The sequence below is a fragment of the Streptomyces resistomycificus genome, from assembly GCF_001514265.1.
Classification (GTDB): Bacteria; Actinomycetota; Actinomycetes; order Streptomycetales; family Streptomycetaceae; genus Streptomyces; species Streptomyces resistomycificus.
In genome coordinates this window covers 1-113,542 of the sequence record NZ_KQ948991.1, presented here as the reverse complement: position 1 = coordinate 113,542, position 113,542 = coordinate 1, and the positions used below count along the sequence as shown (strand labels likewise).

At 71.3% G+C, this 113,542-nt stretch carries 102 protein-coding genes, 1 tRNA gene and 1 pseudogene (1 of these 104 cut by a window edge); 64 read left to right on the top strand and 40 right to left on the bottom strand.

Features of this window, described 5'->3' with window-relative positions; all coding sequences use genetic code 11:
• The 10 genes from AQJ84_RS15065 to AQJ84_RS15020 form a co-directional block, all read left to right on the top strand.
• Positions 1–906, top strand: the 3' portion of a protein-coding gene (locus AQJ84_RS15065) for an alpha/beta hydrolase (protein ID WP_079076134.1). The gene continues 726 nt to the left of window position 1, outside the view; 906 of the gene's 1,632 nt are visible here — the last part of the coding sequence; its start codon lies off the left edge, out of view; the stop codon is at positions 904–906.
• Positions 907–1,024: 118 nt separating this feature from the next.
• Positions 1,025–1,098 (top strand) — tRNA-Thr (locus tag AQJ84_RS15060).
• Positions 1,099–1,557: 459 nt separating this feature from the next.
• Entirely contained in the window at positions 1,558–2,910 is a 1,353-nt protein-coding gene (locus tag AQJ84_RS15055; RefSeq protein WP_051870156.1) for an L-fuconate dehydratase, read from the top strand.
• Positions 2,907–3,674, top strand: a complete 768-nt coding sequence (locus AQJ84_RS15050) for an SDR family NAD(P)-dependent oxidoreductase (RefSeq protein ID WP_030043300.1) — start codon at positions 2,907–2,909, stop codon at positions 3,672–3,674. The genes AQJ84_RS15055 and AQJ84_RS15050 overlap by 4 nt, the downstream gene beginning before the upstream one ends.
• Before the next feature lie 39 nt (positions 3,675–3,713).
• Complete coding sequence (locus tag AQJ84_RS15045) at positions 3,714–4,757, top strand: sugar ABC transporter substrate-binding protein (protein WP_030043301.1); 1,044 nt, start codon at positions 3,714–3,716, stop codon at positions 4,755–4,757.
• Between the two features lie 47 nt (positions 4,758–4,804).
• Positions 4,805–6,355 (top strand): sugar ABC transporter ATP-binding protein, encoded by a 1,551-nt coding sequence (locus tag AQJ84_RS15040; RefSeq protein ID WP_030043302.1) that lies wholly within the window; start codon positions 4,805–4,807, stop codon positions 6,353–6,355.
• The gene (locus tag AQJ84_RS15035; protein ID WP_225877384.1) at positions 6,348–7,394 is read left to right on the top strand and encodes an ABC transporter permease; all 1,047 of its coding nucleotides are present in this window, start codon (positions 6,348–6,350) and stop codon (positions 7,392–7,394) included. Before AQJ84_RS15040 ends, AQJ84_RS15035 begins: the two co-directional genes overlap by 8 nt.
• A gap of 267 nt (positions 7,395–7,661) precedes the next feature.
• Positions 7,662–10,139, top strand: coding sequence for a SpoIIE family protein phosphatase (locus AQJ84_RS15030; RefSeq protein ID WP_053191295.1), 2,478 nt, complete (start codon positions 7,662–7,664; stop codon positions 10,137–10,139).
• Between the two features lie 243 nt (positions 10,140–10,382).
• Positions 10,383–11,276, top strand: a complete 894-nt coding sequence (locus AQJ84_RS15025) for a glycosyltransferase family 2 protein (protein ID WP_030043305.1) — start codon at positions 10,383–10,385, stop codon at positions 11,274–11,276.
• Positions 11,277–11,690: 414 nt separating this feature from the next.
• Complete coding sequence (locus tag AQJ84_RS15020; RefSeq protein ID WP_063785369.1) at positions 11,691–15,005, top strand: AfsR/SARP family transcriptional regulator; 3,315 nt, start codon at positions 11,691–11,693, stop codon at positions 15,003–15,005.
• 203 nt (positions 15,006–15,208) lie between these two features.
• Here the strand turns inward: AQJ84_RS15020 and AQJ84_RS15015 are convergent, their stop codons facing one another.
• The 3 genes from AQJ84_RS15015 to AQJ84_RS15005 form a co-directional block, all read right to left on the bottom strand.
• Positions 15,209–16,894, bottom strand: coding sequence for a bifunctional 3'-5' exonuclease/DNA polymerase (locus AQJ84_RS15015; protein ID WP_053191297.1), 1,686 nt, complete (start codon positions 16,892–16,894; stop codon positions 15,209–15,211).
• Positions 16,895–17,027: 133 nt separating this feature from the next.
• Positions 17,028–17,774: a Clp protease N-terminal domain-containing protein gene (locus AQJ84_RS15010; RefSeq protein ID WP_030043306.1), complete on the bottom strand. Its 747-nt coding sequence runs from the start codon at positions 17,772–17,774 to the stop codon at positions 17,028–17,030.
• A gap of 61 nt (positions 17,775–17,835) precedes the next feature.
• On the bottom strand, positions 17,836–18,459 hold the full coding sequence (locus tag AQJ84_RS15005) for a LysE family translocator (RefSeq protein ID WP_030043307.1): 624 nt from the start codon (positions 18,457–18,459) through the stop codon (positions 17,836–17,838).
• A 66-nt stretch (positions 18,460–18,525) separates the two neighbouring features.
• Here AQJ84_RS15005 and AQJ84_RS15000 point away from each other — a divergent pair, with 66 nt between their 5' ends.
• Positions 18,526–19,644 (top strand): DUF2786 domain-containing protein, encoded by a 1,119-nt coding sequence (locus AQJ84_RS15000; RefSeq protein WP_374935396.1) that lies wholly within the window; start codon positions 18,526–18,528, stop codon positions 19,642–19,644.
• A 26-nt stretch (positions 19,645–19,670) separates the two neighbouring features.
• Here the strand turns inward: AQJ84_RS15000 and AQJ84_RS14995 are convergent, their stop codons facing one another.
• The 4 genes from AQJ84_RS14995 to rpmB all read right to left on the bottom strand — a co-directional run bounded on the left by AQJ84_RS14995 (position 19,671) and on the right by rpmB (position 21,664).
• Positions 19,671–20,201 carry a DUF4232 domain-containing protein gene (locus tag AQJ84_RS14995; protein ID WP_030043310.1) on the bottom strand — a complete coding sequence of 177 codons (531 nt, stop codon included), beginning with the start codon at positions 20,199–20,201 and terminating at the stop codon, positions 19,671–19,673.
• Positions 20,202–20,470: 269 nt separating this feature from the next.
• The gene (locus AQJ84_RS14990) at positions 20,471–20,992 is read right to left on the bottom strand and encodes a hypothetical protein (protein ID WP_225877386.1); all 522 of its coding nucleotides are present in this window, start codon (positions 20,990–20,992) and stop codon (positions 20,471–20,473) included.
• Positions 20,993–21,122: 130 nt separating this feature from the next.
• Complete coding sequence (gene rpsN, locus AQJ84_RS14985) at positions 21,123–21,428, bottom strand: 30S ribosomal protein S14 (RefSeq protein ID WP_030043312.1); 306 nt, start codon at positions 21,426–21,428, stop codon at positions 21,123–21,125.
• Positions 21,428–21,664: a 50S ribosomal protein L28 gene (rpmB, locus tag AQJ84_RS14980; protein ID WP_030043313.1), complete on the bottom strand. Its 237-nt coding sequence runs from the start codon at positions 21,662–21,664 to the stop codon at positions 21,428–21,430. The genes rpsN and rpmB overlap by 1 nt, the downstream gene beginning before the upstream one ends.
• A 62-nt stretch (positions 21,665–21,726) precedes the next feature.
• Between rpmB and rpmG the strand changes: the two genes are divergently transcribed.
• The 5 genes from rpmG (at position 21,727) to AQJ84_RS14955 (ending at position 24,457) form a co-directional block, all read left to right on the top strand.
• Positions 21,727–21,891, top strand: a complete 165-nt coding sequence (gene rpmG, locus AQJ84_RS14975) for a 50S ribosomal protein L33 (RefSeq protein ID WP_030043314.1) — start codon at positions 21,727–21,729, stop codon at positions 21,889–21,891.
• A 9-nt stretch (positions 21,892–21,900) separates the two neighbouring features.
• Complete coding sequence (locus AQJ84_RS14970; RefSeq protein WP_030043315.1) at positions 21,901–22,149, top strand: type B 50S ribosomal protein L31; 249 nt, start codon at positions 21,901–21,903, stop codon at positions 22,147–22,149.
• A gap of 4 nt (positions 22,150–22,153) precedes the next feature.
• The gene (locus tag AQJ84_RS14965; RefSeq protein ID WP_053191299.1) at positions 22,154–23,617 is read left to right on the top strand and encodes a GTP-binding protein; all 1,464 of its coding nucleotides are present in this window, start codon (positions 22,154–22,156) and stop codon (positions 23,615–23,617) included.
• 7 nt (positions 23,618–23,624) lie between these two features.
• Entirely contained in the window at positions 23,625–23,858 is a 234-nt protein-coding gene (gene rpsR, locus AQJ84_RS14960; RefSeq protein WP_030043317.1) for a 30S ribosomal protein S18, read from the top strand.
• Positions 23,859–24,184: 326 nt separating this feature from the next.
• Positions 24,185–24,457: a DUF397 domain-containing protein gene (locus AQJ84_RS14955; RefSeq protein ID WP_030043318.1), complete on the top strand. Its 273-nt coding sequence runs from the start codon at positions 24,185–24,187 to the stop codon at positions 24,455–24,457.
• 90 nt (positions 24,458–24,547) lie between these two features.
• On the opposite strand, the gene AQJ84_RS14950 is transcribed toward AQJ84_RS14955, so the two are convergent.
• Positions 24,548–25,054 carry an ATP-binding protein gene (locus AQJ84_RS14950; protein ID WP_079022658.1) on the bottom strand — a complete coding sequence of 169 codons (507 nt, stop codon included), beginning with the start codon at positions 25,052–25,054 and terminating at the stop codon, positions 24,548–24,550.
• Between the two features lie 344 nt (positions 25,055–25,398).
• On the opposite strand from AQJ84_RS14950, the gene AQJ84_RS14945 reads away from it, so the two are divergent.
• The 7 genes from AQJ84_RS14945 (at position 25,399) to AQJ84_RS14915 (ending at position 32,984) form a co-directional block, all read left to right on the top strand.
• Positions 25,399–26,223, top strand: coding sequence for a helix-turn-helix domain-containing protein (locus tag AQJ84_RS14945; RefSeq protein WP_051870157.1), 825 nt, complete (start codon positions 25,399–25,401; stop codon positions 26,221–26,223).
• A 112-nt stretch (positions 26,224–26,335) separates the two neighbouring features.
• Entirely contained in the window at positions 26,336–27,796 is a 1,461-nt protein-coding gene (locus AQJ84_RS14940; RefSeq protein ID WP_030043321.1) for an aldehyde dehydrogenase family protein, read from the top strand.
• Between the two features lie 615 nt (positions 27,797–28,411).
• Entirely contained in the window at positions 28,412–28,960 is a 549-nt protein-coding gene (locus AQJ84_RS14935; protein ID WP_030043322.1) for a DinB family protein, read from the top strand.
• Positions 28,961–28,984: 24 nt separating this feature from the next.
• Positions 28,985–29,626 (top strand): PadR family transcriptional regulator, encoded by a 642-nt coding sequence (locus AQJ84_RS14930; RefSeq protein ID WP_030043323.1) that lies wholly within the window; start codon positions 28,985–28,987, stop codon positions 29,624–29,626.
• A gap of 110 nt (positions 29,627–29,736) precedes the next feature.
• On the top strand, positions 29,737–30,690 hold the full coding sequence (locus tag AQJ84_RS14925; protein ID WP_310591769.1) for an ATP-binding cassette domain-containing protein: 954 nt from the start codon (positions 29,737–29,739) through the stop codon (positions 30,688–30,690).
• Entirely contained in the window at positions 30,687–31,505 is an 819-nt protein-coding gene (locus AQJ84_RS14920; protein ID WP_078632275.1) for an ABC transporter permease, read from the top strand. Before AQJ84_RS14925 ends, AQJ84_RS14920 begins: the two co-directional genes overlap by 4 nt.
• 207 nt (positions 31,506–31,712) lie before the next feature.
• Positions 31,713–32,984 carry a WD40/YVTN/BNR-like repeat-containing protein gene (locus AQJ84_RS14915; protein ID WP_030043327.1) on the top strand — a complete coding sequence of 424 codons (1,272 nt, stop codon included), beginning with the start codon at positions 31,713–31,715 and terminating at the stop codon, positions 32,982–32,984.
• Between the two features lie 307 nt (positions 32,985–33,291).
• Here the strand turns inward: AQJ84_RS14915 and AQJ84_RS14910 are convergent, their stop codons facing one another.
• Positions 33,292–34,575, bottom strand: a complete 1,284-nt coding sequence (locus AQJ84_RS14910) for an ion channel protein (protein ID WP_030043328.1) — start codon at positions 34,573–34,575, stop codon at positions 33,292–33,294.
• Between the two features lie 111 nt (positions 34,576–34,686).
• Here AQJ84_RS14910 and AQJ84_RS14905 point away from each other — a divergent pair, with 111 nt between their 5' ends.
• The gene (locus tag AQJ84_RS14905) at positions 34,687–35,448 is read left to right on the top strand and encodes a MerR family transcriptional regulator (RefSeq protein ID WP_030043329.1); all 762 of its coding nucleotides are present in this window, start codon (positions 34,687–34,689) and stop codon (positions 35,446–35,448) included.
• A 21-nt stretch (positions 35,449–35,469) separates the two neighbouring features.
• On the opposite strand, the gene AQJ84_RS14900 is transcribed toward AQJ84_RS14905, so the two are convergent.
• The gene (locus AQJ84_RS14900; protein WP_030043330.1) at positions 35,470–35,835 is read right to left on the bottom strand and encodes a YbjQ family protein; all 366 of its coding nucleotides are present in this window, start codon (positions 35,833–35,835) and stop codon (positions 35,470–35,472) included.
• A 133-nt stretch (positions 35,836–35,968) separates the two neighbouring features.
• On the opposite strand from AQJ84_RS14900, the gene AQJ84_RS14895 reads away from it, so the two are divergent.
• The gene (locus AQJ84_RS14895) at positions 35,969–36,892 is read left to right on the top strand and encodes a DedA family protein (RefSeq protein ID WP_030043331.1); all 924 of its coding nucleotides are present in this window, start codon (positions 35,969–35,971) and stop codon (positions 36,890–36,892) included.
• A 75-nt stretch (positions 36,893–36,967) separates the two neighbouring features.
• Here the strand turns inward: AQJ84_RS14895 and AQJ84_RS14890 are convergent, their stop codons facing one another.
• Positions 36,968–38,677: a threonine/serine exporter family protein gene (locus tag AQJ84_RS14890; protein ID WP_030043332.1), complete on the bottom strand. Its 1,710-nt coding sequence runs from the start codon at positions 38,675–38,677 to the stop codon at positions 36,968–36,970.
• 103 nt (positions 38,678–38,780) lie between these two features.
• Positions 38,781–39,272, bottom strand: a complete 492-nt coding sequence (locus tag AQJ84_RS14885; protein WP_030043333.1) for an inorganic diphosphatase — start codon at positions 39,270–39,272, stop codon at positions 38,781–38,783.
• A 79-nt stretch (positions 39,273–39,351) separates the two neighbouring features.
• On the opposite strand from AQJ84_RS14885, the gene dacB reads away from it, so the two are divergent.
• From dacB to folE, 6 genes are all read left to right on the top strand, one after another.
• Positions 39,352–41,004, top strand: coding sequence for a D-alanyl-D-alanine carboxypeptidase/D-alanyl-D-alanine endopeptidase (gene dacB / locus AQJ84_RS14880; RefSeq protein ID WP_030043334.1), 1,653 nt, complete (start codon positions 39,352–39,354; stop codon positions 41,002–41,004).
• A 100-nt stretch (positions 41,005–41,104) separates the two neighbouring features.
• On the top strand, positions 41,105–42,244 hold the full coding sequence (locus AQJ84_RS14875; protein WP_030043335.1) for a zinc-dependent metalloprotease: 1,140 nt from the start codon (positions 41,105–41,107) through the stop codon (positions 42,242–42,244).
• A gap of 192 nt (positions 42,245–42,436) precedes the next feature.
• Complete coding sequence (tilS, locus tag AQJ84_RS14870) at positions 42,437–43,495, top strand: tRNA lysidine(34) synthetase TilS (protein ID WP_030043336.1); 1,059 nt, start codon at positions 42,437–42,439, stop codon at positions 43,493–43,495.
• 52 nt (positions 43,496–43,547) lie between these two features.
• Entirely contained in the window at positions 43,548–44,108 is a 561-nt protein-coding gene (hpt, locus tag AQJ84_RS14865; RefSeq protein ID WP_030043337.1) for a hypoxanthine phosphoribosyltransferase, read from the top strand.
• Positions 44,109–44,293: 185 nt separating this feature from the next.
• Positions 44,294–46,333: an ATP-dependent zinc metalloprotease FtsH gene (gene ftsH / locus AQJ84_RS14860; protein WP_030043338.1), complete on the top strand. Its 2,040-nt coding sequence runs from the start codon at positions 44,294–44,296 to the stop codon at positions 46,331–46,333.
• Positions 46,334–46,481: 148 nt separating this feature from the next.
• A complete protein-coding gene (folE, locus tag AQJ84_RS14855; RefSeq protein WP_030043339.1) occupies positions 46,482–47,087 on the top strand; it encodes a GTP cyclohydrolase I FolE in 606 nt (201 codons plus the stop codon).
• 49 nt (positions 47,088–47,136) lie between these two features.
• Here folE and AQJ84_RS14850 read toward each other — a convergent pair whose 3' ends face one another.
• The 6 genes from AQJ84_RS14850 to AQJ84_RS14825 all read right to left on the bottom strand — a co-directional run bounded on the left by AQJ84_RS14850 (position 47,137) and on the right by AQJ84_RS14825 (position 52,513).
• Positions 47,137–47,625 carry a DUF3180 domain-containing protein gene (locus tag AQJ84_RS14850; protein ID WP_030043340.1) on the bottom strand — a complete coding sequence of 163 codons (489 nt, stop codon included), beginning with the start codon at positions 47,623–47,625 and terminating at the stop codon, positions 47,137–47,139.
• A 139-nt stretch (positions 47,626–47,764) separates the two neighbouring features.
• Positions 47,765–48,376 (bottom strand): 2-amino-4-hydroxy-6-hydroxymethyldihydropteridine diphosphokinase, encoded by a 612-nt coding sequence (folK, locus tag AQJ84_RS14845; RefSeq protein ID WP_030043341.1) that lies wholly within the window; start codon positions 48,374–48,376, stop codon positions 47,765–47,767.
• Positions 48,373–48,732, bottom strand: a complete 360-nt coding sequence (gene folB / locus AQJ84_RS14840) for a dihydroneopterin aldolase (RefSeq protein WP_030043342.1) — start codon at positions 48,730–48,732, stop codon at positions 48,373–48,375. The genes folK and folB overlap by 4 nt, the downstream gene beginning before the upstream one ends.
• A gap of 296 nt (positions 48,733–49,028) precedes the next feature.
• A complete protein-coding gene (locus AQJ84_RS14835) occupies positions 49,029–49,532 on the bottom strand; it encodes a nuclear transport factor 2 family protein (RefSeq protein ID WP_030043343.1) in 504 nt (167 codons plus the stop codon).
• Positions 49,529–50,491: a dihydropteroate synthase gene (gene folP, locus AQJ84_RS14830; protein ID WP_030043344.1), complete on the bottom strand. Its 963-nt coding sequence runs from the start codon at positions 50,489–50,491 to the stop codon at positions 49,529–49,531. Before folP ends, AQJ84_RS14835 begins: the two co-directional genes overlap by 4 nt.
• A gap of 210 nt (positions 50,492–50,701) precedes the next feature.
• On the bottom strand, positions 50,702–52,513 hold the full coding sequence (locus AQJ84_RS14825; RefSeq protein WP_030043345.1) for a phosphatidylglycerol lysyltransferase domain-containing protein: 1,812 nt from the start codon (positions 52,511–52,513) through the stop codon (positions 50,702–50,704).
• 188 nt (positions 52,514–52,701) lie between these two features.
• Between AQJ84_RS14825 and AQJ84_RS14820 the strand changes: the two genes are divergently transcribed.
• Both AQJ84_RS14820 and AQJ84_RS14815 read left to right on the top strand, forming a co-directional pair.
• The gene (locus AQJ84_RS14820; RefSeq protein ID WP_030043346.1) at positions 52,702–53,835 is read left to right on the top strand and encodes an alpha/beta hydrolase; all 1,134 of its coding nucleotides are present in this window, start codon (positions 52,702–52,704) and stop codon (positions 53,833–53,835) included.
• Between the two features lie 166 nt (positions 53,836–54,001).
• Positions 54,002–55,477, top strand: a complete 1,476-nt coding sequence (locus AQJ84_RS14815; protein ID WP_078632278.1) for a prolipoprotein diacylglyceryl transferase — start codon at positions 54,002–54,004, stop codon at positions 55,475–55,477.
• A gap of 19 nt (positions 55,478–55,496) precedes the next feature.
• On the opposite strand, the gene AQJ84_RS14810 is transcribed toward AQJ84_RS14815, so the two are convergent.
• Positions 55,497–56,834 (bottom strand): PH domain-containing protein, encoded by a 1,338-nt coding sequence (locus tag AQJ84_RS14810; RefSeq protein ID WP_030043349.1) that lies wholly within the window; start codon positions 56,832–56,834, stop codon positions 55,497–55,499.
• Positions 56,831–57,334 carry a PH domain-containing protein gene (locus AQJ84_RS14805; RefSeq protein WP_030043350.1) on the bottom strand — a complete coding sequence of 168 codons (504 nt, stop codon included), beginning with the start codon at positions 57,332–57,334 and terminating at the stop codon, positions 56,831–56,833. Before AQJ84_RS14805 ends, AQJ84_RS14810 begins: the two co-directional genes overlap by 4 nt.
• Positions 57,335–57,365: 31 nt before the next feature.
• Here AQJ84_RS14805 and AQJ84_RS14800 point away from each other — a divergent pair, with 31 nt between their 5' ends.
• Positions 57,366–58,517, top strand: a complete 1,152-nt coding sequence (locus AQJ84_RS14800) for an NADH-quinone oxidoreductase subunit D (RefSeq protein WP_053191308.1) — start codon at positions 57,366–57,368, stop codon at positions 58,515–58,517.
• Here AQJ84_RS14800 and AQJ84_RS14795 read toward each other — a convergent pair.
• A complete protein-coding gene (locus AQJ84_RS14795) occupies positions 58,482–59,504 on the bottom strand; it encodes an SAM-dependent methyltransferase (protein WP_030043353.1) in 1,023 nt (340 codons plus the stop codon). The two genes, AQJ84_RS14800 and AQJ84_RS14795, sit on opposite strands and share 36 nt — an antisense overlap.
• Positions 59,505–59,622: 118 nt before the next feature.
• Between AQJ84_RS14795 and AQJ84_RS14790 the strand changes: the two genes are divergently transcribed.
• Both AQJ84_RS14790 and AQJ84_RS14785 read left to right on the top strand, forming a co-directional pair.
• Positions 59,623–60,825: a sensor histidine kinase gene (locus AQJ84_RS14790; protein WP_053191310.1), complete on the top strand. Its 1,203-nt coding sequence runs from the start codon at positions 59,623–59,625 to the stop codon at positions 60,823–60,825.
• A gap of 55 nt (positions 60,826–60,880) precedes the next feature.
• Positions 60,881–61,552: a response regulator gene (locus tag AQJ84_RS14785; RefSeq protein WP_030043356.1), complete on the top strand. Its 672-nt coding sequence runs from the start codon at positions 60,881–60,883 to the stop codon at positions 61,550–61,552.
• 30 nt (positions 61,553–61,582) lie between these two features.
• Here AQJ84_RS14785 and AQJ84_RS14780 read toward each other — a convergent pair whose 3' ends face one another.
• Positions 61,583–62,689, bottom strand: a complete 1,107-nt coding sequence (locus AQJ84_RS14780) for a DUF5937 family protein (RefSeq protein WP_053191312.1) — start codon at positions 62,687–62,689, stop codon at positions 61,583–61,585.
• A gap of 263 nt (positions 62,690–62,952) precedes the next feature.
• Here AQJ84_RS14780 and AQJ84_RS14775 point away from each other — a divergent pair, with 263 nt between their 5' ends.
• Positions 62,953–63,138: a hypothetical protein gene (locus AQJ84_RS14775; RefSeq protein ID WP_030043359.1), complete on the top strand. Its 186-nt coding sequence runs from the start codon at positions 62,953–62,955 to the stop codon at positions 63,136–63,138.
• 58 nt (positions 63,139–63,196) lie between these two features.
• On the opposite strand, the gene AQJ84_RS14770 is transcribed toward AQJ84_RS14775, so the two are convergent.
• Positions 63,197–64,381, bottom strand: a complete 1,185-nt coding sequence (locus AQJ84_RS14770) for a threonine aldolase family protein (RefSeq protein WP_030043360.1) — start codon at positions 64,379–64,381, stop codon at positions 63,197–63,199.
• A gap of 218 nt (positions 64,382–64,599) precedes the next feature.
• Between AQJ84_RS14770 and AQJ84_RS14765 the strand changes: the two genes are divergently transcribed.
• The 10 genes from AQJ84_RS14765 (at position 64,600) to AQJ84_RS14720 (ending at position 73,096) form a co-directional block, all read left to right on the top strand.
• The gene (locus AQJ84_RS14765; protein ID WP_030043361.1) at positions 64,600–65,529 is read left to right on the top strand and encodes a Rossmann-like and DUF2520 domain-containing protein; all 930 of its coding nucleotides are present in this window, start codon (positions 64,600–64,602) and stop codon (positions 65,527–65,529) included.
• A complete protein-coding gene (gene panC / locus AQJ84_RS14760; protein ID WP_030043362.1) occupies positions 65,526–66,518 on the top strand; it encodes a pantoate--beta-alanine ligase in 993 nt (330 codons plus the stop codon). Before AQJ84_RS14765 ends, panC begins: the two co-directional genes overlap by 4 nt.
• A complete protein-coding gene (locus AQJ84_RS14755) occupies positions 66,515–68,239 on the top strand; it encodes an L-aspartate oxidase (RefSeq protein WP_053191314.1) in 1,725 nt (574 codons plus the stop codon). Before panC ends, AQJ84_RS14755 begins: the two co-directional genes overlap by 4 nt.
• Positions 68,240–68,244: 5 nt before the next feature.
• Positions 68,245–69,222, top strand: a complete 978-nt coding sequence (gene nadC / locus AQJ84_RS14750) for a carboxylating nicotinate-nucleotide diphosphorylase (RefSeq protein ID WP_030043365.1) — start codon at positions 68,245–68,247, stop codon at positions 69,220–69,222.
• Between the two features lie 5 nt (positions 69,223–69,227).
• Positions 69,228–70,025 (top strand): type III pantothenate kinase, encoded by a 798-nt coding sequence (locus AQJ84_RS14745; RefSeq protein WP_030043366.1) that lies wholly within the window; start codon positions 69,228–69,230, stop codon positions 70,023–70,025.
• A 266-nt stretch (positions 70,026–70,291) separates the two neighbouring features.
• Positions 70,292–71,098, top strand: coding sequence for a hypothetical protein (locus AQJ84_RS14740; RefSeq protein WP_030043367.1), 807 nt, complete (start codon positions 70,292–70,294; stop codon positions 71,096–71,098).
• A 66-nt stretch (positions 71,099–71,164) separates the two neighbouring features.
• The gene (locus tag AQJ84_RS14735) at positions 71,165–71,344 is read left to right on the top strand and encodes a hypothetical protein (protein WP_030043368.1); all 180 of its coding nucleotides are present in this window, start codon (positions 71,165–71,167) and stop codon (positions 71,342–71,344) included.
• 169 nt (positions 71,345–71,513) lie between these two features.
• Complete coding sequence (locus AQJ84_RS14730; protein ID WP_030043369.1) at positions 71,514–71,921, top strand: BlaI/MecI/CopY family transcriptional regulator; 408 nt, start codon at positions 71,514–71,516, stop codon at positions 71,919–71,921.
• Between the two features lie 9 nt (positions 71,922–71,930).
• Entirely contained in the window at positions 71,931–72,491 is a 561-nt protein-coding gene (locus AQJ84_RS14725) for an amino-acid N-acetyltransferase (protein ID WP_030043370.1), read from the top strand.
• Positions 72,492–72,760: 269 nt separating this feature from the next.
• Complete coding sequence (locus tag AQJ84_RS14720) at positions 72,761–73,096, top strand: histone-like nucleoid-structuring protein Lsr2 (RefSeq protein ID WP_030043371.1); 336 nt, start codon at positions 72,761–72,763, stop codon at positions 73,094–73,096.
• A gap of 17 nt (positions 73,097–73,113) precedes the next feature.
• Here the strand turns inward: AQJ84_RS14720 and AQJ84_RS14715 are convergent, their stop codons facing one another.
• Positions 73,114–73,752 (bottom strand): SCO3374 family protein, encoded by a 639-nt coding sequence (locus AQJ84_RS14715; protein ID WP_053191316.1) that lies wholly within the window; start codon positions 73,750–73,752, stop codon positions 73,114–73,116.
• Positions 73,753–74,182: 430 nt separating this feature from the next.
• Here AQJ84_RS14715 and AQJ84_RS14710 point away from each other — a divergent pair, with 430 nt between their 5' ends.
• Positions 74,183–76,708, top strand: a complete 2,526-nt coding sequence (locus AQJ84_RS14710) for an ATP-dependent Clp protease ATP-binding subunit (protein WP_030043373.1) — start codon at positions 74,183–74,185, stop codon at positions 76,706–76,708.
• A 69-nt stretch (positions 76,709–76,777) separates the two neighbouring features.
• On the opposite strand, the gene AQJ84_RS14705 is transcribed toward AQJ84_RS14710, so the two are convergent.
• From AQJ84_RS14705 to AQJ84_RS14695, 3 genes are all read right to left on the bottom strand, one after another.
• Entirely contained in the window at positions 76,778–80,107 is a 3,330-nt protein-coding gene (locus AQJ84_RS14705; RefSeq protein ID WP_053191318.1) for an NACHT domain-containing protein, read from the bottom strand.
• Positions 80,107–80,457 carry a trypco2 family protein gene (locus AQJ84_RS14700; protein WP_053191320.1) on the bottom strand — a complete coding sequence of 117 codons (351 nt, stop codon included), beginning with the start codon at positions 80,455–80,457 and terminating at the stop codon, positions 80,107–80,109. The genes AQJ84_RS14705 and AQJ84_RS14700 overlap by 1 nt, the downstream gene beginning before the upstream one ends.
• Positions 80,458–80,593: 136 nt before the next feature.
• Complete coding sequence (locus tag AQJ84_RS14695; RefSeq protein WP_030043377.1) at positions 80,594–81,226, bottom strand: HAD family acid phosphatase; 633 nt, start codon at positions 81,224–81,226, stop codon at positions 80,594–80,596.
• Positions 81,227–81,676: 450 nt separating this feature from the next.
• Here AQJ84_RS14695 and AQJ84_RS14690 point away from each other — a divergent pair, with 450 nt between their 5' ends.
• Positions 81,677–82,297 (top strand): M23 family metallopeptidase, encoded by a 621-nt coding sequence (locus AQJ84_RS14690; RefSeq protein ID WP_030043378.1) that lies wholly within the window; start codon positions 81,677–81,679, stop codon positions 82,295–82,297.
• Positions 82,298–82,363: 66 nt separating this feature from the next.
• On the opposite strand, the gene AQJ84_RS14685 is transcribed toward AQJ84_RS14690, so the two are convergent.
• Positions 82,364–82,960: a TetR/AcrR family transcriptional regulator gene (locus AQJ84_RS14685; RefSeq protein WP_053191322.1), complete on the bottom strand. Its 597-nt coding sequence runs from the start codon at positions 82,958–82,960 to the stop codon at positions 82,364–82,366.
• A gap of 147 nt (positions 82,961–83,107) precedes the next feature.
• On the opposite strand from AQJ84_RS14685, the gene AQJ84_RS14680 reads away from it, so the two are divergent.
• From AQJ84_RS14680 to AQJ84_RS14670, 3 genes are all read left to right on the top strand, one after another.
• Positions 83,108–84,691, top strand: a complete 1,584-nt coding sequence (locus AQJ84_RS14680; protein WP_030043379.1) for an MDR family MFS transporter — start codon at positions 83,108–83,110, stop codon at positions 84,689–84,691.
• 201 nt (positions 84,692–84,892) lie between these two features.
• Positions 84,893–85,378 carry a helix-turn-helix transcriptional regulator gene (locus AQJ84_RS14675; protein ID WP_037803957.1) on the top strand — a complete coding sequence of 162 codons (486 nt, stop codon included), beginning with the start codon at positions 84,893–84,895 and terminating at the stop codon, positions 85,376–85,378.
• The gene (locus AQJ84_RS14670) at positions 85,375–85,812 is read left to right on the top strand and encodes a VOC family protein (RefSeq protein ID WP_030043381.1); all 438 of its coding nucleotides are present in this window, start codon (positions 85,375–85,377) and stop codon (positions 85,810–85,812) included. The genes AQJ84_RS14675 and AQJ84_RS14670 overlap by 4 nt, the downstream gene beginning before the upstream one ends.
• A gap of 36 nt (positions 85,813–85,848) precedes the next feature.
• Here AQJ84_RS14670 and cseC read toward each other — a convergent pair whose 3' ends face one another.
• The 6 genes and pseudogenes from cseC to AQJ84_RS44115 all read right to left on the bottom strand — a co-directional run.
• Positions 85,849–87,141 carry a two-component system sensor histidine kinase CseC gene (gene cseC, locus AQJ84_RS14665; protein WP_053191335.1) on the bottom strand — a complete coding sequence of 431 codons (1,293 nt, stop codon included), beginning with the start codon at positions 87,139–87,141 and terminating at the stop codon, positions 85,849–85,851.
• Positions 87,142–87,353: 212 nt separating this feature from the next.
• Positions 87,354–88,061, bottom strand: a complete 708-nt coding sequence (gene cseB, locus AQJ84_RS14660; RefSeq protein ID WP_030043383.1) for a two-component system response regulator CseB — start codon at positions 88,059–88,061, stop codon at positions 87,354–87,356.
• A 153-nt stretch (positions 88,062–88,214) separates the two neighbouring features.
• Complete coding sequence (locus tag AQJ84_RS14655) at positions 88,215–88,814, bottom strand: hypothetical protein (RefSeq protein WP_030043384.1); 600 nt, start codon at positions 88,812–88,814, stop codon at positions 88,215–88,217.
• Between the two features lie 104 nt (positions 88,815–88,918).
• Positions 88,919–89,458 carry a SigE family RNA polymerase sigma factor gene (locus AQJ84_RS14650; protein ID WP_030043385.1) on the bottom strand — a complete coding sequence of 180 codons (540 nt, stop codon included), beginning with the start codon at positions 89,456–89,458 and terminating at the stop codon, positions 88,919–88,921.
• Positions 89,459–89,703: 245 nt separating this feature from the next.
• Positions 89,704–90,633 carry an HhH-GPD family protein gene (locus AQJ84_RS14645; RefSeq protein ID WP_053191324.1) on the bottom strand — a complete coding sequence of 310 codons (930 nt, stop codon included), beginning with the start codon at positions 90,631–90,633 and terminating at the stop codon, positions 89,704–89,706.
• A gap of 347 nt (positions 90,634–90,980) precedes the next feature.
• Positions 90,981–91,388, bottom strand: a pseudogene (locus AQJ84_RS44115) (phosphatase PAP2 family protein); the annotation flags it as partial.
• Between the two features lie 175 nt (positions 91,389–91,563).
• On the opposite strand from AQJ84_RS44115, the gene AQJ84_RS14640 reads away from it, so the two are divergent.
• Positions 91,564–92,412 (top strand): hypothetical protein, encoded by an 849-nt coding sequence (locus AQJ84_RS14640; RefSeq protein WP_030043388.1) that lies wholly within the window; start codon positions 91,564–91,566, stop codon positions 92,410–92,412.
• Between the two features lie 382 nt (positions 92,413–92,794).
• Here the strand turns inward: AQJ84_RS14640 and disA are convergent, their stop codons facing one another.
• Both disA and radA read right to left on the bottom strand, forming a co-directional pair.
• On the bottom strand, positions 92,795–93,919 hold the full coding sequence (gene disA, locus AQJ84_RS14635) for a DNA integrity scanning diadenylate cyclase DisA (protein ID WP_030043389.1): 1,125 nt from the start codon (positions 93,917–93,919) through the stop codon (positions 92,795–92,797).
• A gap of 80 nt (positions 93,920–93,999) precedes the next feature.
• Positions 94,000–95,409, bottom strand: coding sequence for a DNA repair protein RadA (gene radA, locus AQJ84_RS14630; protein WP_030043390.1), 1,410 nt, complete (start codon positions 95,407–95,409; stop codon positions 94,000–94,002).
• A 234-nt stretch (positions 95,410–95,643) separates the two neighbouring features.
• On the opposite strand from radA, the gene AQJ84_RS14625 reads away from it, so the two are divergent.
• The gene (locus AQJ84_RS14625) at positions 95,644–97,371 is read left to right on the top strand and encodes a BACON domain-containing protein (protein ID WP_445585617.1); all 1,728 of its coding nucleotides are present in this window, start codon (positions 95,644–95,646) and stop codon (positions 97,369–97,371) included.
• A 21-nt stretch (positions 97,372–97,392) separates the two neighbouring features.
• On the opposite strand, the gene AQJ84_RS14620 is transcribed toward AQJ84_RS14625, so the two are convergent.
• A complete protein-coding gene (locus AQJ84_RS14620; RefSeq protein WP_053191329.1) occupies positions 97,393–98,241 on the bottom strand; it encodes a hypothetical protein in 849 nt (282 codons plus the stop codon).
• A gap of 71 nt (positions 98,242–98,312) precedes the next feature.
• On the opposite strand from AQJ84_RS14620, the gene AQJ84_RS14615 reads away from it, so the two are divergent.
• From AQJ84_RS14615 to ilvD, 4 genes are all read left to right on the top strand, one after another.
• The gene (locus tag AQJ84_RS14615; RefSeq protein WP_053191337.1) at positions 98,313–99,245 is read left to right on the top strand and encodes a Ppx/GppA phosphatase family protein; all 933 of its coding nucleotides are present in this window, start codon (positions 98,313–98,315) and stop codon (positions 99,243–99,245) included.
• A 125-nt stretch (positions 99,246–99,370) separates the two neighbouring features.
• The gene (locus tag AQJ84_RS14610; RefSeq protein WP_030043396.1) at positions 99,371–100,195 is read left to right on the top strand and encodes a sugar phosphate isomerase/epimerase family protein; all 825 of its coding nucleotides are present in this window, start codon (positions 99,371–99,373) and stop codon (positions 100,193–100,195) included.
• Positions 100,192–100,830 (top strand): TetR/AcrR family transcriptional regulator, encoded by a 639-nt coding sequence (locus AQJ84_RS14605; protein WP_051870159.1) that lies wholly within the window; start codon positions 100,192–100,194, stop codon positions 100,828–100,830. Before AQJ84_RS14610 ends, AQJ84_RS14605 begins: the two co-directional genes overlap by 4 nt.
• A 116-nt stretch (positions 100,831–100,946) precedes the next feature.
• Entirely contained in the window at positions 100,947–102,800 is a 1,854-nt protein-coding gene (gene ilvD, locus AQJ84_RS14600) for a dihydroxy-acid dehydratase (RefSeq protein ID WP_030043398.1), read from the top strand.
• Positions 102,801–102,873: 73 nt separating this feature from the next.
• On the opposite strand, the gene AQJ84_RS14595 is transcribed toward ilvD, so the two are convergent.
• Positions 102,874–105,054 carry a serine/threonine-protein kinase gene (locus tag AQJ84_RS14595; RefSeq protein ID WP_030043399.1) on the bottom strand — a complete coding sequence of 727 codons (2,181 nt, stop codon included), beginning with the start codon at positions 105,052–105,054 and terminating at the stop codon, positions 102,874–102,876.
• Positions 105,055–105,237: 183 nt separating this feature from the next.
• Between AQJ84_RS14595 and AQJ84_RS14590 the strand changes: the two genes are divergently transcribed.
• From AQJ84_RS14590 to AQJ84_RS14580, 3 genes are all read left to right on the top strand, one after another.
• Positions 105,238–105,573, top strand: a complete 336-nt coding sequence (locus tag AQJ84_RS14590) for an SH3 domain-containing protein (protein WP_030043400.1) — start codon at positions 105,238–105,240, stop codon at positions 105,571–105,573.
• A 43-nt stretch (positions 105,574–105,616) separates the two neighbouring features.
• Positions 105,617–106,204, top strand: coding sequence for a hypothetical protein (locus tag AQJ84_RS14585; RefSeq protein ID WP_053191331.1), 588 nt, complete (start codon positions 105,617–105,619; stop codon positions 106,202–106,204).
• 341 nt (positions 106,205–106,545) lie between these two features.
• Positions 106,546–107,319 carry a class I SAM-dependent methyltransferase gene (locus tag AQJ84_RS14580; RefSeq protein WP_037803930.1) on the top strand — a complete coding sequence of 258 codons (774 nt, stop codon included), beginning with the start codon at positions 106,546–106,548 and terminating at the stop codon, positions 107,317–107,319.
• 454 nt (positions 107,320–107,773) lie between these two features.
• On the opposite strand, the gene AQJ84_RS14575 is transcribed toward AQJ84_RS14580, so the two are convergent.
• On the bottom strand, positions 107,774–109,210 hold the full coding sequence (locus tag AQJ84_RS14575; RefSeq protein WP_030043403.1) for a SulP family inorganic anion transporter: 1,437 nt from the start codon (positions 109,208–109,210) through the stop codon (positions 107,774–107,776).
• Between the two features lie 310 nt (positions 109,211–109,520).
• Here AQJ84_RS14575 and AQJ84_RS14570 point away from each other — a divergent pair, with 310 nt between their 5' ends.
• The 3 genes from AQJ84_RS14570 (at position 109,521) to proC (ending at position 112,037) form a co-directional block, all read left to right on the top strand.
• Positions 109,521–110,336, top strand: a complete 816-nt coding sequence (locus AQJ84_RS14570) for an ABC transporter ATP-binding protein (protein WP_030043404.1) — start codon at positions 109,521–109,523, stop codon at positions 110,334–110,336.
• Complete coding sequence (locus AQJ84_RS14565) at positions 110,333–111,124, top strand: ABC transporter permease (protein ID WP_030043405.1); 792 nt, start codon at positions 110,333–110,335, stop codon at positions 111,122–111,124. The genes AQJ84_RS14570 and AQJ84_RS14565 overlap by 4 nt, the downstream gene beginning before the upstream one ends.
• 100 nt (positions 111,125–111,224) lie before the next feature.
• Positions 111,225–112,037, top strand: a complete 813-nt coding sequence (gene proC / locus AQJ84_RS14560; protein WP_030043406.1) for a pyrroline-5-carboxylate reductase — start codon at positions 111,225–111,227, stop codon at positions 112,035–112,037.
• A 49-nt stretch (positions 112,038–112,086) separates the two neighbouring features.
• Here proC and trpS read toward each other — a convergent pair whose 3' ends face one another.
• Positions 112,087–113,112 carry a tryptophan--tRNA ligase gene (gene trpS / locus AQJ84_RS14555; RefSeq protein ID WP_030043407.1) on the bottom strand — a complete coding sequence of 342 codons (1,026 nt, stop codon included), beginning with the start codon at positions 113,110–113,112 and terminating at the stop codon, positions 112,087–112,089.
• Positions 113,113–113,542: the final 430 nt, after the last annotated feature.

The following is a 113,542-nucleotide window of genomic DNA, read 5'->3' as shown; positions in this document are numbered from 1 at the left end:
GACCCCAGGCTCAACTACGTGGGGGCGTCCTACGGGACGTTCCTCGGGGCGACGTACGCGGGCCTCTTCCCGGAGCGGGCGGGCCGCCTGGTCCTGGACGGTGCGATGGACCCCTCGCTGCCCGCGCGACGGCTGAACATCGAGCAGACCGCCGGCTTCGAGACGGCGTTCCAGTCGTTCGCGAAGGACTGCGTGCAGCAGCCGGACTGCCCGCTGGGGGGCAAGGGCACGAAGCCCGGCCAGGTCGGCCGCAACCTCAACGCCTTCTTCGAGAAGCTGGACGCCCGCCCGATCCCCACCGGCGACGCGGACGGCCGCGAGCTCGGCGAGTCCCTCGCCACCACCGGTGTGATCGCGGCGATGTACGACGAGGGGAGCTGGGCGCAGTTGCGCGAGGCGCTGACCTCGGCGATGAAGGAGAACGACGGCGCGGGCCTGCTCGTCCTCTCCGACAGCTACTACGAGCGCGACGCCGACGGTCGCTACGAGAACATGATGTTCGCCAACGCCGCCGTGAACTGTCTCGACCTCCCGGCCGCCTTCGACAGCCCGGACGAGGTCCGAAGGAACCTCCCCGCCTTCGAGAAGGCGTCCCCGGTCTTCGGCGAGGGTCTCGCCTGGGCCTCCCTGAACTGCGCGTACTGGCCGGTTCGGGCCACCGGCGAACCGCACCGCATCGAGGCGAAGGGCGCGGCCCCGATCATCGTGGTCGGCACCACCCGCGACCCGGCAACCCCCTACCGCTGGGCCCGGGGCCTGTCCGCCCAGCTCTCCTCCGCACGCCTCCTCACCTACGAGGGCGACGGCCACACCGCCTACGGCCGCGGCAGCACCTGCATCGACTCCACGATCAACGCGTACCTGCTCCGCGGCACCCCTCCGACGAACGGAAAGCGCTGCTCATAGCCGCTGCCGCCGACCACCACCAACCCCGGTTCCCCCACCCCCGGGGCTGGTACGGAGCACCCCTGGAAACTGTGTAGACTTACCGACGTTGCTGACCGCACCATGGTGCGAACAGCGCGCCGCCTTAGCTCAGATGGCCAGAGCAACGCACTCGTAATGCGTAGGTCTCGGGTTCGAATCCCGAAGGCGGCTCTGTGGAAGCCTCAGGACTCACTCGCCGTGACCTGGGGCTTTTGCTTTTTCACCAGGCGCTGCTGTTTGCGTGGGTCGTGTAGGCGTCGGTGATCGTGAGCGGCGGAGTAACGTTCGGCGTCGCCATGGGCGTTGGCGTGGCGACCATCACCCGGCCGAGGGCGTCGCGGCGCAAGATGGGGCCGACGGTCCTCTCGCGTTCAGAGGCGCGTGGCGCGCGATCGACGCGTTGTCCGAAGTCGTCAGATCGCGAGGCTCTTGTGGAGGCCGCGCAGTTGGCGCGTCGTGGGCGACCCGCTCGAGGCGGGCCCCGGAGTCCAGGCCCCCCGTCGGGAGACACAGGGAGGCAGTAGCGAGGTCGGGGCTTTTGGGCGATATACACTCATTTGGGGTGTCCAAGCTTGCCGCCAGGCCTGATTTCTCTGGAGTCCTCCCGATGACGTCGATGAGCCGCCCGCCATGAGGCCCCGCCCGGCGCGGGGGCGGATCACGGCGCTGGACGCCTACGACATCCGGTTTCCCACGTCTCGTCGGCTTGAAGGGTCGGACGCGATGAATCCTGATCCGGACTATTCGGCGTCATACGTGATCATCCGCACCGATGTCGGGGACGGGCTGGAGGGGCACGGGTTCTGCTTCACCATCGGGCGGGGCAACGAGGTCGAGGTGGCCGCGATCAACGCGTTGCGTCCGCATGTCGTCGGCCTACGGCTGGCAGAGGTCCTGACCGACCTCGGGGGGTTCTGCCGCTCGCTCGTCGGCGACAGCCAGCTGCGATGGCTGGGGCCGGAGAAGGGCGTGGTGCACATGGCCATCGGGGCCGTGGTGAACGCCGTGTGGGATCTGTACGCGAAGCGGGAGGAGAAGCCGCTGTGGAAGCTGCTCGCCGACCTCGCGCCCGAGCAGGTGGTCGCGTTGATCGACTTCCGTTATGTGGAAGACGCACTGACCCCCGATGAGGCGCTGGGGATGTTGCGGCGGGCGCGGGGCGGGATGAAGGAGCGGGAGGCGCGGCTGCTCGCCGAGGGGTATCCGGCGTATGCCACGTCTCCCGGCTGGCTCGGTTACCCGGACAGCAAGGTCGCGGGGCTTGCCCGGGAGGCCGTGGACGGTGGGTTCAGGCAGATCAAACTCAAGGTCGGCGCCGATCTGGATGACGATGAGCGGCGGTGCCGTACCGCGCGGGGGGCGATCGGCCCCGGGGTGCGGATGGCACTGGACGCCAATCAGCGCTGGGGGGTCGCCGAGGCCGTCGGGTGGATCCGGCGGCTGGCGGAGTTCGACCCGTACTGGATCGAGGAGCCGACCAGCCCGGATGACATTCTCGGTCTCGCGGCGATCCGCCGGGAGGTGGCGCCGGTGCGGGTGGCGACAGGCGAACATGTGCACAACCGGGTGATGTTCAAGCAACTGCTCCAGGCGGACGCGCTGGACATTCTGCAGTTGGACGCCTGCCGGGTCGGGGGAGTCAACGAGAACCTGGCGATCCTCCTGCTCGCGGCCAAGTTCGGGGTTCCGGTGTGCCCGCACGCGGGCGGGGTGGGCCTGTGCGAACTCGTGCAGCATCTGGCGATGTTCGACTACCTGGCGGTCTCCGGCACCCTCCAGGACCGGGTCATCGAGTACGTGGATCATCTGCACGAGCATTTCCTCGACCCGGTCGTGATCGTCCGTGGGCGGTACGCGGCCCCGACCGCCCACGGCTTCAGCTCGACCATGCGGCCCGAGTCGTTGGCCGCGTACGCGTTCCCCGGCGGCGCCGCCTGGCAGACCCCGTACGACGTGCCACCGGCTGAGGGCTCCCCGGCGTGAACCCGGATGAGGAATTCCAGGGACTGGCCGCGGTCGTCACCGGCGGGGCGTCCGGGATCGGCCTCGCCACCGCCGAGACCCTGGCCGCGAGAGGGTGCCGGGTGGCGGTGCTCGACCGGAATCCTGGCCGCGTGCCCGCACGGTTGCACGTGGTACAGGCCGATGTCGGGGACGCCGCATCGGTGGCCGACGCCGTGAGGCGGGCGGCGGACCTGTTCGGAGGCCTGGATGTGCTGGTCAACAACGCCGGCATCGGCGCGCTGGGCACCGTCGAGGACAACGCGGACGAGGAATGGCACCACGTGCTGGACGTCAATGTGCTGGGCATCGTCCGCACCAGCCGGGCGGCACTGCCGTATCTGCGCCGGTCTCCCAGCGCGGCCATCGTCAACACCTGTTCGGTCGCGGCGCTGGCCGGGCTGCCGCAGCGGGCGCTGTACGCGGCCAGCAAGGGCGCGGTGCTCGCGCTGACCCTGGCGATGGCCGCCGACCACATCGGCGAGGGCATCCGGGTCAACTGCGTCACCCCAGGCACCGTGGACACCCCCTGGGTGCGCCGACTGCTCGAACATTCCGACGACCCGGAGGCCGAACGCGCCGCTCTCGTCGCCCGCCAGCCCACCGGCCGCCTGGTCACCGCCCAGCAGGTCGCGGACGCCATCGCGTATCTCGCCGGGCCGTTGGCCGGTGCCACCACCGGGACGGCACTCGCCGTGGACGGAGGGATACAGGGCATCCGCACCCGTCCGGACTCCTTCCACTGACCTGACCGACCACAGACCACTCACTCGGAGCCGAGCACCATGAAGCGACGCATCGCCGCTGTCGGGACAGCCCTCGCACTCGGCTGCGGGTCGGCCGTCACCGCCTGCGGTGGGGGCACGAGCAGCACCACAGACACCGCTTCGGGCAAGGTCGGGGTGGTGCTGCCGCTGCTCACCTCACCGTTCTGGGAGTCCTACGAGTCCTACGTTCCCAAGCAGGCCGCCGACCAGGACGTCCGCCTCCTTCAGACGGTGAACTCCGACTCGGATCCGAGCAAACAGATCACCGACATCCAGAACCTGCTCGCCCAGAACGTGAAGGGCCTGGTCGTCTCGCCGCTGGACTCCGCGGCGATCGTCGCCGGGCTGAACGCCGCGCAGCGCAAGGACGTGCCGGTGGTCGCCGTCGACGTGGCGCCGGACAAGGGCAAGGTCGCGATGGTGGTCAGGGCGGACAACCGCGCCTACGGGGAGAAGGCCTGCCGCCAGGTCGGCGACGCGGTGAGGACCGGCAAGGTCGTACAGATCCAGGGCGACTTGGCGTCGGTCAACGGGCGGGATCGCTCGGAGGCGTTCAGCTCCTGCGTCGAGAAGAACTACCCGGGCATCAAGGTGCTGGACATTCCCGCCGCCTGGAAGGCGGAGAGGGCGGCGGCCGGCCTGGAGGCGCTGTACACCGCCAACCCCGATATCAAGGGCATCTACATGCAGGCCGGCGGCGTGTATCTGGCCCCCACACTGAGCACGCTGCGGCGGCACAACGCGCTGGTGGCGGCCGGTGATCCCAGGCACGTCGTGATCGTCTCCAACGACGGCATCCCGCAGGAGCTGGATGCGATCCGCGAGGGCCTGATCGATGCGACCGTCTCCCAGCCGGCCGACCAGTACGCCAAATACGGCATCTACTACATCAAGCGGGCGATGGAGGGCCAGACCTTCCGCCCGGGCCCGACCGACCACGACAGCACCATCGTCCGGCTGCCCAGCGGAATCCTGGAGGACCAGCTCCCGGCACCGCTGGTGACCAAGGCCAATGTCGACGACGCGTCGCTGTGGGGCAACCAGATCCGCAAGACCTCCTGACACCCGGGAGACCGTCCCCCTCCGGGCACCCAGGAAGCGAGACCGCGATGAACCGGACGCCACTGACCGAACCCCGCGCCGAGGGCGCCGATCGCCGCGCGGTGGCCGAGGCCCACGGGATCTGTAAGCGCTACGGGCCCACCGTGGCCCTGGACGACGTGCGGATCGCCGTCCGGGCCGGTGAGTCGCACGCCCTGGTCGGCCGTAACGGGGCCGGCAAGTCGACCCTGGTGGCCATCCTGACCGGACTGCAGCGGCCGGACCGCGGCGTTGTCCTGTTCGACGGCGAACCCGCGCCCGGCCTGGCGGACCGTGAGGCCTGGCAGCGGCGGGTCGCCTGCGTCTACCAGCAGTCGACGATCATCCCCGATCTCACTGTCGCTGAGAACCTGCACGTCAACCGGCAACCCACGGTTCGAGGCCAGGTGATCAGCTGGCGGCGGATGCGCCGGGCGGCTCGCGAGCTGCTGGACGCATGGGGTGTGGAGGTCGACGAGAACGTGCCGGCGGGCAGGCTCACCGTCGAGGACGCCAAGATGGTCGAGATCGCGAGATCGATCTCGCGCGGAACCCGGTTCATCATTCTGGACGAGCCGACAGCCCAGCTGGACAGTCGGGCGATCGACCGCCTGTTCACCCATGTCCGGCGATTGCAGCGGGCCGGGATCACCTTCCTCTACATCTCCCACCATCTGGAGGAGATCTACGCCGTCTGCCAGGTCGTCACCGTCTTCCGGGACGCCCGCTGGATCACCACGGCACCCGTGGGCGAGCTGGGCAGAACCGAACTCATCGAGGCGATGACCGGAGGCCGGGGCGTGGGTGCGGCCCCCGACCACGGCGTGATCCGGTCGCCGTCGGCGGACGCGCCCGTGGCCGTCCGGGTGCACCGGCTGAGTGGCCCGCATTTCACGGAGGTCAGCTTCGCCATCCGGTCCGGCGAGACGGTGGGGCTGACCGGGCTCGCGGGTTCCGGGAGTCATCAGGTCGCCGAGGCGCTGGCCGGGCTGTACCGGCCCGACAGCGGGCGGATCGAGGTTCTCGGCCGTCCGACGCGGCCGGGCAGCGTCCCCTCGGCGCTCGCGGCGGGCGTGGGCTGTGTGCCGCGCGACCGGCACCATGAAGGGCTGGTACCGGAGCTGTCGGTCGCCGAGAACGCGTCCATGACCATCATGGGCCGGCTGGGGCGGCTGGGCGTGATCTCGCGCTCGTCCCGGGACGCCTTCGCCCGGCGGACGATCACCGGTCTCGACATCAGAACGGACGGCCCGGCCCAGCCGGTCAAGGACCTGTCGGGCGGTAATCAGCAGAAGGTCGTCATGGGCCGGGCGCTGGCCACCGACCCGCGTGTACTGGTGCTCATCAATCCGACGGCGGGTGTCGACGTGCAGTCCAAGCGGGCGCTGCTGTCGGTCGTCGACCGCGCCAGGGCCGCGGGACGCGCGGCGCTCGTCGTTTCGGACGAGCTGGCGGACCTGCGGACCTGTGACCGTGTGCTGGTGATGTTCAACGGCTCTCTCGCCGCCGAGTACACCGTCGGCTGGACCGACGAAGAGCTGGTGGCCTCGATCGAAGGGGTCGGCACCGGACATGAATGACACCGCGCCGAGCGGCCGGACGAAAGGCCCGACGCCCGGTGGCGGGCCGGACAGAGCGGTCCGCCACCCCGTCCGTGCGATCGCCCTGGGCCGGGTCCGCGACCTGGCGCTGTTGCCCGCGGTCCTCCTGCTGCTGGTCATCGGTGCGGTCAGCAACGAGAGCTTCCTTGAGCGGGACAACCTGCTGAACGTGCTCAGCGCCTCCTCGGCGCTCGGACTGCTGGTGCTCGCCGAGGCGATGATCCTGATCAGCGGCAAGATGGACCTCTCGCTGGAGTCGATCGCGGGGCTCGCCCCGGCCCTCGGCTTCATGGCCGTGATCCCGGCTGCCTCGGCGGGTTTCGGCAGCGAGTTGCCCACCTGGTTCGGCCTGCTGATCATTCCGCTCACCGGGGCGCTGATCGGGGCCGTGAACGGTCTGCTGATCGTCAAGCTCCAGCTCAACGGATTCATCGTGACCCTGGCGATGAACATCGTGCTGCGCGGAGTCCTGGTCGGCATGGTGTCCGGTAAAACCCTGTTCGACGCACCCGCCGCGTTCTTGGCCCTCGGGTCCGACAGCTGGCTCGGCGTCCCCGTCTCCGTGTGGGTGGCCGGCGCCTGCTTCGCTGTCGCCGGGTGGGCGCTGCGCTACCACCGATGGGGACGGGCGGTGTACGCGGTGGGCGGCAACGCCCCCGCGGCGCGGGCCGCGGGCATCCGGGTCGACCGGGTGGCCTGGGGAGTTCTGGTCATCGGCGGGACCCTGGCCGCGCTGGCCGGTCTGGTGATCGCCGGACGGGTCGGGGCGATCAACGCCAATCAGGGTCAGGGCCTCATCTTCACCGTGTTCGCGGCCGCTGTCATCGGCGGCATCAGCCTGAACGGCGGCAAGGGATCCCTGGCCGGGGCGCTGCTCGGGGTCCTGCTGCTGGGCATGCTGGAGAACCTGCTCACCCTGGCGCAGGTGTCGTCCTTCTGGATCCAGGCCATCTACGGCGCGATCATCCTGGTGGCGTTGATGATCGCCCGGCTCACCACCGGCGAGAGCCAGGAGTAGAGCGCGGCCCAGGAGGGGGCGAGGCCCAGGAGTGGGGCGAGGCTCAGAGTGGGGCGAGGTCCAGGAGTGGAGCGCGGCTCAGAGCGGAGTGAGGCCCAGGGGTGGAGTGAGGCCCAGGGGTGGAGCGCGGCCCAGGGGTGGAGCGCGGCCCAGGAGTGGAGCGCGGCCCAGGAGTGGAGCGGGATCCAGGTGTGATCCGAGGGGAGCAGTGCGGGGCAATAACTCATAGAATGACCCAAATGCCATCCGCTAGATGGGACGGCCGTCATGATGTTCCCCAAGGAGGTAACACCGGACGGAACGCATGGGCCGTTCGAGATGGCGAATGTGGCCGCCGCGGTGATCGACGCGAAGGGCACGGTCATCGGCTGGACGGGAGCCGCTGAGCGGCTTCTCGGCTATGGCACGGCGGAGGTCCTCGACCGCTCCGCTGCCATGCTGCTGGCGCAGCCCGAGGACGCGGCACGGGCGGCCGAGGTCGCCGTGGAGTGCGGGACCCGGGAGAGCTGGGGCGGCCTGGTGGGCGCCCGGCACAGTGACGGCCGCCGTATCGAGGTCGGGCTACGGGTGACCGCGATGTCCGACACCGACGACCGCAAGGCCTGGCTCGTATCGGCGATCGACGTGTCGAAGGCCCCGACCTGGGCGGTCAACGGGGAGGTGCTGGAAGGCTTTCTCACCCGCTCACCGCTCGGCATGGCCGTACTCAGCCCGGACCTGCGGTACGTGTGGATGAACGACACCCTGGAGCGTTACGGCGGTGTGCCGCGCGACGAGCGGCTCGGGCGCCGGATGTCGGACTCGTTGCCGGGCCTGAACACCGGGGCGCTCGAAGCACAGATGCGGCGGGTGCTGGAGACCGGCGTGCCGGTCATCGACTACGAGTACCGGGGCTGGACCTGGGCGGACCCCTACCAGGAACACGCCTACTCCACCTCCTTCTTCCGGCTCGACGACCCGGACGGCAGCCCGCTGGGCGTGTGCTACATGGGCATGGACGTCACCGACCGATGGCGGGCCCGGGAGCGCCTGGCCCTGCTCAGCGAGGCCAGCGCCTGTATCGGGGGCACGCTGAATGTGATGCGGACCGCCCAGGAGCTGGCCGACTTCTCGGTGCCGAGGCTCGCCGACTTCGTGACCGTCGATCTGCTGGAAGCCGTGCTGGCCGGTGAGGAACCCGGTTCGCGGACGCCCGACGGAACATATCCGGCGCGGCGTGCCGGGCAGCAGTCGATCCACGAGGGCTGTCCGGAGTCGGTGATCGCCACCGGCGACCCGATCGCCGCCCCCATGTCGTCGCCGTACATCCAGAGCATGGTCAACGACACCTCGATTCTGGAACCGTGCCTGGACCCCGACACCACGCCGTGGGTCGCCGAGGACCCGGCCCGGGCCGAGAGCATGAAGGAGTTCGGGGCGCCCTCGGCGATGTGGGTGCCGCTGTCCGCGCGCGGCACCGTACTGGGAGTGGCCACCTTCATCCGCACGGAGCATCCGCAGCCGTTCGAGGAGGACGATCTGCTGCTCGCCGAGGAGCTTGTCAGCCGAGCCGCGGTGTGGGTGGAGAACGCCCGCCGCTATACCCGTGAGCACGCCGCGGCGCTGGCCCTGCAGCGCAGTCTGCTCCCGCAGGGGCTGAACGGCGGGACCGCCATGGAGGTCGCCTCGCGCTATCTGCCGGCCGATGCCCGGGAAGGGGTGAGCGGTGACTGGTTCGACGTGATCCAGCTGTCCGGCGCCCGGATCGCCCTGGTCGTCGGTGACGTCGTCGGGCACGGCCTCAACGCCGCGGCGACCATGGGCAGGCTGCGCACCGCCGTACAGACGCTCGCCGACATGGACCTGCCGCCCGACGAGCTGCTGGCCCACCTGGACGACCTGGTGATCCGCCTGACGGAGGAGAAGGACGGCGACGACGAGCCCATCGCCACCGCGGTACTTGGCGCCACCTGCCTCTATGCCGTCTACGACCCGGTCACCCAGTTGTGCACCATGGCCCGGGCCGGACATCCGCCGCCCGCCGTGGTCGCCCCCGGCGGCAAGGTCGTCTTCCCGGACCTTCCGGCGGGCCCTCCGCTGGGCCTCGGATCGTTGCCCTTCGAGTCCGCCGAGATATCCCTCCCCGAGGGAAGCCTGATCGCCCTCTACACCGATGGCCTGATCGAGAGCAGTGACCAGGACATCGACGTCGGACTGTCCCGCCTCAGCGATGTGCTCGCGCAATCCGGCCTGCCGCCGGAGGAGCTGTGCTCGGCGGTCGTGAACAACCTGCTGACCGGCCCGCAGACCGATGATGTCGCGCTGCTCCTGGCGCGGCCGCATGCGCTGGGCGCAGACCGGGTCGCCTCGTGGGATCTGCCGACGGATCCGGCGATCGTCGCGAGCGCCAGGGAGCTGGCTGTCCGCCAGCTGCTCGGATGGCAGCTGGACGACCTGGTGATGACCACGGAACTGGTGGTCAGCGAGTTGGTCACCAACGCCATCCGGCACGGCACCGGACCCGTCAGGCTGCGCATGATCCGGCATGACAAGTTGATCTGCGAGGTGTCCGACGCCAGCAACACCTCGCCCCGGATGGGCCATGCGCGAACCACCGACGAGGGCGGCCGGGGACTGTTCCTCGTCGCCCAGCTGACCCGCCGTTGGGGTACGCGCTACACCCCGGCCGGAAAGATCATCTGGGCCGAGCAGGACCTGCCTGCCGGCTGGGTAACCGGGGCGGGCGCCGACCCCCCGGACGCTTGAGAGTTCCTCTCCGGCAGCGCCGCCCTCGTCATGCGTAGGTCTCGGCTTCGAATCCCGAAGGCGGCTCCGCCGCGGTCGGCCGGCACGGGCCGTCAGGCCGGCATCGTCGACCTGGGATTTACCGGTGCCCCGCGGGCAGGGCCTCGAACACGGGCGCGTCGTACCGGGGGGCGTACTTAAGAGGTCCTTACTGTGAACGGCTAGCATCGCGAACGCACTGGTCGGCTGGGATGGGGTGAGGACGTGGGGGTGCCGAGGATCGGTGTCGCCGTGGTGACCATGGGGAACCGGCCCGCTGAAGTCGACGCGCTGCTGGAGTCCGTGGCCAAGCAGGATCTCGCCCCCGAGCGCATCGTGATCGTCGGCAACGGCTGTCGGCTGCCGGAGTTCGCCCGACGGCTGTCGCTGCCCGGTGAGGTCACCCCCATCGACGTCGAGGAGAACCTCGGCTGCCCGGGTGGGCGGAACGTGGCGCTGGCCCGGCTGCGGGAGTTCGGGGACGTCGACGTCGTCGTCGAGCTGGACGACGACGGGCTGTTGGTCGACGCGGACGTGTTGCGCCGCGTGGCCGAGCTGTTCGCCGCCGACCCACGCCTCGGCATCGTCGGCTTCCGCATCGCCGACGAGAACGGGGAGACCCAGCAGCGGCACGTCCCGCGCGTCGGCTCGGCCGATCCGATGCGGGGCGGGTACGTCACCGGGTTCCTCGGCGGAGGCCACGCCTTCCGGATGGCGATGCTCGGCGAGATCGGGGACTGGCCCGCCGAGTTCTTCTTCGCCCACGAGGAGACCGACCTCGCGTGGCGGGCCGCCGACGGCGGCTGGCGGATCCTCTACGCGCCCGAACTGCTGCTCCAGCACCCGAAGACCTCACCCGCCCGGCACGCCATCTACTACCGGGTGAACGCCCGCAACCGGGTGTGGTTGGTCCGCCGCCGACTCCCGTTCGCGCTGATTCCCGTGCATCTGGGTGCGTGGATGCTGCTCACCTTGCTGCGAGTGCGCTCGGTGGCCGGGTTGCGCGCGTGGTTCGGCGGGTTCATGGAAGGCGTGCGGGAACCCGCGGGGGAGCGTCGGCCGATGAGCTGGCGAACCGTCTGGCGGCTCAGCCGACTGGGGCGGCCACCAGTCATCTGACGACGCGCCACGACCGTGTGCCATCACCGCGTGTCATGACTGTGCACCAGGTCCGCGCGCCATGATCGAGCACCAGGTCCGCGCGCCAATGTCCGTGCACCGAGACCGCACCCCATGGCAGCGCCGCATGACGACCCGCCTGCACATCGCTCGCGGCACCTGACAGCCGTACGGACGAAGGCCCCGGTCGTTCACCTCCGACGACCGGGACCCTCGTCCGCACGCGGATCCGGCCGCGACGGCGACACTCCCCCGAGTTGCGCGTCGTACGCGCGCACCGTCGGGCCAGATCCGATGCAGTGATCACATCAGGCCATACCAACAGATCGCTAACATGTGGCCAACGATGGTTCTCCGTTCGGTCGCCGGGTGGCGTGTGACCGGGTGAGGTGTACGGGAAGGCAAGGGGGCGTGATGGGGTGCGGGCTGCAGTACGAGCTGCGGTTCGGACTGCTGGGGCCGCCCGTTCTGTACGACGGTGAAGGCGACGACGGTGGCGTCCGGGCCATCCGCAGTCCCAAGGCGCGGGTCCTGCTGGCCGCGCTGCTGCTCGAAGCCGGTCGTACCGTCTCCGTCGATTCGCTCAAGGACGCGTTGTGGGGCGGTGCCCCTCCGCCGTCCGCGCAGGCGTCCCTGCACAACCACGTCACCCGGCTGCGGCGCCTGCTCGACGATCCGGGGCGGCTGCGGGCGGTGCCGCCCGGCTACCTGTTGCGCGTCGAGCAGGGCGAACTGGACGTCCATGTCTTCGAACGGCACCTCGCCGCCGCGCGCGGCGCGCACGCCGCCCGCAACTGGGAGCGCGTCGTACGGGAGGGCGTCGACGCGCTCGCGCTGTGGCGAGGCACGCCACTGAACGGACTCCCGCCCGAGCTGGGCGGATACGCCTTCGTGCAACGCCTTCGGGAGGCACGGCTGCTGCTCCTGGAGTGGCGGTACGACGCCGAACTCGCCCTCGGCGGCTCGCGACTCGGAGGCCTCGTGCCGGAGTTGGCCGCGCTGGCCGCCGAGCATCCGCTGCGCGAGACCTACCACCGCCAGCTGATGCTCGCCCTGCACCGCACCGGCCGTCAGGCCGAGGCCCTCGCCGTCCACCGGGACCTGCGCACCCGTCTCGTCGAGGAACTCGGTATCGAGCCGGGGCCGGGGGTGCGGGAGGCGCATGTGGAGGTGCTCCAGGGCGGTGCGCCGGGCACGTCCGGGTACGACGGATCCGCGCCGGGGACTTCGGTGACTCCCCTTCCCGTGACTCCCACGCCCGTGACTCCTGACGGCCCCCGGCCCCCGGCTGCCGCGCGGGTTTCGGAAGCAAAAGCCGTTGTCGAAGTCGATGTCGAGGCCGACGTCGAAGTCGAAGCTACGCGCGAAGACAACGGTGCCGTCACACCCGCCGTGCCCCATCCGACTCAGTCCTCACAGCCCTGTCAGCCCTCTCAGCCTTCCAAGCCGTTCCAACTGCCCCGACCGCCCCGCCCCGCTCAACTCCCACCGGCTCCGGCACACTTCACGGGCCGGGCCGCCGAACACGAAGACCTGCACCGCGCCCTCTTCCCCAGCGAAAGGCCCGCCCACACCGCCACCGCGGTCGCGCCCACCCTCACCCTCACCGTCATCACCGGCATGCCCGGCGTCGGCAAGAGCGCGCTCGCGCTACACGTGGCGCACGGGCTGCGGGAACGTTTCCCCGACGGCCAGCTCTACGTCAATCTGCACGGCGCCACCCCCGGCCAGGCCCCCCTCACCCCGGGCCAGGCGCTGACCTCCCTGCTCCGCGACCTCGGCACCGACCCCCGCTCCATCCCCGAACACCCGGACGCCGCTTCCGCGTTGCTCCGCTCGCTGCTCGCGCCGACGCGCACCCTGCTGGTCCTGGACGACGCCGCGAACGCCGCTCAGGTACGGCCGTTGTTGCCGGCCGGGGCCGACTGCGCGGTGATCGTGACCAGTCGCTCGCCGCTGACCGCCCTCGATGGGGCGCGCCGCTTCCCCCTCGCCCCGCTGAGCGACGAGGACAGCGCGACGCTGCTGCGGGCGGCCTCCGGCCGCGACGGCAGGGACGGACTGGACGCGGCCCACCCTCTCGTCGAGCTCACCGGCCGTCTCCCGCTCGCCCTGCGGGTGGTCGCCGCCCGGCTCGCAGCGCGCAGTGCCCTCACACCGGACGTCCTGGCAGGTCAACTGGCGGCGACCGAGGGGCGGTTGCACCACCTGGAGTACGACGACCTCAGCGTCCGGCGGTCTCTCGCCGTCGCCCACGACGCGCTCGCCGCGTCCGACCGGAGGGCCGACCGGGACGCCGCCCTCGCCCTGCGCCGCATCGGCGCCCTCTACCTCCCCGCCTACGGTGTCCCTCTCGTCGCCCACCTCATCGGCACCGACGAGGCCCGGGCCGAGGGCGCGCTCGACCGCCTCGTCGACGTGGCACTCCTGGAGGAGACGGCCTACGGCCGCTACATCCCCCACGACCTGGTCCGCGACTTCGCCCGCGAACTCGCCGAGGGTGAGGGGACTCCTGGTGACCCCCGTCCTCACGCGGGCGGCACCGTTCCGGTTCCCGGGCCCGTTCCCGAGCCGGAGACCGAGACCGCCACCGGTGCCGCCCTCCGCTGGTACTCCGCCGTAGCCGAACGCGCCCTCACCGCGATCGTCGAACCCGGCCTGGACCAGGACGACCGGCGTCGCCCGACCGCCGCGCAGCCGTCCGACCACGCGGACGGCGTGCTTGCCGTGCCCCCCTTCGCCCGCCCCGAGGACGCCTTCGCCTGGGGCGATGCGGAGCTGGAGAACGTCGTGGCGTTGGCGCAGCGGTACGCGGAGGGCATCGACGACCGCACGGCCGCTTACTTCTCCGCCCTGGCCCGCCTCTTCTTTCCCTACGTGCAGCGCAGGGGACGTCTCGCCGAGATGGAGGTGCTCGGGCGGGCGGCCCTCGCCGTGGCCCGGCGGCTCGGGGACGAGGCCGCCGAGGCGTACGCGCTGGGCGACCTGGCCGGGGTGCGCTTCCTGAACGGCCGTCAGAGCGACGCTCTCGATCTCAACGACCGTGCTCTGGAGATCTGGCGGCGGCTCGGCATGCCCTCCTGGATCCGCCGCTGCCTCAACAACCGTGGGCTGTTGCTGGAGGGGCTCGGCCGGCACGCCGAGTCGGGGCAGGCGCTGCGCCAGAGCCTCGAGTACTCACGGCGGTTGAGCGACCCGTACGGCGAGGCCGTAACCCGCAGCCACCTCGGCAACCTGTACGAGCACACCGACCCCCGGGCCGCCATCGAGCAGCACCGGCGTTCTCTCGCGATCGGCGACGCCATCGGCAACGTCATCGTGCAGCACTCCGCACACTGCAACATCGGTTACGCCCGTCTCACCCTCGGCGAACCCGGCGAGGCGGCCGCGCATTTCGAGGAGAGCCTGCGCATCCTCGGCGGCCACGGCGACTGGCACGGCGAGTCGCAGACGCGGCTCGGGCTCGTCCGCGCCCTGCGCCTGCTGGGCCACAGCGAGCGGGCCGGTCGGGAGTGCGCCGAGCTGCTCAGCCGCGCGGACGCCCGCGCCGACCGCTACACCGTCGGTCTGGGCCGCCACCAGCAGGGGCATCTGTTGCGCGAGCGGGGACGACTTCGGGAGGCACACGAGGAGTGGCGTTCCGCCCTCGACGCGCTGGAGGGGACGGACGAGAAGACAGTCCGCACGGAACTCAGGGAACTTCTCACGGAACCGGTCCGATCGATCTGACCGGTCCGACCGATCTGACGCTGCCGAGCCGACCGGCAGGCCACCCTCAAGCCTCCAGTCGCCCCCGCCCGGCTCAACCCTCCGCCCGGCTCAACCCTCCGCCCCAGCTCAACCCTCCGGCCCTCTCAGCCCTCCGGCACGGCTCAAGCCACCGCCTCCCTCAAGCCTCCGCCCCGTCCAGGCCCCCACCCCGGCTCAGCTGATCACTTCGCGTCCGCGTAGCACTCCACCACCGCCGTGGTGAACGGAAACCGCACCGGCGTCTCGCCGAACGTCAGCCGACCCGCGAGTTCCGCCGCCTCCCGGATCGCGGCCACGACCGTCTCGGCCTCCTCCTCGGGACAGTGCACGATCACCTCGTCGTGCTGGAAGAACACCAGCTCGGCCGCCATGTCCGCGCAGGTCTGCCGCAGCGCGGCGAGCAGCAGCAGGGTCCAGTCGGCGGCGCTGCCCTGGACGACGAAGTTGCGGGCGAAGCGGCCGCGGGCGCGAGCGTTGGTGGAGGCGTACCCGGGCACCCACTGCCGTTCCTCCGGCTCGTCCTCCGACGCGGGGATCCCGGCCTCCTCGGAAGCGTCCTCGCCCGCCCCGGCCGCCGGGGGGCAGGTCCGGCCGAGCCAGGTCCGCACGAGCCGCCCCTCCTCGCCGGCGCGGGCCGCGTCGTCGACGTACGCCACCGCCCTGGGGAAGCGGCGTCTGAGCGCGGCGAGGTTCTTGAGGCCGTCGCCGGAGGTCTGGCCGTAGACCGCGCCGAGCACGGCGAGTTTGGCCTGGGCGCGGTCCCCGGAGAAGGCGCGGTCGGAGACGGACTGGTACAGGTCTGTCTCCCGGCCGGCCACCTCCATCAGGCCGGGGTCCCGGGAGATGGCCGCGAGGACGCGCGGTTCCATCTGGTCGGCGTCGGCGACGACCAGCCGCCAGCCGGGGTCGGCGACGACGGCACGCCGGATGACCTTGGGGATCTGGAGTGCGCCTCCGCCGTTGGTCACCCAGCGGCCGGTGACGGTCCCACCCGCGAGGAACTCGGGCCGGAAGCGGCCCTCGCGGACCCAGTCCTGCAGCCAGGACCAGCCGTGCGCGACCCAGATGCGGTACAGCTTCTTGTACTCGATCAGCGGCTTCACGGCCGGATGGTCGAGGGACTCGAGCTCCCAGCGCCGGGTCGACTTCACCTTGATCCCGGCCTGTGCGAACGCCTTGACGACATCTGCGGGCAGGTCGGGGCGGACCCGGCGGCCGAAGGCGGCCGACACCTCGTCGGCGAGCTCGGCCAGGCGCCGGGGCTCGCCCCCGCCCGCGTACCGCTCGCCGAGCAGTTCGTGCAGCACCCCGCGGTGTACGTCCGCGCTCCACGGCAGCCCGGCACGGTTCATCTCGGCGGCCACCAGCATCCCCGCCGACTCGGCCGCCGTCAGCAGTCGCATCCGGTCCGGGTGCGCGGTGGAGTCGTGCCGGCGCTGCTGTTCGGCGTACACCTCGACGAGGTCCGGCAGAGGCAGGTGCACCGACTGGGGTTCGAACAAGGGTGACTGCGAGCCGGGTTCGGCGGCCCGCTGCGGTGGGTCCGGCGGTACGGGGCCGCCGCGCAGCCGGGCCAGGGCGGCGGCGGCCGAACGCGGCTCGCCGTACCGCCCCTCGTGGCCCAGCAGGAGGGTCTCCGCGTCCTCGACGTCGTAGCACCGCTCCACTCGCACCCCCGTGGCGAGCAGGCGCGGATACGTCTCGGCCGTCGACCGCCACACCCAGCGTGTGACCTCCGGCAGGTCCCGTACCGCCCGAGCGGCGTCCGCCACTCGGCGCACCGGCCCGGCGAGCAGCCCTCCGGGACCGAGGGGGGCGATCTCCACGCCACCGTCCTCGGCCGGAGCGACAGCCCACCGGTCGGTCATGACGAGAGTGTGGCAGCAGGGTCTGACAATGCCTGTCCTCCTGCTCCCGCAGCCCTGTGCTCCTGCTCCCCAGCCCTGTGCTCCTGCTCCCGCAGCCCTGCGCGCTGCTCTACGCCCCGCCCTACGCCCCGCCCTACTCCCCGTCCGCCTCCGCGTTCGCCGCGCGCGTCTTCACCAGCTCCGCCAGGGCCTTCGTGACGTACTCCTCGGTCCGTTCCTTGTCGATGCCGAGGCCGTTCAGCACCCCCTGGCCGTTCTCGAACTCCAGCAGGGCCAGCAGGATGTGCTCGGTGCCGATGTAGTTGTGGCCGAGGCGGAGGGCCTCGCGGAAGGTGAGTTCCAGGACCTTCTTGGCGTCGGAGCCGTAGGGGACGAGCTCCGGGACCTCGTCGGCCGCGGGCGGGAGCGCGGCGGCGGCGGCCGGGCGTACGGAGCGGAGGGAGGCGCCCTGCGCGGTGATGGCCGCGGCCGCCACGGACTCCGGCTCCGCCAGCAGGCCGAGGACGAGGTGCTCGGGGCGGCCCTCGGCGTTGCCCGCGGTCCTGGCCTCGTTGTGGGCGGCCATGACCACGTTCCGCGCGCGGGGCGTGTAGCGGCTGAAACCGTTGCCGGGATCGAGGTCGGCCGACTCCTTGGGCACGAACCGCTTCTGCGCGGCCTGCCGGGTGACCCCCATGCTCTGGCCGATGTCCGTCCAGGAGGCGCCGGAGCGCCGGGCCTGGTCCACGAAGTGGCCGATGAGGTGGTCGGCCACCTCGCCGAGGTGCTCACCCGCGAGCACCGCGTCCTGGAGCTGCTCCAAGGGCTCGGCGTGGACCTTCTTGATCGCCGTGATGAGGTCGTCGAGACGTACGGACGACGTGATGTCGGGGTTCGTCATGTGTCAACCGTAGGTTGACAGTAATGGGGTGTCAACCTGTAGTTGACACCTCTTCGGCGTGCTACTTCGGTGTGGCCGCGAGCCGCAGAGCGAGCCCCGTGAACACCGTGCCGCTGAAGATGTTGAGCCCTCGCGCTACCCGTCGGCTGCGGCGCAGCAGCGCGGAGAGCTTCCCGGAGAGCAGGCCGATCGACCCGTCGACGGCGAACCCCATGACCGTGATCGACAGCCCCAGAACCAGGAACTGCTCCCAGACATGTCCCTTCTCGGGCGCCACGAACTGGGGCAGGAACGCCACGTTGAAGAGGATCACCTTGGGGTTGAGCAGATTGGTGACGGCACCCTGCCAGAAGGCCCGCCGCATCCCCGGCCCGGACACGGATCCCTCGCCCGGCACCGAACGGTCCCTGAACGACTTCACCGCGAGGTACAGCAGATAGGCCGCGCCGGCCCAGCGCAGTACGTGGTACAGCGTCGGCAGAGCCAGGAACAGCGCCGACAGTCCGAGCGCCGCGGCGACCGTGTGCACGAACATCGCGCAGGCCACTCCGAACGCCGCCATCAGGCCCGCGGCGGGGCCGCCCCGGCCGCCCATGGCCACGATGAACATCATGTCGGGACCGGGCGTGACGCAGAGCGCGAAGGCGGCGACGAGGAAGGCCGCGTAGAGAGACATGTCCACCATGCGGGCCATGCTCGAAGCGCGGTCGTGCGACGGCGACCGAGTTTCGGGGGGTGAGACGATCGCCTGGTGACCAGCACCGTCGAACGCGCCTTCCAGGCCGCCCTCTACGCCGACTCCGACTCCGCCCTCGACGTAGGCGCCTCGCTCCTCGCGGCCGACCCCGCGGCGGACGCCGAACTGACCCGGCGTGGCGAGGAGTTCGTGGCGACGGCCTGGCGGCGCGGCTGGCAGCCCGCCGACGTCGTACGGATCGTGCGCCGCGAACTGGACGACGTCCACGCGCGCGTGCTGTCCGCGCTCATCCGCTCGCAGGCGTCCTACGACGGTCCGCGCGGCCCCCGCTGGACCGCGCAGCTCGACGAGCTGACCACCGAGGCCCCGCCTCGTACGGACCGCTTCTCGTACGCCACCACGGTCCTCGAGCTGTACCGCCTGCTGCTGCGCCTGCCCACCATCGAGCCGCTGGAGCAGCCCGCGGCGGCCGGCGGGGCGACCGCACGGCAGCACACCACGTCGGACACCCGCATGCTCACCCGTATCCGCGCCCTCCTCGCCAAGGCGGAGGCGACCGGTTTCCCGGAGGAGGCCGAGGCGCTCAGCGCCAAGGCGCAGGAGCTGATGGCCCGGCACAGCGTGGACGAGGCGGTGCTCGCGGCCGGCGCGCCCACGGCCGACGCCCCCGGCGCCTGCCGGATCGGTGTCGAGCCGCCGTACGAACAGGCCAAGGCGGTGCTGCTCGACGCGGTCGCCACCGCGAACCACTGCCGTGCCGTGTGGAACGAACCGCTCGGCTTCTCGACCGTCGTCGGCTTCGAACCGGACCTGGAGGTGGTCGAGCTGCTCTACACCTCGCTTCTCGTCCAGGCCCAGTCCGCGATGGCGAAGGCGGAGGCGGCACAGCGCGCGGGCGGCCGTAAGCGGACCAAGACCTTCCGGCAGTCCTTCCTCGCCGCCTACGCCCACCGCGTCGGCACCCGGCTGCGCGAGGCCGCCGCGAGTCCGGTGAGCGAGGACCTGCTGCCCGTCCTCGCCACCCGCGAGGTCGCCGTCACCGACCGCCTCGACCGCATGTTCCCGCAGACCACCACGACCCGCCTGCGCGGTGTCAGCGACGAGGCGGGCTGGACGGAGGGTTCGGACGCGGCCGACCGGGCCCAGGTCCGGTCACGCCGACCGCTGGGCTGAGCCGCGTCCTTCTCGAGTCGGCCGAGTCAGTCACCGACCTGCTGGAAACCGCTCACCGTGGCGTCGGGCTCGCCCGCGCCGCCCTTCAGGGCGACATCGCCGTACGACCACGGGAAGCTGTGCGTGGCCGTGGACCCGGGCAGGCTGAACTTCGCCGTCTTCGCGGCCAGGCTCTTCGCGTCGCCCGACTCGCCGCGGACGTAGGTGATCGTGAACGAGATCGCCTGGTCCTTGGCGAGGGTCAGCTTCTGGGCCTTGGCCGCGGGGTCGGCGGGCACGGCGGCCGAGGTGCCGTCCGCCTGGATCTCGACGGCGGGGAGGCCGTCGAGGGTGCACTTGGTGGCGCCGTTGGTGATCGTGACGGGGACGCTGCCGGTGTCCCCGGCTGCGGGGGCTTCGGCGGCGGGCCCGACCTCGACGGCAACCTCGTCGATCTTGCAGGCGGTGGTGCCGCCCTTGCCGGAGTCCGTGTCACCGCCGCTGCCGTCGTCGCTGCAGGCGGTGAGCAGGAAGGCGGCGGCGAGTGCGGCGGCGGCGAGGGAGGGAGCGGAGCGCATGAGGATCCTCTGGGGAGCGTGATGCCGATGGTCGACTGCATGGATCATCACGCATGAAACCGCGGCGCGCTCGCCCACCCCGGCCGAGCCACCCTCGGCGCCGCTGCTCAGCCCTTGGCGCCGCTGCTCAGCCTCCGGCGCCGCCGCTCAGGCCCTGACGCCGCTGCTCAGACCCTGGCCGCCCGCTCACGGCCCCGGCCGCCGATCGCTTCTCAGGGCTGCGGCCGCCTCTCAGGGCTGCGGCCGCCCCTCCGGGCTGCGGCCGCCCCTCAGGACCCCAGACTCGCCGTCGGCAGGCCGCTCGGTAGCCGGCCGCCCTCCGACCTGGTGTAGGTCTCCGTGCCGAGGTCGCCTTCCCAGGTCACCTCGAGCTGCGACTTGCCGACGGAGTCCACCGTCCCCTCGGCGCGCTCCTTGCCGCCGTCCGTGCACCGGAGGCGGATCACCTGAGCACCGGACTTCTCACCGGCGGTGCCGCTGCACACGTCCCCGCCGGTGGCGAAGAGCCCCACCTTGGTGCCGGTGATCACCAGCGCCACGGCATCGCCGTCGGTGGTGGCCAGCCAGCTGCCCTCCAGCCCGTCGGAAGCGGCGGTGGATCCCCCGCCGCCCCCGTTCGTGCCGCCCGAGTCCGCGCTCGCGGTCGTGGACGCGCTGGGGGCGGTGGAGGTCTCGTCGTCGGAGCCGCTGTCACCGCTGCACGCGGTCAGCGCGAGGGCGCCGGCCAGCGAGGCGGCCGCGGCCACCGTCCGCAGTCGCGCCGCCCCGCGCCAGAAGGTCGCCGAAGTCACTGGCAGCTCCCAAGCTGTAGCCGGTCGCCCCGTCGGCCGGGTCGGCCGTAAGGTCCGCAGCAAGCTACCAGGGCGTAACCGGGCCCACCAGGACGACTTCCGAACGCCTGGCAGGCCCCCGGGACCGGACCTACCAGGACGACTTCCGAACACCCGGCAGGTACCCCGCGTGCGCCTGCTCGCGCAGGCCCACCCGGGACAGCCCGAACGCGCGGAAGTAGCCGCGGGGCCGCCCGTCCACCTGGTCGCGGTTGCGTACCCGCGTGGCACTGGCGTCCCTCGGCTGGCGACGCAACTCCCGTTGCGCGGCGAGTCGTTCCTCCTCGGTCGAGGACGGCCGCCGGATGATCTCCTTCAGCTCGGCCCGGCGAGCGGCGTACCGCTCGACGATCTCCTGGCGCTGCTCGTTCCTCGCGATCTTGCTCTTCTTGGCCATCAGACCTTCACCCCACGCGCGCGGATCCGGGCCACGGCCGCCTCGACGCCGATCGTGTCGACGGTCTTGATCCCCTTGGTGCTCAGCCGCAGCCGTACATGACGCCCCTCGCTCGGCAGCCAGTAGCGCTTGGACTGGATGTTCGGGTCGAAGCGGCGCGAGGTGCGCCGGTGGGAGTGGGAGATGCGGTTGCCGAAGCCGGGCTGGGCACCGGTCAGCATGCAGTGGGCGGACACAGGTGATGCACCTCTCTCGAAGCGGTCGTGCAAATGGAATTCATTTTCAGTAAGATACCAGCATGGCTCGCAACGAACTCCGCCCGGTCATCAAGCTCCGGTCCACGGCCGGAACCGGCTTCACCTACGTGACCCGCAAGAACCGCCGCAACGACCCGGACCGCATGACCCTGCGCAAGTACGACCCGGTCGTCGCCCGGCACGTCGACTTCCGAGAGGAGCGCTGAACCACCGCCATGCGCAAGGGAATCCACCCGGACTACGGTCCCGTCGTCTTCCGAGACCGTGCCGCGAACTACGCCTTCCTCACCCGCTCGACCATGACCAGCGAGAAGACGGTCGAGTGGGAGGACTGCCAGACCTACCCGGTCGTCGACGTCGAGATCTCGAACGTCAGCCACCCCTTCTACACGGGCACCGCCCGCGTCCTGGACACCGCCGGCCGCGTCGAGCGCTTCGAGCGCCGGTACGGAAAGCAGGGCTAGTGCGGTGACCGAGCTCTCCGTCGTCATCGTCGGCGGGTTGCACGCCGACGCCCGCAAGGCGGCCGTCGACCGGCTGCTCGCCGAGGTGCCCGACAGCGTCGCACTCCACCACGACCTGGCGACCGCCGCGGCCGGCACAGTCGTCCGCACCATCCGCGACGTCACCGGCATCGTGTCCGCCGGCGAGGCGCCGCTGGTCAACGACTGCGCGTGCTGTGCGCTCAGGGAGGACCTGGTGCCGGAGCTGCGACGGCTCGCCGAGGCGGGCCTGACCCGCCTCGCCGTCGTCGAGCTGTGGGACTCCGTCGAGCCCAAGGCCATGGCCGAGGTGGTGATCTCCGGCGGGCTCACCCTCACCGGCGTGATCACCGCCGTCGACCCGGCGCTCGTCCTGCCGTACCTCGGCAACGGTGACGACCTGGCCGACCGCGGGCTCGCCGCCGCGGCCACCGACCAGCGGACGGTCGCCGACACCTTCGCCCGGCAGCTGGAGTACGCCCCCGTCCTCGCCGTGGCCGACTCCCCGGAGGCCGACGAAGAGGACCAGGAGCTGCTCGCCCAGCTGCATCCGACGGCCCGCCAGGTCCCGATCGGCCACGGCGGCCTGGCGGGCGCGGCCTACCCGGAACGGATGTCGCCCTGGTCCGATGTGACGGGCGGCCACTCCGTGTCCTGGCCTGGCTGGCTGGGCGGTGACTCCACGTCCTGGTTCGGTACGGCGGGCTGGTCAGGGTCGGCGGGCGGCGCCTCCGCATCCCGGCCCGGTCCGGCCGAGGGCACCTCCGCAACACCCACCGGCCCGGCGGCCGGCACCTCCGCAACACCCACCGGCCCGGCGGCCGGCACCCCCGCAACACCCACCGGCCCGGCGGCCGACACCCCCGCGTCCCCGCCCGGCCCGACGGGCGGCAGCCACCCTCAGCGTCCGCCGTCGCCGCTGGTCCGGGCCGCCCTTGCCGGCTTCGACGTCGAAGCCGCCGCGGCCGCCCAGCACCCGGCATGTGCGCTGCTCCCCGCGGAGGCCGACGCGCACGGGGTGTCCACCCTCGTCTGGCACCGCCGTCGCCCCTTCCATCCGGAGCGGCTGTACCAGGCCCTCGAGGACATCACCTGCGCCGCCGCCCGCAGCCGGGGCAGGTTCTGGCTCGCCGACCGGCCGGACTCGCTGCTGCACTGGGACGCGGCCGGCGGGGCGTTGTGCGTGGAGAGCGTGGGCCCGTGGCTCGCCTCCCTGCCGGACGCGGCCTGGGAGATGGTCCCGCCGGTGCGCCGCGCCGCCGCCGCGCTGGACTGGCACCCCGAGCACGGCGACTGCTGCCAGCACCTCGTCTTCACGTCCCCCGGCCTGGACCGCGACGGGCTGGAGGCACTGCTGGAGTCCTGCCTGCTGACCGACACCGAGTACGCCGCCGGGCGCGACGCCTGGAAGCGGCTGCCGCCCGCCTTCGACACCTTCCTGGAGGTCTGACCCCGCCATGCCCCGCAAGACCGACCGCGTCCCCGCCAAGAACCGGCCGAATCCACTCGATCAGGCCGGAGTGACGTACATCGACTACAAGGACACCGATCTGCTGCGGAAGTTCATCTCGGACCGCGGCAAGATCCGCAGCCGCCGGGTGACCCGCGTCACCGCCCAGCAGCAGCGACTGCTGGCGCGGGCGATCAAGAACGCCCGGGAGATGGCGCTGCTGCCGTACTCCAGCCGCTGACCGGCATCCCTCGTTCCGGCCGCCGCGACCCCGGCCGGGCGACGGTCCGATCCGGCCATCGTCCGGCCGGTGGAACACGAATGCCGTGCTGCGCGTCTCTTACTAGGGCAGGCCTTCAGGGCGTGACACACGCAGGGCAGGCCTTCCCAGCGCGCGGCGTTCGTGCATCGCGTCCGTCCAGGCTGTAACCGCAGGAACACCCCGCGTGCACGTGCATCTGCAGATGCATCCGCCCATGCGTCTGCACATGAACAGAGCTATGATCCGGGTCAGTTGACCACTGCATCAATGGCCTCACCAGCCAGTGCACCACCGGGGAGCGACCTGTGGACCACGACGTGTACGACGTTGAAGACGCGTCCGGCGTGTACAACGGCATGCCTGCCCCCGGACTGGAAGGTATGGCCGCCTGGCAGAAGAGCCGGCACAGCAACTCGCAGGGCTCCTGCGTGGAGTTCGCGCGCCTTCCCGGGGGCGAGGTCGCCGTCCGCAACTCACGCTTCCCCGAAGGTCCCGCGCTCGTCTACACCAGGGCCGAGATCGAGGCGATGCTGCTGGGTATCAAAGACGGCGAGTTCGACCACCTGATCGCGGGTTGATGCCGTCTGACCTGGGCATTGGTCGATGACCGACGTGTCCGGCAGGCCGTAACGCGCGTAGAACCGCGGCGTCGAAAGCGCCGCGGTTCGTTATTCGGCGGGAGGTTGCTGCGGCAGCCGGAAGAGCGCCCACACGACCTTGCCGCCCAGCGTGCCGGCGAGTGGGTGCCAGCCCCAGCTGTCGCTGAAGGAGTCCACCAGGAACAGCCCGCGGCCGGACTCCGCGGAGAAGTCGTCGGTCTCGCGTGCCACGGGGCTCTCGTGGCTGGGATCGCGCACCGCGCACACCAGTCGCTCGGTCCACCGCATCAGGTGCAGCCGCACGGGCGGGCTCTGCTCCGGCACGCGAGGGGTGTTGGCCGGCAGCGCGTGCCGCAGGGCGTTGGTCACCAGCTCGGAGACCACCAGACAGACGTCGTCGAAGCGGTCGCCCAGATCCCACTGGTCCAGTGTCCTGCGGCTGAACTGCCGTGCCTCGCGCACCGCTTCGAAGCGGGCGGGCAGTGCACAGGAGGCGGCGCTGTTCACGGCCGCGGGGTCAAGCGGCGGAAGGCCCTGCCGTAACGGCTCGAGCATGGTCGATCCATTCGTCCCCATGCGAGGCACTCCCGGGAATTCGCGGTCGTTGCGATGCAGCGGTTGCGCGGGACCATGGTTTCGGATGCGTTCGGCAGATGCAAGGGCAGATGCACGTGCACCTGACCGAATTGGACCCTCCCGTACCGCTTGTTGGCCAATTTTTCCGCCATCTTCTCCCCGACTCCTTGCCTACACCTCTCCGAAACCTGTCCACCCGCTGTGCGGATGGTTTGGCTTCTTTCCATCTCTGTAACCGGACGAGTACTGCTCGGAGTGTTTTAGTGGCAGACTTCGGCCCCTGAAGACGGTTGGGGAGGTTGACGAACGTGAGCGCGGGAGAGCCCGGATCGGTGGTGCGGCGGATGCTGCTCGGCTCGCAACTCAGGCGGCTGCGCGAGGCGCGCGGGATCACGCGCGAGGCCGCGGGGTACTCGATCCGCGCCTCCGAGTCGAAGATCAGCCGGATGGAGCTGGGCCGGGTGAGCTTCAAGACACGGGACGTCGAGGACCTGCTGACGCTGTACGGCATCACCGACGAGGCGGAGCGCAACTCGCTGCTCTCCCTCGCCAAGGAGGCCAATGTCGCGGGCTGGTGGCACAGTTACTCGGACGTCCTGCCGAGCTGGTTCCCCACCTATGTGGGCCTGGAGGGCGCGGCGACCCTGATCCGTGCGTACGAGGTGCAGTTCGTGCACGGCCTGTTGCAGACCGAACAGTACGCCCGCGCGGTCGTCCGGCGCGGCATGAAGGGCGCGAGCGCGGAGGACGTGGAGCGGCGCGTCGCGCTGCGCCTGGAGCGGCAGAAGTACCTCCTGGAGGACGGCGCCCCCGAGTTCCACATCATCCTGGACGAGGCCGCCCTGCGCCGCCCCTACGGCGACCGTGAGGTGATGCGCGGTCAGCTCCAGCACCTGATCGAGGTCTCGGCACGCCCCAACGTGCGGTTGCAGATAATGCCGTTCAGTTTCGGCGGGCACTCCGGCGAGAGCGGCGCGTTCACGATCCTGTCCTTCCCGGAGTCCGACCTGTCCGACGTCGTGTACCTGGAGCAGCTCACCAGCGCGCTGTACCTGGACAAGCACGAGGACGTCGCCCAGTACGAGAAGGCGCTGAAGGAACTCCAGCAGGACAGTCCCGGGCCGGACGAGAGCCGGGACCTTCTACGAGGTCTCCTCCAACTTTCCTAGGGTTCTCCCCAGAAGATTGCTCTCAGTGCCCAACTCGCTTGCTCCGCAAGTACGATGACGTGTGATCAGACCGTGACGTTGATCGTGTGTCTGCTAGCGATTTGGGGATCACATGTCGTCGTACTTCACCGACCTGGCTCAGCAGTACATCGACGGTGAGTGGCGCCCGGGCACCGGCTCCTGGGACATCATCGACTTCAGTCCGTACGACGACGAGAAGCTCGCGTCGATCACCATAGCCACGGTCGACGAGGTCGACGAGGCGTACCAGGCGGCCGCCCGCGCCCAGAAGGCGTGGGCCGCGACCAACGCGTACGCCCGCCGCGGTGTCTTCGAGAAGGCCCTCAGGCTGATCGAGGAACGCGAGCAGGAGATCGCCGACGTGATCATCGCCGAGCTCGGCGGCACCCGGCTGAAGGCCGCCTTCGAGCTCCACCTCGCCAAGGAGTTCCTGCGCGAGTCGATCAACCTGGCGCTGCGCCCCGAGGGCCGGATCCTGCCGTCGCCGGTCGACGGCAAGGAGAACCGCCTCTACCGCGTGCCGGTCGGTGTCGTGGGTGTGATCAGCCCCTTCAACTTCCCCTTCCTGCTGTCGATCAAGTCGGTCGCCCCCGCGCTCGCGCTCGGCAACGCCGTCGTCCTCAAGCCGCACCAGAACACGCCGATCGTCGGCGGCTCCCTGGTCGCCAAGATCTTCGAGGACGCGGGGCTGCCGGGCGGTCTGCTCAACGTCGTCATCACGGACATCGCGGAGATCGGCGACGCCTTCATCGAGCACCCGGTCCCGAAGGTCATCTCCTTCACCGGATCCGACAAGGTGGGCCGTCACGTCGCCACCGTCTGCGCCGCCAACTTCAAGCGCTCGGTCCTCGAACTCGGCGGCAACAGCGCGCTGGTGGTCCTCGACGACGCGGACATCGACTACGCGGTCGACGCGGCGGTCTTCAGCCGGTACGTCCACCAGGGCCAGGTCTGCATGGCCGCGAACCGTGTCCTCGTGGACCGCTCGGTCGCGGACGAGTTCACCGAGAAGTTCGTCGCCAAGGTCAGGACCCTGAAGGTCGGCGACCCGCGCGACCCCGAGACCGTCATCGGCCCGGTCATCAACTCCTCGCAGGCGGACGCCCTTTCCGGTGTCGTCGAGCAGGCGCTCGCCGAGGGCGCCACGGCGCTGGTGCACGGCACCAGGAGGGACAACCTGGTCGAGCCGTCGGTCCTCACCGGCCTCCCGGCCGACTCCGCCCTGCTGCGGCAGGAGGTCTTCGGCCCGATCGCCTTCCTCATCCCCTTCGAGGGCGAGGAGGAGGCCGTACGCCTCGTCAACGACACGCCGTACGGTCTGAGCGGCGCGGTCCACACGGGAGACATCGAGCGGGGTGTCGCGTTCGCCAAGCAGATCGACACCGGCATGTTCCACGTGAACGACGGCACCGTCCACGACGAGCCGCTCGTCCCCTTCGGAGGCGAGAAGCACTCCGGCATCGGCCGCCTGAACGGCGACACCTCGGCGGACTCGTTCACCACGCTGAAGTGGATCTCGGTGCAGCACGGGCGGAGCGGTTTCCCGTTCTGAGTACGGCGTTCCATCAGCAGGACAGTCACGGCTGAGCCGGCGACCGGGCCATGTGGGCCCGCGTCGCCGGCTTCGTCGCTCTCGCGGCCGGGCCGGCCTCAGGTGACGTTCCGGCGATGACGTAGGCAGCCAGGCCGACCAGGGCCAGGTGGCCGGGGACCAGGAGCGGCCTGCCTGCCGTGCGGCGGGGCGGCGGTTCCAGCCGCTTGCGGAACGCCGCGACCGAGCGGGCGGAGACGACCGTCAGGCCGCCCGGGGCGGGAGTCGACCAGCGTGCGACCGCGGCGGCCCCACGGCTCCGCGGTCACGGCCCTCACCGCCCGCAGCCGCGGTTCCCCACTGCCCTGCAGCCGCGGTTCCCCGCTGCCCTGCAGCCGCGGTTCCCCGCTGCCCTGCAGCTGCGGTTCCCCACTGCCCTGCAGCTGCGGCTCCCACCGCCCTGCAGCCGCGGCTCCCCACCGCCCTCCAACCGCAGCCCGGTCGCGGATCGGAACGCGGCTCGATCGCCGCCCCGGCGCCGCTTGATTGCGGACAGAACCTGACCGCAAGGGGCCGTAGCTTTGTCGGTGTCAGGAGGCCTTCGAAGGCCCCGGTCCCGACGAAAGGCAGCCGGTCATGGTCACTCACGTGCGAGCCGAGGCGCAGGGCGACGAGCGCGGTGCACTGCTCTCCTTCCTGGCCGAGCAGCGCGGCGGCATCCGACGGGCGCTGCTCGGGCTGACGGACGAGCAGGCCGCGGCCAAGCCCAGTGCCAGCGAGCTCACCCTGGCCGGCCTCCTCAAGCACGTCGCCGAGGTCGAGCAGGGCTGGGTGGCCCGGGCCAAGGGCGAGCCGCCGGCGGTGGTGCGCAACGAGTCGAACTGGCACGAGTGCTTCGTCCTGGTCGACGGGGAGAGCGTCGAGCAGCAGCTCGCGTACTGGGAGAAGGTCGCCGCCGAGACGGAGGCGTTCGTCCGCGCGGTACCGAGCCTCGACGACACCTTCCCGCTGCCCGACGAGCCCTGGTTCCCGTCCGACGAGGCGGTCTCCATGCGCTGGCTGGTCCTGCACCTGATCCGCGAGACGGCCCGGCACGCCGGCCACGCCGACATCATCCGCGAGTCCCTGGACGGCGCGACCGCCTTCGCCCTGGTCGCCAAGGAACAGGGCTCGGACTGGGGGTGAGGACGCGGGGCCTACGCTGGCCCCATGTCAGCGATCCGTCTCCTCGTGCTGGGCGCGGTGCGCCAGCACGGGCGGGCCCACGGCTACCAGGTGCGCAACGACCTGGAGTACTGGGGCGCGCACGAGTGGTCCAACTCCAAGCCCGGCTCGATCTACCACGCCCTGAAACAGATGGCGAAGCAAGGGCTGCTGCACGCGCACGAGATCGCGCCCTCCACGGCCGGCGGTCCGCCCCGCACCGAGTACGAGATCACCGAGGCGGGCACCGAGGAGTACCTCAGGCTGGTGCGCGAGTCGCTGACCTCGTACGACCAGAAGATGGACGTCAAGTCGGCGGCCATCGGGTTCATCGTGGACCTGCCGCGCGGCGAGGCCGTGGCGCTCCTGAAGGAGCGGATCCGGCGCATCGAGGAGTGGCGCTCCGCCGTCACCGAGCACTACGTGCCCGAGAACGGACCCGAGCAGCTCGGGCACATCGGCGAGATCATGAACCTGTGGCTCCACACGGCCGACGCCGAGGCCGAGTGGACCCAGGGGCTGATCGCCCGCATCGAGGACGGCGCCTACACCTTCGCCGGGGAGGGCGATCCCTTCGTGGGCGTCCTGGCGGAGGGCGAGGACAACCCGTACGCGACGGACGAGCGGCATCCGGGAGACGCGCGCTAGAGGCGCCCAGGGCCGGAAGGCCAACTAATCAAGTTTGACCAAGCAGAGTTCGCGGGTTACCTTGAGTGGGTAGTCAAGCTTGACTAGTAAGGGTGAGGGAGTGGATGGCAGTGGCCGACACGGCGATCACCGTCGAAGGCGCGCACAAGAAGTACGGCGACAAGAAGGCACTCGACGGGCTTGACCTACTGGTCGGGCGAGGCACGGTGCACGGTGTGCTCGGGCCCAACGGCGCGGGCAAGACGACCCTGGTCCGGATTCTGTCCACCCTGCTGCGGCCGGACGCGGGCCGGATCGAGGTGGCGGGGCACGACCTCGTGACCAGGCCCCAGGAGGTCCGCTTCCGCATCGGCCTGCTCGGGCAGCACGCGGCTCTCGACGAGGAGCTGTCCGGCGTCCAGAACCTGGAGATGTTCGGCCGTCTGTACCACCTGGGTGCCCGGCACGCGCGCGTGCGTGCCGGCGAACTCCTGGACCGCTTCGGCCTCGAGGACACCGGCCGCAAGCCCGTGCGCGCCTACAGCGGCGGCATGCGGCGCCGCCTCGACCTGGCGGCCTCCCTCATCACCGAACCGGAGGTCCTCTTCCTGGACGAACCCACCACCGGCCTCGACCCGCGCGGCCGCGCGGAAGTGTGGGCCGCGGTCCGCTCCCTGGTCGGCGGCGGTACGACGGTCCTGCTGACCACTCAGTACCTCGAAGAGGCCGACCAGCTCGCCGACCGCATCTCGGTCGTCGACCGGGGCCGGGTCATCGCGGACGGCACGGCGGACGAACTGAAGGCGGCCACCGGCGGCGACCGTATCGACGTGGTCCTGCGGGACGCGGGCCAACTGGGCGCGGCAGTGGCCCTCTTGCCGTTCGTCGGACCCGGAGTGACCGTCGACGCCGACCGTCGGCTGCTCAGCGCCCCCGTCGCCGACCGCATGACAGCGCTCTCCGGTGTCGTACGCGCCCTGGAGGAGGCCGGCATCGAGGCGGAGGACGTGGCCCTGCGCCGCCCGACGCTGGACGAGGTGTTCCTGCACCTCACCGGCGACCAACGAGTGAAGGAGGCCGCATGAGCACGAGCACGAGCACGTACGCCGGAGGGGCGGGAAGCCCGAAGCGGTACGCCACGCGCGCGTACGCGCTGACCGACTCGTGGACGATGACACGCCGTGAACTCGCCCACTGGGTACGGCAGCCGGTGCAGGTCGTGGTCAACCTGGTCTTTCCCGTGATGCTGCTGCTGATGTTCGGCTACCTCATCGGCGGCGGGCGTGGGGTCGAGGGGAGTTACGTCGACTACCTGGTCCCCGGCATGCTCGCGCTCACCATGGCCTTCGGCCTGGAGGGCACGATGCTCGCCGTCACGCAGGACCTCAACAAGGGGGTCATCGACCGCTTCAGGTCCATGCCGATGTCCAACGGGGCTGTGCTGGTCGGTCGTTCGGCCGCCGACATGCTCCAGTCGGCGCTGAGCCTGGCGGTGATGATCGGCGTCGGGTACGCGATCGGCTGGCGGGCGCAGGGCGGGGTCCCCGGCTTCCTCGGAGCCGTCGGTCTGCTCCTGCTGTTCCGTTTCGCGATGCTGTGGATCGGCATCTACCTGGCGATGGTGGCCGGCAAACCGGAGCTGGTGCAGGCCGTGCAGATCCTGGTCTGGCCGGTCGGCTTCCTCTCCAACGCGCTGGCGACCCCTGACTCGATGCCGGGCTGGCTGGGCACGGTGGTCGAGTGGAACCCGATGTCCCACACGGCGACGGCGGCACGCGAGCTGTTCGGGGCGCCGGGCGGCGAGTCGGGGCACGTGTGGGCGGCCGTGGTGTGGCCGCTGGTGCTGGTGGGGGTGTTCTTTCCGCTGGCGGTGCGGAGGTTCGGGGGCTTGAGCAAGTAGCGCGGGGCGGTGGGCGCGGCGCCCGGGGCCCCGGTCCCTCGGGCGCCGGCGGTGCGTCGGGCGGTTGGGTGGGGACCGAGTACTCCGGCCGGGTGCGCGGCCGGAAAAGTCGTCGCGGGGGAGTGGGAACCCGGAGGCGGTGAGCGGTGTACCAGAAATGACAGTGCATCGCGGGCCGGGCGGATCCGGCGGATCGGGGGGGGGCTCATGAGGTGGCTCAGGGGCAGGGCGGTGGTGGCCGCCGTGCTCGGCGTGCTGGCGTTGGCGACGGGATGCGTGGACGCGGGTGCGGACACGCGTGCGGGTAAGGGGAGAGGCGAGAGTGCGGCTGAAGAGGGAGCCGCGCGTGCCACCGGGCCGCCTCGCATTCCGTCGGCTCCGGATCTCCCCGGTTTCGTGTCCGGCATCGGCTTCGCGGCGGACGGCAGCGGATTCGCCCTGCTCGCCGAGTGCGGGACATCGCGGTGCCGGCAGCGAGTCGCCGTGCTGGACCGAGGTGCCGACGCCTGGCGCCTCGGGCGTTCCCCGCTGCCCGACGTCACCGGAGGCCTCGGCATCACGGCGGGCCTGGTCGTCCTGGGGTCGGGCCGGGCGCTCATCACCACGGGCACCTGGCCGCCGCCGGAATCCACCTGGTTCACCGGCGACGGTGGCCGCAGTTGGCGCAAGGGCTCCAGCGAGCCCGTGGGGGTGACGTCGGTGGTGCCCGAGGGCGGGGCCCTGGTCGAGCACTGCCTGCGCACGGACCCGGAGGGGAACGGCTGCGAGCGCTCCCGTCTGGCCGCGATCCTGCCGGACACGGGCGAGTACCGGATCCTTTCCACCCAGCCGCGGCTGAAGGGACAGGTCGGTCCGGCGGGGGAGATCCTGGGGGAGCACGCGGCCAGGGCGGCAGGAGAGCCTGCCGGGAAGCGGGCCGACGAGTCCGCGGGCAGTCTCCTCTTCGCCTCCGGCCGCGACCCCGACTCCGGCCGGCCCGCCCTCGCCGTCAGCGAGGACCGCGGTCGCAGCTGGCGGCTCGCCCGACTGGCCTCGGCCGGGAAACACGTCCAGTACGGCCGGGGCACCAGCGTGGTCGCCGTGCCGGGGACGAACACGCTGTACGCGGCCGAGCCGGGCCGGCTTCCGGCCGAGGACGACGTGAAGAACGGCCTGCTCGCCCTGCACCGCAGCACCGACGGCGGCCACACCTGGGAGCGGGTCTGGCGGCACCGGAAGGGGGTGGAACCCCGCTCGCTGCTCGGCGTCCCGCTCGCCGCCGCAGACGGCACGGTCGCGATCCGCGGTGAGGCCGGCACCTGGCACAGCACCGACGGCGGTCGTACGTTCGCCAGGGCCGAGGGCGGCCGAGGACCGGCCGGCTCGGTCACCGTCACACCGCTCGGCTATCTCTGGGGGGACAGTCAGGGCGCCGGGAGTTATCGCATATCCGCCGACGGAGTCCACGGGACGTCGTTCGACCTGGGTGGCGCGAGCTGACACGGGCAGACCGGGCCTCCGGCCCCTCAGTGGTGGAACCCGGCCACCGCCACCTTGCTTGTCCGGGTCGACGGACGGGACTGCCTGCGCAGTTCGGGCAGCAGACGGTTCGGGTCCTCCACGAACAGGCCGGCGAGGGTGGGAGGCAGGGCGGTGTCCGGGAGACCGGGCTTGGGCGGACCTCGGTCATACCGCCGACCGGGTTCGTCTCGCCGTAGAAGGGGCTGACGGACAGAGGGCGCTCGTCGGGCTTCGCCCGACCTTCGTGGAGTGGCATGGGCCGTTCTCCGCACCGGGTCTGCGGGTTTCAGACGACCGGGCTTCCGTCCTTGCGCAGCTGCATCTGAGGCCGCCCCGTCACCAGCAGCCAGGCAGGCAGGGAGGCGATGCAGAGCAGGGCCAGGATCACGGGAGAGGCCACCAGCACGGCGGCGGTGAACAGGCTCACCCAGCCCTGCCGGGTGATGGCGAGCAGCATCCCGAGCACACCCGCGGCGACCCCGACCGATGGATGGACGGCGGGCACCAGGGCATGGGCGCCGAGGCCGAAGGCGGTGCCGACGAACACGGCCGGGAAGATCCGCCCGCCCCGGAAACCGCAGGACGCGGCGACGAGCAGCGCGGCCAGCTTCACCACCGTCATCGTCGCGAACTGCCCCGCCGACCAGCCCTCGGGGTCGCTTGCCAGCTCGCCGATCTCGTCCAGCCCCTTGAAGAGCGTCAGCTGGCCCCCCAGGGCCGCCAGCAGACCCAGCACGAGCCCGCCGGCCGGGAGCACGAGCATCGGGTGCCGGAGCCGGGCGAAGGCGCCGTGGACGTACGGGAAGGCGTACACGGCGGCCATGCCCAGCAGCGCGGCGAGCGACGCGATCACCAGGGCGGCCAGCAGATCGCCCCAACCAGGCCGCCCCGGGACAGGCAGATGAAGGTCGAAGGTCGGATGTGCCACCAGAGTGGTGGTCAGGGCGCCGGCCGCCGCGGCGACCAGCGGGGCGAAGACGTTGTCCCACAGCGCCCCCTTCAGCTGCTTGCCCGCCAGCGCCTCGGAGATGACCAGCGCCGCCGCCACCGGCGTGCCGAACAGAGCACCGATGGTCGCCGCCTCCGCCAGCATCGGCCACAGGCGGCCCGGCGCCCGGGGGAGCACCCGGCTGCCCAGCCAGAAGGCGAGTCCCACGTTGACGGCGATGATCGGGTTCTCGGGCCCGAGGCTCGGCCCGCCCGCGAGCATCAGCCCCGTCGCCAGCACGAGCCCCGGCAGCACGGCGGGCGGCAGCACGGGAGCGTCCAACCCGGTGGTGGCCGGGTCGGGCCCGGCGTGCCCGGGCACCTTCCACACCACCAGCCCGACCGCCACGCCGGTCGCGGTGAGCATGACGAGCATCCACAGGACGGAGTACCTGCCGACCCCGAGGGCGTCCGGCAGATTCCGCCACAACACGTCCTGGAGCTCCTCGGCCGCCGCACTCACCCCGACGAAGATCAGGCTCGCACCCACACCCACCACGAGAGCGGGGAGGATCAACGGCAGGAGGACGCGCGCCGGGGTCGCCGGGGCGGCGGGTGCCTGCTGCTCGGTGTCCTGGGCCACGGGCTCACGATAAACGGACAAAACGGACTGAACATCCGGAGGGATCCGACTTGCACCTCACGTGGCGTGAGGCCTCAGCGTGGAGGGCGTAGGGAGAAGGGAGCGGACGAAGTGAGCTATTCCGTGGGACAGGTCGCCGGGTTCGCCGGAGTGACGGTGCGCGCACTGCACCACTACGACGACATCGGCCTGCTCGTCCCGAGCGAGCGCAGCCACGCGGGGCACCGTCGCTACAACGACGCCGACCTCGACCGGCTGCAGCAGATCCTGTTCTACCGGGAGCTCGGCTTCCCGCTCGACGAGGTCGCCGCCCTGCTCGACGACCCGGCCGCGGACCCGCGCGCGCACCTGCGCCGCCAGCACGAACTGCTGACCGCCCGGATCGAGAAGCTGCAGAAGATGGCGGCGGCCGTGGAGCACGCCATGGAGGCACGCAAGATGGGCATCAACCTCACGCCGGAGGAGAAGTTCGAGGTCTTCGGCGACAAGGATCCGGAACAGTACTCCGAGGAGGCGGAACAGCGCTGGGGCGGCACAGAGGCCTATGCCGAGTCGCAGCGCCGTGCCGCGAACTACACCAAGGACGACTGGAAGCGCATCCAGGCCGAGGTCAACTCCTGGGGGGAGCGCTACAACGCCCTGATGGACGCCGGTGAGCCACCGGCCGGCGAGGCGGCCATGGGCATGGCCGAGGAGCACCGGCAGCACATCTGCACGTGGTTCTACGAGTGCTCGTACGAACTCCACCGGTGTCTGGGTGAGATGTACGTCGCCGACGAGCGCTTCAGGGAGTTCTACGACTCCATGCGCCCGGGTCTGGCCGAGCACCTGAGGGCCGCGATCACGGCGAACGCGGCCCGCCACGCCTCGTGAACCCCGGCCCGGGAGGTAGGGCTACTCCCGGGCCAGGACCACGGCCGTCCCGTAGGCGCACACCTCCGTGCCCACGTCCGCGGCTTCGGTCACGTCGAAGCGGAACGCCAGCACGCCGTTGGCGCCACGCGCGCGTGCCTGCTCCACCAGCCGTTCCATGGCCTGGTTCCGGGTCTCCACGAGGGTCTTGGTGAGCCCCTTGAGCTCACCGCCGATCATCGACTTCAGCCCCGCGCCGATCTGGCTCCCGAGGTGCCGGGACCGTACGGTCAGCCCGAAGACCTCGCCGAGAACCTCCTGCACCCGGTGGCCGGGTACGTCGTTCGTGGTGACCACCAGCACATCCGGCTGGGGTCCCTGACCGCCGCCGTAGTCATCGATACTCATGGTTCACAGCTTTGCCGCAGGCGGGCCACAGTGCATCCTGGGGACCCCCACGGAACCTGGGTCACGACGGCTGCGTTGATACTTTTGGGCAGCCAGTCCCAGCCCGTCCCCCACACGCAGGAGCCACATTCCCGTGACCACGCTCGCGCTCGGCCCCGAGTGGCTCAGCCCTGACTACCTGATCGAGACCTTCAGCCTGCCCGGCATCCTGCTGATCGTCTTCGCGGAGTCCGGTCTCTTCGCGTTCCTGCCCGGCGACTCGCTGCTGTTCACGGCGGGTCTCTTCGTGGCCCAGGGCGAGTTCATCAGCCAGCCCCTGTGGCTGGTGTGCACCCTGATCGTGCTGGCCGCCGTCATCGGTGACCAAGTGGGTTACATGATCGGCAAGTTCTTCGGGCCGAAGCTCTTCAGCCGCCCCAACTCCAAGCTCTTCAAGCAGGAGAACCTGGAGAAGGCGCACGAGTTCATGGAGAGGTACGGCCCCAAGGCGATCGTCCTCGCCCGCTTCGTGCCGATCGTGCGCACCTTCGCCCCGATCGTGGCGGGCGCCGGCCGCATGAAGTACCGCACCTTCCTGACGTACAACATCGTCGGCGGCGTGGCCTGGGGCACCGGCGTCACCCTCGCCGGCTACTGGCTCGGCCAGATCGACGTGATCAAGAAGAACGTCGAGTCGATCCTCATCCTGATCGTCTTCGTCTCCGTGGTCCCGATCATCATCGAGTTCCTGCGCGAACGCTCCAAGAAGAAGCGCGCCGCCGCCGAGGCCCCGCAGTCCGCCCAGCAGCACGCGGCCATGGACGACGCGACGACCCAGCTCCGCCGCATCCCGCCGGCCGACGACCCGTACGGCCACCAGGGCCAGCAGGGCGACCAGGGCCACTACGGCGACCAGGGCCACCAGCAGTACGGCCACGACCAGCAGCACTACGGCCAGACCCCGCAGCAGCAGCAGCCGTACGCCCAGCAGTACCCGCAGGGCTACGGTCAGCAGCAGCCCTACGGCGCCCAGCAGGGCGACAACGGTCAGCAGAACCCGTACCACCAGGGCTACTGACACAACCAGGACCACAAAGGCGCGCGCCCCGGAAGGGGCGCGGGCCACCGGGCGAGCCGGTGGGGCACCCGGCGCTCAGAAACCCCTGGTGCGCTTCGCGGCCCTGCGCCCCGTCGCGCTCTCCGCGCCCGGCAGGCGCAGGAACAACCGCGAGATCTCCGACCCCAGGTTCACCCCGATGGCGATGGCCATCGCCAGCGCCGCGGCCTTCGACAGCGACACCAGCCCCGCGTCGACCTCGTTCTGCGCGATCGACAACAACCCGAAGTACGACGCGGAACCAGGCAGCAGGGGACCGATCGCGGCGGTCGTGTACGGCAGCGCCGACGCGAACCGGTACCGGGACAGCAACTGCCCGAACAGTCCCACCACCCCTGCCGCAACCGCCGTGGAGGCAACCGGCGAGAGCTCGCCCGTGTAGTGCATCGCGCCGTACACCGACCACGCGACACCCCCGTTCAACGTCACCGCCAGCACGGTGGATCGTTCCTGCTGAAGCAGCACCGCGAAGGCCAGGGACAGCAGCATCGACGCGCCGATCTGCAACAGCGGCCGGGGTGCGCCGCTCAGGGTCGCGTCCGGGCTGAGGCGGGCGCCCAGTTGGACGCCGACGTAGAGCATCACCAGCACCCCGGCGACGATGCCCACGAAGAAGTACATGACTTCCAGCAGACGAGCGGACGCGGTGATGTAGTAGCCGGTCAGACCGTCCTGGACGCCCGCCACCAGCGCCCGCCCGGGCAGCAGGGCGAACAGCCCACCGGTGATCACCGCGGACGCCTGGACGTCCACGTGTGCCAGCGTCAGCGCGATCGCGATCGCGGCCGGCGGCGTCGCGGCGACCGCGAACTGGTAGAACTCCGGCAGCCCCCGCCCCGCGCACAGCCACGCCAGCCGGTCGCCGAGCATCGCGCCCAGCGCGGCCGCGACGAAGACGATCGCGTCACCGCCGACCAGCACGGAGGCGGCACCCGCCAGCAGCCCGCTCGCGGAGGTCAGCACCCAGCCGGGGTACGGGTGCCGGTTACGGCGGATCTCGGCGAGTCGCCGGTACGCCTCCTCCAGGGAGATCACCGCGTCCGGATCGCTGAGGTCGTCGACCAGTTGGAACACGGCCGCCAGACGCGTGTAGTCGGTACCGCGGCGGCGGACGGTCCGGGATGCCGTCACCGGGTCCTCGACCAGCGACGGCTGGTAGGAGATGGACAACAGCGTGAAGGTCACGTTCGGCTCGCACCGGTCGAGCCCGTACGACCGGCAGACGGCGAACATCGCCGCCTCCACGTCCTCGGCGCCCTCACCGCCGGCCAGCAGCAGCTCGCCGATACGCAGCGTCAGGTCGAGCACGCGCGGAACGGCGGGGCCGCCCTCCTCCCCGACCTTCTGCAGGAGCTCCGGCGCGGGCCGTTCGGCCACCGGCATCCGCAGCATCGTGCGCATCCGGTCCTGCCAGGGCGCGTGCTTGGTCAGACTGACCACGGGGATGCCGGTCGCCGGCGTGAACGCGGCCGGGGCGTCCTTGGCGCTGTAGGTGCGCGGCGGACTGAACGCCGACCCCTCCGACTCGGCAGCGGGCGTCTGCGGTACGTCGAACCCCTTGGGGACGGCGAACTCCGACGTGATCTCGGACTCCGTGGCGACGCCCTCGGGCACGGCAAGTCCCTGGGGGATCGCGAACTCCGACGTCGTAGAAGAATCAGCCGGATCCCCGGCGACGGCGGTGGGAGCCGTGAACCTGCTCCTCGCCTCGTCCGACCGTGGCTTGCGGTCCTCCGCGTCCGTCACTGCGCAGCGCTCCCTGTACGACACGTTCAGCAAACCTCAGTATGCGCACAGATGCGCGAAGGGGCCGCACGCGCACGCGTGCGGCCCCTTCGCAACAACAGGCTCAGTGACCGCCCTGGTCCTTGAAGCGCTTGTACGACCGCTCGATCTCGGCCTCGGCCTCGACGCGGCCCACCCAGTCGGCGCCCTCGACGGACTTGCCCGGCTCCAGGTCCTTGTAGACCTCGAAGAAGTGCTGGATCTCCAGGCGGTCGAACTCCGACACGTGGTGGATGTCACGCAGGTGCTCCACGCGCGGGTCGGTCGCCGGGACGCACAGCAGCTTGTCGTCGCCGCCGGCCTCGTCCGTCATCCGGAACATGCCGATCGCACGGCACTTGATGAGGCAGCCCGGGAACGTCGGCTCGTCAAGAATGACCAGCGCGTCCAGCGGGTCGCCGTCCTCGCCGAGAGTGTTCTCGACGAAGCCGTAGTCGGTCGGGTAGGCGGTCGAGGTGAAGAGTCGACGGTCCAGGCGGATCCGACCGGTCTCGTGGTCCACCTCGTACTTGTTCCGCGAACCCTTCGGGATCTCGATCGTGACGTCGAACTCCACCGGTGGCTCCTCCATGATCAGCACATAGTTCTGGTGGTTAAGTGTCCCTCACGCAGGTGTGTGATCGCGAAAGGGGCTGGTGGTCGTGCCAGAGCTGAGGTCTTGGCGAGCCGCGAGACCGCAGGTGACGCGGGTCGCGAACGCCGTACGACCGCGTCTGGCACGGGCCAAGGACGCCGTACGACCAGGTCTCGTTCGAGCCACGGGTACCGTGCGACCGCGTCTCGCACGAGCCGTAACGGCCGTGAAACCGCAGGTCACACGGGTCGCGCGGGCCGCGAAGCCGCAGGTCGCGCGGATCACTGGGCCGAAGACCTGGCAGTACACCGCGGGCGCCGCCACGGCCGGACTGGCACTGGCCGCCGGAGTGGTGACCGCCGCAGGCCCTTGGGACTCCACCGGTCAGCGTACGGCGGAGCGGGACCGGGCGGCTGCCCAGGAGCAGAGGGGTGGCGCAGATCACGACGGGGCCGCCGGCACGACCGGCGCCGGACCTCAGCCCGCGCCCAGCGCCGCCTCCGTCCTCACCGGCCTCGGCGGAGCGGGCAACAGCGTCAAGTCGGCCCCGGCCGGCTCGGCCCTCGCCGAGCTCCTCAGCCCGCTCCTGCGCGACGCGGCGCTCGGCGCCCGGCGCGCCGCCGCGGTCGTCGACGTCGCCACCGGCAAGCGGCTCTACGGCACGGGCGCGGACCAGGCCCTGACGCCCGCCTCCACCACGAAGATCGCCACCGCGGTCGCCGCCCTGTCCGCTCTCGGCGCGGACCACCGCCTCACCACCCGCGCGGCCCTCGAACCCGACACCGACGAGCTCGTCCTCGTCGGCGGCGGCGACCCCACTCTCACCGCCCACCGGGACGCCGAGGGCTGGGCGAGCCTGCGCACCCTGGCCGACGATACGGCCGCGGCCCTGAAGAAGCGCGACATCCGCGAGGTCACGCTCTCGTACGACACCACCCTGTACGCCGGTTCCGAACTTCACCCCATCGGAGTCAACGACAACCTGGCGCCCGTCACCGCCCTGATGGCCGACGAGGCCCGCACGGACGACTCCGTGAGCGGCCCCGTGCCCCGCGTGACCGACCCGGCGGCGGACGCGACCCGCACCTTCGCCGGCCTCCTCCGGGACAAGGGCATCAAGACGACGCCCCCGGGCCCGTCCAAGGCCACCGGCCGTGCCGAGTCCCTCGCCACGGTCTCCTCGCCCCCGCTGTCCACCGTCGTCGAACGCATGCTCACCAACAGCGACAACGACATCGCCGAGGCCCTCGCCCGCCAGACGGCCGTCGCGACCGGCGCCCGCGCCGACTTCGACGGTGCCGGCCGGGCGATCAGGGCGCAGCTGAAAAAGCTCGGACTGCCCGTGGCGGGCGCCGCCTTCAAGGACGGCAGCGGCCTCGACCGGGACGACAGACTCACCGCGGACCTCCTCACGGCCCTCCTGGTCAAGGCCGGCGACCCGACCCGCCCCGAACTCCGCGCAGCCCTCACCGGGCTTCCGGTGGCCGGCTTCACGGGCACCCTGACCAGCCGTTACGCCGACGGCGCGGCAGGCATCGTACGGGCGAAGACAGGCACCCTGACGGGGGTGAACACGCTGGCGGGAACGGTGGTGGACCAGGACGGCCGCCTGCTGGCCTTCGCGTTCCTCGCGTCGGACACGACGGACGCGGCGGCGGCACAGGCGGCCCTGGACCGAACGGCGACGGCCCTGGCGGCCTGCGGCTGCCGGTAGCGGCGGCGCCGGGGGACGCGGGCGGCGTCCCCCGGGCTCGGCGGGCCCGGACGACCTCGTGGCCCTGCCCCAAGTGGGAACGCTCACGTACGGTTGACGCATGACGAGCATCGGTGGTGCCGAGATGGTCGACTGGAATCTCGCGGTGGCGACCGCGACCCGGCTCGTACGGCCGGGCCCCGACGTGAGCCGCGACGAGGCCCGGGCCGTCGTCGCGGAACTGCGCCGGCATGCCAAGGCCTCGGAGGAACACGTCCGCGGCTTCACCCGTTTGGGTACGGAAGAGACCCACAACACCCCGGTCCTCGTCGTCGACCGCCCCGGCTGGGTCCGGGCCAACGTCGCCGGCTTCCGGGAGCTCCTCAAGCCCCTGCTCGACAAGATGCAGGAGCGGCGCGGCAACACTCCCGGCGGCGCGGTCTTCGGAGCCGTCGGCGGCAAGGTGACGGGCGTCGAACTCGGGATGTTGCTGTCGTTCCTGTCCTCGCGCGTCCTCGGCCAGTACGAGACCTTCGCCCCTGCCACCCGTGAACTCCCGGGAGGTGGCTCCGCCACCGCGCCGAACGGCGGCGGCCGACTGCTCCTCGTCGCCCCGAACATCGTGCACGTGGAGCGCGAACTCGACGTGCAGCCCCACGACTTCCGCCTGTGGGTGTGCCTGCACGAGGAGACGCACCGCACGCAGTTCACGGCCGTGCCCTGGCTGCGCGACCACCTCGAGGGCGAAATCCAGTCGTTCCTGGGGGAGACCGAGGTCGACCCCATGACCGTCCTGGAACGCGTCCGGGAGGCCGCCCAGTCGCTCGCCGGCGGGCGCCCCGAAGGCGAGGAGGACGACGGCGGCAGGTCGCTCGTGGAGATCGTGCAGACGCCCGCCCAGCGGGAGATCCTCGGCCGGCTCACCGCCGTGATGTCCCTCCTGGAGGGCCACGCCGACTTCGTCATGGACGGCGTCGGCCCCGAGGTCGTGCCGACCGTCGCCGAGATCCGCGAGAAGTTCCAGCAGCGTCGCGCCAAGGGGGCCTCCCGACTGGACATGGCCCTGCGCAAGCTGCTGGGTCTGGACGCCAAACTCAGGCAGTACCGGGACGGCGAACGGTTCGTACGGGCCGTCGTCGAACAGGTCGGCATGGACGGCTTCAACCGCGTGTGGACGTCCCCGAACACTCTCCCGACCAAGGCGGAGATCGCCAAACCGGCGGATTGGGTCACGCGGGTGCACCGCAAAGCAGAGTCGTGATCCGTGCGCGGAGGTCGTGAAACGAATCCGGCCGACGGCAGGAGAACGCCCCTCCAATCACCCGTCCGAGGGACCGTGAGGCATGGGTAGGCGTGCAATGCTCGGGGAACGGCCCGGTTCTGTCACCATCTACACACTCTGAGTGACCGAGCTCGGGCTCACCCCCCGACAATTTCATGAAGGGAACCGGACATGGGTCCCCATCCTGCGGTCGCGGCGATACGCCTGGCGGTCCGCCGCGTCCTCCACGACATCCTCAACGACCAGCCCACCCCCGACAGCTCCGACCGCCCCGGTGGCCTCGGAAGCTGGGAGCAGAACCCGCACGAGCGCCCTCCGTCGCCGCTCGTGCTCGTGGCATGCTCCGGCGGCGCCGACTCCATGGCCCTCGCCTCCGCCCTCGCCTTCGAAGCCCCCAAGCTCGGCATCCGGGCCGGCGGCATCACGGTGGACCACGGGCTGCAGCCCGGCTCCGACCTGCGCGCCGACGAAGTCGTGCTGCGCATGCGTGAGCTCGGCCTCGACCCGGTCGAGGCCACCGCGGTGACCGTAGGCCGCGAAGGCGGACCCGAAGCGGCCGCCCGCGACGCCCGCTACGCCGCCCTCGACGCCGCGGCCGTCCGCCACGGTGCCGAGGCCGTCCTGCTCGGCCACACCCGCGACGACCAGGCCGAAACCGTCCTGCTGGGCCTCGCCCGCGGCTCCGGTATCCGTTCCCTGTCCGGAATGGCCGCGGTCTCGGGGGCCGCCGGCCGTTACCGCCGCCCCTTCCTCCAGCTCGACCGGCAGACCGCACGCAAGGCCTGCATGGTCCAGGCCCTGCCCGTCTGGGACGACCCGCACAACGCCGACCCGGCGTACACGCGCTCCCGACTGCGGCACGAGGGACTGCCCGCCCTGGAGAAGGCGCTCGGCAAGGGAGTCGTGGAGGCACTCGCCCGTACGGCCCAGCTCTCCCGCGACGACGCCGACGCCCTCGACACCTGGGCCCGCCAGGCCGAGGCCGCCGTGCGGGACTCCGCCGGACTGCTCGAGTGCGCCAAGCTCTACGCCCTGCCGCCCGCCGTGCGCCGTCGGATCCTGCGCCGCGCCGCCATCGAGGCCGGCGCGCCCGCGGGTTCGCTGTTCGCCCGCCACATCGAGGAAGTCGACCGGCTGATCACCGGCTGGCGCGGTCAGGGAGTCATCAATCTCCCGGGCAGAGTCGTCGCCCAGCGGCAGGGTGGCAGACTGGTGATTCGGCAAGGCTGAATCCCACCTCCCCGCGGGGAGGGGAGAGCGGCCGGTGGGACGACCGAAAGTGATGCGGGTGGACGCGAAAGACATGGGCACCGACCTCAAAGAGGTGCTCATCACCAAGGAAGAGATCGACGCGAAGCTGGTCGAGCTGGCCGCGAAGATCGACGCGGAGTACGCGGGCAAGGACCTGCTCATCGTCGGCGTCCTCAAGGGCGCGGTGATGGTCATGGCCGACCTCGCCCGGGCGCTGTCCACCCCCGTCACCATGGACTGGATGGCCGTGTCGTCGTACGGCGCGGGCACCCAGTCCTCCGGCGTGGTGCGGATCCTCAAGGACCTCGACACGGACATCAAGGGCAAGCACGTCCTGATCGTCGAGGACATCATCGACTCCGGCCTGACACTGTCCTGGCTGCTGTCCAACCTCGGCTCGCGCGAGCCGGAGTCGCTGAAGGTGTGCACGCTGCTGCGCAAGCCGGACGCGGCCAAGGTCGCCATCGACGTCGAGTGGGTCGGTTTCGACATTCCCAACGAGTTCGTCGTCGGTTACGGCCTCGACTACGCCGAGAAGTACCGCAATCTCCCGTTCGTCGGTACGCTCGCGCCTCACGTCTACGGCGGCTGAGCCACACGGCCCAAGCCCTGTAAGACGATCGGGAACCCCAGCGGGTTTCCCGCCGTTGGAGCATGCAGACGGGTACGCCAGCCGTCCAGTGCGGCTTCGGTCCACAATGCTGGGGTACCGTCAGAAGAACTGTCTTTATCAAACTCACTATGGCAGGAGGGACGGGGCGGCACCGCTCCGTATGGATGGACGTGAAGCGATACTTCCGTGGGCCGGTCATGTGGATCGTGCTGGCCGTCCTTGCCGTGGTCGTGTTGATGCAGGTCGTCGGCTCGTCCGGTGGCTACAAGACGGTGGACACCGGCCAGGTGATCCAGGCGATCAATGACAACAAGGTCGAGTCGGCCAAGCTGACCACCGGCGACGAGTCGACCATCAAGGTCGAGCTCAAGGACGGCGAAAAGGTCGAGGGCAGCTCGAAGATCCAGGCGAGCTACATCGGCGACCAGGGCGTGACCATCGCCGGCACGCTGCAGACCAAGTACCAGGACAAGCAGATCCCGGACGGCTACACCGTCTCGCCGACGAAGCAGAACGCCTTCGTCGGGATCCTGCTCTCCCTGCTCCCCTTCGTCCTCATCGTGGTCGTTTTCCTGTTCCTGATGAATCAGATGCAGGGTGGCGGCTCCCGGGTCATGAATTTCGGGAAGTCCAAGGCGAAACTCATCACCAAGGACACCCCGAAGACGACGTTCTCGGACGTCGCGGGCTCGGACGAGGCCGTCGAGGAGCTCCACGAGATCAAGGAGTTCCTGCAGGAACCGGCGAAGTTCCAGGCCGTCGGGGCGAAGATCCCCAAGGGCGTACTGCTGTACGGCCCTCCCGGCACCGGCAAGACCCTGCTCGCGCGTGCCGTGGCGGGCGAGGCCGGCGTGCCGTTCTACTCGATCTCCGGTTCCGACTTCGTCGAGATGTTCGTCGGTGTCGGTGCCTCCCGAGTCCGTGACCTGTTCGAGCAGGCCAAGGCGAACGCCCCGGCGATCGTCTTCGTCGACGAGATCGACGCGGTCGGCCGCCACCGCGGCGCCGGCCTCGGCGGTGGTCACGACGAGCGCGAGCAGACCCTGAACCAGCTCCTCGTCGAGATGGACGGCTTCGACGTCAAGGGCGGCGTGATCCTCATCGCCGCGACGAACCGGCCCGACATCCTCGACCCGGCGCTGCTGCGTCCCGGCCGCTTCGACCGCCAGATCGCGGTCGACCGCCCGGACATGCAGGGCCGGCTGGAGATCCTCAAGGTTCACCAGAAGGGCAAGCCGGTCGCTCCGGACGTCGACCTCTCGGCCGTCGCCCGCCGCACCCCCGGCTTCACCGGCGCGGACCTGTCGAACGTGCTGAACGAAGCGGCGCTCCTGACGGCGCGCAGCGACAAGAAGCTCATCGACAACCACTCGCTGGACGAGGCCATCGACCGTGTGGTGGCGGGCCCGCAGAAGCGGACCCGGATCATGTCGGACAAGGAAAAGAAGATCACCGCGTACCACGAGGGCGGCCACGCCCTGGTCGCGGCGGCCTCCCCGAACTCCGACCCGGTCCACAAGATCACGATCCTCTCGAGAGGCCGTGCTCTGGGCTACACGATGGTCCTGCCGGACGAGGACAAGTACTCGACCACGCGCAACGAGATGCTGGACCAGCTGGCCTACATGCTGGGCGGCCGCGCGGCCGAGGAGCTGGTCTTCCACGACCCGACCACGGGTGCCGCGAACGACATCGAGAAGGCCACGGCAACGGCCCGCGCGATGGTCACGCAGTACGGCATGACCGAGCGTCTCGGCGCCATCAAGTTCGGTGGCGACAACACCGAGCCGTTCCTCGGACGTGAGATGGCCCACCAGCGCGACTACTCGGAAGAGGTCGCCGCGCTGGTCGACGAAGAGGTCAAGAAGCTCATCGAGAACGCGCACAACGAGGCCTGGGAGATCCTGGTCGAGAACCGCGACGTCCTCGACAACCTGGTCCTCCAGCTGCTGGAGAGGGAGACGCTGGGCAAGGAGGAGATCGCCGAGATCTTCGCCCCCATCGTCAAGCGCCCGCCCCGGCCCGCGTGGACCGGCTCCTCCCGCCGTACGCCTTCGACCCGTCCGCCGGTGCTCTCCCCCAAGGAGCTCGCACTGACGAACGGCGCCAACGGCGCGACGCCGGCGATCTCCACCGCGAAGTCCACCGCGGCGGATCCCGCCCCGGCGGTCGAGCCCGTCCCCGAGGAGCGCCCGGAGAGCTGACTCACCGGACTCCTCGGACCTCGGTGAGCTCACCGGGCCCGGAATGGATGCCGCGCCCCCCAGGTTCTAGCCTGGGGGGCGCGGCATTTGTACGTCCGCAGATCAGGCGCGTGGCCCCCACGCGACGGGCACAGGAACGAGGCACCAGATGACCGACCCCGTGACACTGGACGGCGTGGGCTCCGTCGGCGAGTTCGACGAGAAGCGGGCTGAGAACGCCGTCCGGGAACTCCTGATCGCGGTCGGCGAGGATCCGGACCGCGAGGGCCTCAGGGAGACGCCGGCACGGGTGGCGCGGGCGTACCGGGAGATATTCGCGGGGCTGTGGCAGAAGCCCGAGGACGTACTGATGACGACGTTCGACCTCGGTCACGACGAGATGGTGCTCGTGAAGGACATCGAGGTGTACTCGACCTGTGAGCATCATCTCGTCCCGTTTCGGGGGGTGGCCCACGTCGGGTACATCCCCGCGACCAGCGGCAAGATCACCGGCCTGTCCAAGCTGGCCCGCCTCGTGGACGTCTATGCGCGGCGCCCGCAGGTGCAGGAACGACTCACCACGCAGATCGCGGACTCCCTGATGGAGATCCTCGAACCGCGCGGCGTCATCGTCGTGATCGAGTGCGAGCACATGTGCATGTCGATGCGGGGCATCCGCAAGCCCGGCGCCAAGACCATCACCTCGGCGGTGCGCGGGCAGCTGCGGGACGCGACGAGCCGGAACGAGGCGATGAGCCTCATCATGGCCCGCTGACCGGCCCGCTGACCGGCCCTCCGAGCCGGCCCGCCGAGAGGCCGGCGGCTCAGGCTGCCGAAGCCGCCCCCGTGTTGTGGTCGTCGTCGTCCTCCGGGAGCTTGCAGACGCGCTCCAGGAAGATGGCGGCCGCTATGACGGCGATGCCCGCGAGGACCGAGAAGCCGGCGTAGATGGCCTGGTCGCGGCGGGCGGGGATGTCGAGGAACTCCAGCAGGAAGACGCCGGTGCCGCCGTACATACCGGAGACGAGGGCGGCGACCAGGGCGCTGGCCTGGCCGAAGACGACCGCGCGGGCCGCCATCAGCGGATCGACACCCTTGGCCTCCGGGCGGCGCTCACGCTGGGCCTTGAGCCGGGCGCGGATGGAGAGCGCCGTGGACAGCAGGACCACGGCGATCAGGGCGAGGACGATCGGGGCGGCCAGGGGGACGCTGGGGAGGGTCCCGACCGAGTTCCAGAGGCGGGCGCCCGCCCAGGACAGGATCCCAGCGACGGCGAATACGCCGACCAGCAGCCTGATGCGCAGCTCTCTCACGGTGTCCCTTCAGCTCCCCGGCCGTGGTCTTGGACGGTGGTCGTGATGACGCGTCCGGTCAGGCGGTCCCGTCCGGCCGCCCCGGGACCTGGGCGGGCGGTGCCTTCCGGCCGTCCCGGGGTCGTCTTGACCTTAACGGCTATTCGGGCAGCCGGAGTTCCAGGTCCTTGCGGGGTTCCACGCCGTCGCGGCTGAGAGTGTCGAGGAGGACGCCGACCGGGCCCCGCCCGGGCAGCTGCGCCTCGGGCTCCACGTCGTGCCAGGGGGCGAGCACGAACGCGCGTTCGTGGGCGCGCGGGTGGGGGAGGGTGAGGTGCGGATCGTCGGTGACCACGTCGGCGTAGGCCACGATGTCGACGTCGAGGGTGCGGGCGCCCCAGCGCTCGTCGCGAACGCGGTGGAAGGCCTCCTCGACCGCGTGCGCCCGCTCCAGGAGGGAGGACGGGGGCAGGGTCGTCTTGAGGACCACGACCGCGTTGAAGTACGACGGCTGGCTGCCGGGCTCGACGCCCCACGGCTCCGTCTCGTACACGGGGGACACGGCCTTGACGCGGACGCCGGGAGTGTCCTCCAGGGCGTCGATGGCGCCCTGCAGGGTCTCCAGGCGGTTGCCCAGGTTGGAGCCGAGGGAGATCACGGCCCGTTTCGGGTTGTGCAGGGTGGTGTCGGCGGCGTCGACCTTCTCGACGACGGAGGCGGGTACCGGCTGTACGGTCGGGTCACTCTGCCCCTCGGTGAAGAACGCGGTCATACTCGGCTCCGGGTGATGGTGACGGTCACGTCGTCGAAGGGCACGGTGATCGGCGCGTCCGGCTTGTGGACGCGGACCTCGACCTCCTGGACCTCTTCGTGCTTCAGGCAGGCCTGGGAGATGCGTTCGGCGAGCGTCTCGATGAGGTTGACGGGCTCGCCCTCGACGACGGCCACGACCTCCTCCGCCACGATGCCGTAGTGCACGGTCTTCGCCAGGTCGTCGCCGGCCGCGGCCGGACGGGTGTCCAGGCCCAGGACGAGGTCCACGATGAAGGTCTGGCCCTCCTGGCGCTCCCTGGGGAACACCCCGTGGTACCCACGGGCCTTCAGGCCGCGCAGCGCGACACGATCCACGCGAATCACTCCTGCAATCGTCGGTCACGGCCGGTTCCTGCCGTGTGCGGGCGGCACACCGGCCTCAAACGAATCTACCTGCGAGCACTGACAGGACCTGGCCACGGGGGGCGCGGGTCCGAGCCGGGGTCAGAGGTTTCACTTTGTGTTTCCCCTGGGGAACCCGGCGGCTCGCGGGCTGGTAGCCGCCCCTACCCACGGGTTCGTGATTCCAACCACTTCTTGGTCCCTGCGGGCGGTCCTGGGGGATTTGCCGGAATCCCGGGTACCGCCCGCCTTGGTGGGCGCCTACCCGCTCACGCGGGAGTCTCGTCGTCCTCGTCCTCGTCGTTTTCGGCCAGAACCGGGGACCCGTGGTGGGCCCAGAGCTTCCAGCCGTCGGGGGTGCGGCGGAAGACGTTGGTGGCGACGACCAGTTGACCGACGAGCGGGCCGAGTTCCTCTCCGCCCTCGGGGGCCGGGCCGCCACTGAGGATGTTCTCCGTGCAGGTCACCAGGGCGGTGTCGCCGGTGACGGACACGTGCACGTCGGTGAGGAAGAACTGGATGTAGTCCGTGCCGGCCATGATCAGGGCGTAGGACCTGAGGACCTCGCCGCGTCCGGTCAGTACGGGCCAGCCGGGGTGCACGCAGGAGACCACTCCGGTGTCGGCCGGGTCGTGGTACTCCTCGTCGACGCCCAGGTCGGCCGGGGTGAGCCAGAGGGACGTCAGCTCGTCGAAGTCGCCGCGCTCCAAGGCCTCGTAGAAGGCGGTGTTGGCGAGTTCGACCTCTTCCACGTCGGTGTGCGGGGCGCTCACAGGGTTCCTTCGCCGCCGGTCGCGGGGGCCTGCGCGCCCTTCGTGGCGCGTGCGCCGCCTAGGGCCGGCGTGCTGTCCGCCGCGCGCGCTTCCTCCGTGTCACGTGCGCCCTCGACTGCGCGGGCGACCCGTACGGCGTCCGCCGTGGCGCGCACCTCGTGGACGCGTACCGCCCATGCGCCGGCGTGCGCCGCGAGGGCGGAGACGGCCGCGGTCGCGGCGTCGCGCTCGCGCGCGGGCGGGGGCGCGCCCTCCGCTCCGGCCAGGACGCGGCCCAGGAACCGCTTGCGGGAGGCGGCGACGAGCAGGGGGTGGCCGAGGCCGATGAGGCGGTCCAGGTGGGCGAGGAGGGTGAGGTCGTGTTCGGCGTCCTTGGAGAAGCCGAGGCCGGGGTCGACGACGATGCGGTCGGGGGCGACGCCGCCCGCCAGGACGGCCTGCACGCGCGCGTGCAGTTCGTCGACGACTTCGGTGACGACGTCGTCGTACACGCCCCTGACGTTGCCGCCTTCCAGGAAGCCGCGCCAGTGCATGACGACGAAGGGCGCGCCGGCGGAGGCCACCGCCGGGATCATCGCGGGATCGGCGAGGCCGCCGCTGACGTCGTTGACCAGGGCGGCGCCGGCCGCGAGGGCCCGTTCGGCCACGGAGGCGCGCATGGTGTCGACGGAGACGGTGACGCCCTCGGAGGCGAGACCGCGGACGACGGGGATGACCCGCTTGAGCTCCTCGGCCTCGTCGACCCGGGTGGCGCCGGGGCGGGTGGACTCGCCCCCGACGTCGACCATGTCGGCGCCCTCGGTCACCAGGTCGAGGCCGTGCTTGACCGCGGCTGTCGTGTCGAAGAAGCGGCCGCCGTCGGAGAAGGAATCGGGGGTGACGTTCACGACTCCCATGACCGCGCAGCGGCCCCATTCGGGAAGGCCTGCGACGCGTCCACGTCCGCTCTGCTTGCTCATACGTTCAGCGTAGGCCCCGCGGGCGGGCGCAGGGCCCGGGGCCCGGCCGTGGCGGGGCGGGCCCGTGTGTGGTGGAGGGCCCGTGTGTGTGGTGGAGGGCGGCGGACGGCGCCGGCAGGCGCGGCAGAACGGCAGCCCCGGGCCGGAGGGGGTGGGGACTGCCTTTCTGGCCGCTCGGTCTGTTCGGGTCGGCCGGGAGGCCGCCCCGCGTCACGCCGCCTGGACGTCCCGTTCGGCGACGGCGTGGGCGCACGCGCGCGCGGCGACCGTACGGCGGCTGAGGAAGCGCGGCAGAGGGAGCGCCAGGTTGACGAAGCCCTCCGCCTGCATGGCCGCGAAGCCGATACGGGGCAGGTCTCCGGACGCGCGGTAGACGACGAAGCGGGGCTCCCACCGGGGCTGGAACTTAGCGTTGAACTTGTAGAGGGACTCGATCTGGAACCACCGGGAGAGGAAGACCAGCAGTCCGCGCCAGGCGCGCAGTACCGGGCCGGCTCCGATCTTCTCGCCGCGGGCCAGGGCGGCGCGGAACATGGCGAAGTTGAGGGAGACGCGCTCGATGCCGAGTCGTGGTGCCGCCTGCAGTGCGGCCACGATCAGCAGCTCGTTCATGCCCGGGTCCGCCGCACGGTCCCGCCGCATGAGGTCCAGGGAGACGCCGTCGGTGCCCCAGGGCACGAAGTGCAGGATCGCCTTGAGGTCGCCGTAGGGGCCGGGCTGGTCGTCCGCCTTGTGGGCGGTGGCGACGAGGCAGTCGCCGTCGGCGGGGTCGCCGATGCGGCCCAGGGCCATGGAGAAGCCGCGCTCGGTGTCGGTGCCGCGCCAGTCCTCGGCGGCGCGGCGGATGCGCTCCAGCTCGGCCTCGCCGAGGTCACGGACGCGCCGTACCCGGGTCTCGTAACCGGCGCGCTCGATGCGTTTGACCATCTGGCGCACATTGCGCATCGCGCGGCCGGCCAGGGAGAAATCCGCGACGTCCACCACCGCCTCGTCGCCCAGTTCGAGGGCGTCGAGGCCGGTCTCGCGGGTCCAGACCTCGCCGCCGGTCTCGGAGCAGCCCATGACGGCGGGGGTCCAGGAGTGGGCCTTGGCCTCGTCCATGAAGCGTTCGATGGCGCCCGGCCAGGCCTCGACGTCGCCGATCGGGTCGCCGCTGGCGAGCATCACGCCCGAGACCACGCGGTAGGTGACGGCGGCCTTGCCGCTGGGCGAGAAGACGACGGCCTTGTCGCGGCGCAGCGCGAAGTGGCCGAGCGAGTCACGGCCGCCGTGCTTGTCCAGGAGGGCCCGCAGACGGCTCTCGTCCTCCGGGGTGAGGCGCGCGGCGGGGTGCTCGGGGCGGAAGGCCAGGTAGATCGTCGTGATGGCGGTCAGCAGGCCCAGAGCGCCCAGGGAGAAGGCGACCGTCCAGGACGTGTTGCCCTGGTAGTCGACCGGGCCCTCGAAGCCGAACAGGCCGTACAGCACGTGGGCGATGCGGTCGGCCATGCTCGGATCGCCCACCAGGCGGTCGGGGTGGGCGCTGACGATGACCAGCCCGAGGGCGAGGGAACCTGCGCCCATGAGGACGAAGTTGGTGAGCGCACGCCACCGGCTGCGCGGGTCGGGCAGGGCCGCGAACTGGTCGCGGTGGCGCAGCAGGGGCGCGAGCAGCGCGAGTGAGATGAGGACGCCCACCAGGGAGTGCCGGTAGGTGAACTGCGCCACCGCGCCCGCCGGGAGCAGCACCACGGCCGCGCGCCAGGCGCGGCGCTTGTGGCGCTTGAGACCGTGCGCGAGCAGCAGCAGCAGGACGCCGGCGCTGAGCGAGAGCGCGGCCGCGAACGGGCCGAACGCGCCGGGCAGCACCTCGGCCAGGGTGTGCATACGGCTGTGCCGGAAGCGCGGGAAGACGCCCGCGGCGATGTCCACCAGGCCCACCAGCGCGCACGCTCTGCCGACGAGGGCGGGGACGGCCTCGGGGCGCGGACCACTCAGTGCACGCCGCACCCGGTGTGATCGGGTCGGAACCCCGCCCGACATTTCCTCATCTGTCCTGACAGACATTGCATCCCGTTGTTCCGCGAGAGACCTTGGATCCGGGCCCGATTCGGGCATCCGGCGACATTGCGCCCTCTAGGACGGTGTCTCAGGGGGAGAGGTTCACTCGCCTTGTCAAAACCGTTTCAAAGCCCGGGGAAAGCCCCGGACAAGCCTGCGCGAAGGAACCCATGGGGCTCACGAGCAACACGACACTGCTGCTGGCGGTGCTGTCCGCCGTACTGCTGTTCATCGGCACGGTGTGGCTGTGGCCACGGCTTGCCCGGGGGAGCTGGCGGGCCGTCAGCGGTCGGGTGGGCCTGCTGCTCGCCACCCAGTTGACGCTCTTCCTGGCGGTCGGTCTGGCCGCCAACCAGGCCTTCGGTTTCTACGCCTCCTGGGCGGACCTGTTCGGACGGGAGACCGACCAGGGGGTGGTCGTCGACCACGCCAAAGGCATCGGTTCCAGCGGGCCTCTCCAAGTCGTCGGCACACACGGCGTGAAGGACGTGGGCGGAGCGAGACCGCAGTCCGGCGGGCAGATCCAGGAAGTCGCCATTGCGGGCCGTACGACGGGTATCGCCACGCCCGCATACGTGTATCTGCCCCCGGAGTACTTCCAGTCGCGGTACCGCACACGTACGTTTCCCGCGACCGTCGTCCTCACCGGATATCCGGGCACCGCCAAGGCGCTGGTGGAGAAGCTCCGCTATCCGCGCGTGGCCGCGCAGCTCGCCAGAAGCGGCCGTATGCAGCCGATGATCCTGGTGATGCTGCGGCCGACCGTGGCGCCGCCGCGGGACACGGAGTGCGCCGATGTGCCGGGCGGCCCGCAGACCGAGTCGTTCTTCGCCAGGGACCTGCCCGACGCCGTGTCCACGCACTACCGGGTGGACGAGAGGCCGGGCAGCTGGGGCGTCATCGGCAACTCCACGGGCGGCTACTGCGCGCTGAAGCTGGCCATCCACCACCCCGAGGTGTACGCCGCCGGGGCGGGGCTGTCCGCGTACTACAACGCGCCGGTCGACCCCACCACGGGCGATCTCTTCCACGGCGACAAGGCACTGCGCGACCGCGCGAACCTGTGGTGGAGTCTCAGGCATCTGCCCGCGCCCGACACTTCGCTGCTCGTCACCAGCAGCAAGGCCGGCGAGACGAACTACAAGGACACCTTGAAGTTCATCGAGCGGGTGAAGGACAACGGACGCACGCGTATCTCGTCGATCATCCTCGAAAGCGGCGGCCACAACTTCAACACCTGGCGACGCGAGATTCCCGCGGCGGTTCAGTGGATGGGCGAACGACTGCACCGAGAGCGAAAATGATCTTGCGCTTCCGGGTGTTCTCGGCCGTTCTTGTCGGCCTCGTCGCGCCAATCGTGCCGAATTCGGTGGCGGATCTGATTCCTGATGACGTGTGAAGGCTTCGGGATGGCTGTGTTTTTACGGCCCGGGCCACCATCATTCGCCTACGCGCGGTAAGTTTCTGGCCATGCCACGTGGACGTCACCGCCATTCCCCGCCCCTGCACAGGATGCTCCCCCCGTCGGCGATCGCAGGCGTCTCCGTCGTCTGCGCCCTCGGCCCCTGGGTGTTCACGGAGCAGACGGTGCTCCGCGCACTGGCCGCGGCCGCCGCGGTGACGGCGGTCCTGGGCGCGGTCGTCCTGCGCCGCTGGGACACCCAGGCGGGCAAGCAGGTCGCCGACCTCACGCGCGCGCGTGCGAGCGACGAGTGGCGTTACGAGGAACGGGTCGCCGAACTGGAGACCGATCTCGAGGAGTCGCGCGAGCTGCGCGTCAAGCTGGAGCAGCGGCTGCGGGCCAAGCGGACGGAACTCGCGGGGCTGCGCAACGAACACGCGGCGCTGCTGCGGCGGTACGCCACGGCGGAGACCGAGCGGGCGACCGCGCTGGAGGGCCGCCGCCTGCTCGAGATAGAGACGACCGCCCCGACTCCCGCGCTGCTGCCGGCGCCGGCGACGCCGCTGGACGAGGCGGGGGCCGTGGCTGCCCCGGTCGAGGCGGCCGAGGCCGAGCGCGATGCCGACGTCGCCGCCGACTCCGTGGCGGCGACGGACGGGGCGACGGACGCGTCTGAGGACGAGGCGAAGGACGAGACCGAGACTCCGGCGGTCTTCTCGCCGGCGGGCTCCAAGCTGTTCCTGCGGGCCAAGGGAGCGCTGGCACGCTTCGGCGACGAGGGCGACGCCACGGTGAACGACGCCACGGTGAACGACGCCGAGGACGGCGCGGCGAACGACGAGCAGACGGGCGAGCCCAGGGCGGAGTCCCAGGACGAGCCCGACGCGGACCCCCTGGACGAGCCCGCGGACGAGCCCGAGGCAGCGAGCGGGCCGGCTGCCGAGGACGAGCCCGACACCCCCGCCCAGAGCCGGCCCGAGGACGGGCCCGCGGCCGCGGCGGCGACCGGTCCCAAGGTCACGGCGAAGACCGGTCCCCGAGGGGACGCCCCCAAGGGCGAGCCGGTGAAGGTCGGTTCCGTGGAGGAGACGGCGGCCGGTGCCGCCGGCGGCACCGACGCGGAGGCCGCGCAGGAGGACGAGACGCGGGGGAAGCCCGTGGCGGCCGACGGGCATGAGCGCGCGGCCGCCACCACTCCGGCCAAGGCCGCCCAGCCGGGCCGGCAGCCCTCCGGCCACTTCGTCGCGCCGACCGCGGTGGCGGTCGCACCGGCGTCACCCTCGCGCCGTCCGCACGTCGAGGGCGGATTCGACTTCTTCGGTACCCAGAAGGGGGCGGCCCCGGCCGCGCTGGCCGCCGTGCAGAACGAGGACCTCGCCGACGTCGTCGGCCAGGAGGCGCTCGCCCTGCACAAGGCCGAGTCCGAGGCGGAGTTCAAGCCGGCGGACGAGGGCTCGCGTGGCATCGGTCAGGTCATCGACCTGACGGCCCACGACGAGACGGAGCAGATCGACGTGCAGGTGCTGCGCAGCGCGGTTTCCTGACGGCAGCCCTCAGGGCTCCCTAGGACGCCATCCAACGGTCGGGTCGCGCGCCCCTGCGGCCCGTCCGGGACCTCTCCGCCTGGGCCCGCAGCAGCTCCGCCGCCTCCTGCGCGTCCCGCAGCCGCGCTGTCACGGTCTTGTTGGCCCCGGTGTCCACGTGGACGTCCGCGACGCGCCAGACGCGCTGCCAGGGCCCCTGCGCCAGCCGTACGCTCTGCACCTTCGCGTGCGGGACGAGTGCCAGGCTGCGGCGGAGCAGGCCGTGGCGGGCGGCGAACACCGCGTCGGTGACGACGAGTCCGTAGCCACGCCACCACCACGGCACGCACCGCGCGGCTCGCCGCGGCGGCCGGGAGAGCGCCGACAGCGGCGGCACGGTCACGCCGGGCAGCACGCGCGCGATGACCGCCTCGGCGACCTCCCGGGGTGCGACCGGCACCAGCACCGAGTTGGACGACCCGGCCACGTCCAGCTCCACCCGCACCCAGCCGCGCCGCCGCCACAGCAGCGGCTCCACGATCCGTACGGTCTGCACACGCCCCGGCGGCACCGTCTCGTGCGTACGGTCCAGCAGCCCGTGGTCGATCCGCAGCCCGTCCGGCGACTCGCCCACCGTCCAGTCGTACTCCCCGACGAACCGCCCCACGCTGCTCGCGCCCGCCGCGCCCAGCAGTGGCAGCGCGGTCGCGAGGACCGTCCACACGCTGTGGGTGGCCCACCACAGCAGCGGCGGTACGACGAGCGCGGCGGCCAGCGTGGCCCACGTGGCGGCGGTCAGCACCAGCGAGACGGCGAGGACGCCGGGCGGAACGCGCAGCAGCTCGCGGGAGGGCGCCTCGCCCACCTCGTGCGCCGTCTCCGGCGCGAAACCGGCGGCGCGCGCGAGGAGTTCCGCGCGCAGGGCGCGCGCCTCGTCCTCGCCCAGGAAGGCGAGTTCGTCCTTCTTGTCGGCGCCCACGACGTCGAGTTTGAGTTTGGCCACCCCCGCGACCCGCGCGAGCAGCGGCTGGGTGACGTCGACGGCCTGGATCCGTTCGAGCCGGATGTGCGCTGTGCGCCTGAACAGCAGGCCGGTACGGATGCGCAGTTCGGCGTCGGTCACCGCGAAGTGCGTGAACCACCAGGTCAAAAAGCCGTACAGGGCGGCGGCCGGGATCACCACGGCCAGCGCGATCAGCAGTGTGGTGGTGGTCAGCCGGGTCAGCTGGCGCTGCGCCTGGTCGGGGTCGTGCACAGCCCACCCGATGACCACGGCGATCGGCGCCCAGGCCCGCCTGAGCGGCGTCACGGGGTGCAGCCGCCGCTCGGTGACGGTCGGCCTCCCGCGTACGGCGTCGTCCACGCCCGGCGCCGTCACAGGCCGGCCGATCGGGCCTCGCCGAGCTCGGTGAGCCGGTCCCGCAGCCGCTCCGCCTCGTCCGGGTCGAGGCCCGGGATGGTCGCGTCGGTCGCCGCGGCCGCGGTGCGCAGCTGCACGCTGGCCAGCCCGAAGTGGCGTTCGACGGGCCCGGAGGTGACCTCGACCAGCTGCATCCGCCCGTACGGCACCACGGTCTCCTCCTGCCACAGCACGCCCCGGCTGATCAGCAGATCGTCCGCGCGCTCGGCGTAGCGCCAGGAGGCCCAGTTGCGACCGAGCATCACCCACCCCCACCCCATGAGGGCGAGCGGCAGCACCGCGAAGGCGGCCCAGGGTGGTCCGGCGAGCAGACCGAGCAGCAGCCCCAGCCCCACGGCCAGCAGCCCCAGCCACACCACCAGCAGCAGCCGCCGCATCCGCAGCAGCCCTGGCGGCAGTCCGGTCCACACCGGCTCGTCCCCCGTCGTCCCCGTGTCGGCCGTGCTCCCCGTCTCCATACGGTCAGCGTACGTAGGGGAGACTGTGTCCATGACTCCTACGACGGAGACCATGGTCGGCATCGGCGGCGCCGCGGAGAGCACCGACATGGTGCTCAACATCGGTCCGCAGCACCCGTCCACGCACGGTGTGCTGCGCCTCAGGCTCGTCCTGGACGGCGAGCGCATCACGAGCGCGGAGCCGGTGATCGGCTATATGCACCGCGGCGCGGAGAAGCTCTTCGAGGCGCGCGACTACCGCCAGATCATCATGCTCGCCAACCGCCACGACTGGCTGTCGGCCTTCTCGAACGAGCTGGGCGTCGTCCTCGGGGTGGAGCGCATGCTCGGCATGGAGGTCCCCCAGCGCGCGGTGTGGACGCGCACGCTCCTCGCGGAGCTGAACCGGGTGCTGAACCACCTGATGTTCCTGGGGTCCTATCCCCTGGAGCTGGGCGGCATCACCCCGGTCTTCTACGCGTTCCGGGAGCGCGAGGTGCTCCAGAACGTGATGGAGGAGGTCTCCGGCGGGCGCATGCACTACATGTTCAACCGGGTCGGCGGCCTCAAGGAGGACCTGCCGGCCGGATGGGCCACGCGCGCGCGTGCCGCCGTCGCCGCCGTCCGCTCACGGATGGACGTCTACGACGACCTGGTGCTCGGCAACGAGATCTTCCGCGGGCGCACGCGGGACGTGGGCGTCCTCGCACCGGAGGCCGTGCACGCCTACGGCGTGAGCGGGCCGATCGCGCGCGCCTCGGGCGTCGACTTCGACCTGCGCCGCGACGAGCCGTACCTGGCCTACGGCGAGCTCCAGGACACCCTGAAGGTGGTGACCCGGACGGAGGGCGACTGTCTCGCCCGCTTCGAGGTCCTCCTGGAGCAGACGCACAACGCCCTCGACCTCGCCGACGCCTGCCTCGACCGGCTCGCCGACCTGCCGTCCGGGCCGATCAACCAGCGGCTCCCCAAGGTCCTGAAGGCGCCCGAGGGGCACACCTACGCGTGGACCGAGAACCCTCTCGGCATCAACGGCTACTACCTCGTCAGCAAGGGCGAGAAGACCCCGTACCGGCTGAAGCTGCGCTCCGCCTCGTACAACAACATCCAGGCCCTCGCGGAGCTGTTGCCGGGCACGCTGGTCGCCGACATGGTGGCGATCCTGGGGTCACTGTTCTTCGTGGTCGGGGACATCGACAAGTAGCCCCGCGAGGGGTGTCCCCACCGGCTGGAGCAGCCATCCGAAGTCGCCGAGTCCGCCCGCCGCCGTCAGCTCGGCGGCCTCGCCGGCCCTCGCCAGGGCGCGTACATAGGCCGCGGGTCGTGTCGACGCCAGTGCCAGCGGGGGGCGTGCGCCCGAGATGCCCAGGGTCCGCAGCGCCTCGCGCTGGGACAGCACGCGCCCGCCCGGGAGCGCGCACGCGTCCAGGGCGACGTGCGCGGTGATGTCGCACGACCCGTCCGGCACGGGCGTCGTCTCGCGCCCCTCCCGGAAGCCGGTGAGCGTCCCGAACAGGGGCCGCGAGCCGGCGGTGTGCGCGTAGTCAACCGCCACCGCGAGCCCGCGGCCGACGGTCGCGGCCGCCGACGCCCAGGCCTCGTCCCGGGGCGCCCCGATCTCGGCCCGCAGCCCCTCCTCGGCCGGCAACGGCCACCAGCGGGCGAGCCACCGCGCCGCCGCGCCGGAGACGGGCTCCCCGAGCCGCTCGTGCCCGTCGGGCCCCACGAGCACCAACCGCGGTACGCCGGCGGAGTCCACCTCGACGACGTCCACGGGGACGTTGTCCAGCCACTCGTTGGCGAACAGCAGCCCGGTGATCCCCACCGGGGGCTCGGGAAGCCACTCGATCCGGTGATCGAGGCCCTCGGGGCGGGCGGCGACCTCGACGGCGTACCCGCGCGCGCGGGAGGCCACGCTCCCGGGCAGCGCAGCGAGCACCCCGGCCGCCAACTCGCCCCGCCCGGCCGCCATGTCGACGAAGTCGAGCGTCTCGGGTCGCCCCAGGGCCTCGTCGATCCGGCACAGCAGCCGGGCCACGGCCTCGGCGAACAGCGCGGACGCGTGCACGGACGTACGGAAGTGCGCTCCCGGCCCCTCGGGCCTGCGGTAGAAACCCCCCGGTCCGTACAGAGCGGCTTCCGTAGCCGCCCGCCAACCGAGCAGTTCACTCACTGATTCCTCCTGCGTCACGCGCTCAGGCTAGGCGTACAGGTGAACCAGGCCTCCACCTTGCGGAGTATGCGCACGGGACAGGGATCGGCCCTCCGGTTGACCCCTGCACACATCTCGCTTCCCTACGCTGGGTTACGTGCAACGCCTCTATGACTTTCTCCGCAGGCACCCGACATGGGTCGACAGCTTCTGGGCCGTCTTCCTCTTCGGGATCTCTGTGGTGGGCGAGACGGCCCGTCAGGAGGCGCGGGGGACCGACGCTCCGGCGGTGGTCGTCCCGATCGTTCTCCTGTTGTGCCTGGTCATCGCCCTGCGTCGACGCATGCCCGAGAAGATGCTGCTGCTGGCCCTGGGCCTCGGTGTGGCGCAGCTCGTGCTGGACGTGGAGACGACAGCCGCGGACTTCGGCTTCCTGGTGATCGTCTACACGGTGGCCGCGACGGGCGCCCGCTGGGCCTCCCGGCTCGCGCTGGCCGCCGGCCTGTGCGCGGCGCCCCTGGCCCAACTGCGCTGGCCGAGCGACGACGCGGGTCAGCTCGGCAACATCGCGCAGATGATCTTCCTGATGGTGCCGTTCGCGCTGGCCTGGGTGCTCGGCGACTCGATACGCACCCGCCGCGCCTACTTCGCGCAGCTGGAGGAGCGGGCCGCCCGCCTGGAGAAGGAGCGTGAGGCGCAGGCGAAGGTCGCCGTCGCCGCCGAGCGCGCCCGGATCGCCCGCGAGCTGCACGACGTGGTCGCGCACAACGTGTCGGTGATGGTGGTGCAGGCCGACGGCGCCGCCTACGTCCTAGACGCCGCCCCCGACCAGGCAAAGAAGGCCCTGGAGACGATCTCCTCCACCGGCCGCCAGGCCCTGGCCGAGATGCGCCGCCTGTTGGGTGTGCTGCGCACCGGTGAGCACCAGGAGGGCGGCGAGTACGTTCCGCAACCCGACGTCGAGCAGATCGAGGACCTCGTCGAACAGTGCCGCGGCTCCGGACTGCCGGTCGACTTCAAGGTCGAGGGCACCGCGCGGCCGCTGCCCAGCGGCGTCGAGCTCACCGCCTACCGCATCGTGCAGGAGGCGCTCACCAACACCCGCAAGCACGGCGGGCCCAACGCGGGCGCGAGCGTGCGCCTGGTCTACTTCGACGACGGACTCGGTCTGCTCGTCGAGGACGACGGCAAGGGCGCCCCGCACGAGCTGTACGAGGACGGGGGCGCCGACGGCCGGGGTCACGGCCTGATCGGCATGCGTGAGCGGGTCGGCATGGTCGGCGGCACCCTGGACGCGGGCCCGCGCCCCGGCGGAGGATTCCGCATCAGTGCCCTGCTCCCGCTCAAACCGGTGCACTGACGCCGACGTACGTCCTTCATTGACACCTGTAACGATCCCTTGAAGAGAGGCCCCGATGGCGATCCGCGTGATGCTCGTCGACGACCAGGTGCTGCTGCGCACCGGGTTCCGGATGGTGCTCGCCGCCCAGCCGGACATGGAGGTCGTCGCGGAGGCGGGCGACGGCGTCGAGGCCCTCCAGGTGCTGCGGTCGACCCCCGTCGACGTGGTCCTGATGGACGTGCGCATGCCGAAGCTGGACGGGGTGGAGACCACCCGCCGCATCTGCATGGAGGCCGAGCCGCCGAAGGTGCTGATCCTGACCACCTTCGACCTCGACGAGTACGCCTTCTCCGGGCTGAAGGCCGGAGCCTCCGGGTTCATGCTCAAGGACGTGCCGCCCGGCGAGCTGCTGGCCGCCATCCGCGCGGTGCACAGCGGCGACGCGGTGGTGGCCCCCTCGACCACCCGCCGCCTGCTCGACCGCTTCGCGCCGATGCTGCCCAGCGCCGGCAAGGAGCCCCAGTTCAAGGAGCTGGAGCGGCTCACCGACCGCGAGCGCGAGGTCATGGTGCTGGTCGCCCAGGGGCTGTCCAACGGCGAGATCGCGGCGCGGCTCGTGCTGTCCGAGGCGACCGTCAAGACCCATGTGGGCCGCATCCTGACCAAGCTCGGGCTGCGGGACCGGGTGCAGGTGGTGGTTCTGGCGTACGAGACGGGGTTGGTGCGGGCGGGCGGGCACGGCTAGCACCGCCCTCGTCGCCGAAGCGCCCCGGGGCTATCGGAGGATTCCCTCCAGGAAGTCGCTGCCCAGCCGGGCCACCACCGTGACGTCCAGCTGGTGCAGGACGTATCTGCCGCGGCGGCGCGTGGTGATCAGGCCCGCCTTCTTCAGCACGCCGAGGTGCCGGGATATCTCGGGTGCCGTCATGCCGTGCACCCTGGCCAGCTCGCTGGTGGTGTAGGCGCTGCGGGCCAGGTGGCGGCAGATCCGCATGCGGACGGGGTGGGAGAGGGCGGTCATCCGCAGAGCCAGCTGCTCCACCGAGGGCGGCGCGGCGAGCTCCGGTGAGCCGACCGGATAGTGCAGGGTCGGCTGCCAGCCGTAGCGGTGCAGGACGCTCAGATGTGGCCAGCCCAGGCTCGTCGGGACGAGTAGGAGGCCGCCGTCCTCGGTGGCCGACCGGCCGTTGCCCAGCTTGTCGACGGTGATGCGCGCGGCGGACTCGTCGAGCGCCACCGCGGGGGACACCGAGGCCAGGGCCTCGGCCGCCCCCTTGCGGCGCAGGAGGTCCGTCTTGTGGCGGGCGTCCGCCGCGAGCTGGTGCCGCAGCCGGGACCAGGCCTCAGCGAAGAACGCCTCGTCGCAGTCCTCCAGGAACTGCCGGAGCCAGGCCCGGATCCGCGGCGGGTCGTCCAGCAGCCGCTCGCTGAACCGCACCTGCCGGGGTCCGCGTGCCGCCGCCAGCTCCAGTGCGCGGCGGCGCACCTCGGCGTCCGAGAGGGCGTCGGGTCCCTGCGAGTCGTAGGGCAGCGCGCACGTGAACTCCAGGGCGGCGTCCACGAACTGCTCGTCCGTCAGCTTGTCCACCAGGTCGAGGTCCTCGGCGAGCGTGGCCCCCGGGAGCGTGCTCCTGCCGGGGACGCCGGCGAAGGGCATGAAGAGGTCCGAGAACGTCGTCCGCCACAGGAAGTCCGCCTCGCACATCCGGTCGGCCAGATGCGAGTCGAGCCGGGCCGTCACGCCCGTCACCCAGCCCTGCAGGCCTGGATGGTGCCCCGGCTCGGCGAGCGCGTGCAGCGCCATGCCGAGCTCGGCCAGGGGTGAGAGGACGACGGCGATCCTCTCCGGCCGCAGCCCCGCGATGTCGATGTGCACGCTCATGACCTCATGGTGCACCCCGCCACCGACATCGCCGTCGTCGATTGACGGGCTCGGTCAACCGACGCGACTCCGCGGCCGTGGCGGCGCAACCTGGGATCACCGGGGAGCACCTGGAAGCACGGGGCAGCCGCGGAGCCGATGCCGCCACATCGCCGCTCAACGCCTCCTCGACGCCGTCCACATCTCCTACGTCTCCCAGGCTTCCTACGTCTCCCAGGCCTCCCACGTCTGCCACGTCTCCTACGTCCCGAGAGGTGACCGTCATGAGCATCACCCAGCAGTACCTCCTCGACACCCACCGCGCCCAGCGCCTGGGCGAGCCCCTGCCGCCCGCACCCGGGGCGAACGACTGGCAGATCGTGCGGGAACTGCGCGACCACCGGCGCTTCGGCGCGGTCCTCGCGCAGCGCCCGGCCCGCGGGCGGATACGGCGGGCCCTGGACCGGTGACTGCACCCACGCTCCCGGTCCGCGTGCTGACTCCCCCGGGCGCGTTCCACCTGCCCACCTAGGCGCCGGCCACCTCGCTCACCCGGGCGACGAAGTCCGCGACCGCCTCGCGTACGTCGTCGGCCGTCCACTTCAGGCCGTCGGCGCGGACGGTGACCTCGGTGACACCCAGGCCCGGTCCGCCCCGGCCCCAGGGGACGCCGAAGAGCATTGTTCTCGTCTCCTCGGCCTGCCTCAGGGCCGCCTCGGCGAGGACGTCAGGGTCGTAGGGCAGCCAGACCTGGAACTCGTGGGTGTGCGGCTCCTCGGGGAAGACGCGTGCCCAGGGCACGCCGGCCGCGGCGAAGCCCTCGCGCAGCGCGGCGGCGACCACGCGCGCGTGGGCCACGTACTCCGGCAGCCGGGGCAGCTCCCGTTCCAGCCCGACGAGCGCCGACAGAGCCGTCGGGAACTGCTGGAAGACCGTGCCGCCGTAGCGGTGGCGCCAGGTCCTGGCCTCCTCCACCAGCGTCTCCGGGCCCGCCAGGGCGGCGCCGCCGAAGCCGTCGAGCGACTTGTAGAACGACACGTAGACGCTGTCCGCCAGGCCGGCGATCTCCTCCAGGGGCCGGCCGAAGTGGACGGTGGACTCCCACAGGCGCGCGCCGTCGAAGTGCACCACCGCGTCACGCTCGCGTGCCGCCGCCACGACCTCCGTCAGCTCCTCCCAGGAGGGCAGCACGAAACCGGCGTCCCTGAGGGGCAGTTCCAGCATCAACGCCCCGAACGGCTCCTCGAAGTCCCGCACCTCCTCGGCCGTGGGCAGGCGGGGCTCGCTCGTCACACGGACCGGGCGCAGCCCCGCGACCTCGCTGAGCGCGTTCCGCTCGTGCACCTCGGGGTGGGCGAGCGCGTGCAACGCCACCGTGGGGTTGCCGGTGCGGCCCGCCCAGCAGCGCAGGGCGATCTGCTGGGCCATCGTGCCGGTCGGGAAGAACGCTGCGGCCTCGGTGCCCAGGAGAGAGGCGACGCGCCTCTCCAGGGACTCCACGATCCGGTCGCCGTACATGTCACCGGGCTCGTCCAGGTCGTACACGTGCGGTGCCGTCTCCTGCAGACGAGCGAGCTGTTCACGCAGCGACCTGCGAAAGCCCGCGCGTGACAGCACGCGCTCGGCGTCGTTGTGGGCGCTCGCCCGCCGTTCCCGTAGCCGTTCCCGTGCCGACTGCTCAGCGCCCGCGCCCTGTTCCGCCGTATCCGTCATGCTCGGATCATGCCGCGCGAGGGTCCGTGCGGGCACACGCGTTTCCGCCGTCCCGTCGCCGCCCGCGCGGTGCGCGCCGCACCGCCCGGCCGTGCCCAGCGGGCCGGCCGGGAACCCACAGCCTGTGGACAACCGGACGGCCCCGGAACCGATCGCGTTAACATGACGAGAAATCGTCCGGTACCCAGAGCGGACTGGAACGGGAAGGCCGCCGTCGCGTGAGTACAGTCCACCAGCCAGACCCCAAGGACCGCCCCGCGCGGCTCACCGTCGGCGTCATCGGCGCCGGCCGGGTGGGCCCCGCGCTCGCCGCGTCCCTGCAACTCGCCGGACACCGCCCGGTGGCCGTCTCGGGTGTCTCCGACGTCTCCAGGAAACGCGCCGCCGAGATGCTGCCCGAGGTGCCGGTCGTCCCGCCCGCCGAGGTCATGCGGCGCGTCGACCTGGTGCTGCTGACCGTCCCCGACGACGCGCTCGTGGGGCTGGTCGAGGGCCTCGTCGACACCGGCGCGGTCCGGCCCGGACAGCTGCTCGTGCACACCTCCGGACGGTACGGCGCGAAGGTCCTGGACCCGGCCCTGCGCGCGGGCGCGCTGCCGCTCGCCCTGCACCCGGCGATGACCTTCACCGGCACCCCTGTGGACGTCCAGCGCCTGGCCGGCTGCTCCTTCGGCGTCACGGCACCCGACGAGCTGCGGCTGGCCGCCGAGGCCCTCGTCATCGAGATGGGCGGCGAGCCCGAGTGGATCGCCGAGGAGAACCGGCCGCTCTACCACGCGGCTCTCGCGCTGGGCGCCAACCACCTGGTGACGCTGGTCGCCCAGTCCATGGAGCTGCTGCGCACGGCCGGGGTCGCCGCCCCCGACCGGATGCTCGGCCCGCTGCTCGGCGCCGCCCTCGACAACGCCCTGCGCTCCGGTGACGCGGCCCTCACCGGCCCTGTCGCGCGCGGGGACGCGGGCACTGTCGCCGCCCACGTCATCGAACTGCGCAAGCACGCCCCGCAGACCGTCGCCGGCTACCTGGCGATGGCCCGCGCGACCGCGGACCGCGCCCTCGCCCACGGCCTGCTGAAGCCGGAACTCGCGGAGGACCTCCTCGGGGTACTCGCCCACGGGACCGACGGCACCGAAGGGGACACCCGATGACCACCGCCCTGCTGCGCACCGCCGACGAACTGCACGCACGCGCACGCGTGGGCCGTCGCGCCGTCGTGATGACCATGGGCGCCCTGCACGAGGGGCACGCCACCCTGATCCGCACCGCCCGTGAGATCGCCGGACCGGACGGCGAGGTCGTGGTCACCGTCTTCGTGAACCCGCTGCAGTTCGGCAAGGGCGAGGACCTCGACCGCTACCCGCGCACCCTGGACGCCGACCTCAAGATCGCCGAGGGCGCGGGCGCGGACGCGGTGTTCGCCCCGGCCGTCGAGGAGGTCTACCCGGGCGGCGAACCCCAGGTGCGCGTCAGCGCCGGCCCGATGGGGGAGCGCCTGGAGGGCGCCTCGCGTCCGGGCCACTTCGACGGGATGCTCACCGTCGTCGCCAAACTGCTGCACCTCACCCGCCCCGACATCGCCCTCTACGGCCAGAAGGACGCCCAGCAGCTCGCCCTGATCCGCCGCATGGCCCGGGACCTGAACTTCGGCGTCGAGATCGTCGGCGTACCCACCGTGCGCGAGGAGGACGGCCTCGCCCTCTCCAGCCGCAACCGCTACCTCCGGCCCGAGGAGCGGCGCACGGCCCTCGCGCTGTCTCGCGCACTGTTCGCGGGCCGCGACCGGCACGCGGCACAGGAGGCGCTGCGCGCGCGGGCCCGCGAGGTGCCAGCCACGCACGCCCGTGCCGAGGCGCTCAGCGCCATAGGGGAGTCCCGCGCGGCCGCCGACACCCACGCCGTCGCGAAGGCCTCCCCGGCAGGCCCCACGGCCGTCCGCGCCGCCGCCCGCCTGGTCCTCGACGACGCCGGCCGGCTCTCCCCGCCGCTGGCCCTGGACTACCTGGCACTGGTCGACCCGTCCGACTTCACCGAGATCGAGGACGACTTCACCGGCGAGGCCGTCCTCGCCGTCGCCGCCCGGGTCGGCACGACCCGGCTGATCGACAACATCCCCCTAACCTTCGGAGCCGCCTCGTGACCAGCACAGGCATACGACTGCACGCGCCGGCACCGGGCTGGTCCATCGACGCCGACGTGATCGTCGTCGGCTCCGGGGTCGCCGGGCTCACCGCCGCCCTGCGCTGCGAGGCCGAGGGCATGACGACGGTCGTGGTCACCAAGGCCCGACTGGACGACGGCTCCACCCGCTGGGCCCAGGGCGGTATCGCCGCGGCCCTCGGCGAGGGCGACACACCCGAACAGCACCTGGACGACACGCTGGTGGCGGGCGCGGGCCTGTGCGACGAGGAGGCCGTACGGATCCTCGTCACCGAAGGGCCCGACGCCGTGCGCCGGCTCATCGAGACCGGCGCCCACTTCGACGAGTCCGAGGAGGGCCGCCTGGAGCTGACCCGCGAGGGCGGTCACCACCGCCGCCGGATAGCCCACGCGGGCGGCGACGCGACCGGGGCGGAGATCTCGCGGGCGCTCGTCGAGGCGGTACGCGCGCGGGGCCTGCGCACGATCGAGAACGCGCTCGTCCTGGACCTCCTGACGGACGCCGACGGCCGCACCGCGGGCGTGAGCCTGCACGTCATGGGCGAGGGCCAGCACGACGGCGTGGGCGCCGTGCACGCTCCCGCGGTCGTCCTCGCGACCGGCGGCATGGGCCAGGTCTTCTCGGCGACCACCAACCCGTCCGTGTCGACGGGCGACGGCGTCGCGCTGGCCCTGCGCGCCGGCGCCGAGGTCTCGGACCTCGAGTTCGTGCAGTTCCACCCCACCGTGCTCTTCCTCGGCGCCGACGCCGAGGGCCAGCAGCCCCTCGTCTCCGAGGCGGTGCGCGGTGAGGGCGCCCACCTGGTCGACGCCGACGGCGTACGCTTCATGGTCGGCCAGCACGAACTCGCCGAACTGGCGCCCCGGGACATCGTCGCCAAGGGCATCATGCGCCGCATGCGGGAGCAGGACGTCGAGCAGATGTTCCTCGACGCCCGGCACTTCGGCGCCGACATGTGGGAGCACCGCTTCCCGACGATCCTCGCCGCCTGCCGCGCCCACGGCATCGACCCGGTCCACGAGCCCATCCCGGTCGCCCCGGCCGCCCACTACGCCTCGGGCGGCGTCCGCACCGACTCCCGCGGCCGGACCACCGTCGCCGGCCTGTACGCGTGCGGCGAGGTCGCCTGCACCGGCGTGCACGGCGCGAACCGGCTCGCGTCGAACTCCCTCCTGGAGGGCCTGGTCTACGCCGAGCGCATCGCCGCCGACATCGCCGCCCGCCGGGCGGACGACGGCCTCCTCGCGCGCGTGCCCGCGCCCGTCGAGCGCCCCGAGAAGCCCGCCCACCCCCTGCTGGCGCCCGAGGCCCGGTTCGCGATCCAGCGGACCATGACGCGGGGCGCGGGCGTCCTGCGCTCCGCCGAGTCCCTCGCGACCGCCGCGGACGCCCTCCAGCGGCTGCACAGTGAGGCGCGGGACGCCCTCGACGAGAACGGCAAGACGGCCGAGCCCGGCGTCGACACCTGGGAGGCCACCAACCTCCTGTGTGTGGCCCGCGTCCTGGTCGCCGCCGCCCGTGTGCGCGAGGAGACCCGCGGCTGCCACTGGCGCGAGGACCACGCGGAGCGCGACGACACGGCCTGGCGCCGCCACATCGTCGTACGGCTGAATCCCGACCGGACGCTGGCCGTACACACCACGGACACCCCAGACTTCCCACCGACCCGCCAGCAGCCCCACCGTCCCCAGGAGCAGTGACAGAAGTGAGCACCCCCGACCTTCCCCTCGCCCAGAGCGGCGGCTGCGGCGACGGCTGTGCCTGTGGCGCGGACGCCGAAGAGGAGTACATGGAGTGCGGGCTCGACCCCGCGCTCGCGCAGCTCCTGGCCGACGCCGGACTCGACCCCGTGGAGGTCGAGGACATCGCCAACGTCGCCATCCAGGAGGACCTCGACCACGGCGTGGACGTGACGACGGTCGCGACCATCCCCGAGGACGCCGTCGCCACGGCCGACTTCACCGCGCGTGAGGCGGGCGTCGTGGCCGGCCTCAGGGTCGCCGAAGCGGTCGTCTCGGTCGTCTGCACGGACGAGTTCGAGGTCGAACGGCACGTGGAGGACGGGGACCGGGTGGAGGCCGGGCAGAAGCTCCTGTCGGTCACCACGCGCACGCGTGACCTGCTCACCGCCGAGCGCAGCGCGCTCAACCTGCTGTGCCGTCTGTCGGGCATCGCGACCGCCACGCGCGCGTGGGCGGACGTCCTGGAGGGCACCAAGGCGCGCGTCCGGGACACCCGCAAGACGACGCCGGGACTGCGTTCCCTGGAGAAGTTCGCGGTGCGCTGCGGCGGCGGCGTCAACCACCGCATGTCGCTGTCCGACGCGGCCCTGGTCAAGGACAACCACGTGGTCGCCGCGGGCGGCGTCGGACAGGCCTTCAAGGCGGTACGCGAGACCTTCCCGGACGTCCCGATCGAGGTCGAGGTCGACACCCTGCACCAGCTGCGCGAGGTCGTGGACGCGGGCGCCGACCTGATCCTGCTGGACAACTTCACGCCGGGGGAGTGCGAGGAGGCGGTCGCGCTCGTGCACGGCCGCGCCGCCCTCGAGGCGTCCGGGCGGCTCACCCTCGAGAACGCCAGGGCGTACGCGGACACCGGCGTCGACTACCTCGCCGTGGGGGCCCTCACTCACTCCTCGCCGATCCTGGACATCGGCCTGGACCTTCGCGAGGCGGAGTAGTCGCGATGCTCCTCACGATCGACGTAGGCAACACGCACACGGTTCTGGGTCTGTTCGACGGCGAGGACATCGTCGAGCACTGGCGGATCTCGACGGACGCACGCCGCACGGCCGACGAGCTGGCGGTGCTGTTGCAGGGCCTGATGGGCATGCATCCCCTCCTGGGGGACGAGCTCGGTGACGGCATCGACGGGATCGCCATCTGCGCGACCGTCCCGTCCGTGCTGCACGAGCTGCGCGAGGTGACGCGGCGTTATTACGGCGACGTGCCGGCCGTGCTGGTCGAGCCGGGCGTCAAGACGGGCGTGCCGATCCTCACCGACAACCCCAAGGAGGTCGGCGCGGACCGCATCATCAACGCGGTCGCCGCGGTCGAGCTGTTCGGGGGGCCGGCGATCGTCGTGGACTTCGGTACGGCCACGACGTTCGACGCGGTGTCCGCGCGCGGGGAGTACGTCGGTGGCGTCATCGCGCCCGGGATCGAGATCTCCGTCGAGGCGCTGGGCGTCAGGGGCGCGCAGCTGCGGAAGATCGAGGTCGCCCGGCCGCGGAGTGTCATCGGCAAGAACACGGTCGAGGCGATGCAGTCGGGGATCATCTACGGGTTCGCGGGCCAGGTGGACGGGGTCGTGAACCGGATGGCCCGGGAACTCGCCCAGGACCCGGAGGACGTGACGGTGATCGCCACGGGCGGCCTGGCGCCGATGGTGCTCGGGGAGTCGTCCGTGATCGACGAGCACGAGCCGTGGCTGACGCTGGTCGGACTGAGGCTGGTGTACGAGCGCAACGTGTCGCGGATGTGAGGCGGGGCGGCGGGCGCGCTGACACCCGAGTCGTCTCCGCCCTCGCCGCCCCTACCCGCCCCGCGGGCTCCGCCCCTGCGCCCCCCACGGGGCTCCGCCCCTGCGCCCCCCCACGGGGCTCCGCCCCTTTGCCCCCCCCACAGGGGGGACCACCCTGGCGTCCGCCCGGGTGGCTCGTGGCGCCACACCCGCGTTACTTATGTCGAGTTTGTCTGATTAGCGCGTATCGTCGCCGCATGCCCACGCCATACGGATCCCGCGGCGGCATGGCGTTCGGTGTGGAGGAGCTGCGTGTGCTCCGCCGCGCTCTCGCCCTCGCCCTGCATCCCACGCCCGCCTCGGCTCAGGACGTCCAGGACTGCCTACGCCTCGCCGAGTCCCTCGACGAGGCGACGCGTGAGGGCGCCCGGCTGCGTGCCTTCCTGGTGGCCGACCTCGCCCGGTACCGCGCCGCCCTGCCCGGCACGGCCGCCGGTTACCTCACGCTTCTGGAGGAGGCCTTGAGTGCCGGGTACCGCCCGGACCCCGACGACCTGGCCGCACTCCGCGCCCTGCGCGGCAATCCCGTCGCGGCCACACTTCTGCAGCGCTGTCAGATCCTGGCCGAGCAGGACGTACGGGCCCGCCTGGCCCGCCGCGGGGGGCGTCCGGCAGTCCGGACCACTCCGTCGGTGCCGGCGTCACGTACCCGCCTTCTCGCGCTGCCCGGGGGCCTTTCCGAGGCTCCCGGGAGTGCCGCCGGGCGGGACGCCGGCCGTGCCGACGTCGAGCGGACCGCCGGGGTAGGCGGCGAGGGCTTCGGCGGGCAGGCTGCCGCCGGGCGTGATCCCGAGGGGTTCGCCCGGTGTGTCGCCGCCGGACTCGCCAAGGAGCCCGCCCCGGGCCCCGTGAAGAAGCCTCCGCAGAAGCCCGCACAGAAGCCCGCCGAGCGCCCTCAGCGGCCCGGCCCGAAACCGGCGGAGCCCGCCGCGCCCAAGCCGTCGCGGCCCATCCCCACCCCGGGCGAGGTCTTTCCGCGCCGCAAACCGAGCCCGCCGCCCGCGGACTCGCGGCAGCAGCTCGCCGCAGGCTGACGGCGTCCGGTCCGTTTCGCCCCACCCCGGCCGGATCCTCGTCCCGGCCGTGGCTACTCTGGAGGCATGGAATACGTCTCCGCGCTCGTTCCCCCGGTCGTCATGGCCGTGTTCTTCATCGGCCTGATCCGGGTGATCGTGAAGACCCAGGGCGGGTCCAACAAGGCCAAGGAGGACGCGGTCGTCGACGCCGCCCTCGCGCGCGCGGAGAGCGCCCGCCAGACCTCCACCAAGGCCGAGGCCTGACCAGCCCGCCAGGCCCGCGTCCCGGCGCACGACTCGCGTGAATCACGAGTCGTGCGCCCTTTTTGTGGCGTTTCCCGATGAAAGCGCACGTCCGTCATGCCAATGCCGGGAACTCCCACTATTGTGCTGAGCTGTGCCTCGCCCATTGGGAGAACTCGAAGACGCGGTCATGACGCGGGTGTGGAAGTGGAACCGCCCGGTGACCGTTCGAGAAGTCCTGGAAGACCTTCAGCAGGAACGGTCCATCGCCTACACCACGGTGATGACCGTTCTGGACAATCTCCATCAGAAGGGCTGGGTCCGCCGTGAGGCGGAAGGCCGGGCCTATCGATATGAGGCGGTCTCCACCCGGGCCGCCTACGCCGCCGCCCTGATGAACGAAGCCTGGTCGCAGAGCGACAACCCCGCCGCCGCTCTCGTCGCGTTCTTCGGGATGATGAGCGAGGAACAACGCCAGGCCCTGACGGATGCCGTCCGGATGGTCCAAGGGCCGGAAACGCCACAAGCCCCTCCACCGCCCACCACCCAAAGTGTCGAGGAGAACCCCGGCTCGGCGGCGGAGGGCGGCGGGCGATAGCGTCCGCACATGTCAGCAGAGAGCTCAGCGGAGAGCAGCTCCGCGGAGAGTCCCGAAGTCACCGCAAAAGCCATCACCGTCCGGCGGGCCCGTACCGGCGATGTCCCCGCCGTACGGCGACTCCTTGACGCGTACGTCCGTGGCGGCATCCTGCTCGACAAAGCGACGGTGACGCTTTACGAGGACATCCAGGAGTTCTGGGTCGCCGAACGGGACGACAACGCCGAGGTCGTCGGCTGCGGCGCGTTGCACGTGATGTGGGAAGACCTCGCGGAAGTCCGCACTCTCGCCGTGAAGCGCGGGCTGAAGGGCGCCGGCGTCGGCCATCAGTTGCTGGAGAAGTTGCTGCACACCGCGCGCTGGCTCGGTGTTCGGCGCGTTTTCTGTCTGACCTTCGAAGTCGACTTCTTCGCCAAGCACGGCTTCGTCGAGATCGGGGAGACGCCGGTCGACACCGATGTCTACGCGGAGCTACTTCGTTCCTATGACGAAGGCGTGGCGGAGTTCCTCGGTCTCGAACGAGTGAAACCGAACACCTTGGGCAACAGTCGGATGCTTCTGCATCTGTGATCGACCGGCGGCGACAAGTCGCGCCGGGCCGACAAGCGCCGGCAAGGGAGCCCAATTCCAGCCGGAGTCGCCCTGCCCAGGTTCCCTATGTCCGAAACGCGTATGTTTCCGGACTGGAGCGGGCCCGGGAGTCTCTCCCGGGGGTTTGTGTTTTTCCGGCAAAAGCGGTTTGCTTTCCGACGTACTGCAGTACTGCATATAACAAGGGGACGGCGAAACGGCGGACGCCGCGACCCGCGGCCCTCAAGTTTTGGATGAAAGGAAATCCCGTGGCACAGAAGGTTCAGGTCCTTCTTGTCGACGACCTCGACGGTGGCGAGGCGGACGAGACCGTCACGTTCGCGTTGGACGGCAAGACGTACGAGATCGATCTCACGACCGCCAATGCGGACAAGCTGCGCGGACTTCTCGACCCTTACGTGAAGGGTGGCCGTCGCACCGGAGGCCGCGCTTCGGGTGGGCGTGGAAAGGCGCGCGCCGCTTCCGGTGGCAGCCAGGACACCGCGCAGATCCGCGCGTGGGCCAAGGAGAACGGTTACGAGGTCAATGACCGCGGCCGTGTTCCCGCGACCATTCGCGAGGCGTACGAGAAGGCCAACGGCTGATCACCGGCCGACGGCACTTACGAGCAGACGGGCCGGCGCGCGTCCGCGCGTCGCAGCCGCAGGCGGTGGCACTGTGTTGCCGCCGTGGCCACCACTCGTACGAGATCGGGGGCGTTTCCACCGCCCCCCACGGCCGACAGGGCCGGCAGCGAGGCCTCGACCTCGCACTCGGGCTCGGGGGGCCGCAGCCATACGGCGGCCCCCTGCGCGGTCTGTGAGCAGCCCGGGCCCGGCAGCGGCGGCCGCACTCCGGTCCGGCCCGGCTCCGGGGGCGGTGGCGCCTCGATGGTGCCGCCCTCGCCGATCGCCGTGAGGTCGAGCGTCAGCGCTCCCCACTCCAGCCAGTCCAGGATTCCGGGCAGTTCCTCCGCGCTGCCCGCGGCCACCAGCAGCCGCATCCGGTCGCCTCGCAGGGCCACCGGAGAGCCCGGCGCCAGGTGGCGCAGCGTCGCGTGTCCCGCCGCGGCCGGCAGGTCGAGCACGTCGAAGCGCACACCCACGGACAGTCGCACCACGGATCCGGGGCGCCCGGGCACCGTCGGCCACCCCAGTTCGTTCTCGTACCACCGGCGGACCTGATCGCTCTGTTCGAGCGGCCGCCGGGGGCCGGGAACCGAGCCGGGTTCCGCCGCGACCGGGGGAAGGGTGCCAACCATGCCAAGTGCAACCGCCCGAAGAGCCCCCGAGTTACGCTGGGTGGGGCATCGAACGCACAGAGTGGCGAAAAAAGGGGCGTGCGGGGGCCCGGGGAGGCGCGAGGTTGTTCGCCCATAGCGGAGGGAACCGGGCCGCGTGGCATGGAGTGTCAGTCCCAGCGGGTAAGACATGCCTAGTGGGAGGGGGCGACACGCAGGACAGGGCGTCTCACGTTCGCCATCGGCGTACTGATGGTAGGGGTAACTGCCTGGCCTGCGGGAACATCGTCTCGCACCATCAGGTTGGAGCAGATGTCGGCGTTCGGGGTCAGGAGGCCAAGGACGGTGTCGGCAGTTGGAATGAGCGGTCCCCGCTTGCGGGACTAAGCTGCGGAAGGACAGGGAGGGGAAGTTCCCCCCACTGCCTGACCGCTCTGAGGAGCGATTAACGATGTTCGAGAGGTTCACCGACCGCGCGCGGCGGGTTGTCGTCCTGGCTCAGGAAGAAGCCCGGATGCTCAACCACAACTACATCGGCACCGAGCACATCCTCCTGGGCCTGATCCACGAGGGTGAGGGTGTCGCCGCCAAGGCCCTTGAGAGCCTCGGGATTTCGCTCGAGGCGGTCCGCCAGCAGGTGGAGGAGATCATCGGGCAGGGGCAGCAGGCCCCGTCCGGGCACATCCCCTTCACCCCCCGTGCCAAGAAGGTCCTGGAGCTGTCGCTCCGCGAGGCCCTTCAGCTGGGCCACAACTACATCGGCACGGAGCACATCCTGCTCGGCCTGATCCGTGAGGGCGAGGGCGTCGCCGCCCAGGTCCTGGTCAAGCTGGGCGCAGATCTCAACCGGGTGCGGCAGCAGGTCATCCAGCTGCTCTCCGGTTACCAGGGCAAGGAGACCGCCACCGCCGGCGGGCCTGCCGAGGGCACCCCCTCGACGTCCCTGGTCCTCGACCAGTTCGGCCGGAACCTCACCCAGGCCGCTCGTGAGTCCAAGCTCGACCCGGTCATCGGGCGCGAGAAGGAGATCGAGCGGGTCATGCAGGTGCTGTCCCGCCGTACCAAGAACAACCCGGTCCTGATCGGTGAGCCCGGCGTCGGCAAGACCGCCGTCGTCGAGGGCCTCGCCCAGGCCATCGTCAAGGGCGAGGTGCCCGAGACCCTCAAGGACAAGCACCTCTACACCCTGGACCTCGGCGCGCTGGTCGCCGGCTCCCGCTACCGCGGTGACTTCGAGGAGCGCCTGAAGAAGGTCCTCAAGGAGATCCGCACCCGCGGCGACATCATCCTGTTCATCGACGAGCTGCACACGCTCGTCGGTGCGGGTGCCGCCGAGGGCGCCATCGACGCCGCTTCGATCCTGAAGCCGATGCTGGCCCGCGGTGAGCTCCAGACCATCGGTGCGACCACGCTGGACGAGTACCGCAAGCACCTGGAGAAGGACGCGGCCCTCGAGCGCCGCTTCCAGCCCATCCAGGTCGCGGAGCCGTCCCTGCCGCACACGATCGAGATCCTCAAGGGTCTGCGCGACCGGTACGAGGCGCACCACCGCGTCTCCATCACCGACGAGGCGCTGGTCCAGGCCGCCACCCTGGCCGACCGGTACATCTCGGACCGCTTCCTCCCGGACAAGGCGATCGACCTGATCGACGAGGCCGGCTCCAGGATGCGCATCCGCCGGATGACCGCGCCGCCGGACCTGCGTGAGTTCGACGAGAAGATCGCCGGCGTCCGCCGCGACAAGGAGTCCGCGATCGACTCGCAGGACTTCGAGAAGGCCGCCTCCCTGCGCGACAAGGAGAAGCAGCTCCTGGCCGCCAAGGCCAAGCGGGAGAAGGAGTGGAAGGCCGGCGACATGGACGTCGTCGCCGAGGTCGACGGCGAGCTGATCGCCGAGGTCCTCGCGACCGCCACCGGCATCCCGGTCTTCAAGCTGACCGAGGAGGAGTCCTCGCGTCTGCTGCGCATGGAGGACGAGCTCCACAAGCGGGTCATCGGCCAGAAGGACGCCGTCAAGGCGCTCTCGAAGGCGATCCGTCGTACGCGTGCCGGTCTGAAGGACCCGAAGCGTCCCGGTGGTTCGTTCATCTTCGCCGGTCCGTCCGGTGTCGGTAAGACCGAGCTGTCCAAGGCGCTCGCCGAGTTCCTCTTCGGTGACGAGGACGCGCTGATCTCCCTCGACATGTCGGAGTTCAGCGAGAAGCACACGGTGTCGCGTCTCTTCGGTTCGCCCCCCGGTTACGTGGGCTACGAAGAGGGCGGCCAGCTGACCGAGAAGGTCCGCCGCAAGCCGTTCTCCGTCGTCCTCTTCGACGAGGTCGAGAAGGCCCACCCGGACATCTTCAACTCGCTGCTGCAGATCCTGGAGGACGGTCGCCTGACCGACTCCCAGGGCCGGGTCGTGGACTTCAAGAACACGGTCATCATCATGACGACCAACCTCGGCACCCGGGACATCTCCAAGGGCTTCAACCTGGGCTTCGCCGCCCAGGGCGACACGAAGTCCAACTACGAGCGCATGAAGAACAAGGTCTCGGACGAGCTCAAGCAGCACTTCCGCCCCGAGTTCCTCAACCGCGTCGACGACGTGGTCGTCTTCCCGCAGCTGACCCAGGCCGACATCCTCGCGATCGTCGACCTGATGATCGGCAAGGTGGACGAGCGCCTCAAGGACCGGGACATGGGCATCGAGCTCTCCCAGTCCGCCAAGGAGCTGCTGTCCAAGAAGGGCTACGACCCGGTGCTGGGCGCGCGTCCGCTGCGTCGCACCATCCAGCGCGAGGTCGAGGACACGCTCTCGGAGAAGATCCTCTTCGGCGAGCTGCGTCCCGGTCACATCGTGGTCGTGGACACCGAGGGCGAGGGCGACACCGCCACCTTCACCTTCCGGGGTGAGGAGAAGGCGGCGCTGCCGGACGTCCCGCCGATCGAGCAGGCGGCCGGCGGTGCCGGGCCGAACCTGAGCAAGGAGGCGTGATCTTCGGGTCCGTCTGAGAAAGGGGCTGCCCACCGGGATTCCGGTGGGCAGCCCCTTTTCGCGTGGGGCCTACAGCGAGGAGAACCGGCTCGGTCGCACCACCCGTCCGTTGACCTCGATGATCAGCCCCCGGTGGCGGCTCAGCGAGGTCAGGTCCAGGGCGGTGCCTTCCGGGTACTCCAGGGTGAGCCGGGTGAGGGAGGGGAAGACCCGCGCCAGATCCCGGGTGGAGCCGCCCCGGCTCACTTCCCTGAGCGTCAGGCTGCGGATCGTCGGCAGGGGTTCAAGCTCGCGGGGGCGGCGTGGCACCGGCCCGTCCTCCTTGTCGAGGACCGACGGCACGATCTGGCGTGGCAGCCGCAGCGAGGTGATGGAGAAGTCGAGGCTGCTGAGAGAAGGGGCGCGGGAGGCCGCCAGCAGCAGGGAGTACGCGTGGCAGTCGCCCCGCACGACGAGTTCGCGCAGCGCCGGCCACTGGGACAGGTCGTTGATCATCATGTTGGTCGGACTGCTCAGCCGAAGGCTCTCGACGGTCCGGTGCCCCGCGGGCAGTGGGATGTTGCTGTCGAGGAGCGTGCCCACCAGTGACAGGTCGGTCAGCCGGTCGAGCTGCTGCAGACAGGCCAGCTCGGACTTCGGCATCTCGTTCAGCTCCAGACGGAGCGAGGCCAGGGGCAGGCCTTCGAGGGCCGACAGGCGCCGGACCCTGGGACAGACACTGAGCGAGAGGGACGTCAGCCCGGACAGCCCGCGAACGAAGGAGAGGTCGTCGAGGAGCGGGTTGTCGATCACGGACAGCTCGCGGATCCCCCGGTCCGGCAGCAGCTGCGCCAGATCCGCGCCGGTGACCGGCATGTCGACCATCACATGACCGAGAGGGCCGCAGTGACGCAGGGCTCCGGCCATGGCGGGGTCGATCACGACGACCTCGGCGTCCTCCAGCGGCACGTGAGCGAGGACCTCACGGGCGTACTCCTGGGCCGGATGCCGGGGCCAGGCGGCGACGAGGACGTCGCGGACCTCGGGCGAGGGGTGCGGGGCGAAGCGCCGCAGCAGCGGCAGGGACGCGGGGCCGCCGATGTCCCGGATCACCTGGACGACGGCCCTGGCCTCCCGGTCGCTGAGGCCCTCGGGGCCGGGCACCAGGGGGAAGACGTAGGAACCGAGGGACGCCAGCTTGGCGGCGGCGGTGCCGTCGGCCGGCGGGAACAGCCCCCGGACGCGGTCCGCGATCTGCTCCCGTACCTCCTCCTCCAGCACCACCGCGCCCAGTGCGCACCGGGCCGCCAGGACATGGATGTCGTCACGGGTCCGGGGCTCCTCGGCCTGGTCGCCCTTGGCGATCAGCCCTTCGATCAGCCGGCGGACCTCGCCCCGGTTGCAGTGGCCCACCGCCAGCAGGACGATGTCCTGCCACTCCTCGTCGGCGGCGTGCTGGAGCAGTTCGCCCAGACCGTCGCTCTCCTGGAGTTCCTTGGCCGCCAGGTAGTCCTGGAAGGTGCGGTGGATGAACTGGATGACCGTCTCGTTGCGCTCCTGGAGCAGACCGCTGCGGTTGAGCAGGTGGGTCAGTACGGCCTCGGGGGAACCCTGCTGCCGTACCTGGGGCATGCCCCGCATGGCGAGTTCGATCTGATGCTGGGCCTGGGTGTGACTGAACTCGGCGTACCCGCCGCGGGCCAGCCAGGCCGCGATCCGCTGGAGCAGCTGGAGGTGCTCCTCGACACCGAGGACGATGCCCTCCGGCGCCCCGACGCGGCGCAGGGTGTCGCGGCTGCCGAGCAGCATGGTGAGCGCCGCGTTGTACAGCGACCAGCGGGTCTCCGGCAGGAAGCCCCGCCGGCGGCGGTGCAGCGCGCAGACCACGGCGGCCAGCAGCGGGGTGCGGGAGAGGTGGAGCAGCGTCGGATTGCGCGCCAGTTCCTGTTCCAGCGCGCGCTCCAGAGCATGGAGGTTCTTCTCCTCGGCGGCGGCCCGGTGGGCGTCGCGGATGTCCTTGCACTCGATGCGGGCGGTCGCGTGCCAGGCCCTGGAGAAGGCCAGGACGTCCTCGTCCCGCATGGGCAGCAGCCGTAACTCCTCGAAGTTCTCGCAGGCGAGCCAGTCGGCGGCCACCGCCAGGGGCCGTACGGTGACCAGGCACCGGTTGTGCGGGTACATCGCCAGCAGGTCGGTGAGGCGGCGGCGGGCCTCCTCCCGGTCCGCGGGCGGAACCTCGTCGATGCCGTCGACCAGGAGCAGCGCGCGGCCGGCCTCCAGGACGCGGCAGGCCCAGCCGTCGGGGACGCGGTCGATCTGGAGCTCGGCGACGGTGGCCAGCTCGTGCGGCGCGGGGAAGGCCATCTCCCGGGCGAGCAGGCTGCGCATGGGGATGACGAAGGGCACCAGGTCGTTGAGTTCGGCCAGCTCGTGGCCGAGCGCTCCGCCGGCGGCGTGCGAGGCGAGCCACCACACCAGGGTGGTCTTGCCCGCGCCGGCCTCACCCCGCAGCAGGCTCCGCGGTCGGTCGGCGAGCAGTTCGTTGATCCGGCGCGGTACGGAGACGGCCTTGGACGCGGGGACGTTCTCCCGGGGCGCCGACGCGGAGATGGCCTCCAGGCTCAGATAGGCGGTGTCGAGGTCCCAGTTGGTCTCGGTGGTGCCGAGTTCGTCGATCCCGAATATCTCGATCTTGCGGTACCGGGTCTTCAGGGCGCGCGCGTAGTGCTGCTCGAACTGCTCGTCCCGGGGATGGAAGCCGGGCAGCACCGACTCCAGCACCGGGGGCACGTGGCCCGGTTCGGTGCCCATCACGTGGTGGGGGAATCCGGGCGCCTCCAGGATGCGCCGCACGGGGACCGCTTCGACCCGTCGGTGGTCGCGCCCCATGGGCACCTGGGTCACCACACCGATCAGTACGGCGCCGGCGAACACCGGGGCGCCGGACAGTCCGGCGAACGGCGACTCGCCCCGCCGCGGGGCGGCCACCGGCGCCCGGTCGAACTCGCACACCAGGGTCGATCTGATCCGCCCCGCCATCGGCAGCACCGTGCCGGTGAGCTGGTCGTACTCCAAGTGGTCGTCCGGGCCGAAGCGTTGGACGGCGGGAAACCCCACGACCTGGCAGCCGGGCAGGGGGTCGGCCGCTGTGAGGACACCCCACCGGAGCCTGGAGAGCGCCCACCGCGCGGGGTCCACCAGTTCCTCGCCGGTGAGCAGGAGAGCCACGTCGCTCTCCTCGTCCCGCCACACCGCCCGGCTGGGCAGGGGCTGTTCGCTCTCCGGGTGGACCGTGCGGATCCACTCCCTGTCCCGTAGTACGTGCGCGCTGGTCAGCACGAGCCTGGGCGTGAGCATGACCCCGCTGCCCTGGGAACCGGCCAGCACCACGACGGACCGTTCGATCGCCGAGCGCAGCATCACGGCGTCGCGGGCGTGCCACGGCCGAACGCGTCGACGCTTCCCTCGGTGCCGTTGCGGACCTTCAGGGGCGCGCCGGTCCGGGCGTCCTGGGCCCGCAGGGTGACGGAGACCTTGTGGGTACGGCTGCCGGTGCGGGTGACGTCCGCGCCCGCCTCGACGACCCACGCCTTGACCTTGGCCCCGGCCTTGGCCTCCCTGCGCATCTCGACGGTGAACTCCATCTGGATGTCGCCCAGTTCGAAGACGATGTCGTGCCCCGTCGAGCGCCGGGCCGCGGTCAGCAGCTCGTCGCGGATGGTCTGCACGGCGTCCGCGAGTTCGATGTGCGGCTCGTTGGCGGTGCTCATGACGTCCCCCTCAGCCAGTGGATTCCGGTCGGCGCGCGGCCGCGGCACCCGTGACGCGTGTGGGGCCGGTACCCGAAGGTACCGGCCCCACGAAGTGCGTGCCCGCCGTCCGGCTCAAGCCGGGTGCGGGATCAGGTCAGGACAACTGCCCGGCGTAGTCCGGCAGTTTGTAGGTCTTCTCGGCGTGGCCGCCCGACAGGTCGGTGGCGCTGTTGCCGATGTTCGCGATGATCGTGTAGCCCTTCTTCTCGATGTCGACGCGCTGGGCGGTCTTGTAGGCGGCGACGTCCTTGAAGAGGTCGACGAAGCTGCGGACGTAGAGGCCGGAGACCTCGTAGCCGGCGTGGTCGAGGTTGTAGTCGGTCACCGAGTAGATGATTCCGGGCCGTGCCGTCACGAAGAACAGGGCGACGCCGTGGTCCTGGGCGTACTCGGCGACGTCCAGGACCGGCTGGTTGGCCGGCTGGGGCCAGCTGAAGCCGAAGTCGGTCTCCAGGGTGGTGTTGTCGATGTCGAAGACGATGGCCTGCTTCTCGCCCGGCTTCGTGTTCGCGATCCGCTGCTTCAGATAAGGCAGGGCCTGGGCCATCACGGCCTGGCAGTCCACCTGCCAGGTGGCGTAGTCGACGTCCGCGGCGGCGGCCGCGCTGGTGGTGGAGGAGCTCGTGGCCGTCGTCGCGGCTTCGGCGGGGACGGCCAGCGCCACGAGGGCGGCGGCGGAGACGGCGGTGACGGCTGCGCGGCGCGCCCAGGGGCGGCGTCTGCTCATGTGGGGGTTCCTCTCACGTCCGGACGTTCTGCAGTGGGCGGGTGCATGTTCGTTGGTGAGGGTGGCGCGAGGGGAACCGTAGGGTTACTCGACGGTAAGTGGCCAGAGACGTGCGTCACATGACGAGGTAATTCAGAGATCGCAGATCCCGCTACCCGGTGACATGCCGCACAGGCGATTTGTCCGTTACTACGCGGAATAGTGGAACTCGCCCATCAGGCAAAAAGGACATTCAGGCAGTAACTCCCCAACCGAATGTGCCGTCCTGGGTGGATTCATTCCGGATGGGCGCTCTGTCAAGAAGCCTTCGGTTTTGGGGCCAAGTACTAGGTTTACTCGTAGATCACCGGTTTTGGGGACCGTGCGCCTGCGGGTTACCAAGGGATGCCCCATCCGGCGGATGTCTGTGCGCCGGGTGGTCTCCCTGTTCCCTTCCCCATGAGGTGTTCGATGTCCCAGCGTGTCTCGTCCCGTTCTTCCCGTACGTCCGCCCTCCGGACCCGTGCGGCCGTGCTGGCCACCGGCCTGGGCGTGTCGGTCGTACTGGGGGCCGGGGTCGCGGCCGCCGCCGACACCGGCGTGGCCACCGTCGCCGCCACCAAGGCCACCACCAAGGCCACCACCGCCAAGTCGGCCGCCGCCAAGAAGGCCGCCTCCTGGGTGGACCCGGTGGCGAAGTACAAGCTCTCCGCCAGCTACGCCCAGGCCGGCGGCATGTGGCAGTCCACCCACAGCGGCCAGGACTTCGCCGTGGCGAGCGGCACCAAGGTCGTCGCCGCGCACGGCGGCACCGTCGTCAAGGCGGGCGGCAACGGCGCCGGTGACGGTCCCGCGTACGGCAACGCCGTCGTCATCAAGCACGGCAACGGGACGTTCTCCCAGTACGCCCACCTGTCCCGGGTCGACGTGAAGGTCGGTCAGATCGTCAAGACCGGTCAGCGCATCGCCCTGTCCGGCAACACCGGCAACTCCAGCGGCCCGCACCTGCACTTCGAGATCCGGACGACCGCCAACTACGGGTCGGCCATCGACCCGGTCGCCTTCCTGCGCTCCAAGGGCGTGAAGGTCTGACGGCGTGAAGGTCCGGGGGTGTGGCGGCCGAAGGGCTCCGGTACATGACGGCCGAAGGGCTCCGGGCTACGGCTTCGGAGTCCCCCGGTGGGCCTGGTTCACCAGGTCCGCCGCCACCTCCAGGACCGCCCTGCGCTTGTCCTCGTCATCGCCGGCGAGGTCCTGGAGCAGGAACATCCCGGCGTGCAGGGTGAAGATCGCGCTCACGTAGCGGACCTGGTCGACCAGTTCCGCGTCCGGGTCGACGACGATCTCGCGCAGGCCCTGCATGCGCTCCTTGAAGGTCTCGCCGATGCGCAGTTCCCGGACCGCCGCCTGGTTCTCCTGCATGAAGCGGAACAAGGGCGCCGCGCCGGCCAGGATGTCGCTGTAGCGGCGTACGATCTCCTGCTTCGTCTCCAGCGTGTGCGGCTGCCGCCTGCCCCACTCGATCAGGTCGAGGATCGGCTGCGTCAGGTCGTCGAAGATGCTGACGAGGATCTCTTCCTTGGTCTTGAAGTGGTAGTAGAGCGCCGCCTTGGTGACGTCCAGGCGCTCGGCGATCTCGCGCAGTGAGGTCTTCTCGTAGCCCTGCTCGGCGAAGAGTTCGAGCGCTACGTCCTGGATGCGCTGACGGGTGTCCCCGCGGCGCCGCTGCCTGGTGCCGTCCATGATGCCGCCCATCGTCGCACTCCTCGGCTGGTCCGTGCGCTTTCCCAAAAACTTACTTGACGCCCGGCTAGTTACGGGTCTACTTTCCCCGAGTGTAGACAACTAGCCGGTCAGCAAGTAAGTGATCGGCCGGGGGCGGGACCCAGGGGAGTGGAAACGATGGCGGACACCGAGACGGCCCGGACAGAACCGGAGAAACGGCCCAGGAGCGTGCGGGTGGTCCTCCTCGCGCTCATGATCACGATGATGCTGGCGATGCTCGACAACATGATCGTGGGCACCGCGATGCCGACCATCGTCGGCGAGCTCGGCGGACTCGAGCACCTTTCGTGGGTCGTCACCGCGTACACCCTGGCCACCGCCGCCTCCACCCCGATCTGGGGCAAGCTCGGCGACATGTACGGGCGCAAGGGCGCCTTCATGACCTCGATCGTGATCTTCCTGATCGGCTCCGCACTCAGCGGCATGGCCCAGAACATGGGTGAGCTGATCGGGTTCCGGGCGGTCCAGGGCCTGGGCGCGGGCGGTCTGATGGTCGGCGTGATGGCGATCATCGGTGACCTGATCCCGCCGCGGGAGCGCGGCAAGTACCAGGGCATGATGGCCGGCGTCATGGCGCTGGCCATGATCGGCGGACCGCTGGTCGGCGGCACCATCACCGACAACTGGGGATGGCGCTGGTCCTTCTACATCAACCTGCCGCTCGGTGTGATCGCGCTCGCCGCGATCAGCGTCGTCCTGCACCTGCCGAGGAAGCGGTCCGAGGCACGGATCGACTACCTGGGCGCCGCGCTGCTGACCGTCGGCATCACCTCCATCGTCCTGGTCACGACCTGGGGCGGTACGGAGTACGCCTGGTCGTCCGCGCGGATCATGGAGCTCATCGCGATCGGCGTGGCCTCGCTCATCGGCTTCGTGTTCTGGCAGACCAAGGCCGCCGAGCCGATCGTGCCGCTGCACATCTTCCGCAGCCGCAACTTCACCCTGATGTCGGTCATCGGCTTCATCACCGGCTTCGTGATGTTCGGCGCCACCCTCTTCCTGCCGCTGTACCAGCAGTCCGTGCAGGGCGCCTCGGCGACCAACTCCGGGCTGCTGCTCCTGCCGATGCTCGGCGCCATGCTGGTGACCTCGATGGTCGCGGGCCGGGTCACGACGAGCACCGGCAGGTACAAGATCTTCCCGATCGTCGGCAGCGTGCTGATGGTCGTCGGGCTGTACCTGCTGTCGACGATGGACACCGGGACGAGCCGGTTCACGTCCGGTGTGTTCATGGCCGTCGTCGGTCTCGGCATGGGCTGTCTGATGCAGATCACCATGCTGGTCGCGCAGAACAGCGTGGAGATGAAGGACATGGGCGTCGCGTCCTCGTCCACCACCCTCTTCCGTACGCTCGGCTCCTCGTTCGGCGTCGCGATCATGGGCGCCCTGTTCAACAACCGCGTCCAGCACGTCATGTCCGAGCGGGCCGGGGCGCTGGGCTCCAAGGTGACCGAGCAGTCCGCGCAGTTGGACGCGGCGAGCCTGGCGAAGCTGCCGGAGGCCGCCCGCGAGGCGTATCAGCACGCGGTGTCGGCCGGCACCCACTCGGCGTTCCTGCTGGGGTCGGTGGTGGCGGTCATCGCCATGGTGGGCGCGTGGTTCGTGAAGGAGGTTCCGCTGAAGGGAGCGGGGCCGCAGAAGGCGGGGGAGGACACGCCCGACGGGGCCGCGGTGCCGCCGCCCGTGGTCGAGGCCGTCTGACCCGGGATCGAGGAATCGCGGCGAAGGCCTCCGGCGGTGTCCGCCCCGGGGGCCTTCCGCGTTGGTCCGCGGCGATCCTTCGAGCTGGGGACTCCGCCCCCGTACCACCGTCCGGCCCGAAAGAGCCCGGCTCGCGAACGCCTAACGGCCCCCGATCACCGACCCGCGCCTGTGTCAGTGCCCCGTGCCACCATCGGGGTCATGGACAAAACGCACCGGATGCGGCTGGCCAAGGACGCCATGGACCGTGACTGGGCCGATCCGGCGCTCGACCTGGACGCGGTGGCCGCGCACGCGGGGTACTCGCGCTACCACTTCATCCGGGCCTTCCGCGAGGCGTACGGCGAGACACCCGGCCAGTACCTCACACACCGCCGCATCGAGCGGGCCGAGGAGATGCTGCGCGGCGCCGACCTGACCGTCACCGAGATCTGCCACCTGGTCGGCTTCAGCAGCCTCGGCACCTTCTCGGCCCGCTTCAAGGCGCGCACCGGGCTCTCGCCGAGCCAGTACCGGACCGAGCACGTCGGCCGGGGCGCCGCGCTGATACCCGGGTGCTACGCGATGCTGTGGGCCGGGGGCTTCCCCACGGCACGCACCGCAACTTCGAAGAAGCGTTGCGAGCCCGCCCCCGCCTACGGTGACGACGAGGGACCGGCGTCGTCCGACAGGAGAGCAGAGCCATGATCAAGGGCCTGGGCATCACCACCGTATGGACCTTCGACCAGCAGCGCACCAAGGCCTTCTTCACCGAGAAGCTCGACTTCGAGGTGCGCAGCGAGGTCGCGATGGGGGACATGCGCTGGGTCACCGTGGGCGCCAAGGACCAGCCGGACGTGGAGCTGGCGCTGATGAGCCTCGACGGGCCGGGTCTGGACCCCGAGTCCTCCGAGGCGCTGAAGGCGCTGGTCGCCAAGGGGGTGATCGGCGCCGGGGCGTTGCGCACGGACGACTGCCGGGGTGACTACGCGACCTTCAGGAGCCGGGGCGTGGAGTTCCTCCAGGAACCGCAGGAGCGGCCGTACGGCGTGGAGGCGATCTTCCGCGACGACAACGGCAACTGGTACTCGCTGACCGAGCGCAGCGAGGAGCTCGACTTCTCGAAGGACTTCGGCTGCTGAAGGGCCTCGCCCGGCCACCGGGCCACGGCCCGAGGGCTACGGCAGCATCGGGTAGCTCCCCGTGGCCGTCGGCGCGTGCTCCGGCAGCCACAGCACCGCCACCGCCCCCTCCGCCGGGACCTCCTCCGGCGCCCCCGCCGGCCGTACGTTGCGGAAGGTCAGCCGGGCGCCGAGCACCCTGGCCTGCCCGGCCGCGATGGTCAGGCCCAGACCGTGGCCGTGGCCGGCCCGGTCGGCGCTGCCCGTGCGGAAGCGGCTCGGCCCGTCGGCGAGGAGGTCCTCGGGGAAGCCGGGGCCGTGGTCGCGGACCCGGATGACCCGGCCCTCGACGCTGACCTCGATCGGCGGCCTGCCGTGCCGGGCGGCGTTGGCGAGCAGGTTGAACAGCACGCGCTCCAGGCGCCGCGGGTCGGTGGTGACCTCGGACTCGTGCACCACCCGGACCTCGATCGCCGGGTCCTTCGCCGCCACCCGCCGGCTGACGAACTCGCCCAGCATGATGTCCTGCAGCTCGGCCCGTTCGGAGGCGCCGTCGAGGCGGGCCACCTCCAGGACGTCCTCGACGAGCGTGCGCATGGCCTTCGCCCGGTCGAGGACCAGCTCGGTGGGACGCCCCGGCGGCAGCAGTTCGGCGGCCGTCAGCAGTCCGGTCACCGGAGTGCGCAGCTCGTGCGCGATGTCGGCGGTGACCCGGCGTTCCGCCTCCAGCCGCTGCTGCAACGCGTCCGCCATCGCGTCCACGGCGCTCGCCAGGTCGTCGGTCTCGTCCCGGACGACCCCGCCGATGGCGTCCCGCACCCGTACGTCGGACTGGCCGCCCGCGACCTGGTTCGCCGCGGCGGCCGCCTTGCGCAGCCGGCGCGACAGCTGGCCGCCGATGAGCACGCCGAGCGCGCTGCCGCCGAGGACGACCGCGATGGAGCCGATGATCAGGGCCTGGTCGAGGTCGTTGAGGATGTCGGTGCTGCGGTCGGTGAACCCGGTGTGCAGCGACAGCACCTTCCCGCCCTTGACCGGCACGGCGGCCCAGATGTCCGGCACGCCGTTCGCCCGGTCGGTGACGTAGGTGGCCCGGCGCCCCTGCTCGACCTTCGCGCGCAGCTCCGCCGGCAGATCCGGGTCGTCGATCTTGATGTTGGGGAAGTTCGGCCGCTGCGCCACCTCGTAGTTGCGCTGCGCGATCTGCACCCGCTCGTCCGCGAGGTCGCGCGCGTTGTCCAGCATCGAGACCCGGGCCGCGTTGTGCACCACGAGGCTGAGCGTGATCGCCACCAGCGCGCCGACCAGCGCGATGGCCGCGCTCAGCTTCCATCTGAGTCCCGTGCGCATGCCCGGAAGGCCGGTACGAAGACCCGTACCGAGGCCCGTGCGCACGCCCGGCAGCCCGGTGCGAGCGCCCGCCCGGGCCGCACGACCGTCCGGCAGTGCCACACGCCCGTCCTGCCGGGCCCCGCGACCGTCAGGAAGGGCCGTACCACCGTCCGCGTGCGCCGGGACCGGGCGCCGAAGGTTCCCCCGCATACCCCGATACCCCTGCCCGCTCAAGCCTTCAACTTGTAGCCGAAACCACGGACCGTCTCGATCCGGTCCTGGCCGATCTTCGTACGCAGCCGCTGCACATGGACGTCGACGACCCGCGTGTCACCGCCCCAGCCGTAGTCCCACACGCGCTCCAGGAGCTTGTCGCGCGAGAGGACCGTGCCCGGCGCGGAGGAGAACTCCAGCAGCAGCCGCATCTCGGTGGGGGTGAGCGCCACCGGCTCCCCGGCCCGGCGCACCTCCATGCCCTCGGTGTCGATCTCCAGTTCGCCGAAGGCCAGCAGGCCGCCGCCGGCCGCCGGGCCTGCGGAGTCGTCCACGCGGTCACCGCCGCTCGCGTGTCCGAAGCGGCGCAGCACCGCGCGGATCCGGGCGACCAGGACCGCGCCGTCGAAGGGCTTGGTCACGTAGTCGTCGGCGCCCGCCTCCAGACCCAGCACGACGTCGATGGAGTCGGCGCGCGCGGAGAGCATGATCACCGGGACGGTCGACTCGTCACGGATGCGGCGGCACAGCGAGACCCCGTCCAGGCCCGGGACCATGACGTCCAGCAGGGCGATGTCGGGGCGGTCGGCGCGGAAGGCCTCCAGGCCCGACAACCCGTCGGGCATGGCCGTGACCGCGAAGCCGTCCCGCTCCAGGGCGAGCTGGGTGGCCTCGCGGATGACGTCGTCGTCCTCGACGAACAGAACGTGGGTCTGGTCTGCCATCCCGTGCTCTCTGCTCTCAGTCCTCGTGTCGCGCCGTTGCCGGCCGTGACAGCCGTTACCAACAGATCCGTTACCAACAGATCGGTTCAGGGCCCCTGTTCGGTTCACACCGATCTTCGTGCCGACCGGTTCGCGCCGTTCCCGGCCGGCGGGTCAGCTGTCCGGGGCCGGCGTGGGGTCGCTCCCCACGGAGTTGCTGTACTCCGTGCGGGTCTTGTACTTCCGCACGAAGCGGTCCGTGACCCAGAGGTAGGTGCTGACCTCCTCGCCCGACGGACTCGACACCGGGTCGCCCTTCTCGTACACCTGCCTGGTCACCACCAGGGCGCCGCGGTCGATCTCCGCGTAGAGCGGGGGGTCCTCGGCGCTGAAGACATTCTGGTAGGAACCGTCCTCCTCGCGATACACGTAGGAGCCGATTCCCACCGCGTCACCACAGGTCAGCACGTTGACGACGACATCGTCGGAGGCCCCTGCGGTCAGTTCGCCGTACGACACGTCGACGGGGTACTCGTCGCCCGCGCACGGCTTCAGTTCGCGCTTGACGTTCGCGGAGACCTTCGGGTCGCCCTTCAGGAGCCGCACCGCGTCCACGCGCGCGGCCGTCACGGAGGCGGCCGGCACGGGCGAGGCGGACGCGCCCGCCACCGAGTCGGTACGGGCCGGACCCTCGTCGCGGGCCCCGGTGCCGCCGGTGCCGCAGGCGGACAGGAAAAGGGTGAGGGCGGCGAACACGGCACCCGCCGTGATCACCGCCTGGAAGGTCCCCCGGGCCGGTGGAAGGGGCTCGGGCCGGCCGGGTTGGTCCCCGTCACCGTCCCCGCCCGCCGTGCGCCCGGCGCCACCGGCACTCGTGCCTAGGCCGCGCAACGCTCCCGCTCCTCACGCTCCAGCGCGCGTGCGTCCAGGTCGCGGCTCTCCAGCTCCTCGCGGAGCCGGGCGAGCGCCCGGTGCAGCGTGCTCTTGACCGTTCCGGCCGACATGCCGAGGGCGGCGGCCGTCTCCTCCGTGGACATCTGCTCCCAGTGTCGCAGCACGACGACGCTGCGCTGCTTCGGGGCGAGCACCTTCATGACGTCCATCAGCAACGCCCGGTCCGCGTGCTGCTCGGTGGCGTCGTCGACCGAGGCGTCCGGGAGCTGCTCGGTCGGCACCTCCTCGAGCTTGCGGGCCCGCCACCACTCGGTGCGCGTGTTGATCATCACGCGACGTAGGTAGGCGTCGGCGAGTCGCTTGTCCGCGATGCCGTCCCAGCGGCCGTACGTCCGCACGAGCGCCGTCTGCAGCAGGTCCTGCGCGTCGACCGGGTCCGGGACCAGTCGGCGGGCACTGCGCAGCAGCGCCTCCTGCCGGGTGCGTACGTACTCCTCGAACTCGAGCACCTCGCCCTGCGCCATGGTGACCGCCTCCCGCTCCCCGTTCCCGGCCGGCCTGGTCGCCGTCGGATTCATTGCCTGTGGTGCCTGTCGGGCACGGAAATGAAGCTACGGAGGCGTTGTCACGGGGCTGTCCGAAGCAGCCTGCGGCCAGCGCTCGGCTGTCCGTCGGTTGTGTAACAGCAGTGGGAACGGGGCAGGAGGTTGCACCGAATCGCCCTGTTACAGGGCGATTTGGTGCCGGGGGAGTTGAGACACAAGCCGCGTCAGGTCAACGGCAGTCGATACAAACCACCCGGCAGTGGCTCCACCAGACCGTCCGCGACCAGACCGTCCAGCGCCCGGGCGCGCTGCACCGGCTCGTGCCACACCCCGTCGAGGGCCGCCTGCGGGACGGCGGTGTGCGCCTCGCGCAGGACGGCGAGCAGCTTGCCGCGGACCTGACGGTCGGTCCCGGCGTACGTCTGTCCGCGGCGCGGCGGACCGTCGTGCTCCGGCTTGCCCGCGAGCCGCCAGGCGCACTGCGCGGCGATCGGGCAGCGGTGACAGGTCTCGTTCTTGGCCGTGCACACCAGCGCGCCGAGCTCCATCGACGCGGCGGCCCAGCGGGCGGCGACCCGCTCGTCCTCGGGCAGCAGGGCACGGGCCAGCTTGCGTTCGGCGGCGGTGGTGGCGTTCGGCGGGTACTGGACGCCGGTGACCGCCCGGGCGAAGACCCGGCGGACGTTCGTGTCCAGCACCGCGTGCCGCTGCCCGTAGGCGAACGAGGCCACGGCCGCGGCCGTGTACTCCCCGATGCCGGGCAGCGCGAGCAGCTGGGCGTGGTCGGTCGGTACGTCGCCGCCGTGCCGCTCCGTTATGGCGACCGCCGCTCCGTGCAGCCGGAGGGCACGGCGCGGATAGCCGAGCCGGCCCCAGGCGCGGACCGCCTCGCCGGGGGCCTCCGCGGCGAGGTCGGCGGGGCGCGGCCAACGGGCCAGCCACTGCTCGTAGACGGGCAGGACGCGGTTCACCGGCGTCTGCTGCAGCATGAACTCACTGACCATCACCCCCCACGAACCGGCTTCGGGCCGCCGCCAGGGCAGGTCGCGGGCGTGCTCGTCGAACCAGTCGATGACGGGGGCGTGCAGTGGCTCGCCGCGGACGTCGCCGACGGGGGTGTGCACGGGGTGCGGGGACTTCGTGGGCACAGTCATGACCTTCCGATCCTGCCATGCGGGGACGGTGCCCCGGGCGTACCGCCACCCCGGCGAGCTACACGACCTGACGACGGCGTGCCGAACAATCTGACGATCGGCGGCAGTGGCGGGCCGCGGCCGCTTGTAGCGTCGGGCGGATGGAACGGACACGGCCGAGGGGGTCGCGCCCGTCCTGCCGGAGCGCACCGCCCGGGACGCCTCCGTCGAACGCGCGCCCGCCCCGCCGAAGGGGACGCACTGCCGCTACTACCGGGCGAGCGGCGAACTCCTGGTCTTCGTCGACCACTTCGGACGGTGCTTCGACACCGGGGGCCGCCTCGCCGCCAAGGATGTGATTCCCCGGGCGGGGCGGTCCGTCGCAGGTCGGTGCGCCGGACCAGGGCCAGGGTGACGGCCGTGGCGCCCGCGATGGTGGCGTGGTTGCTGGGGAAGGACCAGTCGCCGGACGGCGGGCAGTCGGCGAGGGAAGGTACCGCTCCCGAAACCGCCCGACACGGAGGCTCCTCCGTGACGCCGGACTTGAGCACCTCACTGCACAGGTACGCCGCAGCCGTGGCCAGAGGTGCAAGGGCCGCGATCGCGAACGCGTGGGTGGTGCCGCGCCTACCCCGCCACCACGCCGCCGCGAACAGCGCGGCGAAGAACAGGATTGCGGCCTCCGTCCATATCCCGACGGTGTGTTGTACCCACGTAGGGGTGTCGTGCGCGGCGTCGGTGAGGTCGCGGTAGAGCTCGGTGTCGTCGAAGTCCATGGTCACGGACGGTAGGTGGTGGGCCGAAACAGTCACAGCCTGCGATCGTCAGGTGTCACACCCGACGAAGGACAGGGGTGGAGTGGCCGCTTCCGGGATGATGATCCGGAAAAGTTGTGAGCCGGGGCGGCGGGTGGGGCCAGCGAAGGCGCCGATCTCTCGTACAGTTTGCGCCGTGGGATCTCTGCGCAATCCGGTCGGGCCGCTTCCCTCCTCCATCTACTGGCGTCGGAGGGCCGTACTGCTGTCCGTGACGGCCCTGTTGGCACTGCTGATCGCCTGGATCGTGACCTCGGGCGGCGGAGGCGGCGACAACGGCGCCGGCGGATCCAACGACAAGAATCCCTCCCCCTCGACGATCACGCCGGGGCCCTCCGGCTCCGGGCCGGCGATCAGCCAAGCGCCGGGCGGCAGGGAGGAGTCGAGCGGCGGCGGCTCCGGCGGGTCGGGGTCGGGCGGCGGGTCCGGGGGCGGCTCCGGCGACGGTGCGGGGTCGGCCGCGGGGACCGGGTCGGGTTCCGGTGGTGCCGGAGGGGCGGGCGGCTCCGACGGTGCGGCGGCCGGTGGCGGTACCGGCACCGGGGTGGGCTCGGACGACACCCTCGCCGCGGGTTCCTCGCTCCCCAACTGCACCGCGAGCGCGGTGAAGTTGACCGTGACCAGCCTGCACAACGCGTACGAGCCGGGGCAGACGCCCACCCTGCTGCTGACCGCGAGGAACTCGTCCGCCGGTGACTGCAAGGTCGATCTCGGCCCGAAGAACGCGGTGTTGACGATCACCCCGGCCGACAGCGACGACGTCTACTGGTCCTCCGCCGACTGCCCCAAGGCCTCCGGCAACCTGGTCTTCCGTGCCCCCGCCGGCGCGGCCATCACCTACACCGTCAAGTGGGACCGCAAGCCGAGCGCCCCGCAGTGCGCGACGCCGCCCGCGGGGTCGGCCGGCGCGGGGACGTACCTGGTGGAGGCGAAGGCCCCGGGGTTCGGGACGGCCCAGGCCTCGTTCGTGCTGGAGAACGACTAGCGGCACTGTCCTGGCGACGGCACCTTGCGGGTCCCGGGCGTACCGCTGCTGGTCCCGGGCGTGCGTGGTCGGTTTCGAGCGTGCGTGGTCGGTCCGGGGCGTACCGCTGTCGGTCTCGGGCGGGCGCTGTCCGGTCCGGACGCGTTTCCTGGCTACCTGGGCGTGCGCTGTCCGATCTGGGCGTGCTGCTGTCCGGTCCGGATGTGTCTCCGGCTACCTGGGCGTGCGCTGTCCGATCTGGGCGTGCTGCTGTCCGGTCCGGACGTGTCTCCGGCTACCTTGGGCGTGCGCTGTCCGACCTTTGCGTACCCCCGCCCCACCCGGCGTGCGCTGTCCGCCCCGGGCGTACCTCCGCCCCACTCGGACGTACCGCTGATCCGACCTAGACGTACCGCTCCAGGATCGACGACTCCGCCAGCCGCGAGAGTCCCTCCCGCACGCTCCGGGCCCGCGCCTCGCCGACGCCGTCCACCGTCTGCAGGTCGTCCACACTCGCGGCGAGCAGCTTCTGCAGCCCGCCGAAGTGCTCCACCAGCCGGTCGATGATCGCCCCGGGGAGCCTCGGTACCTTCGCCAGCAGTCGGAAGCCCCGCGGCGACACCGCCGAGTCCAGCGCCTCCGGCGAGCCGGTGTAACCCAGCGCCCGCGCCACCGTGGGCAGTTCGAGCAGCTCGGCGTGGCTGAGGGCGTCCAGCTCGTACAACGCCTCCTCGACCGTGCGGGAGCGCTTCGCGGTGGGCTCGGGGACGTAGTCGCGTACGACCAGCTCGCGCTCGGGCTCCACGCCGGCGATCAGCTCGTCCAGCTGGAGGGCCAGCAGCCGCCCGTCCGTGCCGAGCTCCACCACGTACTCGGCGATCTCGGTGGCGATGCGGCGGACCATCTCCAGGCGCTGCGCCACGGCCGAGACGTCCCGGACGGTCACCAGGTCCTCGATCTCCAGCGCGGACAGCGTGCCCGCGACCTCGTCGAGGCGCAGCTTGTAGCGCTCCAGGGTCGCGAGGGCCTGGTTGGCCCGGGACAGGATCGCCGCCGAGTCCTCCAGGACGCGGCGCTGACCGTCGACGTACAGGGCGATCAGCCGCATCGACTGGGACACCGAGACGACCGGGAAGCCGACCTGCTTGCTCACGCGGTCCGCGGTCCGGTGCCGGGTGCCCGTCTCCTCCGTCGGGATCGTCGGGTCGGGGAGCAGTTGGACGCCCGCCCGGAGGATCTTCGACAGGTCGGAGGACAGCACGATGCCGCCGTCGAGCTTGCACAGCTCCCGCAGTCGCGTCGCCGTGAACTCGACATCCAGGACGAAACCGCCCGTACACATCGATTCGACGGTCTTGTCGGAGCCGAGCACCATGAGGCCGCCCGTGTTGCCGCGCAGGACCCGCTCAAGGCCGTCGCGAAGGGGCGTGCCGGGAGCCACAGCGCTCAGTGAGGCGCGCATGAGGCCATCGGCGCCGGAACTCCCGCCGGACTTTCCGGGAGCTGCTGCCCGGTCGTTGGCTGCCACTGCACTCCTCCGGTCGCAGGTTCTGGGACGCCCCCGCTCGCACACTCGGTTCGTACGGACGGGCGAGACCAGGGCAAAGTCTACCGGCGGTCCTCGTCGTCCTGTGGGGCCTCTCGGCGACGCGAGCGCGGAAGGACTCTCAGAGCGTCCCCTATGTCCGCGACTTCCATCACCTTCATGCCCGTCGGGACCTTGCCCGGATCACCCGGTACGAGCGCGTGGGTGAAGCCCAGACGGTGTGCTTCGGAGAGTCGTCGCTGCACCCCTGTAACCCTTCTGACCTCGCCCGCAAGGCCGACCTCGCCGATCGCGACGAGGTTCTTGGGCAGGGGGGTGTCGCTGGCCGCGGACGCCAGCGCGAGGGCGATGGCCAGGTCCGCGGCGGGCTCCGACAACCTCACACCGCCGACCGTCGCGGAGTAGATGTCCCGCTTGCCCAGGGCGCTGATCCGGCCACGCTGCTCCAGGACGGCCAGCATCATCGAGACGCGGGAGGTCTCCAGGCCGGAGGTGGTCCGCCTGGGGGAGGGGATCTGCGAGTCCACGGTGAGCGCCTGGACCTCGGCGACCAGCGGACGGCGGCCCTCCAGGGTGACCGTCAGGCAGGTGCCGGGGACCGGTTCGTCACGACGTGTCAGGAAAAGTCCGCTCGGGTCGGCCAGACCCGTGATGCCCTCGTCGTGCAGTTCGAAGCAGCCGACCTCGTCGGTGGTGCCGTAGCGGTTCTTGACGCCTCGGACGAGGCGCAGACGGGCATGCCGGTCGCCCTCGAAGCTCAGCACCACGTCCACGAGGTGCTCGAGCAGGCGCGGGCCCGCGATCGCGCCGTCCTTGGTGACATGGCCCACAAGGAGCGTCGACATCCCGCGGTCCTTGGAGGCCCGGATCAGGGCGCCCGCCACCTCGCGCACCTGGGCCATGCCGCCGGGGGCGCCGTCGATCTCGGGGGAGGCGACGGTCTGCACGGAGTCCAGGATGAGCAGGGACGGCTTCACCGCGTCCAAGTGACCGAGCACGGCGGCCAGATCCGTCTCGGCGGCGAGATACAGATGGTCGTCGATGGCCTTGATGCGGTCGGCGCGCAGCCGGACCTGGCTGGCGGACTCCTCGCCGGTCACATAGAGGGTGCGGTGCTCGTCGCTCGCCGACTTGGCGGCCACGTCGAGCAGCAGCGTCGACTTGCCGACGCCGGGTTCGCCCGCGACCAGCACCACCGCGCCGGGCACCAGGCCGCCGCCGAGCACCCGGTCCAGCTCGGGCACGCCGGTCGAGCGGGCGGTCGCCTGCCGGCCGTCGACCTGGCCGATGGGGACGGCGGAGGTGGTGACGCGTCCCGGCGACGTCGTGCGGACCGCGGGCGCGCCGTACTCCTCGACCGTCCCCCAGGCCTGGCACTCGGGGCAGCGGCCGAGCCACTTGGCCGTCTGCCAGCCGCACTCGGTGCAGCGGTAGGACGGACGCTCCTTGGCGGACTTCGTGCGGGCAGCCATGCACGAACCGTAGCCGCCACCACTGACAACGCGGACGCCGACCGCGCTGCCGTCTACGGGTACGCCTCCCCGGGGGCGCGCGGGTCACCCCGTTCGAATCAGCCACCCACGACACGAACAAGCCACGGAATAAACGGTTCCTGTCCCCTATTGAGGGATCGTTTCACCCGTACGGATTAAATGTGCTCAAGGCTGCCGAAGGGCCCAACTCCGGCCGCCTACGGTCCACGGGTGATGAGCAGCAGTCCGGAGACCTCGACCCGCACCACCGGCGCACACCGGGCGCACCGGGAGGGGCGCGACCGCGGGGCGGCGCGCACGCCGGCGCAGCGACCGCCCGCGCGCCACGAGCCGTACCTGGACGGCCTGTTCACCTACTGCCTGTCCGTGCTGTGCGACCACGACGCGGCGATGGCCGCCCTCGGCGACGTCCTCGCCCTCGCCGACCGGCGCCGCGGCCCGGACGCGCCCGGTGACCGCAGGGCCTGGCTGTACGCGCTGGCCCGCTGGTGCTGTCTGCGCAAGCTGGCCGAGGCCAAGCAGAAACGTCAGGCCTCCCACGCGGCGGGCCGTTCCGGCGCCCACCGGGAGACCGGCCAGAAGCCCGGCGACCCGGCCGCGCCCGGCGACGCCCAGCAGCAGCGTCGGCGTGAACTGGCCCTGCTCGCCTGGCCGGAGGCCGCCGGTACCACCCCGGAACAGCGCGAGGCGCTCGAACTCGCCGTGCGCCACCACCTCGCCGCCCACGAGGTCGCCGCCGTCCTCGGCATGGACCTGGCGGCCGCCCGCGAGCTGCTCGCCTCCGGGGCCTGCGAGGTCGAACGCACGCGCGCGGCCCTCGCCGTCGTCGAGACCGGCGGCTGCCCGGGCGTGGCCCGGCTCACCGGCGACAACCAGCTCGTGCTCAGCGCCGCCGTCCGCCGTGAGCTCGTCCGGCACGTCGACGACTGCCCGCGCTGCCGCCGTACCGCCGAGCGCGCGGTCCCCGGCCGCTGGCCCGGCGCGGCCGTCACCCCCGCCGAGCTGCCCGTCCTGGAGGCGCCCCGCGCGGCCCTGCACGGGGTCATGACGCACGCCCCCCGCGCGCGGGGCGCCGCGGCGCCCCGCTTCGACCGGCGCGGTTTCCCGATGGACCCCAAGGACCGCGCCGCCCGGCGGGACCGGCTACGCGCGCGTGCCGTCACCACGACCGTCGTCGCCACCGTCGTGGCCGCCCCGGTGCTCGCCCTGTGGGCCGCCTACCGGGGCACCCCGACCGGCGAGGGTGCGGGCGGCTCCGCCAGCGCCAGCGAGGCGCACGGCGCGGACAGCCTCGACGGCGAGTCGGCGAGCGGCGGCTACGAGAACGCCGGCAACGCCAGCCCCCGCGCCGGCGGCCGCTTCACCAAGGGCGACCACCCCGACGTGTCCGTCGAGGTCGTCAGCGTCGCCGGCGCCGGCGCCGGCACCGGCAACCTGGACGTGACCGCCGACAACAGCGGCGACACCACCCTGGTCACCCTCACCGCGACCGGCTCCACGCCCGTGCGCTGGTCGGCGACCACTCAGGCCGACTGGCTCTACTTCAGCCAGTCTTCGGGAACGCTGGAACCCGGCGAGTCGTTGACGATCAAGGTGTACGTCGACCCGCTGCGCGAGCCGTCCGGGTACTGGAGCGCGCGGGTGGCCGTCGCACCGGCCGGCGCCGTCGTCTCCATCGAGGGCTACGGCACCGCGCCCGGCCCCTTGGACCCCGGCCCCGGCCCCGGCGGTCACGAACCGGGCACCGGCCACCCCGGTGACCCCTCCCCGTCCGACCCCGGCCCGACGCCCACGACGCCCGCTCCCTCGGATCCGCCCCCGAGCGACCCGCCCTCGTCGCCCGACCCGGAGCCCTCGGCCGGCGAGCCCACCCCGTCCGGGCCCGGGGACCCGACGCCATCGCCCGGCGACGGCGGCGACCCGAGCCCGTCCACCTCGTAGGTCTGCGGACCGCCGCCGGTGTCAGCCGACCGGGTCCGCCGGGTGCGGAGCGAGCAGCGGCAGCTGCGAGGCCAGCCGCTCCTCGCACAGCTCGACCAGCCGGTCGTAGCCCTCCTTGCCCATCAGCTCGACCAGCTCCGGCCGGTAGGAGACGTACACCGGGTCGCCCGCGCCGTGCGCCGAGGTCGCCGAGGTGCACCACCAGTGCAGGTCGTGGCCGCCCGGGCCCCAGCCCCGCCGGTCGTACTCACCGATCGACACCTGCAGCACGCGCGTGTCGTCGGGCCGGTCGATCCACTCGTACGTCCGCCGCACCGGCAGCTGCCAGCAGACGTCCGGCTTGGTCTCCAGCGGCTCGCGGCCCTCCCGCAGGGCGAGGATGTGCAGCGAGCAGCCCGCGCCGCCCGCGAAGCCCGGCCGGTTCTGGAAGATGCAGGAGCCCTGGTGGGGTCGGGTCTGCCGGTCACCGTCCTCGTCCTCGGAGACCCAGCCGTGCCGGCTGCCCTCGTCGTGGAACTGCCAGATCTCCGGCGTGAGCCTGGCCACATGCTCCGCGACCCGCTTCTCGTCGTCCTCGTCCGAGAAGTGGGCACCCAGCGTGCAGCACCCGTCGTCGGCCCGGCCCGCCTGGATGCCCTGGCAACCACTGCCGAAGATGCAGTTCCAACGAGAGGTCAGCCATGTCAGGTCGCAGCGGAAGACCTGCTCGTCGTCCGCCGGATCAGGAAACTCCACCCAGGCGCGCGCGAAGTCGAGGCCCTTCTCATCGGCCGCCAGGGCCGGCCTCGGCTTCTTCGGTGCTTTCGCCTGCGAGGAACCCTTGGCGGATTTGGCCGTCTTGCCGTCTTTCGCCTTTTTCGTCTTTGGCACGAGACCAGGGTAAGGCGCCGACTTGGACTCCGGAGACTGCCGGCCGCCCGGCTGGCAGTAGCGTGCCGTACATGAGACTCGGTGTCCTCGACGTGGGATCGAACACGGTGCATCTGCTGGTGGTGGACGCACACCCGGGCGCGTGCCCCCTGCCCGCGCACTCGCACAAGGCGGAACTGCGCCTCGCCCAACTCCTCGACGAGGCCGGAGCCATCGGTTCCGACGGGGTCGACAAACTCGTCGGCGTCATCCGGGACGCCCTCCAGGCCGCCGAGGACAAGGGCGTCGAGGACCTCCTCCCGTTCGCCACCTCCGCGGTGCGCGAGGCCACCAACGCCGACGAGGTCCTCGCACGCGTGCAGTCCGAGACCGGCGTCGATCTCCAGGTCCTCACCGGCCCCGAGGAGGCCCGGCTCACCTTCCTCGCCGCCCGCCGCTGGTTCGGCTGGTCCGCGGGCAAGCTGCTCGTCCTCGACATCGGCGGCGGCTCCCTGGAGATCGCGTACGGCATGGACGAGGAACCCGACGCCGCCGTCTCGCTGCCGCTGGGCGCGGGCCGCCTCACCGCGGGCTGGCTCCCGGGCGACCCCCCGGACCCGGAGAACATCCGGGCGCTGCGACGCCACGTCCGCGCGGAGATAGCCCGCACGGTCGGCGAGTTCACCCGCCTCGGTGCCCCCGACCACGTCGTGGCCACCTCCAAGACCTTCAAGCAGCTGGCCCGGCTGGCCGGCGCCGCCCGCTCCGCGGAGGGCCAGTACGTCCAGCGCGAACTGAAGCGGGAGTCCCTGGAGGCCTGGGTACCGCAGCTCGCCGACATGACGACCGCCGAGCGGGCCGCCCTCCCCGGTGTCTCCGAGGGCCGGGCCGGCCAGCTCCTCGCGGGCGCGATGGTGGCGGAGGGCGTGATGGACCTGTTCGGCGTGGAGAGCGTCGAGATCTGTCCGTGGGCGCTCAGGGAGGGCGTCATCCTGCGCAGACTCGATCACATGGGGTCGGCGTAGACACCCCGGGGGAGCGGGCAGCCGCGCGCCACGACACGGCGAACCCGCGCGCGCCCTATGGCGAACACCACAACGGCCAACGGGCGCCCCGCATCCACCGGACCGCACCCCGTAACCTGTCCTCCATGGCGAAGCCAGTCGTACGCATCCCGGATGCGAAGGTCGCCCTGTCCACGGCCTCCGTCTACCCGGAGTCGACGGCGACGGCCTTCGAGATCGCCGCACGCCTCGGGTACGACGGCGTCGAGGTCATGGTGTGGACCGACCCCGTCAGCCAGGACATCGAGGCGCTGCGCAGACTCAGCGACTACCACCGGATCCCGATCCTCGCGGTGCACGCCCCCTGCCTGCTCATCACGCAGCGCGTGTGGTCCACCGATCCGTGGGTCAAGCTCCAGCGCGCCCAGGCGGCCGCCGAGAAGCTCGGCGCGAGCACGGTCGTCGTCCACCCGCCGTTCCGCTGGCAGCGCCAGTACGCCCGCGACTTCGTCACCGGGATCTGGCGCATGGCCGACGAGACGGATGTGCGGTTCGCCGTCGAGAACATGTACCCCTGGCGCTACCGCGACCGGGAGATGCTCGCCTACGCGCCGGACTGGGACGTGACGAAGGAGGACTACCGTCACTTCACGATCGATCTCAGTCACACGGCCACGGCCCGCTCGGACGCGGTCCAGATGATCGACCGCATGGCCGACCGACTCGGCCATGTGCACCTCGCGGACGGCCGGGGCTCGGCCAAGGACGAGCACCTCGTGCCCGGCCGCGGCACCCAGCCCTGCGCCGAGGTGCTGGAGCGCCTCGCCCTGACCGGCTTCGACGGCCATGTCGTCATCGAGGTCAACACCCGGCGGGCCATGTCCGGCGCCGAACGTGAGGCCGATCTCGCCGAGGCGCTCGCCTTCACACGGCTGCACCTGGCCTCGGCCGTGAAGGTGCCCCGGCGGTGAGCGACGTCACCGCACGCAGGCGCGGCCGCCGTCCTCGTACGGAGTCGGAGGGCACCCGCGAGCGCATCCTGGCCGTGGCCCGCGAGGAGTTCTCCAAGCGGGGCTACGAGAAGACGTCCGTGCGGGGCATCGCCAAGGCGGCCGGGGTCGACTCGGCCTTGGTCCACCACTACTTCGGCACCAAGGAGCAGGTCTTCGAGGCGGCCGTGGAGGTCGCCTTCGCGCCCGCCCTGCAAGCCCGCGACATGCTTCTCGACGGCCCCGTCGACACCGTCGGCGAGCGTCTGACCCGCGTCGTCTTCGGCCTCTGGGAGAACCCGGTGACCCGGACGCCGCTGCTGGCGATCGTCCGCTCGGCGGTGAACAACGACACCGCCGCGACCGTCTTCCGCCGGATGGTCTCCACCCAGCTGCTGGCGCGCGTCGCCGGCGAGATCGACGCCCCCGACGCGGAGCTGCGCGCCGAGCTGGCGGCCGCGCAGGTGGTGGGCACCGCCATGCTCCGGTACGTGATCAAGGTGGAGCCGCTGGCGTCGGTGGACGTGGAGCAGATCATCGCCCGGGTGGCGCCCGTGGTGCAGGGACACCTCACCGGGAACCTCACCGGGCACCTCTCCGGACCGCCGGAACGGTGAGACACGTATCCCGCATGTCGGACACCGTGTCCGCCCCCTGGATGACCGGCGTACGCTCGATAGCAGTCAGAAGTCTCTGATCGCAGTCTCTGCAGTCCCTGAAGGAGCGAGCGACGATGCCCGAGCTGAGGTCCCGCACAGTCACCCACGGTCGCAACATGGCGGGCGCACGCGCCCTTATGCGCGCCTCCGGTGTACCCGGTGCGGACATCGGCCGCAAGCCGATCATCGCGGTCGCGAACAGCTTCACGGAGTTCGTCCCCGGCCACACCCACCTGCAGCCGGTCGGCCGGATCGTCAGCGAGGCGATCACCGAGGCCGGCGGCATCCCGCGCGAGTTCAACACCATCGCGGTGGACGACGGCATCGCCATGGGCCACGGAGGGATGCTCTACAGCCTCCCCTCCCGCGACCTCATCGCGGACTCGGTCGAGTACATGGTCGAGGCACACTGCGCCGACGCCCTGGTCTGCATCTCCAACTGCGACAAGATCACCCCGGGCATGCTCAACGCGGCCCTGCGCCTGAACATCCCGACGGTCTTCGTCTCCGGCGGTCCGATGGAGTCCGGCCGCGCCACCCTCGTCGACGGCACGGTCCGCACGCTCGACCTGGTCGACGCGATCTCCGACGCCGTGAACGACAAGATCTCGGACGAGGACATCCTCCGTATCGAGGAGAACGCCTGCCCGACCTGTGGCAGCTGTTCGGGCATGTTCACCGCCAACTCGATGAACTGCCTCACCGAGGCCATCGGCCTCTCCCTCCCCGGCAACGGCTCGGTCCTCGCCACCCACACCGCGCGCAAGCAGCTGTACGTCGACGCCGCGCGCACGGTCATGGACATCACCCGGCGCTACTACGAGCAGGACGACGAGACGGTCCTGCCCCGTAACGTCGCCACCTTCGCGGCCTTCGAGAACGCGATGGCCCTGGACATCGCGATGGGCGGCTCGACCAACACGATCCTGCACCTGCTGGCCGCGGCCCAGGAGGCGGGCGTCCCCTTCGGCCTCGACGAGATCAACGCGGTCTCGCGCCGCGTGCCCTGCCTCGCCAAGGTCGCCCCGAACGTCGCGAAGGACCGCACGTACTACATGGAGGACGTGCACCGCGCCGGCGGCATCCCCGCCCTCCTCGGCGAACTGCACCGCGCCGGCCTGCTGAACGAGGACGTGCACTCGGTCCACAGCCCCTCCCTGGCGGACTGGCTGAAGACCTGGGACGTCCGCGGCGGCTCCCCGTCCCCCGAGGCCCTGGAGCTGTGGCACGCGGCCCCCGGCTGCGTCCGCTCCGCCGAGGCCTTCTCCCAGTCCGAGCGCTGGGAGGCGCTGGACGAGGACGCCGAGGGCGGGTGCATCCGCAGCGCGGAGCACGCGTACTCCAAGGACGGCGGCCTCGCGGTCCTCAAGGGCAACCTCGCGGTGGACGGCTGCGTCGTGAAGACGGCCGGCGTCGACGAGTCCATCTGGACGTTCGAGGGCCCCGCGGTCGTCTGCGAGTCGCAGGAAGAAGCCGTCGAGAAGATCCTCAACAAGAAGGTGACGGACGGCGACGTCGTCGTCATCCGCTACGAGGGTCCCAAGGGCGGCCCCGGCATGCAGGAGATGCTCTACCCGACGTCCTTCCTCAAGGGCCGCGGCCTCGGCAAGACCTGCGCCCTGATCACCGACGGCCGCTTCTCCGGCGGCACCTCGGGCCTCTCCATCGGCCACGCCTCCCCGGAGGCCGCGTCCGGCGGCACCATCGCCCTCGTCGAGGACGGCGACCGCATCCGCATCGACATCCCGGGCCGCACGATCGAGCTCCTGGTGGACGACACCGAGCTGGCCCGCCGCGAGCAGGCACTCGGCGGCGTCTACGCCCCCAGGAACCGTGAGCGCAAGGTCTCCGCGGCCCTGCGCGCGTACGCCGCCATGGCGACGAGCGCGGACAAGGGCGCGGTCCGCGACGTGAGCAAGCTGGGCTGAGTGTTCGCGAGGGGCCGTCCCTTCGGGGGCGGCCCCTTTCGCATGCGCTGCGGGAACGACGTCCCGGCGCGGCTCACCAGGCCGAAGGTTTCTGCGCCGGGACGGAGAAGACCGTGCCGTCGGGGCCGCTCGCGTAGACGTGGCCGTCGGCGATCACGGGGGCGGGCAGCGTGCCGGCGACCTGTTCGGAGTTCGTGTCCAGGCGCGGGGAGGTCTGCCCGAGCAGTTCGCCGTCCGCGGCGTCCACGGCGACCAGCCGGCCGTCCGGCGCGGTGAGGTACACGTGCCTGCCGTCCGCCACCGGCGCGGAGCCCCTGCTCACGCCGGTCTCCAACCGCCACCGCTGCTCCTGGGCTGCCATGTCCACGGCCACCAGCGAGCCACCGGACCCCGTGAGGTACACGAGGTTCCCGCGTACGGTCCCCTGGGCCTGCTCCAGCGGCACGGTCAGCGCCACGCGTCGCACGCTCCCGTCGTCCGGGTCGTAGCGGACCACCGTGCTCGCGTCGCCGTACACCGCGTCGACGGCGACGAGGAAGACCGAACCGCCCGCGGTGCCGACGGCTTCCAAAGCCCCCTTCAGCCGCTTGTCCCACCGCACGTCACCCGTGTCCGGGTCCACCGCCGTCACCAGCGTGCTCGCCCCGTCGTCGGACGTGGTCGTCGCGTACGCCAGCGGATCTGACGCGAAGGAGACGAAGTACGGCACCTTGTGCCCGGTGATCCGGCGGTTCCACCGGGTGTCGCCCGAAGCGCCGTCGACACCGGTGACCGAGCCGTCGGCGCCGGTGAGCAGCAGCATGCCGCCCGCCGCCCGCAGCCCGCTGTACGAAGGCAGGTCCCGCTGCCACCCGGCCTTGCCCGACCGCGGATCGAGCGCCTCCAGTCGCCGGCTCCGGTCCAGCGCGGGCTGCACGAGTCCCCCCGACACGACCGGCTGCCCGGCACGTGCCCCGGCGACCGCGCGCCGCCACAGCAGACGTCCGTCCGACGGATCGAGGGCGAAGACCAGACCGGTCTGCCCGCACAGCAACTTCCCCGCACCATAGGCACATTGAGGTGTGCCCTTCCCAGGTGACGCCGTCGTCTCCCACAGGCCGACCCCGGCCGACGCGGTCCTCGGCGTACCCTCGCCCCGCCGCGCCGGGCTGTCGCCGTCCTCGCCGCCGAGCAGCTGGACCGAGGCCAGGGTCACGAGCGCGGCCAGCCCCAGCGCCCCGGCCCCGACCGCCGCCCATCTGCCCCGGCGGCGGGTCGGCGGTCGCGGCTCGGGCTTCACCAGACGCGGCTCGGGCTCCGGCTCCGGCATGGACCCGGATTCGGATTCGGACGCGTATTCGGACGCGGACCCGGCCCCGGACACTGACCCGGGCTCGGGCGTATCCTCCGTCCGCTGCGCCGGTATGAACGCCTGTGTGTCGTACGAGGCCGCCACCGACCGGAGCTCCCGCATCAACTCGTCCGGCGTGGGCCGGTCCTCGGGCTCCTTGGCCAGGCACCGCATCACCAGCGGCGCGAGAGTCTCCGGCACGCCGGTCAGGTCCGGCTCGTCATGAACGACCTGGTAGGCGACGACATACGGACTGTCCGAGTCGAACGGCCCGCGTCCCGTCGCCGCGTGCACCATCACGGATCCGAGCGCGAAGACGTCGGCCGCCGGCCCCACCTCCCGCGGCCGACGGAACTGCTCGGGCGCCATGAACGGCGGCGTCCCGATCAACTTCCCCGTCTCGGTCCGCAGTTCACTGTCCTTTGGCCGGGAAATGCCGAAGTCGATGACCTTCGGCCCGTCCTCCGCGAGCAGCACGTTGCTCGGCTTCAGATCCCGGTGCACCACGCCGACCCGATGGATGTCGCGCAGCGCCTCGGCCAACCCGGCCATCAACCGGCGCAGCTGGCCGGGGCTCATCGCCCCGTTCCGCTTCACATGCTCGGACAGGGTCGGCCCCGGGATGAACAAGGTGGCCATCCAGGGTCGTTCGGCGTCCGAGTCGGCGTCGACGACGGACGCCGTGAAGGCGCCGCTGACCTTCCGCGCGGCAGCCACCTCCTGCCGGAAGCGCCCCCTGAACTCGGCATCCCTGGCGAACTCGGCATGCACGACCTTCACCGCGAGCTTCATCCCCGAGGTGCTCCGCGCGAGATGCACCACGCCCATGCCCCCGGAGCCCAGACACGACTCCAGACGGTAGTGCCCGGCGTACTCCGGAAGTTCCGCTTCCGCGCCCGCCCCCGTGTTGCGCTGTGGCGCCATGCGACCACCCCCGTGCTGTCCGTCCGCGCGCGCGACGCACGGAGCCTAGTCGATGACTCGTACGGGACAGAGGCGGCTTGCTAGCTTCTCTGTGCGAGTCTCGCATTTGTGTTTCATGGCTCGTTTCAGGGGAATCAACGGGACCCCATGGCACTCATGGGGTCGAACGGGGGAGGTCTTTTCATGTCTGTCGAAGGCGTCGAAGTGGCAGCGGGCGACGTGGCGGAGGGCGGGGACGCCGCCACCCTGGCAGCGGTCACCACCACGGCCCTGCGCTACTACGCGGTCGCGCCTGGCGTCCGCCTGAACGTCCGCAGCGGCCCCGGCACCAACTACACCGTCGTGCGGATCCTGGCCGAGGGAGCCCGGGTCCCGATCTTCTGCCAGTCACCGGGCACCACGATCACCGGTCCGTACGGAACGTCGAACATCTGGGACAACATCGACAACGGCGAGTACGTCTCGGACTCCTACGTGAACACCGGCAGCGACGGCTACATACGCCCGCGCTGCTCCTGATCCCGACCGGAGCCCGCGGTGGCCTCAACGCCATAATCAAGGGGTGAGCGACGAACAAGCCACCCTGCCCGCGGGCTCCCCGGGCTCCCCGGGCTCCCCGGGCTCCCCGGGCTCCCCGGGCTCCCCGGGCTCCCCGGGCTCCCCGGGCTCCCCGGGCTCCCCGGGCTCCCCGGGCACCCCTCGCCCCGAGCCCCTCCGTCTCTTCGGCACCACCTGGGTGAACCACGACGGCGGTTACGCCCTCCGTCGCGTCGCCGCCTCCACCGGCTCCCTCGCCGCAGCGGTCGCCTCCTGCCTGATCCTCCGCTTCGCCCACGAGGGTCTCCAGATCGCCGACACCGGCAGCTTCGTGACCGTCCTGGTCGTCGCGATGTTCGCCATCTGCAGCGCCCTCGCCTTCCGGCACACCTGGGACGGCTTCGGCACCCGCCCCGACCCCGACCGCCAGGCCTCCCTCCGCGGCCTCCTGGCCATCGGCTTCGTCGGGTCCCTCCTCGCCTACTTCTTCCGCTCCCTCACCGAGGCCCCCGGCGAGAAACTCCACCGCCAGGAGTACGAGGCAGCCCTCCACCGGCACGAGAAGCGCACCACCCGCCGCACGGGCAACCCTTCGAGGAAACGCCGCCGATAGCGACGCGTGGCGGCGGTCGTGCCGCGGCTCGTTGCTTTCGCACCGCGGCTCGTTGCTTTCGCACCGCGGCTGGTAGGGGGATGCGCCGCGGCTCGTGCGTGGACCACTCGGCCCGGGTGCCGGCCTACGTCCGTCGGTTCCCGGGTGCCGGCCGCGGCCCGGACCCTCCCGACTTCCGGCGCGGCGTCGAGGACGTGCGACGCCTGAAGGTCCCGTCGGCTGCCGGCTGCCGCTGCGCGACAACCCTGCCTGCCCTGCTCCGACGTGCCGCCGCGCGCAGGCACACCGACTCTCACCGAATACGCACCGCATCCCGTCCCCAACCCGGCCACCATGGGCCTATGACGGCCTCATCGCGCACCGCTCGAGCCCAGTCCTTCAACGCCGCCGCAGCCCAGTACGCCGCCAACCGCCCCTCGTACCCGCCCGCCCTGTTCGACGCGATCGAGGATCTGGCCGGCCGTTCCCTCACCGGCGCCCGCGTCGCGGACATCGGCGCCGGCACGGGTATCGCGACCGCCCTCCTGCGCACCCGGGGCGCCGACGTCGTCGCCGTGGAACCCGGTGACGGCATGTCCGCCCAGTTCCGTCGCGTCCACCCCGACATCCCGATCATCCGGGGTGACGGCAACACCCTCCCCCTGGCCACCTCCTCCGCCGACTTCCTCACCTACGCCCAGGCCTGGCACTGGACCGACCCCGCGCAGGCCCTCCCGGAGGCCGTCCGCGTCCTGTGCCCGGGCGGCGCCCTCGCGCTGTGGTGGAACACCGACGCCCTGGACGTCCCGTGGATCGCCGAGGCCGCCGAGCGCGTCGGAAGCTGGTTCGGCGTGAACGTCTCCGAAGAGAAGAGGGCGGTCAACGCCCAGGCCGTCGATCCCACCGGCCGCCTCGACTTCGCCCGCCGCGAGGTCCGATGGAGCCGCCGCGTCTCCATCGACACGCACCTGGCCAACCTCGCCAGCCACTCGGTGTTCCTGGTGCACGGCGAGGAGTCCGTCGCAGCCTTCCTCGCCGAGGAGCGGGAGCACCTGTCGAGGACGTTTCCCGACGGAACCGTAGAGGAGATCTACGACGTGATCCTCTTCCTGACCACCACCGTTCCTGAGCGGTGAGCGGGAGTAAGTCCGACCGGGTGGTGACACGGAGCCCGTCCGTGGACCGGTCCTGGATGGGCGAAGTCCCGCACGAACTGGCCATACGAGCAGGGGCCCCGCACGCCGGCGCCGCGTTCGGCGTCCCAGATCGCGTCGCTCACGTCGATCCGCTGAAACACCCTCATGCGCGCTCCCCGGCGAGCAGTTGCCTGACCTCCTGACCTACTCCGGCAGCACCACTCCCGCCACATCGGTCAGCCAGGCCGGACCAGCCCCGGGGACCCGGCCGGCCAGGGAGACAGGCTTCTCGCCCCCGAGCGTGGCCGGTTTCCCGGCCGTCGGATGGGTCCTCCCTGTGCCCCGTCTCCGCCGGTGCGCCACCTCTGCTGCCCCGGACCAGGCACCGCAGCCGTCCAGCGCACCGGCCAACGGAGTGGCCTACCGCTGCCGCGCCCCGGCCCCCCGCAGCGCCCTACGCGACCACCCCCTCCCCTTTGACCCCCTGCTCCTCTCCCCGCCCAGCCGCCCACCCCTCCAACGCCGCCGCACACGCATGGTCCATGTGCCGCAACCCGTCCAGCTCCAGCCGCACGACCCGATCCCGCGGCAGACCCTCCAACGCGTCGAGCAGTTTCGGCAGCCGCAGGAACGTCGCATGCCCCAGCACCCGTACGACGATCCCGGCGTCCCCGCGGTCCTCCGTCTCCACATGCACATGGCTGATGTCCCACGCGGTCTTCGCCACCGCCAGAGCCAGCCCCACCAGCACCCCCTCGAACAGGTTCCCCACCACGATCGCCACGGCGGTGACCCCCAGCACGACCACCTCCCCCCGGTGCCCGCGCCACAACACCCGCATCTCCCGCACCGGCACGAGCCCGCACCCGGCGTGCACCAGCAGCCCGGCCAGCGCCGCCACCGGAATCACCGCGAGTGCCCCGGGCAACAGCGCCGTGAACACCAGCAGCCACACCCCGTGCAGCACCCGCGAGGCCTTGGTCCGCGCACCCGCCCGCACGTTCGCCGCGCTCCGCACGATCACCGCGGTCATCGGCAGCGCGCCCAGCACCCCGCACACGGTGTTCCCCGCCCCCTGAGCGATCAGCTCCCGGTCATAGCCGGTCCGCGCCCCCGAATGCATCCGGTCCACGGCAGCCGCGCTGAACAACGACTCCGCGGACGCGATCAACGCGAACGCGACGACGGTCCCGATCACCCCCACTTCCATCAGCCGCCCGAAATCCGCCCCCGTCGGCACCCGCACCGCCTCGACCAGCCCCCGCACCTCGACCCGCCGCACCTCCAGGTCGAACACCCCGGTCACCAGAGCCGCCGAAGCCACCGCCACCAACGGTGCGGGCACCACCCGTGCCCCCCGCCGCCAACGGGACCAAAGGAGCAATACGGCAATAGTGGCAGCTCCCACTGACAACGCCACCGGATCCACCCACCCCGGCAGCGACACCAGCCCGGCGAGCTTCCCGAGACCGCTCGCTGGCGCCGCCGCGTCCCCCAGCGCGTACACCTGCCCGGCCACCAGCACGAGCCCGATCCCGGCGAGCATCCCCTGCACCACGGCCCCGGACACGGCCCGGAACCACCGCCCGAGTCGCAGCGCCCCCAGCCCCAACTGCACCAGCCCCGCCCCGAGCACCAACACCCCGAGCGCCTCGACGCCGTACCGCTGCACGGCCTCGTACACGAGCACGGTCAATCCCGCCGCCGGTCCGCTGACCTGCAGTCTGCTGCCGGGCAGCGCCCCGGCGACCAGCCCGCCGACGATGCCGGTGACCAGCCCCAGCTCGGCGGGGACGCCGGAGGCGACGGCGACTCCCACACACAGGGGCAACGCCACGAGAAACACGACGACGGACGCGAACAGATCGGCCTTGACCACGGCACAGCGCATCACGACAGCACCTCCGCTGATCACCGAGAGACGGAAGACGGAAGACAGAAGGCGCGAGACGCGTGGGTGCCGAACCAGAAGAGGGCGCGGCTGACGTGCTCGCGCCCGGCACATCACCGTGCACTGAAATCCATTGTCGGGAAGCCGAGTTGCTCGCGCACCCGATTCCCCAGGGGTATCGGGTGCATCCGGAGGCGCACGAACCGGATCATTCGCCTCCGATCACGCCCCCCATGCGCCTGCGCCGCCCAACGCGACCCGCCTGCCAAGCGGCTTGACGAGGCGCGTCCACGGGAGGAATATTCAGCACATGATGAATAAAAATCTCGGCTCAGCCGACCCGGCAACGGCCCCGGGGGGTGACACCCCCGCCGTCGACGCCGAGGGCCTGACCGTCGCCCGAGGCCCCCGCACAGTCCTGCGCGGCCTCGACTTCACCGTCCCGCGCGGCGAGATCACAGGCCTGCTCGGCCCCTCCGGATGCGGCAAGTCCACCTTGATGCGGGCCATCGTCGGCACCCAGGCCAAGGTCACCGGCACCCTCGACGTCCTGGGCAGCCCCGCCGGGCACCCCACCCTGCGCACCCGCATCGGCTACGTCACCCAAGCCCCCTCCGTCTACGACGACCTGACCGTCCGACAGAACCTCGCCTACTTCGCCGCGATCCTCGCCCCCGGCCGCGCATCCGCCGACCGCCGCCACGAGAACGTCACCCGCGCCATCGCCGACGTCGACCTCACCACCCACGCCGACGCCCTCGCCGGCAACCTCTCCGGCGGCCAACGCAGCCGCGTCTCCCTCGCGGTCGCCCTCCTCGGCACCCCCGAACTCCTGGTCCTCGACGAACCCACCGTCGGCCTCGACCCCGTCCTCCGACGCGACCTGTGGAACCTCTTCCACGACATCGCGGCCCAGCGCGGAGCGACCCTCCTCATCTCCTCCCACGTCATGGACGAGGCCGAGCGCTGCCACCGCCTCCTCCTGATGCGCGAGGGCGAGATCCTCGCCGACGACACCCCCGACTCCCTCCGCACCCGCACCCGCACCGAGACCGTCGAGGCCGCCTTCCTGCACCTGGTGGACGAGGCCACCACCACCGGCCACCGTAAGGAGACGACCCGATGAGCACGACGACCGGCAGCTCGCACGCGAGCGCCCCCACCCCCACCAGCGCCCTGAACGCCGCCCGCACCCTCGCCACCGCCGCCCGCGTCCTGCGCCAGCTACGCCACGACCCGCGCTCGATCGCGATGATGATCCTGATCCCCTGCGTGATGCTGTTCCTGCTGCGCTACGTCTTCGACGGAAGCCCGCGCACCTTCGACAACATCGGTGCCTCTCTCCTCGGGATCTTTCCGCTGATCACGATGTTCCTCGTCACCTCCATCGCCACCCTGCGCGAACGCACCTCCGGCACCCTCGAACGTCTCCTCGCCATGCCCCTCGGCAAAGGCGACCTCATCGCCGGCTACGCCCTCGCCTTCGGCACCCTCGCGATCATCCAGTCCGTCCTCGCGACCGGCCTGGCCCTCTGGTTCCTCGACCTGGACGTCACAGGCAGCCCGTGGCTCCTTCTCCTCGTCGCCCTCCTCGACGCCCTGCTCGGCACCGCCCTCGGCCTCTTCGTCTCGGCCTTCGCCGCCTCCGAGTTCCAGGCCGTCCAGTTCATGCCGGCGGTGATCTTCCCCCAGCTCCTGCTCTGCGGCCTGTTCACCCCCCGCGACAAGATGCACCCCGTCCTCGAGGCCATCTCGGACGTCCTCCCCATGTCCTACGCGGTCGACGGCATGAAGGAGGTCCTCGAGCACACGGACATGACGGCCACCTTCGTACGCGACGCGCTGGTCGTCGCGGGCTGCGCGCTCCTGGTCCTCGGCCTGGGTGCGGCCACCCTCCGCCGCCGGACCGCATGATCGCCCGCCCCACGTCCGCCCTCCGGACAACCGAGCCGCACCCCCACTCCCGATGCGAGGATGAACCCCGGACGACGCACCCCCGGAGGGCACCCCAGCCATGACGCAGAAAGTCGCAGTCCTCGGCACCGGCAAGATCGGCGAAGCCCTGCTCAGCGGAATGATCCGCGCCGGCTGGGCCCCGGCCGACCTCCTGGTCACCGCCCGCCGCCCCGAGCGAGCCGAAGAACTCCGGTCCCGCTACGGAGTCACCACGGTCACCAACCCGGAAGCCGCCAAGAGCGCCGACACCCTGATCCTCACGGTCAAGCCGCAGGACATGGGCACCCTCCTCGACGAACTCGCCCCGCACGTCCCGGCCGACCGCCTGGTCATCAGCGGCGCCGCCGGCATCCCCACCTCCTTCTTCGAGGAGCGCCTCGCCTCCGGCACCCCGGTCGTCCGCGTCATGACGAACACCCCGGCCCTCGTCGACGAGGCCATGTCCGTCATCTCCGCCGGCACCCACGCCACCGCCGACCACCTCGCCCACACCGAGGAGATCTTCGGCGCCGTCGGCAAGACGCTGCGCGTCCCCGAGTCCCAGCAGGACGCCTGCACGGCCCTCTCCGGCTCCGGCCCGGCGTACTTCTTCTACCTGGTCGAAGCCATGACGGACGCCGGCATCCTGCTCGGCCTGCCCCGCGACAAGGCCCACGACCTCATCGTCCAGTCCGCGATCGGCGCCGCCACCATGCTCCGCGACAGCGGCGAACACCCGGTCAAGCTCCGCGAGAACGTCACCTCCCCCGCGGGCACGACCATCAACGCCATCCGCGAACTCGAGAACCACGGCGTGCGAGCCGCCCTCATCGCCGCCCTCGAAGCCGCCCGCGACCGCAGCCGGGAACTGGCCGGCGGCAACAACAGCTAACGCCTCGCCGCCCCCGCCGCAGGGGGCGGCACACAGCGCCGGTGCCCGGCTACCGCCCCGCACTCACCGCGATATCGGTGACCGCCGGCAACAACCCGATAGCCCGATACGCGGCGTCCACCGTCGGCCGGGCCATCGCCCGCGCTCTCTCCGCCCCATCCCGCAGCACCCCCTCCACATAACCAGGATCCGCGCACAACTCCTTGTGCCTCTCCTGAACGGGCCTGAGAACCTCCACCACCGCCTCCGCGGTGTCCTTCTTCAAAGATCCGTACGTCTCATATACACCGCTCAGGTCCGACGGGTTCCCACCCGTGCAGGCCGCGAGGATCTCCAGCAGGTTGGCCACACCGGGCTGCGCCTCCCGGTCGTACGCGACCTCGCGCCCACTGTCGGTCACGGCCCGCAGCACCTTCTTGCGCACCACGTCCGGCTCGTCCAACAGATAGACGATTCCCGGCCCGGAGTCGTCGCTCTTCCCCATCTTCGACAGCGGCTCCTGCAGGTTCATGACCCGAGTCGCCACCGCCGGGTGCGTGGCCCGAGGCACCACGAAGGTGTGCCCGTAGCGCTGGTTGAACCGCACCGCCAGGTCGCGCGCCAGCTCGACGTGCTGAGTCTGGTCGTCACCGACCGGCACCTCGTCGGCCCCGTACGCCAGGATGTCCGCCGCCATCAGCACGGGATACGTCAACAGCGACAGCCGCACACTCCCGCCCCGCGCCTGCTCCCGGGCTGCCTTCTCCTTGTACTGGATCATCCGCCGCATCTCACCGTCCGTGGCGACGCACTCCAGCAGATACGACAGTCGCGCGTGCTCGTCCACATGACTCTGTACGAACACGGTGCACAGCTCCGGATCCAGCCCCGAAGCCAGCAGCAGCGTCGCCCCCTGCCGGCTCAGCCGTCGCACCCGCGCCGGATCATGGTCCACGGTCAGCGCGTGCAGATCGACGATGCAGAACAGCGCGTCGGCCTTGTGCTGATCGACGTCAGCCCACCGCCGCATGGCTCCCAGGTAGTTCCCCAGCGTCAGATGCCCGGTCGGCTTGACCCCACTGAAGACCCGCGTCATCTCTCTCCACCTCCTGGTCGAGACCGCCGTCCCGGCCGGCCGGCCCCCTGAAGCTCTGGAGGGAGAAACAAGAACGGCCGCCGAGGCGGCGGCCGTTGAGTGCATACGTGAGCACGGCCGCCGTCAGGCGGCCCACCACAGCTGGGTGCACGTACGCGTAGTCATGACGCCCAGGGTACGCCTCGGGGGCCCCTCGCGGCCCGAAGTTGACACACCCCGACCCGCTACGTAGTGTTCTCCGAGTTGTCCGACGTGAGCGCCGACTCCGGTCGGTCCCCGGACAGCCATTCAGCAAGTACCTGCCGACACTCGACGACAGTCTTCTGCCGTCGTTGCATTGGCGCGCGTATTTGCGAAATGAGGAATCCGCGTTCGAAAGGACGCAGCCCCCGATTAGCGTCGGGAGCAGGGAATCCGCTAAAGTCTCACT

Coding starts and splice junctions, on each gene's coding strand:
- folP (WP_030043344.1), bottom strand. CDS start 50,491: ATGAGCAAGCAGAGCGGACGTGGACGCGTCGCAGGCCTTCCCGAATGG.
- AQJ84_RS14815 (WP_078632278.1), top strand. CDS start 54,002: ATGCCACGTGGACGTCACCGCCATTCCCCGCCCCTGCACAGGATGCTC.
- ilvD (WP_030043398.1), top strand. CDS start 100,947: ATGCCCGAGCTGAGGTCCCGCACAGTCACCCACGGTCGCAACATGGCG.
- panC (WP_030043362.1), top strand. CDS start 65,526: ATGACCACCGCCCTGCTGCGCACCGCCGACGAACTGCACGCACGCGCA.
- AQJ84_RS14595 (WP_030043399.1), bottom strand. CDS start 105,054: ATGGCGCCACAGCGCAACACGGGGGCGGGCGCGGAAGCGGAACTTCCG.
- AQJ84_RS14675 (WP_037803957.1), top strand. CDS start 84,893: ATGGACAAAACGCACCGGATGCGGCTGGCCAAGGACGCCATGGACCGT.
- AQJ84_RS14745 (WP_030043366.1), top strand. CDS start 69,228: ATGCTCCTCACGATCGACGTAGGCAACACGCACACGGTTCTGGGTCTG.
- AQJ84_RS14580 (WP_037803930.1), top strand. CDS start 106,546: ATGACGGCCTCATCGCGCACCGCTCGAGCCCAGTCCTTCAACGCCGCC.
- AQJ84_RS14690 (WP_030043378.1), top strand. CDS start 81,677: ATGTCCCAGCGTGTCTCGTCCCGTTCTTCCCGTACGTCCGCCCTCCGG.
- AQJ84_RS14680 (WP_030043379.1), top strand. CDS start 83,108: ATGGCGGACACCGAGACGGCCCGGACAGAACCGGAGAAACGGCCCAGG.
- AQJ84_RS14900 (WP_030043330.1), bottom strand. CDS start 35,835: ATGAGTATCGATGACTACGGCGGCGGTCAGGGACCCCAGCCGGATGTG.
- hpt (WP_030043337.1), top strand. CDS start 43,548: ATGCGGGTGGACGCGAAAGACATGGGCACCGACCTCAAAGAGGTGCTC.
- AQJ84_RS14730 (WP_030043369.1), top strand. CDS start 71,514: ATGACGCGGGTGTGGAAGTGGAACCGCCCGGTGACCGTTCGAGAAGTC.
- AQJ84_RS14770 (WP_030043360.1), bottom strand. CDS start 64,381: ATGACGGATACGGCGGAACAGGGCGCGGGCGCTGAGCAGTCGGCACGG.
- AQJ84_RS14565 (WP_030043405.1), top strand. CDS start 110,333: ATGAGCACGACGACCGGCAGCTCGCACGCGAGCGCCCCCACCCCCACC.
- AQJ84_RS14805 (WP_030043350.1), bottom strand. CDS start 57,334: ATGGAGACGGGGAGCACGGCCGACACGGGGACGACGGGGGACGAGCCG.
- AQJ84_RS15045 (WP_030043301.1), top strand. CDS start 3,714: ATGAAGCGACGCATCGCCGCTGTCGGGACAGCCCTCGCACTCGGCTGC.
- AQJ84_RS14775 (WP_030043359.1), top strand. CDS start 62,953: ATGAGCATCACCCAGCAGTACCTCCTCGACACCCACCGCGCCCAGCGC.
- rpsR (WP_030043317.1), top strand. CDS start 23,625: ATGCCCCGCAAGACCGACCGCGTCCCCGCCAAGAACCGGCCGAATCCA.
- trpS (WP_030043407.1), bottom strand. CDS start 113,112: ATGACGCGGGTCTTCAGTGGGGTCAAGCCGACCGGGCATCTGACGCTG.
- rpmG (WP_030043314.1), top strand. CDS start 21,727: ATGGCTCGCAACGAACTCCGCCCGGTCATCAAGCTCCGGTCCACGGCC.
- AQJ84_RS14970 (WP_030043315.1), top strand. CDS start 21,901: ATGCGCAAGGGAATCCACCCGGACTACGGTCCCGTCGTCTTCCGAGAC.
- AQJ84_RS14780 (WP_053191312.1), bottom strand. CDS start 62,689: ATGAGCGTGCACATCGACATCGCGGGGCTGCGGCCGGAGAGGATCGCC.
- AQJ84_RS14715 (WP_053191316.1), bottom strand. CDS start 73,752: ATGGTTGGCACCCTTCCCCCGGTCGCGGCGGAACCCGGCTCGGTTCCC.
- folK (WP_030043341.1), bottom strand. CDS start 48,376: ATGACCGCGTTCTTCACCGAGGGGCAGAGTGACCCGACCGTACAGCCG.
- AQJ84_RS14710 (WP_030043373.1), top strand. CDS start 74,183: ATGTTCGAGAGGTTCACCGACCGCGCGCGGCGGGTTGTCGTCCTGGCT.
- AQJ84_RS14920 (WP_078632275.1), top strand. CDS start 30,687: ATGAGCACGAGCACGAGCACGTACGCCGGAGGGGCGGGAAGCCCGAAG.
- ftsH (WP_030043338.1), top strand. CDS start 44,294: ATGGACGTGAAGCGATACTTCCGTGGGCCGGTCATGTGGATCGTGCTG.
- AQJ84_RS15040 (WP_030043302.1), top strand. CDS start 4,805: ATGAACCGGACGCCACTGACCGAACCCCGCGCCGAGGGCGCCGATCGC.
- AQJ84_RS14950 (WP_079022658.1), bottom strand. CDS start 25,054: ATGGGGACGAATGGATCGACCATGCTCGAGCCGTTACGGCAGGGCCTT.
- cseB (WP_030043383.1), bottom strand. CDS start 88,061: ATGGCAGACCAGACCCACGTTCTGTTCGTCGAGGACGACGACGTCATC.
- AQJ84_RS14825 (WP_030043345.1), bottom strand. CDS start 52,513: ATGTCGGGCGGGGTTCCGACCCGATCACACCGGGTGCGGCGTGCACTG.
- AQJ84_RS14645 (WP_053191324.1), bottom strand. CDS start 90,633: ATGACTGTGCCCACGAAGTCCCCGCACCCCGTGCACACCCCCGTCGGC.
- AQJ84_RS15035 (WP_225877384.1), top strand. CDS start 6,348: ATGAATGACACCGCGCCGAGCGGCCGGACGAAAGGCCCGACGCCCGGT.
- AQJ84_RS14820 (WP_030043346.1), top strand. CDS start 52,702: ATGGGGCTCACGAGCAACACGACACTGCTGCTGGCGGTGCTGTCCGCC.
- AQJ84_RS14625 (WP_445585617.1), top strand. CDS start 95,644: ATGAGCAGCAGTCCGGAGACCTCGACCCGCACCACCGGCGCACACCGG.
- AQJ84_RS14725 (WP_030043370.1), top strand. CDS start 71,931: ATGTCAGCAGAGAGCTCAGCGGAGAGCAGCTCCGCGGAGAGTCCCGAA.
- radA (WP_030043390.1), bottom strand. CDS start 95,409: ATGGCTGCCCGCACGAAGTCCGCCAAGGAGCGTCCGTCCTACCGCTGC.
- AQJ84_RS15005 (WP_030043307.1), bottom strand. CDS start 18,459: ATGGTGGACATGTCTCTCTACGCGGCCTTCCTCGTCGCCGCCTTCGCG.
- folE (WP_030043339.1), top strand. CDS start 46,482: ATGACCGACCCCGTGACACTGGACGGCGTGGGCTCCGTCGGCGAGTTC.
- AQJ84_RS14800 (WP_053191308.1), top strand. CDS start 57,366: ATGACTCCTACGACGGAGACCATGGTCGGCATCGGCGGCGCCGCGGAG.
- AQJ84_RS14935 (WP_030043322.1), top strand. CDS start 28,412: ATGGTCACTCACGTGCGAGCCGAGGCGCAGGGCGACGAGCGCGGTGCA.
- AQJ84_RS15010 (WP_030043306.1), bottom strand. CDS start 17,774: ATGACGAACCCCGACATCACGTCGTCCGTACGTCTCGACGACCTCATC.
- AQJ84_RS14695 (WP_030043377.1), bottom strand. CDS start 81,226: ATGAGCAGACGCCGCCCCTGGGCGCGCCGCGCAGCCGTCACCGCCGTC.
- AQJ84_RS14930 (WP_030043323.1), top strand. CDS start 28,985: ATGTCAGCGATCCGTCTCCTCGTGCTGGGCGCGGTGCGCCAGCACGGG.
- AQJ84_RS14650 (WP_030043385.1), bottom strand. CDS start 89,458: ATGGCGCAGGGCGAGGTGCTCGAGTTCGAGGAGTACGTACGCACCCGG.
- AQJ84_RS14995 (WP_030043310.1), bottom strand. CDS start 20,201: ATGCGCTCCGCTCCCTCCCTCGCCGCCGCCGCACTCGCCGCCGCCTTC.
- AQJ84_RS14575 (WP_030043403.1), bottom strand. CDS start 109,210: ATGCGCTGTGCCGTGGTCAAGGCCGATCTGTTCGCGTCCGTCGTCGTG.
- AQJ84_RS15020 (WP_063785369.1), top strand. CDS start 11,691: ATGGGGTGCGGGCTGCAGTACGAGCTGCGGTTCGGACTGCTGGGGCCG.
- AQJ84_RS14945 (WP_051870157.1), top strand. CDS start 25,399: ATGCTGCTCGGCTCGCAACTCAGGCGGCTGCGCGAGGCGCGCGGGATC.
- AQJ84_RS14610 (WP_030043396.1), top strand. CDS start 99,371: ATGGCGAAGCCAGTCGTACGCATCCCGGATGCGAAGGTCGCCCTGTCC.
- AQJ84_RS14570 (WP_030043404.1), top strand. CDS start 109,521: ATGATGAATAAAAATCTCGGCTCAGCCGACCCGGCAACGGCCCCGGGG.
- AQJ84_RS14740 (WP_030043367.1), top strand. CDS start 70,292: ATGGCGTTCGGTGTGGAGGAGCTGCGTGTGCTCCGCCGCGCTCTCGCC.
- AQJ84_RS14940 (WP_030043321.1), top strand. CDS start 26,336: ATGTCGTCGTACTTCACCGACCTGGCTCAGCAGTACATCGACGGTGAG.
- AQJ84_RS14670 (WP_030043381.1), top strand. CDS start 85,375: ATGATCAAGGGCCTGGGCATCACCACCGTATGGACCTTCGACCAGCAG.
- AQJ84_RS14700 (WP_053191320.1), bottom strand. CDS start 80,457: ATGAGCACCGCCAACGAGCCGCACATCGAACTCGCGGACGCCGTGCAG.
- AQJ84_RS15030 (WP_053191295.1), top strand. CDS start 7,662: ATGATGTTCCCCAAGGAGGTAACACCGGACGGAACGCATGGGCCGTTC.
- AQJ84_RS14685 (WP_053191322.1), bottom strand. CDS start 82,960: ATGGGCGGCATCATGGACGGCACCAGGCAGCGGCGCCGCGGGGACACC.
- rpsN (WP_030043312.1), bottom strand. CDS start 21,428: ATGGCCAAGAAGAGCAAGATCGCGAGGAACGAGCAGCGCCAGGAGATC.
- AQJ84_RS15015 (WP_053191297.1), bottom strand. CDS start 16,894: ATGACCGACCGGTGGGCTGTCGCTCCGGCCGAGGACGGTGGCGTGGAG.
- AQJ84_RS14735 (WP_030043368.1), top strand. CDS start 71,165: ATGGAATACGTCTCCGCGCTCGTTCCCCCGGTCGTCATGGCCGTGTTC.
- AQJ84_RS14785 (WP_030043356.1), top strand. CDS start 60,881: ATGGCGATCCGCGTGATGCTCGTCGACGACCAGGTGCTGCTGCGCACC.
- AQJ84_RS14705 (WP_053191318.1), bottom strand. CDS start 80,107: ATGCTGCGCTCGGCGATCGAACGGTCCGTCGTGGTGCTGGCCGGTTCC.
- tilS (WP_030043336.1), top strand. CDS start 42,437: ATGGGTCCCCATCCTGCGGTCGCGGCGATACGCCTGGCGGTCCGCCGC.
- cseC (WP_053191335.1), bottom strand. CDS start 87,141: ATGCGCACGGGACTCAGATGGAAGCTGAGCGCGGCCATCGCGCTGGTC.
- AQJ84_RS15055 (WP_051870156.1), top strand. CDS start 1,558: ATGAGGCCCCGCCCGGCGCGGGGGCGGATCACGGCGCTGGACGCCTAC.
- AQJ84_RS14615 (WP_053191337.1), top strand. CDS start 98,313: ATGAGACTCGGTGTCCTCGACGTGGGATCGAACACGGTGCATCTGCTG.
- AQJ84_RS14590 (WP_030043400.1), top strand. CDS start 105,238: ATGTCTGTCGAAGGCGTCGAAGTGGCAGCGGGCGACGTGGCGGAGGGC.
- AQJ84_RS14915 (WP_030043327.1), top strand. CDS start 31,713: ATGAGGTGGCTCAGGGGCAGGGCGGTGGTGGCCGCCGTGCTCGGCGTG.
- AQJ84_RS14875 (WP_030043335.1), top strand. CDS start 41,105: ATGACGAGCATCGGTGGTGCCGAGATGGTCGACTGGAATCTCGCGGTG.
- proC (WP_030043406.1), top strand. CDS start 111,225: ATGACGCAGAAAGTCGCAGTCCTCGGCACCGGCAAGATCGGCGAAGCC.